Here is a 115,033-nt window from a genome sequence, read left to right on the forward strand (position 1 = left end):
CAGGTCGCGCCGTCACCGAACCCCGACTTCACCTTCACCGAGGGCGACCTTCTGGTCGCGGTCGGCACCCACGAGGGCCTCGACCACGCCGCCAAGATCCTCGCGCACGGCTGATCGCGGCACGATCGACGCGCGATGACTGGCACGGCACTGGCACTCGTCGAACTCGGCGCTGTCTTCTTCACGCTCGGTGTACTCGGTCGACTGGCCGGACGCATCGGCATGTCACCGATCCCGCTGTACTTGATCGGCGGCCTGTGCTTCGGCGAAGGCGGCTTCATCCAGCTCGGCGACATCGGCGAGTTCAGCCATCTAGCGAGCGAGATCGGGGTCGTCCTGCTCCTGTTGCTGCTCGGCCTCGAGTACACGGCGTCCGAGCTCGTCACCGGACTGAGGAGATCCTGGCTCGCCGGCGTCGTCGACATCGCACTGAACGCGGCGCCCGGCGCGATCCTGGCGTTCATGCTCGGATGGGGTCCGGTCGGCGCGCTCACGCTCGGCGGCGTCACCTACATCTCGTCGTCCGGCATTGTCGCGAAAGTACTCGGCGATCTCGGTCGTCTCGGTAACCGCGAAACACCGGTGATCCTGTCGATCCTCGTCTTCGAGGATCTCGCGATGGCGGTGTACCTGCCCATCCTCACCGCCGTACTCGCGGGCGTGAGCTTCCTGGGCGGGCTGCAGGCCGTGGCGATCTCGTTCGCGGTCATCACCGTCGTCCTCGTCGTCGCCCTGCGCTACGGCAGCGTCGTCTCCGCGATCGTGGACAGCACCGACCGCGAGGTGTTCCTCCTCAAGCTTCTCGGCGCGGCACTGCTCGTCGCCGGCCTGGCCTCGTCGCTGCAGGTGTCCGCGGCGGTCGGCGCGTTCCTGCTGGGGATCGCGATCTCCGGGTCCACCGCCCGGAACGCGACGCGGCTGCTCGAGCCCCTGCGCGACCTGTTCGCCGCGATGTTCTTCGTCGTCTTCGGGCTCAACACCGACCCGACGACCATCCCACCGGTGCTGCTGCCCGCGATCGGCCTGGCGGTCGCCACCACCGCCACCAAGGTGCTCACCGGATGGTGGGCCGCCGGACGGCAGGGGGTCGGCGTGATGGGCCGCGCCCGCGCGGGTGCGGCATTGATCGCCCGCGGCGAATTCTCGATCGTCATCGCCGGTCTGGCCGTCTCCGCCGGTGCGGTGGAGGGGGAGTTGGCGGCGCTGGCCACCGCGTACGTGCTGCTGATGGCCGTTCTGGGGCCGGTCGGCGCCCGCGTGGCCGAACCGGTCGTTCGGCTGTTCCAACCGCCCCGACCACAAGAGGAAGGGGCCCCGAAGGACCCCTTCCTCACGAACTGACGGACTACGCGGCCTCTAGTCGAGGTAGTCGCGCAGCACCTGCGAACGCGACGGGTGGCGCAGCTTCGACATCGTCTTCGATTCGATCTGGCGGATGCGCTCGCGCGTGACGCCGTAGACCTGGCCGATTTCGTCTAAAGTCCGCGGCTGGCCGTCGGTCAGACCGAAGCGCAGGCGCACGACGCCGGCCTCGCGCTCGGACAGCGTCTCGAGCACCGACTGCAGCTGATCCTGCAGCAGCGTGAAGCTGACGGCGTCGACGGCCACGACGGCCTCGGAGTCCTCGATGAAGTCGCCGAGCTGGCTGTCGCCCTCGTCGCCGATCGTCTGGTCGAGAGAGATGGGTTCACGCGCGTACTGCTGGATCTCCAGCACCTTCTCCGGCGTGATGTCCATTTCCTTCGCGAGTTCCTCGGGCGTGGGCTCGCGGCCCAGGTCCTGCAGCAGCTCGCGCTGGATGCGGCCCAGCTTGTTGATGACCTCGACCATGTGGACCGGGATACGGATCGTGCGGGCCTGGTCGGCCATCGCGCGGGTGATCGCCTGCCGGATCCACCACGTGGCGTACGTCGAGAACTTGTAGCCCTTGGTGTAGTCGAACTTCTCGACCGCGCGGATGAGGCCCAGGTTGCCTTCCTGGATCAGGTCCAGGAACGCCATGCCGCGGCCGGTGTAGCGCTTGGCCAGCGAGACGACCAGACGCAGGTTCGCCTCGAGGAGGTGGTTCTTGGCGCGGTTGCCGTCGCGGGTGATCCAGTTCAGGTTCCGGCGATCGGCGGGGGAGGGCTTCTCGCCCTTCTCGGCCATCTCCTGCATCTTGAAGGTCGCGAACAGGCCGGCCTCGATGCGCTTGGCGAGCTCGACCTCCTCCTCGGCGTTGAGGAGCGCGACCTTGCCGATCTGCTTGAGGTACGCGCGTACCGAGTCGGCGGACGCGGTGAGCTCGGCGTCCTTACGGGCCTGACGGAGGGCCTCGGACTCCTCCTCGTCCCAGACGAAGTCGCCGGACGCCTTGTCCTTTTCGGACGGCTCGGCGGTCTCTTCCTCGTCGTCCTCGACGACGACGTCCTCGACCTCTTCCTCGACCAGGTCACCGTCGGCGACGTCGAGATCGGCCATGTCGATGTCGTCGTCCTCGACGATGTCGTCGCCGGCCTTGGCGGTCTTGCTGGTGGCCTTCTTGGTGGCCTTCTTGGCGGCCGTCTTCTTCACGGCCTTCTTGGCAGGGGCCTTCTTGGCGGCGGCCTTCTTGGCAGGCGCCTTCTTGGCGGCGGCCTTCTTCGCAGGGGCCTTCTTGGCGGCGGGCGCGCTACCGGTAGTCGCCTCGGCAGTGGATGCAGGAGTCGCTGACTCAGGTGTGGAATCGGCGGTCTGACGCGTATCGGTGGCTGCCACGTACGCCCTTTCGTGACGGTGTCGTGCGGCGTCACGCCAGAGTGGATTTCCGGCGGAGAGGTCTGTCGGGTTTTGCCGACTCACAGTCGGCCGCCATCCATTGTAACGACAGCTTCGAAATTGTTACGGAGCGATGCCCGTTTCCTGCCGGTTCGCGGCGCACAGCGCGGCGCCGACGATGCCTGCGGTGTTGAGCAACGCTGCAGGAACGACCGGCGTGCGGTTCTCCAGGCGGGGAATCCACTTCTCGTGCTTGCGGCTGATGCCGCCGCCGACGATGAACAGATCCGGCCACAGCAGATCCTCGAACCGACACAGGACCCGCGTCACCTCCGCCGCCCATTCCTTGTACGACAGCCCCTTGGTGTCCTTCACCGACGAGGCCGCCCGGTGCTCGGCCTCCTGCCCATCGACCTCCATGTGCCCGAACTCGGTGTTCGGGAGCAGGACGCCGTTGTGGATGATCGCGGACCCGATGCCCGTCCCGAACGTCAGCAGCACGACGACGCCGTCGACGTCCTTGCCGGCGCCGTAGCGGTCCTCGGCGAGACCGGCTGCGTCGGCGTCGTTGAGGACCGTGACGTCACGACCGCCGAGGGCGCGCGAGAACACCGCCTGGGCGTCCGTCCCGATCCACGACTTGTCGATGTTCGCGGCCGTGCGGGCGATGCCCGAGGTGACCACACTCGGCAGCGTGATGCCGACCGGGCCCTCCCATCCGGCGCGGGCGACGATTTCCGCGACCGTCACCGCCACGGCTTCGGGAGTGGCGGGACGCGGCGTCTCGATCTTGATCCGGTCCTCGACCAGTTCGCCGGTGGCGAGGTCGACGATCGCGCCTTTGATGCCGCTGCCGCCGACGTCCACACCGAACCCGTGCGCTCCCACAATCGGCTCCTTCCGCGAGATGACTGTCTGCGCCGAAACAGTAGTTGGTTTCGGGTCGTTCAGCTTTGCGATACCGGTGGTGTGGGGTCGTCCGGGTGTGGTGCGATACAGGCATGCGCGCCACTGACATCCCCGCCTCCGACCATGCCACCTCCACCGACCCGCGTGTGCTCCGCGATATCGCGGTCACCGTCGCGGAAGCGGCCGCTGCCCTCGTCCGAGTGCGGCGCCCGGAGGTGTTCGGGGTCATGGGAGCCGAGTTGCACGCCACCGACGGCGGATCCGTGCAGGCCAAGAGCACCCCGACCGACCCGGTGACCGTCGTGGACACCGAGGCCGAGCAGCTCATCCGGGCACGGCTGGCCGAACTCCGTCCACACGACGCCGTCCTCGGCGAGGAGGGCGGTGGCGAGGTCGGCGTCGAGGGAACCCGCTGGGTCGTCGATCCGATCGACGGAACCGTGAACTTCCTGTACGGCATCCCCGCCTACTCGGTGTCGGTCGCCGCCCAGATCGACGGCGTCTCGGTCGCGGGGGCGGTGGTCGACGTCGCCGGCGGCGTCACCTACTCCGCCGTCCTGGGTGGGGGCGCGGCGTTCACCGACGCGAACGGCGGCGCCGGTGTGCTGTCGTGCAATCCGGTGACCGACGCGTCGTTCACGCTGCTCGCGACCGGGTTCGGCTACAGCGCGCCGCGCCGCCGCGCGCAGGGGCGGATCATCGGCGAGTTGCTGCCGCACGTGCGCGACATCCGGCGGGTCGGCTCGGCGGCCCTGGATCTGTGCATGGTGGCGTCGGGACGGGTGGACGCGCACTTCGAGCACGGACTCAACCCGTGGGACTGGGCGGCGGGCGCCCTCATCGCGACCGAGGCCGGCGCCCGTGTGCACCTGCCCGCGCCCGACACGCGCAGCGCCGCAGGCGAGGTCGTGATCGCGATGGCACCGGGGATCGCGGACGAATTGGAGTCGGTGTTCCGGTCCGCGGGCGTGTTCGACCCGGTGCCCTGAGTCCGGACGCTCGAACGCGTCCTCAGCAGCGGGCGGTCCGGGCTGCGCTCAGCAGGCCCGGATCGAGCGGTGCGGGGGTAGTCCCGGGAATCGGGTCCTTGAGTGCGTTGAGCACCTCCTCTGCGTCCGCGTTCGGCGTCACGCTCTTGGCGAAGTAGGTGCCCAGCGCGAGGTCGACGGTGTCGTCGGTGCGGCCGTCCTGGATGAGCTCGGCGCACGGCGCGATCAGCCAGAGCGCACTCGCGGCGGACAATCCGTTCGGTCCGAACCGCAGCTGCCCGTGGCACTGCAAGTTCTGGTCCACGTACACCGGGTCGTTGCCGACCTGGGAGTCGGGTGCCCCCGCGAAGCCGTAGTCGCGCAGCTCGTTGGCGACCTCGGCGGCCTGGCCGCGTTCGCCGTTCGCGTTGTAGACGCGGACCTTGGTCGCCGACAGCGGTGCCGGCTCGACGTCGAGGAGGGTGTTGCGGCTCACCTTCTCGCCGAGCGGCTGCGGTGTCGGCGCGTCGGGTGACTTGGGCTGCACCGGGGGATTGCAGTCGACGGTTGTCGCGTAGACCTCGGGTTCGGTGAGGATCCGGGTCCACAGCACGATCCCGAGGAGTGCCAGGACCGAGATGAGGGCGATCACCGGGACGGCGCGGCGGCGTCGGAACGGGCGTCCTTGGTCGTCGGTCGCGCTGCCATCGGTGATCAGTGAAACCACGGTGTGTCGACCTCCGTTGCCGAGCGTGCGGCAGTGATCCGCAGGAAAAGAGTTGGTGTGGTTCCGGCCACGTCTGTCTTGTCGCCGCCGTCCCGCAGCCAACTGTAGATCCCCGGCCGGTAACCGTGCCGCACGTGGCCCGTCCAGGAATGTCTCGGGTTGCTGTGCAGTTGGTGACGATTGACGGACAGTTTCCGACAGTGTCCGGTTCGGTTGCCACTTTTCCCGACGCGTCGGCTATTGTCTGGCGGCCCCAGTCGTGAGAACACACGATTTCGAGAGGGTCCGGACGGAATCGAGAGTGAGGTGTAGGTCATGTTTTCCGGAGGGTGTTTCGGGCACTTCCGGGTCGACTGAGGCGTTGTTACTGCCACAGGAATGGATCTACATCACTGTCGGTTTCCCATGGATCGCCGCAACCTATCGGTTTCGGCGGCCCGGGCACCGGGGATACACGCAAGAGGACGAGGGGAAGAGGAAATGGCAACCGACTACGACGCACCCAGGCGATCGGAAACCGACGAGGTTTCCGAGGATTCGCTCGAAGAACTGAAGGCACGACGCAACGAGGCGCAGTCGGCGGTCGTCGACGTGGACGAGTCCGACACCGCGGAGTCGTTCGAACTCCCCGGCGCGGACCTTTCCGGCGAGGAACTGTCGGTGCGGGTGGTGCCCAAGCAGGCGGACGAGTTCACCTGCTCGAGCTGCTTCCTGGTTCACCACCGCAGCCGCCTCGCGAGCGAGGAGAACGGCGTCATGATCTGCATGGACTGCGCGGCCTGACTCGTCGGGCAGAACGGACTAGCCCTTCGGGGCGGTCCCTCGGCCGACGGCGGCCAGCAGTTCGGCTGGCCGCCTCGTGCTGACCAACCAGTACGGCGTGGGGTCCTCGGGATCGTCGAGGACGATGAGGACGGTGTCCTTGATCCATGACCGATTCTGAACGAAGGCCGCCGGATCGAGCTGGCGGCCCATCGCCGCGCTCTTCGCGGACGGCGGAATGGCCGCGGTGCGCGCGATCACGGACAGCGGCAGATGGGCCCGGCCGACCCTGAGCTCGGCGGCGGGACCGTCGAAAACCTCGATCCGGTGCCGGGAGACCCACAGCAGGGCCCACACCGGGAACGGGAACAGCAAGACGTACGGAAGCCAGGCGCGGACACCCGGGGAACCCATGTGGATTTCCGCGGCCAGCAGGCCGGCGATGAGCAATCCGGCGGGCCACCACCACAGCGGAACCCACAGGCGCTCCGAATAGATCGGCACTCGGGGGCTGTCGGGCGTGGTCGCGGCGGGCTGAGACGATTCGGACACGTATTCCAGAGTAGTCTCGGTGCACGTGAGCGATCTTCCTGCCATCGCGCTGAAGCGACTGGACCCCGGTATCCCGCTGCCGCGACGGGCCCACGACGGCGACGCCGGCGTCGACCTGTGCACCACCACCGACGTCACGATCGAGCCCGGACGGCGGGTTCTCGTCGGCACGGGCATCGCGATCGCGCTGCCGATCGGCACGGTCGGCCTGATCCATCCGCGTTCCGGACTCGCCGCCAAGACCGGTCTGTCCGTGGTGAACACTCCCGGCACGATCGACGCGGGCTACCGCGGCGAGATCAAGGTGTGCCTCGTCAACCATGACCTCGAGACCCCGATCGAATTGCGCCGCGGCGACCGCATCGCGCAGTTGGTGGTCCAGCGGGTCGAACTCGTCGACTTCGTGGAGGTCGATTCCCTCGACGAAACCGTCCGTGGCGCAGGTGGTTACGGATCCAGTGGGGGACATGCGAGCCTCGTGACGCACAATGCCGATCAGGATTTCGACGGTACGGAAGGCCGCCCGCACGAGTTGACGAGGCTGCCGAGGGAAGGGGCCTGATCACATGTTCGGACGTCGCAAGAAGAAGGACGCAGCTGCCGCGGAGGACGCGGCGCTCGTCGACATGGAGATCGACACCGACGAGGACTACGACGAGGACGTCGAGTTCGACGGTCCGTTCGGCGGGGTAGAGGGTGGCCCGTTCGACGCCGGCGACCTTCCCGAGGACGTCGAACCGGCGGCGACGCGGCTCGATCTCGGTTCCGTTCTGCTGCCGATGCCCGACGGCGCCCAGCTGCAGGTCGAGATGTCGCCGGAGGGCACGCCGCAGGCCGTCCACCTGGTGACCCAATTCGGCCGCGTGACGGTGTCGGCGTACGCGGCGCCCAAGTCGCCGGGCCAGTGGCGCGAGGTCGCGTCCGAGCTGGCCGAGTCGTTGCGCGGCGACAATGCGGAGGTCAGCATCGAGAGCGGGCCGTGGGGCCGTGAGGTGATCGGAGTGACCGCGAACGCGGACCTCCGATTCATCGGTGTGGACGGGCCGCGCTGGATGATCCGCTGCGTCGTGGCCGGACCGTCCGGCAACGTGGCAGCCGGTTCGCCGCTGGTCGAGATCGCCCGTGGCGTCCTGCGCGACACGGTCGTCAACCGCGGCACCGAGCCGCACCCGGTGCGGACGCCGCTCCCTGTGGTGCTGCCGCAGGCCCTCGTCGAACAGCTCGTGGCGGTCCAGCAGCAGCAGCTCGCGGCCCAGCAGCAGGCGGTGCAGGAGCAGCTGGCGGCCCAGCAGCAGGCCCAGCAGCAGGCGGCTCAACCGCAGGCCCAGCAGCCCGTGGCGGACCAGCAGCCGCAGCCGGGCCAGGCCGGCAACGGGTCCGAGCCGCCGCGGCGCGGCGAGTCGGGTTCGGCGATGCAGCAGCTCGGACTCTAGGGTCCGCTGGCCCTACCAGGCGATCCGGTCGAGCGCGTCCAGGCAACCTCGACCGAGGGCGCCGGGATCGTCCCCGATCTCGTCGAGCGTCAGCTCACTCAATTCCGCCTTCGGCAGCGTCGCCGCCCACTCCTTCGCGACCGTGAAGGGGTGGACGGCGTCGTCGACGGCGGCCGCGATGCCCACCGGGCACTGGATGCGCGCCAGCGTCGCCGCGTCCGGTGCGTGGTAGCCGGCCGCCTCCTCGAGCGCCGACGGCAGGTGCGGCCACTGGGCCCGCCACGATCGTGCCAGTTCGTCGGCGAGCCACGGCGGGCTCGAGGCGGTCATCTCCGCCGTCACCGCGTCCAGCCCGTGAGCGCGTAACTGCGTGGCGGTGAACGTGGCGCTCGCGGCCGCCGGCGCATGTGTCGGCGAGCCCGTCCACGCGGGCAGCGCGGCCAGCACCGCCTCCACCCGGTCCGGGTTCGCGGCCGCCCACTCGAGCGCGACGGCGGCGCCGATCGACACGCCTCCCACAAGGATTCGGCCGTGCGTGTCCGCGGCTCGGTCCATCGCCTCCCGGTAGCTGTCGACCACCCGTCGCGGGTCCGGTTCGACGGCGATCGTCTGCACTCCCACCTGCGTCAACGCGGCACGGAAGGCGCGGTCGACGAAGTCCGCGTCGGACCCGGTGCCGGGGAGGGCGACGGCCACTGCGGGCCACGTTCGTTGCTGCATGAGTCGATCTTGCACTGCGGCGTCCCGACCGGTCCCACACGGCTGTGGTTGTCAGGTCACTTTGGGGTTACAGTGGCCATCGAGGGCCCGACTACGGGCCCTCGTGCAAGCCTTATCGTGCGGCGCAAGACCTGCGCCGCCATTTGTCCAGGAGCGCGCTATGGCCCCCGCCGCGGCAGGTTACTTTCGCCGGCTGACTCGCAGACTCACCGAAGATCTCGAGCAGCTGGACGCCGAGGAAATGGTTGAGACCGCGCAGGCATCGGGCGCAAAGCGCGCCTGTGACTGCTCGCGCGGTGAGGAGGTCACGATCCTCGGGCGCCTGCGCAGCGTCGAGGCGTGTCCCAAGTCCGCGAACGCATCCGTTGAGGCCGAGTTCTTCGACGGAACCGATCCCGTCACGCTGGTCTGGATCGGTCGCCGACGCATTCCCGGCATCGAACCGGGAAAGACGCTGATGGTGCGTGGGCGCATCGGCGATCGCGGCGGCCAGAAAGTCATCTTCAACCCGTACTACGAGCTCCGCGGCGATTCGTGATCGGTGGCCCCCTCGCCGCCGGTGACCGTTCGTCGGCGCGCACCGGGGGCCGACGTCGGATCGGTGTTGACGGCTCGCCGTCGGAGTATGGCAATCTCGTCGAGTGACCGAAACGAAGCAGCAGACCATCCTCGAACAGCTCGGTGGACTGAGTGGGCTGGTCTACTCGTCGCTGCCGGTCGTCGCGTTCGTTCCCGCGAACAGCCTGTGGGGCCTCGGACCGGCCGTGTGGATCGCGCTGGGTGTCGCCGCGGCCATCCTCGTGTGGCGCATCATCCGTCGCGGGCCCATCCAGCCGGCCATCTCGGGATTCCTCGGCGTCGGGGTCTGCGCCTTCATCGCCTACCGCACCGGTGATGCGAAGGGCTACTTCCTCTTCGGCATCTACACGAGCCTGGTGTACGCGGCGGCCTTCGTCGTCTCGATCCTCGTTCGGTGGCCCCTCGTCGGTGTCGTCTGGGGCTACCTCAACGGCCACAAGAACGCGTGGCGGGCCCACAAGAGCGCGGTGCGCGCCTACGACATCGCCACCGTCGCGTGGGCGGTGGTGTTCGGTGCCCGCTACCTGGTGCAGTCCGAGCTCTACGACGCCGACCAGACGGGATGGCTGGCGGTCGCCCGCATCGGCATGGGGTGGCCGCTCACCGGCCTGGTGCTGCTCGTGACGATCTGGGCGGTTCGCCGCGCGGACCGAGTCGTCGAGCCGGCGCCGTCCCCCGCAGAACTCGAGCAGGTCGAGGGCGCAGGGGACGGCACGGCGGACCGGCCCGACTCAGATGTCGATCGCGGCGCGTAGCTCGTCTTCGACCTCGACCGAGGCGACGAACAGCAGTTCGTCGCCACCTTCGACCGGATCGTCCGGCTGCGGGACGATCACGCGTCCGCCCCGGATGATGGTGACCAGCGCCGCATCCCGCGGCAACTGGATCTTGCGGACCGGCTTGCCCGCGAGGGGCGTGTTGTCGGGCAGGGTGATCTCCACGAGATTCGCCTGACCCTGGCGGAACGTCATCAGCCGCACCAGATCGCCGACGGTGACAGCCTCCTCGACGAGCGAGGCCAACATGCGGGGTGTGGACACCGCGACGTCCACGCCCCACGACTCGTCGAACAGCCACTCGTTGCGTGGGTCGTTGACGCGGGCCACGACGCGCCCCACGCCGAACTCGGTCTTCGCGAGCAGGCTCACCACGATGTTCGCCTTGTCGTCGCCGGTCGCGGCGATCACGACGTCGTAGCTCTCCAACTGGGCGGCCTCGAGCAGGCTCAGCTCGCACGCGTCGGCGTGCACCCACTCGGCCTGGGGGATGACGTCGGGTTCGACGTGTTCGAGTTTGCGTTCGAGCAGCATGACGTGGTGGTCGCTGCGGACGAGTTCACGGGCGATGGAGCGGCCTACGGCGCCGGCTCCTGCGATGGCCACTCTCATCGGAGGTATCCAATCGGGTAGTCGATCGAGAAGGAAGTCATGACCGGTGCGTTGTCAGTCGTCGGACGGGGGCGGGTTCCCCGCGAGCGCGACGGCCTCGGCGACGGTCCCCGACACGGCGGCGACGTACACCAGGTCCTGGGACTGGATCACCGTCTTACGGTCGGGGAGGATTCCGGTCCCGAATCGGATGATGAACGAGACGCGCGACGACGTCGCCTCCTCGAGTTCGGTGACGGTGCGGCCCACCCAGTCCTCGTGCAGCGACAGTTCGGTGACCACGACCGTGCCCGACGGATCGCGCCACTTCGCCATCTGATCGTCCTGTGCGAGTGCGAGCATGAAGCGGTCGGTGGTCCACGGCACTGTCGCGATGGTGGGGATTCCGAGGCGCTCGTAGACGGCGGCGCGCTTGGCGTCGTAGATCCGTGCGACGACCCGTTCGACGCCGAAGGTCTCGCGCGCGACACGCGCGGAGATGATGTTCGAGTTGTCGCCCGACGACACTGCCGCGAACGCCTGGGCGCGCTCGATGCCTGCCCGGACCAGCACGTCGCGGTCGAATCCCATGCCGACGACGGTCGTGCCGGTGAAATCGGGTCCGAGGCGGAGGAAGGCGCTCGCGTCGCGGTCGATGACAGCGACCTCGTGGCCGATCCGGCTCAGTGCGGTAGCGAGGGACGAGCCGACCCGGCCGCATCCCATGACGACTACGTACACCCGTCACTCCGTTCCTTGCTCAGCGGCCGACGGGGTGCCGCCGGCATCGAATCGAACCGTACAGCTCCCACGAGGAAGAGCAAGCAGCCACCGCCGAACGGTGGACGCCCGCGGGCGATCGGCACACCGAGAATCGCTGTGGGGATGCCCTGATGTGGTGTGTGGCCGGGGACGGCTTACGCTTTGTCGGTGTCGAAGCTTTCCACCGCTGCGAAGCGGCTGATTTTGGGGCGACCGTTCCGAAGCGACAAACTCGGACACACGCTTCTCCCCAAGCGGATCGCGCTACCCGTTTTCGCCTCGGACGCGATGTCGTCGGTGGCGTATGCGCCGGAAGAAATCTATCTCGTGTTGTCGGTCGCGGGCATTTCCGCGTACGCCTTCGCGCCGTGGATCGGTCTGGCCGTCGCGCTGGTGATGGCCGTGGTCGTCGCGAGCTACCGACAGAACGTGCACGCCTATCCCTCCGGCGGCGGCGACTACGAGGTCGCGACCGTCAACCTGGGGCCGAACGCCGGGCTGACCGTCGGCAGTGCGCTGATGGTCGACTACGTCCTGACGGTGGCCGTCTCGATTTCCTCGGCGGCGTCGAACATCGGGTCGGCCGTGCCGTTCGTGGCCGAGCACAAGGTTCTGTTCGCGATCGCGGCAATCGTGCTGCTGACCGCGGTGAACCTGCGCGGCATCCGGGAGTCGGGGTCGGCGTTCGCGATTCCGACCTACGCGTTCATCGTCGGCATGCTGGTGATGCTGGTGTGGGGCTTCGTCCGGATCTACGTCTTCGGTGACGACGTGCACGCCGAGTCCGCCGGGTTCACCCTCAATGCGGAGGACGCACAGCTGCACGGCATCGCGTTCGCGTTCCTCATCGCCCGGGCGTTCTCCTCCGGCTGTGCGGCCCTGACCGGTGTCGAGGCGATCAGCAACGGTGTGCCGGCGTTCCGGAAGCCGAAGTCGCGCAACGCCGCGACGACGCTGCTGCTGCTCGGGACCTTCGCCATCACGCTGCTGATGGGCATCATCGTCCTCGCCCAGAAGATCGGCGTCGTGTACGCGCACGATCCGGCGGTGCAGCTGGGCGGAGCGCCCGCGGACTACCAGCAGAAGACGCTCATCGCGCAGCTCGCCGAGGCGGTGTTCTCCGGATTCCCCATCGGCTTCTACTTCATCGCGACCGTCACCGCGCTCATCCTGGTGCTCGCCGCGAACACCGCGTTCAACGGCTTCCCGGTGCTCGGCTCGGTCCTCGCCCAGGACCGTTACCTGCCGCGTCAGCTGCACACCCGCGGCGACCGCCTCGCGTTCAGCAACGGCATCCTGTTCCTGTCGGGTGCGGCCATCGCGTTCGTCGTCGTCTTCGGCGCCGAGGTCACCAAGCTGATCCAGCTCTACATCGTGGGCGTGTTCGTCTCGTTCGTGCTGAGCCAGACCGGCATGATCCGGCACTGGACCCGGCACCTGAAGGCGGAGACCGATCCGGCGCAGCGCGCACGGATGAAGCGTTCCCGGGTGATCAACTCGATCGGTCTGGCGATGACCGGCGCGGTGCTCGTGATCGTCCTGCTCACCAAGTTCGCGGCGGGCGCCTGGATCGCGATCGTCGCGATGGTCGCGATCTTCGTGGTGATGAAGTCGATCCGACGCCACTACGACAGCGTCGCGGCCGAGCTCGACGAGCAGGAGTGGGACGGCGTGCTGCCGAGCCGGACCCACTCGATCGTGCTCGTGTCGAAGATGCACATGCCGACGATGCGCGCTCTCGCCTACGCGCGCGCCACGCGTCCGGACACGCTCGAAGCCGTCACCGTCAACGTCGACGAGCCCGACACCCGGGCCCTGGTCCGGGAGTGGGAGAACAGCGACATCACGGTGCCGCTCAAGGTGATCGAGTCGCCGTACCGCGAGATCACCAAGCCGGTGCTCGACTACGTGCGCCGGGTCCGGCGGGACTCGCCGCGCGACGTCGTGACGGTGTTCATCCCGGAGTACGTCGTCGGCCACTGGTGGGAACAGCTGCTGCACAACCAGAGCGCACTGCGGCTGAAGAGCCGGCTGCTGTTCCAGCCCGGCGTGATGGTCACGAGCGTGCCGTGGCAGCTCAGTTCGTCGGAGAAGGTCAAGCGCGAGCGCGTGGACAACGCGCCCGGCGCGATCCGTCGTGGTTTCGATGTGGAAGGCAAGTGACCGGTAGGTGAGCGAGAACTGGACCGGACGTCGGCTCGAGGTCGACCTGGGCAACCCGGGCCACGGCGGTTTCTGCATCGCCCGACACGAGGGCCGGGTGCTGTTCGTCCGGCACGGGCTGCCGGGTGAGAAGGTGATCGCCCACGTCACCGAGGACCGCGGTGGATCGTTCTGCCGCGCCGACGCCGTCGAGATCGTCGAGGCGTCCCCAGACCGTATCGACCCGCTGTGCCCCATCTCGGGTCCCGGCGGCGCCGGGTGCTGCGACTACTCGCACGCGACGCTCGCCGCGCAGCGGGGGATGAAGTCCGCCGTCGTCGCCGAACAGCTGCGTCGGATCGCGGGTGTGGACATCGACGTCGCGGTCGAGTCGTTGCCGGCCACCGGCGACGGCACGGGCTGGCGCACCCGGGTTCGGCTGGCGGTGGACTCGGCGGGACGTCCCGGCTTCCATCGCTTCCGCAGCCTCGACATCGAGACCTTCCTGGCGTGCCCGCAGATCGACCCCGCCGCCTACACGGGGCTCGCCGAGCGGTCGTGGCATCCGGGTGCGGAGATCCAACTGGTGCTGGACTCGGCAGGCGAGCGGCACGTGGTGGAGATCGCGCCGCCCAAGGTGTCGCGCACGGGCCGGCGCAGTCCGGGCCGGCGTGGGGCGACCGCGCGGCGGGCAGCGTCGGCGGGCAGTCGCGCCGAACACGTCGTGATCGGTTCGGGCCGGCCCGTCGAACGGGTCGGCGATCGGGCGTGGACACTGTCGGCGACCGGCTTCTGGCAGGCGCATCGCAGTGCCGCCGAGACGTATTCGTCGGTCGTGGGGGAGTGGGCGCAGGCGTCGAACGGCGCGAACGTGTGGGATCTCTACGGCGGTGTCGGGGTGTTCGCGGCCACCCTGGCCGACCAGGTGGGCCCGTTGGGCCGGGTCGACTCGGTGGAGTTCTCGCGCCAGGCCGTGGCCGACGGTGCCGCGGCATTGCAGGATCTGCCGCAGGTGTACCTGCATGCGGCGCGCGTCGAACGGGCACTGCAGGGCCTGCCGACCCCGGAGGTCGTCGTCCTCGATCCGCCGCGCGCGGGCGCCGGCCGGGACGTCGTGGCGGCCGTGACGGCGGCCGGACCGCAGCGGATCGTGCACATCGGGTGCGACCCGGCCTCGTTCGCGCGCGACGTCGCGCTCTACCGCGAGCACGGCTTCCGGTTGGCCCAGGTTCGGGCCTTCGACGCCTTCCCGCTCACGCACCACGTGGAGAGCCTCGCACTGCTCACGCGCTGAGCGCTGTGAGTGGACCTCGACACACCCTGCCGCCGGCACCGCTCGTATTTGCCCTGGTCAGAGCCCTCGAAGTTCGGTATGTCGGATTTGTGAAGTAATTGCTTGACGCACGCAACTATGTGTATCGTTGCGTTCTGCAAGTAATTCTTCAGGTCTATTCGAGGATTCGGGGTATCCGATGGCTGTCCAGGCCGATACCGCGCAGGCCCTGGTCGACGCGATCTTCCTCTTCGGCCGCTCGCTACGGAATGCGATCGCGAGTGCAGCGGACGACCCGATCGCGCCGGCTCTGGTCGCCGTGTTGGTCGCCCTGTCGGCTCGGGGCCCGTGCCGCCAGAACGAACTCGCCTCCGCACTGTGCGTGAGCCAATCGGCGCTCAGCCGGCAGATGACCGAGTTGGTCGACGCCGGCCTCGTCGAGCGGCACGCCGACCCGGACGACAAACGGGCATTCCGCGTCCAGGTCTCGGAGCGAGGGCACGACGCGCTGCGCATCACGCAGGAGCGCAGGTCGGCGCGTTTGCGAGACATGCTGGGCGGCTGGAGTCAGGACGAGGCGGCGGTGGCGTTGACCACGATCGAACGTCTCACCGACTCGCTCACCGCGCGCTCCGAATCCTCGCCGCTACCAGCCGATCAATGTGGGAGAGCACTTCGATGACGACATCTGTGGGGGAGAGTCGGGCAGGCGCCGACCAGGGGGCGATGACCCATCGCCAGATCCTCGAGGTCCTCGCGGGCCTCATCGCGGCGCTGTTCACCGCGCTGCTCAGTACGACCATCGTCTCGACGGCACTGCCGACGATCATCGGTGACCTGAAGGGTACGCAGACGCAGTTCGCGTGGGTCATCACGACGGCCCTGCTCGCGAACGCGGCGTCGACCCCGATCTGGGGCAAACTCGCCGACCTGTTCAACAAGAAGATGCTGGTCCAGACCGCAATCGTGATCTTCGTCGTGGGCTCGGTCATCGCCGGCTTCGCCCACAACGTCCCGGTCCTGCTCGCGGCGCGCGTGGTGCAGGGCATCGGCATGGGTGGCCTGACCGCTCTCGTCGTCGCGATCATCGGCAGCATCATTCCTCCGCGCGACCGCGGTCGCTACTCCGGCTACATGGGCGCTGCGATGGCGGTGTCGATGTCGGGCGGGCCGATCCTCGGCGGTGTGATCGTCGACAGCCCGCTGGGCTGGCGCTGGTGCTTCTTCGTGTGCGTCCCGTTGGCCGTGATCGCGCTGTTCCTGCTGCAGCGCACGCTGCACATCGCGACGGAGCGCAAGGGCGACGTCTCCATCGACTGGTGGGGCGCGATCCTGCTGACCGCGGGTGTCAGCGTCCTGCTGATCTGGGTGTCGTTCGCGGGCAAAGCCGACTACTACGGCTGGATCTCCAAGGAATCGGCGATCTACGTCGGTGTCGGTGTCCTGCTGCTGATCGCGACCGTGATCGTCGAGGCGAAGGTCAAGGCGCCGATCATCCCGCTGAACATCATCACCGAGAAGACCACCGGCATCGCGATCATCGCGTCGATCGCCGTCGGTGTCGGCATGTTCGGTGCGACGACCTTCCTCGGTCAGTACTTCCAGACCGCACGTGGCTACAGCCCGACGATCGCCGGTGTGCTGACGATCCCGATGGTGGTCGGCATGCTGATCTCGTCGGTGGTCTCGGGCCAGCTGATCTCGCGCTTCGGCAAGTGGAAGCCGTTCATCGTCGGCGGTGCGCTGCTGCTCGTCGTCGGTTTCGCGCTGCTCGGCACGATCGACCACGCAACGAGCCTGTGGCTGATCGGTGTCTACATCGCGATCGTCGGCATCGGTGTCGGCAGCCTGATGCAGAACCTCGTGCTGGCGGTCCAGAACACCGTGAGCGTCGACAACATCGGCGCGGCGAGCAGTTCGGTTGCGTTCTTCCGGACCTTCGGTGGCGCCATCGGCGTCTCGGTGCTCGGATCGGTGCTCGCGACCCGGGTCGCGACCCTGTCGGCGGAGGGGTTCGCGAAGCTCGGCATCGACACCAGCTCGTCCGGTGGTGGCGGCAGCCTCGACCTGAACGCGCTGCCGGCGCCCATCGCGGAGGTCATCCGTGTTGCGTACGGCGACGCGACGGGTCTGCTGTTCGCGATCGCGGCCGGCGTCGCGGTGATCACGCTGGTGTGTGTGATCCTGGTCCCGAACACGCCGCTGCGGAAGACCATCGACATCCAGAAGCCCGCCGCGGAAGGCGAGCAGGACGAGGTCTAGGTCTTGCGGTTGTAGAGCCGCATCGTCAGCGGGCCGAAGATGACGATGAACCCGGCGCACCAGATCAGCACGACGGACAGCTGACCGAACTCGAAGGACCCCGTGGAGAGGGCCCGCAGCGCCGTCACCAGGTGGCTGATCGGGTTGACGTCGACGAACGCCTGCAGCCAGCCCGGCATCGTCGACGGGTCGACGAAGATGTTGCTCGCGAACGTGAGCGGGAACAGGATGAACATCGAGACGCCCATCACGGCCTGCTCGGTACGCAGCAGCATCGCGAACATCGTCCACACCCACGAGAGGCTGAACGAGAACAGCAACAGCAGCAGCACCGAGGCGACGACGCCGACGACGCCGCCGGCAGGACGGAAGCCGAGGATAAGGCCGAGGACGAGCACGATCACCGACGCGATGGTGTAGCGCACGATGTCCCCGAACAGTGCGCCGACCAGCGGCGACGGCCGCCAGATCGGCAGCGAGCGGAAGCGGTCGAAAACGCCCTTCTCGATGTCCTTGTTGAGGGTCAGACCCGTGTACATGGTGATCATCACGACCGTCTGCACGAGGATGCCGGGGATGAGGAACTGGACGTAGGCGCTGGTCGATCCGGCCAGCGCGCCGCCGAACAGGAACGTGAACATCAGCGTGAACATGATCGGGAACATGGTCACGTCGAACAGTTGCTCCGGGACGTGCTTGATCTTGAGCAGGGCGCGCCAACCGAACGACAGCGACGTCGAGAGCGCATTCGGACGGGCCGGGCGCGGTCCGGGCATCTGGAGGACGTTCCCGACCGCCTGGGCCGAGGTGGTGATGGTCTCGGTCATGACGTGGTCTCCTCGAGTTCGGTTGTGTCCTCGGTCGTTTCGGCGCTGTGCCCGGTGAGGGCGAGGAACACCTCGTCGAGGCTGGGCTGGCCGAGGGCGAACGTGGTGACGGCGAGGTTCTCGTCGTCGAGGGCGGCGAGTGCGCGCGCCACCCGTTGCGGATCGTCGATACGCGCGGTGAGCGCGGCCGGGTCGGATTCGAGCGTGACGGGAACCCCGAGGACCGGTTCGAGGATCGCGGCGGCGTGCTGGCGGCGCGCGGGTTCCGCGACACGCACGTGCAGCGCCCCGGAGCCCACCGACGCCTTGAGCTCACCGGTCGTGCCCTCGGCGATGACCTTGCCGTGGTCGATCACGGCGATCCGGTCGGCCAACTGATCCGCCTCGTCCAGGTACTGCGTGGTGAGCAGCACCGTGGTGCCGCCGGCGACGAGGGCCCGGACGATCTCCCACACCTGGTTGCGGCTGCGCGGGTCGAGTCCGGTGGTCGGCTCGTCGAGGAAGATCAACTCGGGTGTCACGATGATGCTCGCGGCGATGTCGATGCGTCGCCGCATGCCGCCCGAGTACGTCTTGACCTGGCGTCCGCCGGCCTCCTCGAGTCCGAAGGCGTCCAGCAACTGTTCGCACCGGGACCGGGCCGCGGCCCGTGAGTACCCGTACAGTCTCCCCAGCAGGATCAGGTTCTCGGTGCCGGTCAGGTCCTCGTCGAGGGATGCGAACTGCCCGGTCAGCGACACCTTGCTGCGCACGGTCTCGGCATCGGCGGTGACGTCGTGGCCGAGGACGCGCGCGGAGCCTCCGTCGATGGGGAGCAGCGTCGCGAGCATGCGGATCGTGGTCGTCTTGCCTGCGCCGTTGGGTCCGAGGACGCCGTACACGCCGCCGGACGGCACCGCCAAGTCGACGCCGGCGACCGCCGTGTTGGAGCCGAACCGCTTGATCAACCCGGTGGTCTCGATGGCCAATGCGGTGTCAGGTTTCATCTGGTCCCCGTCGTCCCGGTGTGAGTGATGTCGCAAACTAGACGGTCCCAGCCTGAAGGATCGGCGGAGGCGGCGCAATCCGTTTTCCCCCTTCCTGGGGGAGCGTTTTACTCCACCTGGGGGAGGTTGCCGGGGCGCGGTCAGAGCCGTCCGTGCTGCTCGAACGTGCGGAGCAGCATGTCGAGTTGTCCGTACGCCGCCATGGCCAGCCGTTCGAGCAGTGCCGACTTGATCTCCGGCGCCGCGGACGTGAGCCGGGCGAAACCGTCCGGCGGAAGCAACGCGAGGGTGACCGTCGTGTCGGCGCGCACGTCGTTGAGGAATGTCGAATCCAGCAACGTCGGCATCTCGCCGAAGGTCATCCCGGCCGACAGGGTGGTGATGCGGTGGACCGTGCCGTCGGCCGATGTCACGGTGGTGCTCGCGCGACCCGACAGGATGAGGAAGATCCCGGCTGCGGGCGCGCCTCGCCGGGCGATCGTCTCGCCGCGGGCGACGGTCCGCTTCTCCAGTTCGTCGGTGAACCGCTCGAACTGCTCCGGTGTGAGATCCGCGAGCAGCGGGTGCTGTTCCAGCTCGACGGATTCCGCTTGCCTGCCTGTCGAGCAGTGCCGCGCGAGCAGGACCTCCTCGCACCACTGGGTCGCCGCATCCAGGTCGGCGAACACTCGACCGTTCGGGTCGTCCGGCGTCAGGCTCGACGTCGTGTGACCGAAGAGCCCGTTCGGATCCACGAGCGCGGTCCGGCAGCCGTGCCGGGCGAGGTCGGAGCGCAGTGCCTCGATCATCCGGCGCGCGACATTGCCGACCTCGTCGACGCGTCGGACGTCGACGACGACGGCCTCGAGTTCGTCGCGTCCGCCGTCGATCTCCCGGACCGCGGTCTCGGCGCCTGCGAACAGCAGGTCGCCGTGGAGTTCGTAGACGCGGGCGCGGTCGCCGACCCGGTCGAGGGTGGCCCGCTCGGCGTCGGTGCGGCGGGTCCGGGACGGTGCCGATCCGACGCTGTAGCGGGCGCGGATCGCCGACCGGGCGGCACGGGTGACGTGCAGGAAGTGCAGTTCCAGATCGCGGGAGAGTTCCCGGCACGCCAGCACGCCGCGGACGCTGTTGCCGTGCCGGTCCAGGCGCGGCGAGTAGACCGCGATCCCCAGCTGTCCGGGCAGGACCGCCAGCACGCCGCCGCCGACGCCGCTCTTGGCCGGCATACCCACCTCGGTGACCCATTCGCCGGCGGCGTCGTACATCCCGCAGGTCGTCATGACGCTGAGGACCCGTTCGACGAGCGCCGGATCGAGCACCCGGTCGCGGGTGACGGGATTGATGCCGTTGTTCGCGAGCGTCGCGGCCATCAGCGCGAGGTCGCGGGCGGTGACGTCGATCGAGCACTGTCGGAAGTAGAGGTCCACCGCCTCGTCCGGGTTGTCGGCGATGACGCCGAACGAGCGCAGCATGTACCCGATCGCGCGGTTGCGGTGTCCGGTCGTCGCCTCGGATGCGTACACCGCTTCGTTCAGTGTCAGCTGCCTGCCGGCGCAGCGGGAGTACAGCGACCGGATCCGCCCGAATCGGTCCTCCGGACCGGACCCGGCGACCAGCGAGGCGGACGTGATGGCGCCCGCGTTGATCATCGGGTTGCGGGGCCGCTCGGTGTCCGGGTCGAGGCTGATCTCGTTGAACGGCTCGCCCGATGGCTCGATGTCGATCTTCTCGCCGACCGCGTCCACCCCGCGATCGGCGAGCGCCAGCGCGTACGTGAACGGCTTGGAGATCGACTGGATGGTGAACGGCACGCCGGTGTCGCCCACCTCGTACACGTGCCCGTCGCTGGTGGCGACGGCGATGCCGAACCTGTCCGGGTCGACCGCGGCGAGCTCCGGGATGTAGTCGGCGACCTCGCCGCCGTGGTCGCCCCGGACCACGTCGAACACTCGGGTGATGAACTCGTCGACCACGTTGCCCATGGAGCAACAGTAGGATGAGCGAACAGTCTGCGATGTGCAATCGGGCACGCACGGGTGTGCTCGGATCCGATGCCGAGGGGCATCGTGTCCGGTCGCTCCGTAGACTTGTCGGGCTGTCACGGGACAGCCCGTGAATCTTGCTGGAGGGAGCGATCTCGTTGGGTGTCCTTGCCCGCATCCAGACGCCTGACGACCTGCGTCAGCTCGATCCTGAGGAGATGAAGGAGCTCGCCGCGGAGATCCGCGAGTTCCTCGTGCAGAAGGTGTCCGCGACCGGCGGCCATCTTGGTCCCAACCTCGGTGTCGTCGAACTGACGCTTGCGCTGCACCGGGTGTTCGATTCCCCCTCCGATCCGATCATCTTCGACACCGGCCATCAGGCCTACGTCCACAAGATCCTCACCGGCCGCAAGGACGAGTTCGACTCGCTGCGCAAGCAGGGCGGGCTGTCCGGCTACCCGTCGCGCGCCGAGAGCGAGCACGACTGGGTCGAGTCGTCGCACGCGTCGGCCGCACTCTCGTACGCGGACGGCATGGCCAAGGCGTTCGAGTTGTCCGGCCAGCGGCGCCGTCACGTCGTCGCCGTCGTGGGCGACGGCGCATTGACCGGTGGGATGTGTTGGGAGGCGCTCAACAACATCGCCGCCGGCAAGGATCGTTCGGTCGTCATCGTCGTCAACGACAACGGCCGCTCCTACGCGCCCACCATCGGCGGCCTGGCCGACCACCTCGCGTCGCTGCGCCTGCAGCCGGGCTACGAGCGGATGCTCGACAGCGGCCGGCGGATGGTCAAGAAGATGCCGTGGGTGGGGCGTGCCGCCTACCAGTTGCTGCACGGGATGAAGGCGGGCCTCAAGGACGCCGTCAGCCCGCAGGTGATGTTCACCGACCTCGGCATCAAGTACCTCGGCCCCGTCGACGGGCACGACGAGGTCGCGATGGAGTCGGCGCTGCGCCGCGCGAAGGCGTTCGGCGGACCGGTGATCGTGCACGCCGTGACCCGCAAGGGCATGGGGTACGCGCCCGCCGAGAACCATGTTGCCGACCAGATGCACGCGACGGGGGTGATCGATCCGCTCACCGGCCTGTCCCGCGGGACGTCCGCACCGGATTGGACGTCGGTGTTCTCGGCGGAGCTGATCGAGCAGGCCGAGCAGCGTGACGACATCGTCGCGATCACCGCCGCGATGCCCGGCCCGACCGGGCTGGCCGCGTTCGGCGAGCGGTTCCCGGAGCGGATGTTCGACGTCGGCATCGCCGAGCAGCACGCGCTCACGTCGGCCGCGGGTCTCGCGCTCGGCGGCATGCATCCGGTGGTCGCGATCTACTCCACGTTCCTCAACCGCGCGTTCGACCAGCTGCTCATGGACGTCGCGCTGCTGAAGCAGCCGGTCACGATCGTGCTGGACCGCTCGGGCATCACCGGTGCGGACGGCGCGAGCCACAACGGGATGTGGGACCTGTCGCTGCTCGGGATCATCCCGGGCATTCGGGTGGCCGCGCCGCGCGACGCCGCGACGCTGCGCGAGGGGCTGCAGGAGGCCCTCGCGGTCGACGACGGGCCGACGGTGATCCGCTTCCCCAAGGGCGCGGTCGGCGACGACATCCCGGCCTCCCGGCGACTCGACGGCGTCGTCGACGTGCTGCGGATGCCGGAGGGCGATCGGGGTGATGTCCTGCTCGTGGCGGTGGGCTCGTTCGCCGGTGTCGCGTTGGAGGCGGCTGAGCGGCTGGCCCAGCACGGCATCACCGCGGCGGTCATCGACCCGCGGTGGGTGCTGCCGGTCCCGGAGTCCGTGGTCAAGCTGGCCGAGAACTTCCGGATGGTCGTCACGGTCGAGGACAACGGTCTGCACGGCGGCATCGGTTCCACGGTGTCCGCGGCGTTGCGCGCGGCCGGCGTCGACGTCCCGTGCCGGGACCTCGGTGTGCCGCAACAGTTCCTGGACCACGCGTCGCGCGACCAGATTCATCGCGAACTCGGATTGACCGCGCAGGACATCACCCGTCAGGTCACGGGCTGGGTGGTCGGCCTGGACCGCGCCGACACCGGCGGCGGCCTCGACAAGGGACTCGACAAGTCGAACCCGAGCGTCGGGTAGCGACGCGGGCGGAACGGCCCGTCCAGCGGTCGTGGTCGTGAACCGCGGCGACGAGTGTCCTTGCACGGCAGCCATGTACGAGTGACGATCCGGACGCGCGGAAATGGTTGGCGTCGCGGGTTCCTCGTCGTGCACGATGGATGCTCGATCGATCAGGAGGTCTCGGTGTCGGAGCCGGTTGGCAGCGTGTCGCCCGAACTCGTCTCGGACTGCACGAGTTGTTTCGGCCTGTGCTGCGTGGCGCTGCCGTTCGCGGCGTCGAGCGACTTCGCGGTCGACAAGGCCGGCGGGACGCCGTGCCGAAACCTGCTCGCGGACTTCCGTTGCGGGATCCACACCGAGTTGCGCGAGCGCGGCTTCCCGGGCTGCACGGTGTACGACTGTTTCGGCGCCGGTCAGAAGGTGTCGCAGGTGACGTTCGGCGGCCGCGACTGGCGCGCGGCCCCGGACATCGCGCGCCCGATGTTCGACGTCTTCCCGGTGATGCGTCAGCTGCACGAACTGCTCTGGTACATCGACGAGGCGCTGCGGATCGGCGCCGCGTCACGCCTGCACGACGACCTCGCGCGGCTGCGCGAGGAGACCGTCGTGCTCACTGAGTCCGACGCGTCGGTACTCACCGGACTCGACGTCGCGGGGCACCGGGAGCGGGTGAACGTGCTGCTGCTGGGGGTCAGCGAGTTGGCGCGTGCGGCGTTGCCCGGACGTCGGCGAAATCATCGCGGCGCGGTCCTGATGGGCGCCAAGCTGTTCGGCAAGGACCTGCGCGGGGCGAACTTGCGCGGGGCGTGGTTGATCGGCGCGGACCTGCGGGGGGCGGACCTGCGGAGCGCAGACCTGATCGGCGCGGATCTGCGCGGCGCCGACGTGCGGGGCACCGACCTGTCGGAGGTGTTTTTCCTCACGCAGTTCCAGGTGAATGCGGCGCGTGGGGACGGTCGGACCCGGCTGCCGGCGGCGCTGTCGCGCCCGGCGCACTGGGTATAGCTCAGCCGGCCTGCTCGAGCGTGCGGCCGCGGGTCTCGGTGACGAAGCGGGTCACGACGACGATCGACAGCAGCGCCATCAGGGCGTAGCCGCCGTACGTGAGCGAGAGGTTCCAGTCGGCGAGCGACGGGAAGGTGGCCGAGACGAGGAAGTTCGCGACCCAGTTGGAGGCGGTCGCGACACCGACGGCGGCGGCCCGGACCCGGTTGGGGAACAGTTCGCTGATGAGCACCCAGACGACCGGTCCCCACGACAGCGCGAAGAAGAACACGAAGGCGTTCGCGGCGATCAGCGCTGTGGTGCCGCCCGCGCCGGTGAGGGTCGCGACCGACTCGCCCTCCGCATTGCGTGTGATCGTTGCCGAATGGAAACAGACGGCGGCGGTGGCGAGGGAGGCGGCCATGCCGACCGAGCCGATCAGCAGCAGCGGCCTGCGGCCGATGCGGTCGATCACGGCGATCGCGACGAACGTGCCGACGATGTTGACCATTGCACTGACGACGCTGATGAGAAGGGAGCGGTCCTCGCCGAACCCGACGGCCTGCCACAGTGTGCTCGAGTAGTAGAAGATCACGTTGATGCCGACGAACTGCTGGAGCGCGGCCAGCGTGATGCCGACCCACACGAGCCCGGCGACGCCGGTGGACTTGGCGAACAGTGCCCGCACACCTACCCGGGCGCGTTCGGCGCCGAGCGAGGTGCGGATCTCCTCGATCCGGTGCGACACGGTCTGCGGGTCGCCGCCCTCGAGTTCGCCGATGATCGTGCGGGCGTCGTCCTCGCGGCCGCACCGCACCAGGTGACGCGGTGACTCGGGGATCGTGAATGTCATGACCAGGTAGATCAGGGCGGGGATCGCCTCGATCGCCAGCATCCACTGCCAGGCCTCGACGCCGAGCAGTTCGCCGCGGCCGCCGCCGGCGGCCGCGGAGATCGCGTAGTTCACCAACTGGGACACGGCGATGCCGAGCACGATCGCCAGTTGGTACATCGACCCGAGGCGGCCGCGGATGGCCGCGGGCGCGATCTCCGCGATGTACGCCGGCGCGATCACGGACGCGAAACCGACTGCGACACCGCCCAACACGCGCCACATCGTCAGGTCGACGATGCCGAACGGGAACGCCGAGCCGAGGGCGCCGACGACGAAGAGCACCGCCGCGATCTGCATGACCCGGATGCGGCCGAGCCGGTCGGCGATGGTGCCCGCCACCCACGCGCCGAGCGCGGCGCCGAGCAGCGTCAGCGACACCGACAGCCCGGTCGCGCCGGCACCGATGTCGTAGCGGTCGCGGATCGCGTTCACCGCGCCGTTGATGACGGCGGTGTCGTAGCCGAACAGGAAGCCGCCCAGTGCCGCTGCGGCCGAGAACATCACGGCCAGGAGGATCGAAGGCTGCGCGGTGGCGGGCCGATCGCCGGAGTCGGTGTCGGTCATTCGTCCGCCCTCCTGTCGGAACGACGTCTGCAATCGGGACGCTACGCCGAATTCACCCGTTCGGACGGGATGTGGCCGGGTAGTACTATTGCGCCGTTTCCGGGGGATGGAACGAGGGGGAGTTCGTTGGGTGGGGGCTGCGCGGATCTCGATGCGGAGATCGACGCGTTCTACGAGGGATTCGGGCAGGCGGGCGCGCTGCACGCGGCGTTCCGTCGGGCGCCGTTGCTGGTGCCGTTGACGGCCGACGGCCGCGTCTGGAGCAGCGAGATCCGCGAGCTCGGATGGCTTCCCGCATTCACCAGCGAACGCGAGTTCGCCCGGCACGCCGTCGCTCGCGGCGAGCAGACCGAGGCGCGTTACCACGCGCTGTTCGGTTGGCGGATCATCGAGCAGGTCCTGCCGAGCTTCGACCGGCCGACCGGGGTGGTCGTCAACGTCTGCGGCAGCCGACCGATGGCGTTTCCCCCCGGCCTGGAGGCGGAGCGATCGTGAGCGCCGAACTAGAGGTCGATCCCGTCGCCCTGCAGCAGGCGGCGCAGGGAATCACCGGGATCATCGACTCGATGTCCGGGCTAGGGATCGGTGAGACGGCTGCGGCGGGTCGCGGGTTCGCGATGCTGGCGTTGTCGCCGATGGAGGCCGGATCGCAGGCCGTCCAGAAGAGTCTCGAGGAGTACGCGGAGCGGTGGTCGTGGGGCGTGCGCCACCTCGTCCGGTCGGCGAACGAGATCGCCGAACTGCTCGATCTCCAGGCCGGGCGGTATCACATGATGGACGAGCAGGTGTCGGACACGGTCAAGACCGCCTGGACGCATGTCGCGGGCAATCCGCACCTCACCGAGGAGGAGATCAGCGAGCGGTCGTGGGGGGAGACGTTCGCGGACAACCCCGTCAACAACGTGCTGCATGCCGACTACAGCGGGGAGTCGTTCGACACCGCGATGGACACGATCCGCACCAACAACGACGTGATCGGGGCGGTCGGCCCGCAGGCGCTTGCCAACGTGTCGCCGGTGGTCGCGGACGTCGTCGGTGTGGATGTCGGAAGCGGTTACCACACCGGCGCCGCCGAGCAGGCGGCGTCGGTCATGAACAACGAGACCTGACGACGGCCAGGACTGACGCGGGGGCGGGGGAGAAAAGATGGGTTGGTGGGACGACGTCATCGGCGGCCTGGACAAGGTCGGCGAGTTCGTCGAGGACGCGGCCGAAGGGGTTGTCGAAAAGGCCGGGCAGGCGGCCGATGCCGGTCTCGACGGCTTGGCTGGGGTCGCCCGCGGCTTGGGCGCGGACGGGGTCGCCGACGTCCTGACCGACCTCGGCGACCAGGTGGCCAGCAGCACCGGCGGTGCGGTCGACGAACTCCAACTCGGTCAGACCACCGATCCGCGGGAGCTGATCCGTGGCGATGCGGGGGCGGTCAACGAGGCCGTCACCACGCTGACCGAACTGGGCACCAACATCGGATCCACGGGGACGGCGTTGCGGTCGGTCGACGCCGCCGGATGGACCGGCGAGGCCGCCGACGCGTTCCAGGCCGTCTACGACAAGCAACCGGGGTTGTGGCAGGACGCAGCCGACGCGATGGCGTCCGCCGCGCAGTCGCTGACCTGGTGGGCGAACACGATCGAATCGGCGCAGGCCCGCGCGGCCGACGCGATCGCGCGATGGGAGCAGGCCGAACAGGAGGAGCGGGCGACGAAGGCCGCCTACAACGCGCTCAGCGGCGAGCAGCGCGCTCGGACCGCCGTGGTCGACTCGTGGACGGCAATGTACGCCGACGCGGTGGAGGTCCTCCGCGCCGCGAGGGCCGAGCGCGACAACGCCGCATCGCAGATCGCCGGTCAGTTGGCGGCGCTGACCGAGTCGGCCCCCGAGGAGCCGCCGTTCACGCAGCGCATGGCCGCGAACCTCGGGGACCTGACGGATGTGATCGAGCACGGCAGCGTCAATTTCGCGTCCGGTCTCGTCACCGGTGTCACCGGAATCGTGCAGTTCGTGCGACAGGTCAACCCCGTCGATCCGTACAACCTCAGCCACCCGGCGGAGTACGTCGAGGGATTGAGCGATCTGACGACCGGCCTCGTGGTGGCCGCGGCGGATCCCGGGGCTGTGGTGGATGCGTTCCTCGCCGACGCACGGGCCAACCCGTTCGAGGTCATGGGAGCACTCACCGGAGACGTGCTCCTGACGGCCGCGACGGGAGGTGCCGGTGCCGGTGTGGCCGGCGCGCGCACGTCCATGCACGTCGTCGAGATTGCCGCTGATCTGGGGAGTGATCTGCGGACCGTCGATCGCGTGGTGGACGCCGCCGGGCACAGCCCGACGCCCGAGGTCCCGCGGGTCGAGACCCCTGGGGCGGACGCTCCGAGAATCGATGCGCCGGAACTCGATTCACCGTCGTCACTGCACGACGCCGATCCAGGTGCCCCGGAGCATTCCACCCCCGCGCACCACGAGGGTTCGACCGGCGCCGGCCACGACCCTGACTTCACCCGTCCGCCCGAGGGCGAGAATCCGAACCCGCAGCATTTCGCCGAATCCGACTCTGGGGCAGCTCGGACCGCGGAGGACAACGGCCCGGCGAGCGACCAGACAAGCGACCAGGTCACCGAGTGCCAGGACCCGGTCGATGCGGCCACCGGCGAGTTCCTCCTACCCGAAACCGATCTGACGCTGCCCGGTGTGCTGCCGCTCGTGTTCGGGCGGCGACATCGCTCGAGCTACGGATTCGGCCGGTGGTTCGGTCCGAGTTGGTCGTCGACGATCGACATGCGGGTCGTGGTCGAGGAATCCGGTGTCACGCTGCTCGCCGAGGACGGCGTGATGGTGGTCTATCCGCACCCGGAGGTGGGCGCCCCCGTTCGCCCGAAGCAGTCGTTGCAGCGTTGGACGCTCGCGCGGACCGAGACCGGTGGCTACGCGGTGCACGACCCCGACCGAATGCTCACCTGGCACTTCGCCCCCAAACCCGAACTGGGCGGGGTTGATTCGGCGCTGGGCAACATCTCCATCAGCGCGATCACGGACCGGTTCCGTAACCGCATCCGGTTCCACTACGGCCAGGACGGTGCGCCGGTCGAGGTGTCTCACTCGGGCGGCTACCGCGTGCTCGTCGACGCGCGGGGCGGACGGATCGGCGCGCTGTCGGTGATCGACCCGGAGTCCGGTGGCGCCGTCGTGGTCCGCCGCTTCGGCTACGACGGCGGGCATCTGACCGCAGTCACGAACGGCTTCGGCGGCGTGACCCGCTACACCTACGACGCCGACGGTCGGATGCTGTCGTGGCAGGACTCCAACGGCAACCGGATGGTCAACACCTACGACGCGGACGGGCGCGTGGTGGTCCAGGACGGCACCGACGGCGTCATGTCGGCCCGCTTCGACTACGTGCCGACCGCCGACGGGACGGGGTCGGTCACCGTGGTCACCGACTCGCTCGGGGCGCAGACCGCGCACGGGTTCGACAGTGACCTTCGTCAGCGGGACCTGCTGTCGCCGAATGGCTCTCGCACACACACGGACTACAACGAGCGCCGCGAGCCGTTGCGCGTCACCGGACCGGACGGGGCCGTCACCCGATACCGCTACACCGCCGACGGTGACGTCGCGCAGATCATCCGTCCCGACGGTCACTCGATCACGGTCGACTACGCCGGACCGCGCAGGCCGATCGCCGTCCACCAGGTCGACGGCACGGTCGTCCGCCAGGACTGGGACACCGCGGACAACCTCGTGGCGGTGACCGACGCCGGGGGAGCGCGGACCGAGTACACCTACCACTCGACCGGCGCGGTGTCGTCGGTCACCGCGCCGACCGGCGCGCGCACCCTCGTGGAGTGCGACGACGCCGGGCTGCCCGTCGCCGTCACCGACCCGGTCGGGGCGACGACGCGGATCACGCGCGACGCGTTCGGGCGGACCGCCTCGGTGACCGATCCGACGGGCGCGGTGACGCGCCTGCGGTGGTCGCCCGACGGAAAGCTCCTCGAGCGAACGCATCCGGATGCCGCCGTCGAGTCGTGGGACTACGACGGCGAGGGAAACCTGCTGCGGCACACCGATCCGGTGGGCGCCAGCACGTCGTACACGTACGGCACCTTCGACCTGTTGGCTGCGCGCACCGACCCGGACGGCTCGGTCACCGCGTACACGTGGGACACCGAGCGGCGCCTGACGGCGGTCACGAACCCGCTCGGGCAGACCTGGTCGTACGAGTACGACGCGGACGGGCGTCTGGTGGCCGAGTCCGATTTCAACGGTGCCCGAACCACTTACACGCACGACGCCGCGGGTCGCATCGCGACGGTGACGCCGGCGACCGGCGTCACGCGCCACCATTCGCACGACATCCTGGGTCGGCTGCTCGACGTCACGGCCGACTCCGGCGAGTTCCGCCGCTACACCCACGATCTGGCCGGGCGGACGCTGACGGCGGTCAGCGGTGTCGGCGCGGACCCGATCCACACGGTCGAGTTCGAGTACACGGCGGTGGGACAGCTCGCGCGGCAGACCGTCGACGGCGCGGGTGAACTGCGCTTCGACCACGATCCGTTCGGGCGGCGCGTCGAGCGCCGTTCGCACACCGGCGGTGTCACCGGGTGGCGCTGGAACGCGGCGGGCCGCGTCGCCTCGGTGGCGGTCGACGGGCACTCGATCGGTCTCACCTACGACGCGCGCGGCGCGGTCACCGGGTGGAGGGCGGGAGAGTTGGGGATCACCCGCGGCCACGACTCACGTGGGCGGCTCACCATGCAGGAGGCGGTGGCGCATCCGGCGTCGTCGCTGAGTTTGAGTTTCGATTCCGGCCCGGCCTCGGCTTCGCGGGTGCTGCGGTCAGACGTATTCGACTACCGTCCGGACGGCTATCTGGCGGGGCAGACGACGACCACCGACCGGGTGCTGCGCCGCCAATTCGAACTGGATGCGGCGGGCCGCATTACGTCCGTGGTCGACGACGGCGCCGCGGTGGAGCGGTACACGTACGACGCACTGAGCAACATCGTGACGCAGAGCGCCACGGCGACGGTCACCGACGACGAGGGCCGACGCGAGTACCGCGGAACGCTGCTGGTCCGGGACGGGCGCACGCAGTTCCACTACGACGACGCCGGCAGGCTGGTTCGCAAGGTCAGGACGCGACTGTCGCGGAAGCCGGACGTCTGGCAGTACCGGTACGACGCGTTCGACCAGTTGGTCGAGGTGACGACGCCGGACGGGACGCGATGGCGGTACAGCTACGACGCTCGCGGTCGCCGCACCGCCAAGTCCCGTCTTGCGGCGGACGGGTCGGTGGCGGAGCGGACAGTATTCACCTGGGATGCAACGACGTTGGTGGAGCAGTCCACGTCCGATCGCATCACCCGGTGGACCTATCAACCGGGAACACACACGCCGCTGACCCAGGCCTCGGTGCCGACGGTGGACCTTGCGGATCCGGCCGCTGTGGACGCGGAGTTCTATGCCGTCGTCTCCGACCTCGTCGGCACGCCGACCGAACTCGTCGATCCGATGACGGCGGATGTCGCGGGGCGGTCGGCGATGTCGTTGTGGGGGAGCACGTCCTGGACCGGCGCGGCCGACACCCCGATCCGCTTCCCCGGCCAGTACTTCGACGACGAGACCGGCCTGCACTACAACCTGCACCGCTATTACGACCCGGTCACCGCACGCTACGCGACCATCGACCCGCTGGGACTCGCGCCGTCGCCGAATCCGAACAGCTACCCGCACAACCCGACGGTGTGGTCGGATCCGCTGGGATTGAAGCCATGCGGCGACGATCGGGAATTCTCAGATCGGGAGCTTGCGCGGGACGCCGCCTTTGACCGAGCTGGAATCCCAAGAGGCACTCCACCCGATGCGAGTTGGGAGGTTGGCGGCGATATGCATCGCAGGGGCCTTCCTGGCTATCGATACTCGAATGATCCGGGGGGATGGGGGCACTATATGCAGTTTGAAACTGACGGTGGATCCCGGGTAGTTGTTGAACACGTTTCCGACCCGAGGCAGGGGCCGCACTTCCATGCTGGGCTTCCGAAAGGCGATCCAAGCACTTCTGCCGTCAACTTCGGATGGGATCCGACCTCGCCGCATGAGCGGTATCGTCCTGTGGATGGACGACATCACTTCTACTATCCAGTCGAATGATCGGAGACGCAATGGCTGACGAATCGGCGACGAGAATACATGGCGCCGGGTTGGAGATACTGGGACGCGCACCATCGGCCGGAGATATTCTTCCGGTCAGTGCGTGGAAGGCGGTGATAGATGGTGATGTGAAGCCGGACCTCGTTGTAGATTACGCGGCCGAAGGGTATCTGGACTCCGTGAATCAGAATTGGAGAGAAGTCGCAACTCGCTGCGGACTCTTCGATGCTGACGAGTCCTTCCTTCTCAGCACATCCGGCCCGGGCGCACTGGAAAAGCCGTGGTATCGTGTGCGGATTTCTGGGGACCTCCAGTTGGCGCAAGAATTGGCGCCGCACGATGGAGAGCCGGAATTTGTCGCTGCGGCATTGACTGGGTACCCGATTATTGGAGTTACCTCTGAGGAGTATGGGGTGTGGATAATAGTTCTCGAAGAGTGAACTATTTGCGCCGACCATTTGATACAAATCCGGGCGGTAAGGCGAAATTGACTAGGGGTTCCGGTGAAACATCGACGAATTCTGTTCGCAATTCGATTCCTGAGGTAGAACCGCATACCGCCGGCGATCGACCGGTTCCGGAACAGTGATGGAAGGATCGTTGGATGAACTGGGTGGAACTCCTCCTGAATCCGGTGGTGATCCGGTCAATATATGGTGACAAGATTCCGTCCCTCTCGGGAGTGGAAATTCACGAGTTCCGACTGCGCCGGGACGGTTCCGACGTGGAGGTCCGTTTCGATCTGAGTGAGTTCCCGGAGGACCCGCCGGAGAAATGGAAAACCTGGGTTAATACCATTCAGGTGGAACTCGCGATCGTTGGTGTCGAGAGTTTGTCGATCAGAGAATGGCAGACCACCATGATCGCCGACCTGTCGATCGAAAGTATCGCTGACGACCTTCTGAGGTTTCGGTCGAATCCAGTTCCGGACTGCACGATTGACGCGCGCTGGATACGGGTGGCCAAGATCAGTGCCTATCACGACAGCAGACGGTCCGCCACGCCTCTCGAGGGCGGGTGAATGAGGCTGTGTTCAAGGTATTCGACCTGCCCAGGGTGGAGGATATTCCGTCCGAGCTGATCGCGGTCGAGGAAGTCCGCGATCTTCCAGGTGGTGTCTCGATTTCGTGGGTAGGTCTTGGCGCAACCTTCCAACTTGTGGCGGATCCGCTTCTGCGTTCCGTCTCGATCAAGCTCGACCGGGAGGGCGAGTGCATTCGGATCTACCGGGAGGGCGCGATCTCGCTTCGAGTCCGTGACGAAGGTTGCAATGTCGGAATGGTGATCGAGTTCAGATCGGGAAACCAGGTTGGAGATATTCGGGTGGTCTTGGGCGATCGCGTGGAGATCATGGAGTCGGCACTGTTCGCATAGGGAGAGTGACTTCCGCTATTTCTTTGAATCCGTGAAGATGCCCAGTTGGATGTCGAGGTCGGTGCGTTGATGTATCTGAGGCTCTCTGCGGACTACATGAACCCCGTCGTCACCGTGGTCGGGTCAGGTCCGACCAGTACCGTCTCGCTGGGCGTCTCCGATGCTCTTACTCGGGATCTGGAAGCCTGGAACGGTCGGTATCAGTCGATCATCCAGTTGTCCGCCGAGGCCAGGCGCGATCCCGATTCGGTGGCTGCGATCCAGCGGTTGGACCGGGAGGGGAGAATCCTCGCCTCCAAGATCGCTGAAGAGTTGTCGGGTGGATCCAAAGTCGAGTATTACAGCGACGGATTGTTTCGGTTGATTTCCTGATCGTGGCTGTATCGGCCGGTGTGAATTGGTGATCTACAGTGCGCGCGTCCAACTCGGGACGCACTTTCGAGAGGCGAGCAGTGATGCAGGTGGCCGTAAAAGCCGGTGGTATCCAAGGCGATCGCATCGAGGTATCCAGTGTCAGGGGTGACTTCCAGGCCATCTGGATGGGTGACGTTCCGGTCGCGTCCGGGGCGGTGCTGGACATGGAGGTGGAGGTGCCGGGTTCGGTTGTCGCGCTCTGGGAGACGGATTCGAACGAGGCCATCTCGATCGAATCCGTCGGCGGGCAAACCTCGATCGTGGGCGAGGCTGTGGACACGACGGCTGACGGGATCCTGATCCTGGACCTGCATCCCGGGATCGTGATGGTTGAACTCGCGAACCCGCACGATGCAGGTGGCGCACGAGAGTCGATTCGCGTGGTCGGTGGCTGTGCTCGGGTGTACCCGACAGGGATCTAGCAGAGAGCAACGGCGATCATCATGACTACTGGCGAGAGAATCTCACTGAATCGGGAGTCGGCCGAATTCGTCCCTGCTCTCGCTGATCTTGCTCAGCGCCGTCCACGGATCGGTGTTGTCGGCGTCGAGGTCCGTCGAGGGGGATCGCAGTCGATTCCCGCCGCGGTCGCCGTCTCCGCCAGTGCACTGAGCCACGCTGCTCCCTGCGCTTTGGCGGGTCGACTGGTCCTCGTCGGAGCAACTCAGCCCCTTGCTCCACTCAACCGACTCGGTGATCTCACGATGAGACGTGAATCCCTGTGGAAGCGTTGGGAGAAGGATGGCGCAGTGCTGCCGCCCGGCGATCGGCACGACTTCCAGTTGGATCGGGAGGACAACCTGCTGCAGTTCGGTGGCTGGTTGACGACCGACACGGCCAACATCGTTGCTGCCGTGGAGGTCAGTCGGGACCGCCCAGCCGTGTGCCTTCTGTTGCCCCCGGAATTCGCGCTCGATGAACTCGAGCGACTGATCGAAGAGGTTCGCCGGGATTCTGCCGACGGCAACTCGTTGGTCCGGCATTTCGCTCCGCTCGTTCTCGAGGGCGCGATGCTCGTTCGAGGGTTCGGGTCGTTCGACGATCGGGTCGTCGGCACGGATGTCTATGCGGACGAGCAGGCTCTCGACGCCATTCAATCGGGTGTCGAACGCTGGATGTCGGACGGGGCGGCACCCTAGCTCGATCCAAAGACCGAGCGCCGACTCCGGACCGGATCCGGTGCCGGCGCTCGGTTGACGATGTGCCGCTGGGTGGTTGAAGGCGTGGGGCGTTACCCGACCTTGTTCGCCGCTGCCGTCAGCTGCGGGGTGAGCTGGTCGATCACCCACGGGGTCGCCAGGACGCTGGTCTGGCTCAGGCCGGCGATGATCTTGGTATCGGACAGGGCCACTGCGGTGCCCCGCGTGACCGCGCCGAGGGAGGCGTAGGCGGGATTCTTCTCGGCTTCGGCGGCGTCGGACACGAACACCACGACCACGTCGGCGTCGACCTCGGAGATCCGCTCGGCCGAGATGTCGACGAAGAAGTTGTCGGGGTCGCTGGACGCCGCCAGCTTCTCGACGCCGGGGGAGTTCACGAAGCCCAACTGGGTGAGGATCTGCACGCGAGGGTCGGTCGGCTTGTAGACGTTGACCTGGCCGTTCGTGGTGTCGAGGTTGATCACCGACAGTGTCTTGCCCGCGTACTCGGGGTGGGCGGCCGCGGTGTCGGCGAGCATCGTGGTCATGCCGTTGATCAGGTCGGCGGCCTCGTCGGACTTGGCCAATGCCTGGCCGATCAGCTTGGTCTGGTCCTGCCACGTGGTCTGCCACGCCTTGTCGGGGTACGCGACGGTCGGTGCAACGGCGGAGAGTTGGTCGTAGGTGGCCTTGTCGAAACCCTCGTAGGGCGCGAGAACCACGTCCGGCGCGAGGGTCGCGATGGCCTCGACCGGCGTGGACGTCGCGGCGTCGAGCAGCGTGGTCCGGCTCGGGTCGAACTTGCCCTGGAGCCACGGCATGACGCCGTTGGCCTCGGCGCCGTAGGTGTACTTCGGCATTCCGACCGGCGTCTCGCCCAGCGCGTAGACGACGTCCTGCGCGTTCCAGCCGAGGGTGACGAGGCGCTCGGGTGCCGACTCGATCGTGGTGGAGCCGAACGTGTTCGCGATCGTGACGGGGAAGGCGCCGTCCGACGAGGGCGTCGTCGCCGAGCCCGAATCGGCCGACGAGCACGACGCCAGCAATGCGGTCGCACTCAGGGCGGCGACGGCCGACGCAACCTTGCGGCGGGTGGTGAGAGCGAACACTGAGAACTCCTTCGAGGTCGAGTGATAGGTGAGCCTAACCTATTTGCGACTCGACGGTGAAGGGGGTCATCGCGGCGCTGGGTGGTGCACTCTGTCCCCTTTGTCGCGAACTCGGCTGAGTATGCCGGGGCGTATCGACGATTCCCGACGATTTGAGCCGGTCGGTAAGTATCGTCGCTGCAGATCGAGCATGTCGGGGTGGCCATTTTCGAGTGAGCCGGGGGGCGACATGAGTGCTGGATTGGGGAAACACTGGGCTGCGCGTGCGTCCGTCGCACGCGTGGTGGGGGTGCTGGCGGCAACGGCGATGACGATCGGGGGAGCGGTGACGACACCGGCGGTCGCGTCCGAAACGGACGTCGACCACTACCTGAACCTGCCGATGATCAACCGGGACGCGGCGCACGGCCCGGGCGGGGTCCATCCGGCGCTGCCCACCGATCACGCGACACTCGCGCGCATCCTGGACGAGGCCCGCGCGAGCGGCGCCGCGCCGCGCGACTATCAGGCACTGCTCTTCCAGTACTGGCTGGTGCAGGCCACCGATGTCGCGGGCATCGATCTGGCCAGTTGGGATCCGCGCGCCGGGGTGGCGGTGAACCGGGCGAACCTCGTCAAGTCGTACCGCCTCTACGAGGACCTGCAACTGGAGCACCGCGAGCTGCAGTGGGCGGGAATGGGCGGCATGGTCGGAGCCGACTTCGGGGGTGGGCTCATCGACTTCGAACTCATGACGAACGTCTACGACCTCCCGCAGCTCCAGCAGACGGCGCGGGCCATCGTCGGGGCCGCCACCGACGTCGCGGGGTCGGGAATCGTCGACTCGCTCCCGGATGGGCTGCGCGCGCTGGCCGAGGCCGGAAGCGAAATCACCAGTGAGGACCTGCATTTCATCCTAGGAATGATCATGGTGATGCAGAAGAACATCTTCTCCGACCTGATGCCGATGCACCGCGCCTACGTCACCGGCGGGCTCCCCGCCCTCGAGGAGATGCAGCGCGCGGGGCTCTTCGGCGCCGACATCATGACCGCGTGGCGCGATATCGCGTCGAGGGACCCGGACCGGATCGCGCGGGGCAACGGTGTGCTGTTGCAGCGTGAGCAGGGGCTGATCATCCGGGAGCAGTGGGACACCGTCCGCAACTACAAGGACACTGTCGGCCAAGCCATCACGTACCTGTCCACCGTCGCCGGGTCGCCGTCGGTGGCCGGTGTGCTGCCGCCCCGCTCCTTCCGTTCGATCGAGGTCAGTTCACGTCTGCCCGACGGTCGCACCGCGACGCTGACCAGTCCGCTGCCGGCGTGGAACTGGTCCGTCTACGACGAGCGATGGGACTACATCACCACTCAGCTGCTGCCGAAGTACAAAACCATGGTCGAGAACGATTGGCCGCAAGTAGAATCCGAGCTTCGTGTGCCTTACGAGACACAGCTCGAAACGCATCGACCGCTGCTCAACATTCCCCAGATCATGCAGTCCGCTCTGAACAACACGAGAGTGACGGTGTCCTGATGGCATCCAGCGTGACGCGTCGTCGCCGGCTACCCGCGGCGGCGCGAATCCTGTCCGGTGTGGCGGTGGCTACCGCGGCGATGATGGCCGTTCCCGTGGCCGCGTCCGCCGAATCGTCGGTCGGGTCGTCGTCGGAATCGTCGGACGGGTCATCCTCGGCGCCGGACCAGTCTCCGGTGCGGACACCGAGTGTGAACGAGGTGTTCAACGGATTCGTCGTCGGAGCACTCGATTCGGGGGAAGCTGCGTCGCGTGCGGAGGCGTTCAAGGCGCTCACGGCGCGGGACCCCTTCTACGACGAGCCCCCGCTGACCGGGGCGGAGGCGCCGGGCACCGTCCTGAAGGTCAAGCCGGTCGACCTCATGTTCCTCGGCTACCAGCCTGGCCGCATTGACGCCTACAAGCTGATGTACGTGACGACCGGCCTGGACGGGACCACGCCCGAGATCAGCACCGGCATCGTGATGATCCCGATCGACGGCACACCCGCATCGGCGAAGAAGGTGATCAGTTACCAGGAAGCCAACGACAGCGTCGGCGCCTACTGCCATCCGAGTTCGCAGTGGACCGGCCGGAACCCGCTCGACGGCTCCGCCTGGTCGGCGCTCGGACCGCTGGCGCTGATGTTCGGCAAGGGCTACGCGGTGGTCATCTCCGACGTCGGCAACGACGGCGACCCCGACCCGCACGGTGTCTTCGCCGGCAAGTACGCCGGCCATGCCCAGCTCGACGCGGTGCGTGCCGCGCTGTCGACACCGACCACGGGTCTGAGCGAGAACGCCCCCGTCTCGCTGTTCGGGATCGCCGGCGGCGGAGTCGGTGCCGGCTTCGCGGCCGAGGCGCAGGCGCACTACGCCCCCGAGTTGAACGTCCGCTCCACCGTCCTCGAAGGCATGGTGGTCAACCAGCGGAACTTCATGCGCACGGCCGACGGTTCGATCGGCTCCGGCTTCGCGTTCGCCACGCTGCTCGGTCTGGAGCCGAAGTACCCCGAGATGCGGATCGACGAGAAGCTGAACCCCGTCGGCAAGGCCTTGGCGGCGGCGTACCGCACGCAGTGCCAGACGCCCGCGTACTTCACGGCGCCGTTCGTGCCCCTCGGGACATTGTTCGTCGGCGGGCAGAGCCCGGCCGACATTCCGGCGTTCCAGCCCGTCTACGACGACAACCTTCTCGGGACCAAGGCCCCGCAGTCGAAGGTTCTCATCACGTCGTGCGCCAAGGACGACTCGCCGATGTCGCTTGTGCCCGCGAAGGATTCACGCGAACTCGCCGACAAGTACCGGGCCGGGGGCACCGACGTGACGTACGCGCCGAGCGACTGCAGCATGGTGCGGATGCTCACGGACCTGTACGGCTGGGGCACCGACCTGTTCGGGATGCAGACCATCGACTGGATCGAACGGAGCTTCGCCGAATGAGCCACACCCGACCCACGACCGGGAGGAGGTGACCGACTTGGTCGACGCCATACTCACCGCGGGCAGCTACATGTTCTCCCTGGGACCCGTTGCGTTTCTCGAAGCCTTCGGACGGATCTTCGGTTCCTGACCGATAGTTGTCGTCCACGATCCGCGCCGTCGGTCCGCGCTGAGGAGTCGATACGTGTTTGCACGTTGGGGGGATCTCGTCTACCGGTCCCGCTTCACCGTTCTTGCGGTGATGGTGGCCGGGCTGTTGGCGTTGGGCGCCTACGGTTCCGGTCTGGGTGCGCACCTCAGCCAGAGCGGCTTGGAGGATCCCGGTTCGGAGTCGGTGGCCGCCGCGAGGCTCGCGGACGGCACGTTCGGCCGCGACACCACGGGTGACGTGGTGGCGATGTACACGGCGCCCGAGGGGAAGACCGTCGACGATCCGGTGTTCGGCGCGCAGGTGTCCGACAGCCTGCAGCGTCTGGTGCAGGAGCACCCGGATCAGGTCGCGAAGGTCAACGCCAGCTACTTCGCGGTGCCGAACACGCCGCGGGTGGCGGCGCTGACGACCGCGGACAGGACCCACGCGCTCGCAAGTATCGCGCTGAAGGGCGACAACGACACCGCGATCACCAACAACTTCCGCGAGGTGCGGGACGCCTTCGACATCGACGGGGTCGAGGTCCAACTCGCCGGCATGCAGCCGGTGGCGAGCGCCATCAACGACACGATCGCGAGCGACATCCACCGCATGGAACTCCTCGCCATCCCGGCGGTCGCGGTGCTGCTGTTCTTCGTGTTCGGCGGTGTCATCGCCGCCGCGCTGCCACTGATCGTCGGCGGCCTGACGATCCTCGGCGCCAACGGCATCGTGCGGGTGCTCACGCACGTCACCGACGTCAACTCGTTCGTCGAGTCGGTCGTCTCGCTGATCGGGCTGGGCCTGGCCATCGACTACGGCCTGTTCATCGTCAGCCGGTTCCGCGAGGAACTCGGCGACGGCTACAGCACCCGCGTCGCCGTTCGCCGCACGGTGATGACGGCGGGCCGGACCGTGCTCTTCTCGGCAACGATGATCATCGCGAGTCTGGGCGGGCTCTTGTTGTTCCCGCAGGGTTTCCTGAAGTCGATGGCGTATGGCGCGATCGCGACGGTGCTTTTGGCGGCGTTCACGTCGGTGACGGTGTTGCCGGCGATCCTGAGCATGCTGGGCCGGCGCATCGACAAGTTCGGGCTCAAGCGGTTCGGTCAGATCAGGTCGACCGAGGAAATCGAGTCGAGCCGGTGGGGGCAGCTGACGCGCTGGGTGATGCGCAACCCGCTCAAGGTCACCATCCCCATCGTCGTCGGCCTCCTGCTGCTCATCATCCCGATGACCGGCATCAAGTTCGGCGGCATCAACGAGGACTACCTGCCGACCGACAACCCGACCCGTGTCGCCCAGGAGCAGTTCGACGAGCTGTTCCCGGGCAACCGCACCGAGCCGGTCAGGCTGGTGGTCAGCGGCGCCCAGGGCGCGCAGGTCGGCCAGATCATCAAGAGCGCCAACGAGGCGCCGGGCCTGGTGGAGAAGTTCTCGATCACTGGACCGGCGAAGGACGGCGTCCAGGTCCTCAAAGCCGGTCTGATCGACCGCAACGACTCCGCCGACACGATCGACTACCTGCGATCGATCGACGTCCCGGACGGCGTCCAGGTCCTCGTCGGCGGGACACCCGCGATCGAGCAGGACAGCATCAGTGCCCTGCTCGACACCTTGCCGCTCATGGTGGTCACCGTCGTCGCCCTCACCACGTTGCTGATGTTCCTGGCGTTCGGGTCGCTCGTGCTGCCGATCAAGGCGGTGCTGATGAGCGCACTCGGGCTCGGGGCGACGCTCGGCATCCTGACGTGGATCTTCATCGACGGCCACGGCTCCGGCCTGCTGAACTTCACCCCGGGGCCGATCACCTCACCGATGCTGGTGCTGATCGTCGCGATCATCTACGGCCTGTCCATCGACTACGAGGTATTCCTGCTCTCCCGCATGGTCGAGGCCCGGGCGCAGGGCGCGAGCACCACCGAGGCCATCCGGGTCGGCACCGCGCACACCGGCCGCATCATCACCGCGGCCGCGTTGATCCTCATCGTGGTCACCGGCGCGTTCGGGTTCTCGGACCTGGTGATGATGAAGTACATCGCGTACGGCATGATCGCGGCGCTCATCATCGACGCGACGCTGATCCGCATGTTCCTCGTCCCGGCGGTCATGACCCTCCTCGGTGACGACTGCTGGTGGGCACCGGCGTGGATGAAGCGCATTCAGCAGAAGATCGGGCTGGGTGAGCCGATCCTCGAGTGCGAACTCGATCGAGACGACGCGCCGGACCCTGCGGCTGCCGCCGCGTCCACGGATCCCGCGGAGCCGCAAGCCGTCCGTGCACGGGAGCGTCCAGCCGAGGATGCGATTCCCTGACCGGCACCCGTCGACGCGAAGAGGAGCGCACCCCCGGACTTCCAGGGGTGCGCTCCTCTCGTCGATCGGCGGCTAGACGCTCGCGACTCCCTTGGCCAGGAACGGCTTGCCGTTGACGGCCTCCGACGTGCCGGTGCGGTCCAGGTACGGCGTGATCCCGCCGTTCCAGAAACCGAAGCCGCCACCCAGGATCAGGCACAGATCGATGTCCTCGGGAGCGGCGACGACGCCCTCCTCCAGCATGATCCGGATCTCCTCGGCGAACGCGCGGCGCGTGCGCTCGAGCACCTCCTCGGCGGTCGACGGCTGGTCGCCCTGCTGCCACAGCGCCGCGACGTCCGGGTCGACGACCTGGCCCTTGTCGGTCCACGTCCACACGCCGGGCTTGCGGGCCTCGACGATCGCCTCGAGTCCCGGCGACGGCTTGAACCGCTCCGGGTAGGCGGCGTTGAGGGTCTCGCCGGTGTGCAGCGCGATCGCCGGGCCGACGAGCGCGAGCAGCGTGAACGGCGTCATCGGCATGCCGAGTTCGGCGATCGCGTTGTCGGCGACGTCGAACGGGGTGCCCTCGTCGACCGCGTTCATGACCTCGCCGAGGGCGCGGATGAGCAGGCGGTTGAACACGAAGCCGGGCAGGTCGGCGGAGCCGACGGCCGACTTCTTGAGCGCCTTCGCCGTCGCGAACGCCGTTGCGAGCGTGGCGTCGTCGGTCTGCTCGCCCTTGATGACCTCGAGCAGCGGGAGCACGGCGACCGGGTTGAAGAAGTGGAAGCCCACCACCCGCTCGGGGTGCTTCAGGTCCGCGGCCATCTCGGTGATCGACAGCGACGACGTGTTGGTGGCCAGCACGGTCTCGGGGGCGATGTGCTCCTCGAGTTCGGCGAACACCTTCTTCTTGACGTCCATGTTCTCGAAGACGGCCTCGATGACGAAGTCGGTCTTCGCGAACGCGGCCTTGTCGAGCGAACCGGTGACGAGCGCCTTGAGCCGGTTCGCGCCGTCCTGCGACAGCCGGCCCTTGGCGAGCAGCTTGTCGATCTCGCCGTGCACGTAGCCGACGCCCTTGTCGATGCGCTCCTGGTCGATGTCGGTGAGGATCACCGGCACCTTGAGTTGCTTGACGAACAGCATCGCCAACTGGCTCGCCATCAGGCCCGCGCCGACGATGCCGACGCCGGTGATCTTGCGCGCCAATGACTTGTCCGGCGCGCCCGCCGGGCGCTTGGCGCGGCGGTTCACCAGATCGAAGGCGTACAGGCCTGCGCGCAGCTCGTCGGTCATGAGCAGATCGGCGAGGGCGTCGTCCTCGGCGGCGAAACCGGCGTCGAGGGACTTCGAGTCGGAGATGTCGGTGGTGCGGGCCAGCTCGAGCAGCTCGACCGTGCGCACCGCGCCGGGGGCGTTGTTCTTGGTCTTGCCCTCGACGATCGCCTTGGCGCGGGCGATGGCCTCGTCCCAGCCGGCGCCGCGGTCGATCTCGGGGCGGGTCGGGGTGATGTCGCCGGCGATCACCTGCGCGGCCCACGCGAGGGACTGCTCGATGAAGTCGGCCGAGCCCAGCACGGCGTCGGCGATGCCGAGCTCGAGCGCCTTCTTCGAGTTGATGACCTTGCCGTTGTTGAGCGGGTTCTCGATCGCGACGGTGACGGCGTTCGACGGTCCGATCAGGTTGGGCAGCAACTGCGTTCCGCCCCAGCCCGGCACCAGACCCAGCATCGCCTCGGGCAGGCCGAGGGCGCCGACGTTGTCCGCGAACGTGCGGTAGTGGCAGTGCAGACCCACCTCGAGGCCGCCGCCGAGCGCGACGCCGTTCACGAACGCGAACGTCGGGACCTCGGACTCACGCAGGCGCCGGAACACCTTGTGTCCCAAACGTCCGAGCTCGAGACCCTGCTCGCGGGACGTGATCGACGGGACACCCTTGAGGTCGGCACCGGCCGCGAAGATGAACGGCTTGCCGGTGACGGCGATCGCGGCCGGCTCGGCGGCGAACGCCTCGTCGAGCGCCTTGTCGAACGACAGCAGGCCGCGCGGGCCGAACGAGTTCGGCTTGGTGTGGTCGAAGCCGTTGTCGAGGGTGATCAGCGCGACCGGGCCGTCGATACCGGGAACCGAGACCAGCTTGGTGTAGGCGTTCGTCACGACCTCGTCGGCGAAAGCGTTTGCGATATCGGTCATTTACTTGGCTCCCGCTTCGTAACCTGCGTAGTCCTTGTGATTCGGGTTCTCCCAGATGACGGTGCCGCCCATGCCGAGCCCGATGCACATCGTGGTCAGGCCGTAGCGGACGCCCGGGTTCTGCGCGAACTGGCGCGAGAGCTGCGTCATGAGGCGCACACCGGAGGAAGCGAGCGGGTGGCCGCACGCGATGGCGCCGCCCCACTGGTTGACCCGCGGGTCGTCGTCGGCGATGCCGAAGTGCTCGAGGAACGCGAGCACCTGCACGGCGAACGCCTCGTTGATCTCGAACAGTCCGATGTCGTCGATCGACAGGCCGGTGCGGGCCAGCAGCTTCTCGGTGGCCGGCACCGGGCCGATGCCCATCACGGCGGGATCGACGCCCTGGAAGGCGAAGCCGACCATGCGCATGCCGATCGGCAGACCCAGCTCGGTGGCGGTGTCCTCACCCGCGAGGATCGCGGCGGTGGCGCCGTCGTTGAGGCCCGCGGCGTTACCGGCGGTGATGCGGCCGGCGGGACGGAACGGGGTCTTGAGCTTGGCGAGGTCCTCGAGCGTGGTGCCCGGGCGGGGCGGCTCGTCCTCGGTGGCCAGGCCCCAGCCCGACTCCGAGCGGGTCGCGACCGGCACGAGGGTGTCGGCGATGTAGCCGGCCTTCTTGGCGGCCTCGTACTTGTTCTGCGACGCCACGGCGTAGGCGTCGGTGCGCTCCTTGGTGATCGTCGGGAACCGGTCGTGCAGGTTCTCGGCGGTGTTGCCCATCACCAGCGCGCTCGGGTCGACCAGCCGGTCGGCGAGGAAGCGCGGGTTCGGGTCGGCGCCCTGGCCCATCGGGTGCCGGCCCATGTGCTCGACACCGCCGGCGATCACGACGTCGTACTGGCCGAAGCCGATGCCCGACGCGGTGGTGGTGACGGCGGTCATCGCACCGGCACACATGCGGTCGATCGCGAAGCCCGGCACCGTCTCGGGCAGGCCCGCGAGGATCGCGGACGTGCGGCCGATGGTCAGCCCCTGGTCGCCGGTCTGCGTGGTGGCGGCGATCGCGACCTCGTCGACCCGGGCCGGATCGAGTTGAGGGTTGCGGCGCAGCAGTTCGCGGATGGCCTTGACGACCAGGTCGTCGGCGCGCGTCTCGGCGTAGATGCCCTTCGGGCCGGCCTTGCCGAACGGCGTGCGGATGCCGTCGACGAAGACGACGTTTCTGGAGTTAGCGGAAGCAGCCACGCTGGATTCCTCCTGGCGGGAAAGATGCGGTCACGGCGGGTGCCAAGACCCGACAGGCACCACTGTAGCGCTAATTACCCGCCGGTAACATGTGGGGCGGCCGAGGGAGGGTTTCCGCTGTTCAGGCCTTGGCGCGAACGGCCTCCGCGAGGATCGGAACTGTGAGCTCGCGCTGCCACGGGCGCGCACCGGCCACCGCGAGCGCGCTGTCGATCGCGGCCGCCGCGTCCGCGTCGGGGGACGGCGGCTCCCAGCACACGCGGCGCACCAGGTCCGGGCTGAGTAGGTTCTCGACCGGCACCCGGACCCGCTCGCTCAGATCGGCGATTCCCACCTTGGCCGCGGCCAGCCGGGCGGCGGCGTCGGGGTCGCGCTTGGCCCAGCGGCTCGGCGGCGGCGGGCCGGTGAACGGCTGCGTCACCGGCGGAAGCTCGCTCTGTGGGAGTGTGCGGGCGCGTTCGAGCGCGGAGAGCCACAGCCGGGACGACCGGCGCTGGCGCGGGCCCCCGAACACCGGCAGCGCCCGGAGCGTGTCGATGCTCTTCGGGTCGGCGCTCGCGGCCGCGACGATCGCCGAATCCGGCAGGATCCGGCTGGGGGAGATGTCGCGCTTGCGGGCGACCTCGTCGCGCGCGGTCCACAGTTCGCGGACCGCGGCGAGCTGACGGGGGCTCTTGAGGCTGTGGATCTGTGACGTGCGGCGCCACCGGTCGGGCTTGGCCTGGGGAGGCCCCGCCTGCCGGACGTGCTCGAACTCCTGCTCCGCCCACTCGGTCTTGCCCTGCGCGGCAAGCTCCTTCGCCATCGCCTCGCGCAGCTCGAGGAGAACTTCGACGTCCAGGGCGGCGTAGTTGAGCCACGCGTCCGGAAGGGGGCGGGTGGACCAGTCGGCCGCGCCGTGACCCTTACGGAGCTCCAACCCGAGGGTCCGTTCGACGATCGCGGCCAGCCCCACGCGCTCGAAACCCGCGAGGCGCCCGGCCAGTTCGGTGTCGAACAGTTTTGCGGGCGCGAGTCCGAGTTCGGCCAGGCACGGCAGATCCTGGTCGGCGGAGTGCAACACCCATTCGAGGTCGTTGATCGCGTCCTGGAGTGGAGCGAGGTCCCCGGCGGTGGGGATGGGGTCGAGCAGGAACGAGCCGGCCCCGGCGCGGCGCAACTGAACGAGGTAGGCGCGCGAGGAGTAGCGGAACCCCGACGCGCGCTCGGCGTCCACCGCGAGGGGGCCGCTGCCCGCGGCGAGTCGCTCAGCCGCGTCACGCACGCCCTCGGCGGTCTCGATCACCGGCGGAACGCCATCGGCCGGGATAAGGAGTGGCACGGGGGCGGAAGCAGGCTCGGGGGTATCTGGCATAGGGCGCAACTCTACTGGTGGCGACGGGGTGCGGATGCGATCTCGCGTTGACATTCGGGAGGATTCCGGCAATTGTGTCAAATGTTGGACAAGTGACCAAGGCCACGTGACGCGTCGGCTGTGTGACTCGTCTCGCAATCGGATCGGAATGGGGGAATTCGATGCTCAACCTCGCAGCGGCCGTCGCTCCCGTCGGCGCAGTCCCCGTCGGATCGATGGTGGAACTGCCCGGTCGGGGATCCACGTACGTCATCGACACCGGCGACTCCGCCGAGCACGACGGCAGGCCGACGCTCGTGCTCCTGCACGCGTTGGGCTGCACCGGGACGCTGACGTGGTATCCGGCGATCGACAAGCTCGCCCGGAAGGCGCGGGTGGTGATCCTCGACCAGCGCTGGCACGGACGGGGGATCCGGTCCCCACGATTCACCCTCGAGGACTGCGCGGACGACGTCGTCGCGCTTGCGGACGTGCTGGGCATCGACCAGGTCGTCCCGGTCGGGTACTCGATGGGCTCGCTGGTCTCCCAGCTCGTCTGGAAGCGGCACCGCGACCGCGTCGCCGGCCTGGTTCTGTGTGCCGGTGCGGCGCATTTCAAGCGGAACTCGCGCGAGCGGGTGGCGCTCGAATCGCTCAGCTACAGCCTGGGTGCGCTCAAGCCGCGGCCCGGACCGGTGCCCGTCGGCGGCCCCGTCCTGGGTGGCGACCGGGTGTGGGCCTACTCCCAGTTTCGGGAGACCAGCTACGGCGCGATCGGCCGGGCGACCGCCGAGATCGGCAAGTTCGACTCGACCGCGTGGGTGGGTGACATCGACGTCCCGTCCGCTGTCGTAGTGCCCACCCGGGACATGATCATCCCGCCGCGGCGCCAGCGCTGGCTCGCCCGCCAGATCGCCGGCGCCGCAACGTACGAGGTGGACTGCGGTCACTCGTCGTGCGTCATGAACGCCGGACCGTTCACCGAGGGGTTACTGGCTGCTTCTTCTTCCGTGCTTGCGCGCGTGCGGCCTTGACGAGCTCGGCGAGCGCCTCGGGAAACGCGTCCGCGAGATCCCACAGGTGCGGCGCCAGTTCCTTGCAGGAGACGAGGCCGACGTCGACGCGCCCTTCGAGCGACATCACCGTCACGTTGAGCCCGGCGCCATGGAAGACCGGTCCCAGCGGGTACATCTGCTTGATGCGCGCGCCGAGGAAGTACAGCGGCATCGGCGGGCCGGGGACGTTCGAAACCACCAGGTTGTGCACCACCGGGTGACGCTCGGCCAGCTTCAGCTTGGAGTACACGCGCATCGCGCTGCCGAACGTGGCCGGCGCCGCGAACTGCGCCCAGTCCTGCAGCAGCGTCGCGCCCAGCGCCTCGTTGTGGTGGTCCTTGTTGATGGCGTTTCGTTCGGCGACGGTGTGGAGCCGCTCCACCGGGTCGGCGATGTCCGTGCCGAGCTGGGTGAACATGACCGAGATCTGGTTGGTGCCGGGCCGATCCGACTTGTCGTGCACGGAGACCGGCACGGTCGCGACCAATGAGGTGTCGGGAAGCTCCTCGCGGTCCTCGAGATACCGGCGGAGCGCACCGGCGCACAGCGTGAGCACGACATCGTTGACCTTGACGCCGAAGGTGTTCTTCACGAACTTGACGTCGTCGAGGTTCAGTTCCGCGTACGCGATGGTCCGGCGACCGGTGATCGCACCGTTGAAGGACGTCCGCGGCGCCGTGAACGGCGTCGGCATCGCCTCGCCCTTGCGGGCCCGCCCGATCCAGCGGGGCAGCAGCGTGACGCTGTCGGGTACCAGCTTGGCCATCTTCAGTGGTCGCGAGGCGAACGACATCAGGCCGTTGATCGCGATGTCGAGGGAGCTGGCGCGGCCGGCGCCCTCGGGGAGCTGGTCGAATTCCGGTCGGGGGGCGTCGGGTTCGAGGCCGCACAGCTGCGACATCAGATTGGATCCGGTGACGCCGTCGACGTTCGCGTGATGCATCTTCGACATCACGGCGACGGAGCCGTCGTCGAGGCCCTCGATGACGAACATCTCCCACAGCGGGCGGGAGCGGTCCATCGGCTGGCTGGCGATCGAGCTGCACAGCTCGGACAGCTCGTTACGGCCGCCGGGGGCGGGGACGGCGATCCGGTGGAAGTGCCGTTCGATGTCGAAATCGGTGTCGTCGACCCACACCGGGTGGTCGAGATTGAACCGGGTGTCCTTGAGGCGTCGCTTGAAGCTCGGCATCGCCTTTACGCGAATCGCGAGTTCGTCGCGCAGTTTCGCGAAAGAAAAGCCACCAGGGATCGTGGACCCGTCGAGAATGATCAGGCCGCACACGTGGAGCATCTGGGTGGGGGTCTCGAGGTAGAGGAAGCTGGCGTCCATTCCACTTAATCTCTCCATGCAGCTAACGGTAGAACCTGTTCTAGATTGCTGCGGGCGTTGTGACAAAAGTCATGGTTGAATAGCTTAATGACGTTCAGAAACAGGTTCCTGTTACGCCAAGTAGCAACTGCAGCCCTGACGGCGAACGCTCTGCGGCCGGTCCCGGGGATGCCGCTTTCCGTCCCGACGTTCCTGTCCGGGTGGCTCACGGCCGAGCTTGCTCCGCAGTTGCTCGCGGTCACGATGGCCGACGCGGCGATTCACGTGGGGCGCCGGGGGATTCGCACCCGAGCCGACGCCGCGGCCGTCGCCGTCGCCGGGTTGTCGGCCGCCGGACTCGCCGCCGTGATCGCTACCGGGCGCGGCGCACGATGGGAGGTCGAGTCGGCGCTCACGTCCGCGCTCGGATCCGACTACCGAAGCGCCGCCGGCGGGTCGGCAACCGTCGCGGGGGTGCCGTGGCGCCAGCTGGTGTTGCCGTTCCGGATGCACCACCCCGACGTGGTGCGGGTCCGCGATCTCGCGTACGCGCCCGGCGGCCGACGGTTCCTGATCGACGTCTACCACCGGCGCGATATCCCGGTGGACGCGCCGATCCTGCTCCAGATCCACGGCGGCGGGTGGGTCATCGGCAGCAAGGACCATCAAGGAATCCCGCTGATGCTGGAGATGGCCTCGCGGGGGTGGGTGTGCGCCGCGATCAACTATCCGCTCTCACCGAAGGCCGTGTGGCCGGCGCACCTGGTCGCCGTCAAGCAGGCGGTGGCATGGCTGCGGGAGAACGCGCCGACGTACGGCGGCGACCCCGAGTTCGTGGCCGTGACCGGCGGATCGGCCGGTGGGCACCTGGCGGCGATGCTCGCGCTCACCGCGGACGATCCGAGCCTGCAACCCGGGTTCGAGGACGCCGACACGTCGGTCCAGGCCTGTGCCCCGCACTACGGCGTCTACGACTTCGCGGGGGAGACAGGGATCAAGGCGACACGCCAGCGGGTGGAATCCGGGCTGATGCCGATGGTGCTCGGGAAGCAGGCGCGATTCCCCGAGGACTACGAGGCGGCATCACCGCTGAACCACCTACGGTCGGAAGCGCCCCCGTTCTTCGTCGTGCACGGCATCAGTGACTCGTTCATCCCGGTCGCCGAGGCGCGCGAGTTCGTCCGGCGGCTGCGTGAGGTGTCGGAAAATCCTGTCGCCTTCGCGGAACTTCGTGGGGCGCAGCACGCGTTCGACATCTTCCCGTCGATCCGCAGCGCCGCCGTGGCGGAGGGAGTCGCCGACTTCCTGGACTGGACGCGGGCCCGACAGCGGTCCGGCGAAGCGGCCTCCACCGAAGCGGCGGGCTAGCGGACGGCCGAGTCGCCGATCCGGCGTCAGGGCCTCGGCCGACGACCGAGTTTGGTGACCCCTGCCGGTGGAAGACCCGCGGCGTACGCGAGGACGTCGCAGAACGCCTCGACATGGGAGGCCAGCGCCGTCGACGTCGCCGTCCACGACGCCCGCAACTCGAGTTGGTGCGCGTGCGGTGGGCCCGCGATGTCGCCGTACCGCACCGAACTGGTGGCGGTGACGGTGCCGCCCAGCGCGACGATCTCGTCGGCCTTCTCGGCGAGCGCGTCGACGAGCCAACTCCACGCGACCTCCGGGAGCAGGGGATCGGCGGCCAGTGCGGGTTCGAGGTCGGCCTGGATGTACGCGACCAACCGCATCGTGCCGTTCCACGCCTCGTCCCCGTCCGGGTCGTACAGCAGGATCAGCCGTCCGAACGCGTCCCCCTCGGTGTGTTCGGCGACCGTGCCGGTGTCGGCGTGGCGCACCTCGGCGCCGATGGCGTAGCTGAAGGGCGCGAGCCGTTGCGGCGGGCGGATGGGCCCGAGCTCGATATCCGGGTGAACCGCGGCCGAGTTCATCGCGTCGACTGCGGCGCGGAACTGGGCGGGTTCTTTCGGCAATCCCGGGGTCGTCACACCTGCGGACGTTAGACGCCGCACCTGGTAGGGCGTCGGAGGCGCGCCGATTCTGCCGGGCGTCCAAGTCGTGGCAGCATGGAGCCCGATGAGCGGCTTGGAAGATACGAATGCAGGGATGAGCGGGCGCGCGGAATACCCCGCTCGGCGGGTGCTCGACGACGCACCGTTGTTGGCGGCGGCCACCGGCCGTCCGGCGAAGCATCGGCCCGTGTGGTTCATGCGTCAGGCCGGACGCTCGTTGCCGGAGTATCGGGAGATCCGGGCGGGCATCGGGATGCTCGAATCCTGCTTCGATCCGGAACTCGTCTGCGAGATCACGATGCAGCCCGTTCGGCGGCACAAGGTCGACGCGGCGATCCTGTTCTCCGACATCGTCGTTCCGCTCAAGGCGGCCGGCATCGACCTCGACATCGTGGCCGGCGTCGGCCCCGTCGTGGCGAACCCGGTGCGGACGGTGGCGGATGTCGCCGCCCTGCCGCGGCTGGTGCCCGACGAGGTCGGCGCGGTCGCGCAGGCCGTGCGCCTGCTCACTGCCGAGCTCGGCGAGACGGCGTTGATCGGTTTCGCCGGCGCGCCGTTCACGCTTGCGTCGTACCTCGTCGAGGGCGGCCCGAGCCGCAACCACGAGCGGACCAAGGCGCTCATGCACGCCGACCCGAAGACGTGGCACGCGCTCCTGGGCCGCATCACCGACATCACGATCGCGTTCCTGCAGGCGCAGCTGCACGCGGGTGTCGATGCGGTGCAGCTGTTCGACTCGTGGGCCGGCGCGCTGTCGCTGGCCGAGTACCGCGAGTTCGTGCTGCCGCACTCCGAGCGGGTGTTCGTCGAGGTCGAGTCGGCGCGTGTGCCGCGCATCCACTTCGGCGTCGGCACCGGCGAGCTGCTCGGCGCGATGGGGGAGGCCGGCGCCGACGTCGTCGGCGTGGACTGGCGCATCCCGCTCGACGTGGCCGCGCGGCGCGTCGGACCCGGCAAGGCGTTGCAGGGCAACCTGGACCCGGCGGTGCTGTTCGCGGGTTGGGACGCGATCGAGAAGCAGGTCCGTCGCATCTGCCGCGAGGCGGACGCCGCGGTCGCGGCCGGCGCCACGGGACACATCTTCAACCTCGGACACGGCGTGCTGCCGGAGACCGATCCGGCCGTCCTGACCGATGTCGTGGAGCTGGTGCATTCGTTGTGACATCACGGCGCGTCTCGGTAGCGGTCGTCGGTGGCGGCGTCACCGGCCTGGTCGCGGCGTACCGCCTGCGGCAGCAGCTCGGTGCCGACGCCGAGATCACCGTCGTCGAGGCGGGACCCCGGTTCGGTGGCAAGCTGCGGACGGTGTTCCTGGGCGACGGTCCGGTCGACGTGGGCGCCGAGGCGTTCATCGCCCGCCGGCCCGAGGTCGCGGAGCTGATCGTCGAACTGGGCCTCGGGGACCAGTTGGTCCATCCCGCCGGACGTCAGCCCCTGATCTGGTCGCAGGGGACGCTGCACCCGCTGCCGACGCGCACGCTGATGGGCATCCCGTCGGATCCGCAGTCGGTGGCCGGCCTCGTCGACGCCGACACCCTCGCCCGCATCGTGGCCGAGCCGTCGGTGCCGTTCGAGTGGGATCCGGCGGCCGACACGGACGTCGCGGCGCTGGTGAGCAGCCGCTTCGGTGAGCAGGTGGTGCGCCGCAGCGTCGACCCGCTGCTCGGCGGCGTGTACTCCGGCCTGTCCGACTCGATCGGTGTGCGGGCGGCGCTGCCGACACTCGCCGCCGCACTCGACGCGGGTGCGACGAGTCTCACGGCCGCGGTGGCCGCCGCGCTGCCCACGCCGTCGCCCGGTCCGGTGTTCGGGACCCTGCGGGACGGCTACGGTGCGCTGCTCGAGGCGCTGCGTGAGGCCGCCCGCCCGCGCACCCTCCTGGACGTCGCCGCCGACGGTCTGCGCCGCGACGGGGCGGGCTGGTGGCTCGACCCGGTCGGACACGTCGACGGGGTCGTCGTCGCCGCCCCCGCCCCGGACATGGTCCGTTTGGTCGCCGAGGCGGCGCCGCGCCTGGCCGCCGCCGCCCGCGGCATCGAACTCGCGTCGTCCGCCGTCGTGGCGCTCGCGCTGCCGGACGACGCGGGCGTCCCGGAGAACTCCGGCATCCTCGTCGCGTCGGGGGAGTCGTTGGGCGCCAAGGCGTTCACGCTGTCGAGCCGCAAGTGGCCGCACCTGGCCGAGCGGGACGTCACCCTGGTGCGGGCGTCGTATGGGCGCTTCGGGGACGCCGCCGTGGTCGACGCGCCCGACGCCGACCTGATCGCGAAGGCGCGCGCCGACCTCGAGACGGTGACCGGGGTGTCGGCCGACCCAGTGGACGTGTTCGTCCAACGCTGGCACGGCGGCCTGCCGCAGTATGCGCCCGGCCACCTCGATCGGGTCGCCGCGATCGAGGACGCGATCTCCGAGGTGGACGGACTCGAAGTCGCGGGCGCCTACCTGCACGGCGTCGGGGTTCCGGCGTGCGTCGCGGCGGCGACGACGGCCGCGACACGGCTCGCGGCACGAGTGGCAGGATGAGGCCATGGCACGCCTCGATTTCGACAAGCTCAACTCCACCCTCCGCTACGCGATGTTCTCGGTCTTCCAGGCTCAGCCGGGCGTCCTCGGTGACGACCGCGCCGCCGCGGTGAAGAACGCCCAGGACTTCTTCGACTCCTACGAGGACACCGACGTCGTGGTGCGTGGCATCTACGATGTCGCCGGTGTCCGCGCCGACGCCGACTTCATGATCTGGACGCACGCCGAGCGCCTCGAGGACCTGCAGAAGCTGTACGCGGATTTCCGTCGCACCACCGATCTCGGCCAGGCCAGCGACCCGGTGTGGTCCAACGTGGCGCTGCACCGTCCCGCGGAGTTCAACAAGAGTCACGTCCCGGCCTTCATCGCCGGCGAGGACCCGGGCAACTACATCTGCGTGTACCCGTTCGTGCGCTCGTACGAGTGGTACCTGCTGCCCGACGCCGACCGGCGCAAGATGCTCGCCGACCACGGCAAGGCCGGCCGCGGCTACCCGGACGTGCGCGCCAACACGATCCCCGCGTTCGCGCTCGGCGACTACGAGTGGATCCTCGCGTTCGAGGCCCCCGAACTCGACCGCATCGTCGACCTGATGCGCGACCTGCGCGCCACCGAGGCCCGCATGCACGTGCGCGAGGAGACCCCGTTCTTCACCGGTCCCCGCGTGAGCGTCGAGCAGCTGGTCAACTCTCTGCCCTGACCCGATGCGACCAACACCCCGCGCCCGACAGGTGCGGGGTGTTTTCCGTCTGTACGCCCGCGTGAGCCGGTGCGGCTCTCGTATTCTGTGCCCACGAGAAGGGCAAGGCGATGGGCAGTGCACGACGGTTCCTCGGCGCGGGCGTCCTGACGGTCGGCGTCGTGACCGGTCTCGCAATGTCGCCGATTGCCCAGGCGTCTGCGGCGCCCACTGTGAACACCTTCCAGATACCACTCGTCGTGAACACCGGCATCTGGGCATGCAGCGCTTACCACACGTTCTGCTCCTTCACCCCGGTCGCGATCACTGGAGAGACGCCCGGGATGGTGACGTTCCCCGCCCGATACCCGACCGAGCCGGGACGCCCGACCGTCAAGGGCAGCTACTACATGCACTGGCGGAACCTCGCTACCGGCACCTTCGGGATGCTGGTGGTCCCGAACAGTGAGGCCGTCAGCGTGTACACCGGGGCGGGGCCTGTGACCGCGTCGATGACGACGGGCGGCGAGGTCATCGCGGGAACGGGCTTCTTCTCGGTGCCCTGAGTCCCGCTGGCACACTGACAGCCGTGAGTTCGTCGGCGCGGTACCAGCACATGGCGCACTGGGGCATGTTCGAGGTGGAGTCCTCGGGCGGCGACGTGAGCGCGGTGCATCCGTACACGGGGGATTCCGATCCGTCCCCGATTCTGGGCAACCTGCCCGGGTCGGTGCGGCACCGGTCCCGCATCACCGGTCCGGCGGTCCGGCGCGGGTGGCTCGAGCAGGGCCCCGGCCCGTCCGAGGTGCGCGGCGCAGACGAGTTCGTGCCCGTGTCGTGGGACGAACTGCTCGACCTACTGGCCCGTGAATTGCGCCGCGTGGTCGACGAACACGGCAACCGTGCGATCTTCGGCGGCTCGTACGGCTGGGCCAGTGCCGGCCGCTTCCACCACGCGCAGAGCCAGGTGCACCGGTTCCTCAACATGCTCGGCGGCTACACCCGGTCGGTGCACACCTATTCGCTCGGTGCGACCGGCGTCATCATGCCGCGTGTGGTGGGCACGCACTGGAAGCTGTTCGCCCGCTCCACCAATTGGGACGTCATCGCCGACAACACCGATCTGATGGTGTGCTTCGGCGGCGTGCCGCTCAAGAACACGGCCGTCAACGGCGGTGGTACCAGCGAACATCCGACCCGCGGCGCCCTCGACCGGTTGCGGGATCGCGGCGCCGAGGTGGTGTCGATCAGCCCGCTGCGCGACGACCTGCACGGCCGGTGCGAGTGGATCGCACCGGTCCCCGGAACCGATGTTGCGATCATGCTCGGCCTCGCGCATGTGCTCGCGTCGGAAGGCCTGCACGACAGGGACTTCCTCGAACGGTACTGCGTCGGGTACGACCGCTTCGAGAGCTATCTGTTCGGTGCCGACGACGGCGTCCCGAAGACGCCGGAGTGGGCGTCGGCGCTGTCCGGGGTGCCCGCCGAGCAGATCAGGACGCTGGGACGCCGGATGGCCGCGGGCCGGACGATGTTGACAGTCACGTGGTCGCTCCAGCGCGTCCGATACGGCGAGCAGGCTCCGTGGATGGGAGTGACGCTCGCCGCGATGCTCGGCCAGATCGGGCTTCCGGGAGGCGGATTCGGACACGGCTACGGGTCGATGAACGAGCCCGGACTCGCCCCGGTGCCGTACCCACTGCCGACGCTGTTCCAGGGCAGTAATCCGGTGTCCGACTTCATCCCGGTGGCCGCGATCGCCGACCTGTTGCTGCGTCCGGGGGAGGAGTTCGACTACGACGGCCGACGCCTCACCTTCCCGGAGACCAGGTTGGTCTACTGGGCCGGCGGCAACCCGTTCCACCACCACCAGGACCTGGCCCGGCTGCGGCGCGCGCTGGCCCGACCGGACACGATCGTCGTGCACGAGCCGTACTGGACGCCGATGGCCCGGCACGCCGACATCGTGGTCCCGTCGACCACGTCGCTCGAACGCAACGATCTGTCCTGCACCCGCAACGATCCGCTGCTGGTCGCGATGCATGCGGCGGTGCCCCGGCACGCCGATGCCCGCGACGACTACGACACCTTCTCGGCGCTCGCGTACCGGTTGGGCTTCGGCGAACGCTTCACCGAGGGCCGCGCCGCGCAGCAGTGGATCGAGCACCTCTACGAGCAGTGGCGCGGCTTCGTGCGGGCGGATCCGGTGCACCTGGAGGCGCCCGCGTTCGACGAGTTCTGGGAGCGCGGCCACGTGCGGATGCGCACCGAGGACGGGTTGTCGTTGTTCTCCGATTTCCGTGACGATCCCCACCGGAGCCCGCTGACCACACCGAGCGGGCGCATCGAGATCTTCTCCGCCGACATCGACGGCTTCGGCTATGACGATTGCGCCGGCCACCCGCGCTGGTACGAGCCCGACGAGTGGCTGGGCGGCGAGCGCGCGCGGCGCTTCCCGCTGCACCTGATCGCGAACCAACCCCGCACGCGCCTGCACGGACAGCTCGACCACGGCGGCACCAGTCAGGCGTCGAAGATCCGTGGTCGCGAGCCGATCCGCATGCATCCGGCCGACGCCGCCGATCGGGGTCTCGGAGCAGGTGACGTGGTCCGGGTGTTCAACGACCGGGGGTCCTGCCTCGCCGGTGTCGTGCTCGACGACGGCGTCCGCCCGGAGGTGGTGCAGCTGTCCACGGGCGCCTGGTACGACCCGCTCGACCCGGCGGATCCCGACTCGATGTGCGTGCACGGCAACCCCAATGTGCTCACCGCCGACGTGGGCAGCTCGCGCCTGTCGCACGGCTGCACGGGCCAGCACGTGCTGGTGCAGATCGAGCGGTTCGACGGCGATCTGCCGCCGATCAAGGCCTTCGAGCCGCCGCTCTGACTTGTTCTATTTGAACTAGAACAATATGGTGAGTGTGTGCTCATCCGTATCGATCAGTCGTCCGCCGTACCGCTGTACGAGCAGTTCGCCGCGTCCGTGCGCGGCGCGATCGCCGACGGTTCCGTGGCGGCGGGCGAGCGGTTGCCGTCCGCCCGGGATCTTGCGGCGTCGCTGGACGTCAACATCCACACCGTGCTTCGCGGCTACCAGTTGCTGCGCGACGAGGGGCTGATCGAACTGCGGCGCGGCCGCGGCGCGGTGGTGGCCGCGGACGCGTCCGCCCGGAGTCGCTTGCTGGACGCGGTCCACGGACTCGTCGCGGAGGCGAAGCGACACGGCATGAGCGCGGCCGACCTGCTCGACCTCGTGAAAAGGGAAATGGTATGACCAACTCGATTCCGGTGCAGAGTGTTTCGTGGTTGCGAGGGTTCGCGGGCGCGTTGGTTGCACCCGTCGTCGCGGCGGCGGGTGCCGTCGTCACGCTGACGGCGTGGTCCGGCGACCTCCCCGAGCCGGTTGCGATCCACTTCGGGCCCGGCGGGGCCGCGGACGGCTTCGCGTCACGCACAGTGGCCCAGTGGTCGCCCCTGCTGGGCCTCGCGTTCGCGGTGCTCCTCGGCGGAATTCTCTTGTTGCTCACCAGGCGTGACGTGCGTGCGGCCCGCATGGGCGCCGCGATCGCGTCGGGCACCGGAACCGCCGTCGCGATCCTGCCGGTGGGGATGCTTGCCTCGCAGCGGGATCTGGTCGACGCGGCCGCGGCCACCTTCGATGGATGGTGGCTCGTGCCCGTCGTCCTGGTGGGAGTCGCCGCGGCCGTCGCCGGTTCCGCACTGGTCGGGCGGCCCGCTTCCGCAGTGACGGAGACCGCGCCGCAGTCGGACGCGGCGCGGATCGATCTGACCGATACCGAGACCGTCGTGTGGACGGGGACGGCGGCGATGCCGCGCTGGCTTGCCGCGGTGCTCGCGCTGGTGCCGGTCGTCATCGTCGTGGCGGTCGCCTGGGCCACGGCGGAGGCGGCGGCGCCGATGCTGCTCGTCGCTGCGGTCGTCGGCGCACTCCTGATGGGGCTGGCGCTCGCGCCGGTGCACGTCGTGGTGGACGGGCGCGGCCTCGAGACTCGGTACGTGCTCACCGGTGGCCGACGCTGGATCCCGCTCGACGAGATCGCCCGCGCCGACGTCGTGAAGATCGGCTTGATCAACCGCTACGGCGGCATCGGCTACCGGGTCGGCCCCGACGGCGTCGGCCTGCTCGTCCGGCCGGGTGAGGCGCTACGCGTCACCCGCGGTGACGGGTCCAAGTTCACCGTCACCGTCGACGGCGCGGATCAGGCTGCGGCCGTGCTCAATTCGCTGGCCGCGCGGGGGCGGGTCGCCCAGTAGCGGGCCGTGATCGCCGTCGCGGCCAGTGTGATGGAGACGACGGCGATCACCGCGACGAACGTTTCCGGTTCGGTGGTGAACCCGAGCACACGCGCGACCCCGACACCCGCCGCCGTCGCCACGGCGCCGCCGGCGGGCAGGGTCGCGGCGAGGCACCGGGCGGTGTGGCCGGAGCGCGGATCGCCTACCCAACGCAGCATTACGAACGTGCAGGTGACTGCCAGTAGATACCCGAGCAGGCCCGTCGCCGCGTAGAGACCGACGATCAGGTACGCCGGCTCGATTCGCAGTTCGCCCGTGGTGAATCCCACGTAGAGGATCGCCCCCAGGAGTGCGAAACCGACGGCGATGCCGACGAGGGCGACCGGCACGATCACCGGTAGGCGCAGGGCTCGCCCGGACAGCCCGCGCTCGTCCGCCCACTCCCGCAGCGTTTCCTCGTGATCGTCGCCGACGACACTGCTGGCGGGCAGTCCGTCCGCGTCGGCCGCGGTGAGTTCGTCCGACAATTCGGTGAGGAGGGCGCGGCGGTCCACGCGTCGAACCCCTGCTCTGCGCCAGATGCGCTTGGCATCCCGCAGGATCTTCGGACGGTCGTCCAGCACTGACGGTTCCGTGTGGTCGGTGCTTACCTCGATCATGCAATTTCCTCCCCTGATGTGGTTTCCGAGATCGGATCCAGTAGTGCGGTGACGCTCTTGGCCACGGTGAACCACTCGGCGGTGCCCTCGGCAAGGGCTGTCCGGCCGGCGGCGGACAACGAGTAGTACTTCCGCGGCGGGCCCGATTCGGATCGGCGGCTCTCGGATTGGACCAATCCGGCCTTCTCGAGGCGGGCGAGTAGTGGGTAGGACGAGCCTCCCGCGACCAGCAGGTTCCGCTCAGCCAGTCTCTCGGTGAGTTCGTAGCCGTAAACGGGTTGTTCCCGAAGCAGGGCGAGTAGGCAGATATCGAGCACTCCCCGGAGGATCAGGCTGCGGCGTTCGACCGAAGGACTCATGCACAGCAAGGTAGCAGTAGCTTGGTGAGCAAGATAGTGAAACGAGAAATTGCCCCCGGCGACTGGCAACGTCGCCGGGGGCACTCCTTCGTTCTAGGAGCCTTCGGTCGGTTGGAGCCTCAGCGAGATGCTGTTGATGCAGTACCGCTTGTCGGTGGGGGTGGGGTAGCCCTCACCCTCGAAGACGTGGCCGAGATGGCTGTGGCAGTTGCTGCACAGCACCTCGACGCGGTGCATGCCCAGCGAATCGTCGGCGCGCAGGATCACCGCGTCGGAGTCGGCCGGATCGAAGAACGACGGCCACCCGCAGTGCGATTCGAACTTCTCGCTGCTGCGGAACAGTTCCGCACCGCAGGCGCGGCACGAGTACACGCCTTCGGTCTTGGTGTTCGTGTACTCACCGACATGTGGCGGTTCGGTGCCGGCCTGCCGGAGCACGTGGTACTCCTCGGGCGTCAGATGCGCGCGCCACTCGCCGTCGTTGCGACGAAACCTCGGTTCGGGGAGACCGGAATCCTGTGTGGAACTCATGCCCCCACGCTAATACGACAAGGCGCGCACCGTGTCACACCTTGGCGGGCGCGGGGGCAGCCGCCTCCCGGTCGGCGACGAGGAAGTCCGGGTCGATGCCCTGATCGAGGCGGCCCTCCCGCTTCGCGGTGAGGTACCGGTTGACCAGGACCGCGAAGATGACGATGAGCAGCAGGCTCCAGCCCATCGTGGGCTTGAGGTACTCGGCGGCTCGGCCCGCTTCCAGGAAGCGGTGCGAGATCCACTCGTCCGCGCTGAGGCAGCCGTAGAGCGCGAGCCACGCCGGCCAGTTGCGCATCACCGAGTTGCGCAGCACGACGGTCATGACGAGCGGGAAGAGCAGCATCGAGTAGTACATCTGGCCGAGCGACAGCAGCAGGAACGATGCCGCCATCAACACGCCGGACGTGGTTGCGACGAAGAACAGCTCGTCCTGCCGGTAGTAGCGGTACAGCAGCCACAGCGACACCGCGACCATGGCGGCGAACACGATCCGCAGCCCCCAGATCAGTGGGACCGGCAGGCCGTAGTAGGTGCCGTTGCCGACGATCGAGCTGTTGAAGTAGTCGCGCGACTCCGACAGGTACGGGACCGTGTGGTTGATGAACTCCATCGGGTCGACCGACAGCGGCCAGGCCACCGCCATGAGGACGAGTGGGATGCCGATCGCGGTGACGAGCACCTTCCACTGTCCGCGCACCAGTGGTAGCAACAGCAGTGGCGCGAGAATGGGTTTGACCGCCAAGGTCAATCCGATCGCGGCACCCGACCACAGGTCCTTCCGGCGGAGCAGCAGCAGGAGGAACGCGACCTCGCCGAGCAGGACCAGGCCGTTGACGTTCGAGAACACGAGGGTGTTCGACACCGTCTCGGTCGAGAAGGCCGCGAACAACAGGATGGGTGCGGCCACCGAGTTCAGGGTCAGGTTGAACATCTTCAACAGCAGATACAGCGCGATGATGACCGCAATCGCGTTGGCGAGGATGAACAGCCAGCGTGATTTCTCGGGGTCGATGAGCGCGATCGGCGACAGCAGCAGCGTGCCGCTCGGCTGGTAGAGGTAGTGCGGGTCCACCGAATTGAAGTTGGCGGTGTAGACCTCGCGACGATTGAGGAACGCCAACGCGGCCTGGTACACGGGGGCGAAATCGTCGGTGACGGATCCGTTGACCGCCTTGACGACTACCCGGTGGATCACCGTCATCACGGCGAGGGGCCAGAGCGCGAAGTTGATGACCTCGGCGGTGGTGCGGCCGGTACGCGGCTCGAATCGTCGAAGGAACACTACGGCACGGTACACCGCGCGGCGGTCGGGGCGGCGCGGCCACCCCGAGGGTCACGCCGGGCAGGCACTTCCGTTCGCCGGCAGCGTCGCCGAATCCAGGTAGCGGACGAGAGATTGCCGCGCACAGTCCGAATGGGTCGTGACCGGATGGCCGTAGCCCGCCCACGTCACGTTCGACCACGTGGTGTCCGCGCTCGTGAGGGTTCCGGTGACGGTGGCGACGCCGCCGTTGCCGACAACCGGGTCGGCGGCACCGTTGAACACCAAAACCGGCACGGGGACGCTGCTCGGGAGCGGCGGCGGCGCCATCGTCGGCCACGCCGAGCACCGCATGAGCCCGACGGCGGCGTCGGCGCCGAACACCGGATACCGCTCGGCCCATGTTCGCTGGAGTTCCTTCGCGCGTCCGGGGCCCGGCCACTGCTGCCCGTCGCTGCAGCGCGCCACGAACTGACCGTCGGTGCCGACGGCCGCCTGCGTCGCGCCGATCAGTCCCTGCAGCGGCGCGAGGTCGCCGCGGCCGGCCGCCGCGAGCACGTCCGACAACTCGCGCACCCGGCCCACCTGATCGCCGCGTGGCGATCCGAGGAACGACGACACGGCCGTCAGCAAGGCACTCGACGACACCGTCCCGAGCTCGCCGGCGGCCGCGCGGTCGCGCAGCGCCACTATCGCGGCGGTCGGGTCCGGGCCCAGCGAGCAGTTCAACGCCGCACAGCGGCGGCCGAAGTCGGCGATGGCCGCCTCCTGGCCCTGGACGCGTTGCTCAGCGGCCGTTGTCGCGTCGGCGGTGGTCGCGGCGGGCGAGTCCAGCACCAGTCGGCCCACGCGGGTCGGGTATTTCGCGGCATACGCCAACGTGACCGCGGCGCCGTTGCCGGTGCCCAACAGCCCGAGACTGTCCACCTGCCACAGTTTCCGGAGCTGCTCGAGGTCGTCGGCGGCGTGCGCGGTGTCGAACGCCAGCTCGTGCGGCTGCAGCGAATCGGTGCACGCCACCGTCATGTCACGGCTCAGCGCGGCCACCTCGTCGACGCCGGACGCGTCGCCGGGCGTGAACTGGCCGAGATCGGCGAGGCCACGGCGGTCGGGGGTCCGGCCGCAGTCGACGGGCGTCGACGCGCCGATACCCCGCCGGTCGACCGCGACGATCGGTTGCCGTTCGAGGAGGCCCGAACTCGGGCCGGTCGCCAACGCGGCCAGCGTGCTCGTCGACGTGACGTCGGCACCCGACGTGAGGACCAGCGGTGCGGCATCGGCAGGCGTCTGCGGCAGGCGGGCACGCACAGCGCCCACCTCGATCGGCGCCGTCCCGCCGCCGGAAGTGTCGATCGGAGCGATCAGGGTGGCGCACTCGAACGCCAACCCCTCCGGGCCCGGTCCGAGCCCGAGCGCACCGAGGGTGGCGTCCTTGCAGTCCACCCAGTCGAGATCCCGGACCGGGGTCTGCAACTGCGGGACCCGGTCCGCCGTCCCGGACGTCGGTGCGGAGCCGCCGCCCTGCTCGACCACCGCGATGTCGGGTCGCGCGGACGGCCCGGCGCCGCACGCCGTGCAGGCGGCGAGCACTGCGCCGGCGATCGCTGCGACACCGATCCTGCTCACACGCGACTGCATGCCGGACAGCCTGCCAGGTCGGTCACTCGCCACGGGTGCGCACCCATCGCGTCAACAGGGTTCCGTCGTCGTCACCGAGGAGGTGAGCGCGCGTCATCGGCGTCGGATTCGCGTCGGGGGAGACGGCGATCCGGCCGGCCCGGCCGGCCACCAGTTGCGGAGACGTCGTCAGGCACAGTTCGTCGACGACGCCGTCCGCGGTCAGGGTGCCGAACAGGCCGGGGCCGCCCTCGCAGAGGACCCGGTACAGCCCCCGCCGCTGCAGAGCCGCGACGACGGCGGTGCCCGTCACGTTCCCCTCGGAGACGATCTCGACGCGGGCGCCCGCGTCGCGCAGGCGGGCGAGGTTGTCGGCGTCGGCGCGGGTGGAGGTCAGCACCAACGGCGGGACGGCGGTGTCGGTGAGCAGTCGCGACGTCGGATCGACGCGGCCGCTCGCGGTGACCACGACGATCGGCGGGACCTCGGACAGCCCGGACCCGAGTCGGCGCCGGGCCAGGGCCGCGTCGGTGCGTGCGCCGCCGTAGTTCTCGGTGCGGACCGTGCCGGCGCCCACGACGATCGCGTCGGCGAGCTCGCGCAGCACTGCGAACACCCGCTTGTCCGCGGGGGTGCCGAGACCCGCGGAGGCGCCGTCGACGGTCACCGCGCCGTCGATGCTGGAGACGAAGTTGACGCGCACCCACGGGCGGCCGGGCGCCGCCGGATAGTCGTACAGTGAGCGCAGGTCGTCGTCGCTCAGCTCCGGCGGCCGACCGGTGCTGCCTTCGGCGCGTGTGAGGTAGGTCGCAATATCCAGACGGTGCACGTGTTCGATCACAGCACGTCGATACGCTCAGTGCATGCATGCACGTCTTGTCGATCGCAATCCGGTGGTGCCGGCCGATCAATTGGTTGCTCAAATGGTGCCCCCGGCGATGTTCGACGAGGTCAGCTTCGCGTCCTACATTCCCGACCCCAAGGAACCCAGCCAGGCCGCCGCGGTGCGCAAGGCCGAGGAGTTCTCCCAGAAGGTCGCGAAGATCCGCGGCGGTGGTCGCCGCGGCCTGTTCGGCAAGAAGGCGCCCTCCACCGGCGCCGGCCTGTACCTCGACGGCGGCTTCGGTGTCGGCAAGACCCACCTGCTCGCGTCGATCTTCCACAGCTCCCCGTCGCCCAAGGCGTTCGGCACATTCGTCGAGCTGACGCACGTCGTCGGCGCGCTCGGCTTCAACCGCGCGGTCGAGGAGCTGTCGTCGCACAGCGTGCTCTGCATCGACGAGTTCGAGCTCGACGATCCGGGCGACACCATGCTGGTGTCCCGCCTGCTCACCGAGCTGTCGGCGCGCGGCGTGTCGATCGTTGCGACGTCGAACACGCTGCCCGGACAGCTCGGCGAGGGCCGCTTCGCCGCGCAGGACTTCCTGCGGGAGATCAAGAAGCTCGGCTCGATCTTCGAGACCATCCGCGTCGACGGCCCCGACTACCGGCACCGCGACCTGCCGCCCGCCCCCGAGCCCACCGACGACGCCGATCTCCTCGAGCGCGCCGACGCGATCGACGGCGCCACGCTCGACGACTTCGACGAGCTGTGCGCGCACCTGAGCACGCTGCACCCGTCGCGCTACGGCAAGCTCGTCGCGGGCGTGCCCGCCGTGTTCATCAAGGGCGTCCACCCGGCCGCGGACCAGTCCGTCGCCCTGCGCCTGGTCGTGCTTGCCGACCGCCTGTACGACGCCAGCATCCCGGTGACCGTGTCGGGCGCGAAGCTCGACGAGATCTTCACCCCGGAGATGGTTGCCGGTGGTTACCGCAAGAAGTACCTGCGTGCGACCTCGCGCCTGCTCGCGCTGTCGCGTTTCGAGGTCCCTGCCTGAGTCACGCCCCGTGATGCAGCGCGGCGGGTCAGACGCTGCGCTGCATCACGAAGTCGTGGTGGGTCTGGGCGCCCACCCGGAAGGTCTTCGTACCGACCTTCTCGAAGCCGTTCTTGACGTAGAACCGCTGCGCCCGCTCGTTCTCCTGGTTGACGCCCAGCCACACGCCGGCGCAGTTCGCGTTGCGCGCGTGGTCTACCGCCGCGTCCATGAGCGCCGCGGAGACCCCCGAGCCGTGCCGATCGGGCAGCACGTACAACTTGCTGATCTCCGTCGTCGGCCGCAACGACACCACCGTCTGGATGTCCTGGTCCTCGGGCGTGCCGTCCACCAGCATCACGTAGCCGACGATCTCGCCGCCGATGGTCGCCTTGAGGACCGTCCGCGTCGGATCCGTGAGGTATTCGCTGAACTTCTCCGCCGACAGCACATCGTCGATGAAGGCCGCGATGTCCTCCTTGGTCGCGTGCGGTGGGCACGCGAGCGGGAACGTCATTGCCGCGACGTCGGCGAGGGCCTCGGCATCCCACAGTCCAGCGCGGTCCACGGAAATGGTCACAGCTTCACCTCACGTACGTCGTGTCCGTCCAGGTAAGTACACCACTGTCCGGGTCGGATGGGATCACGAGGCGGTGGGCGTCGACTCCGTCGCGGCACTGGGCGATTCCACCCGACGCGGCGCGAAAGCGGGCGCGAGCAGGAACAGCCCCACCGCGAACAGTAGGGGTGCGATGAATCCGATCCGCAGATCGGTGGCCCACGCGATCCCGCCGATCACCGCGCCGCCGATCACGGTGCCGGCGTAGTTGAACAGGTTGATCCGCGCGATGACGGCGTCGGTCTGGTCCGGTGGCGCCAGCCGCCCGGCGGCGCTGAAGCACAGTGGCGCGACGACCGGCGCGCCGAGTCCCACCACGAAGAATCCGGCGATGGCGACGGCCGGTGCCTGCGCCAGCACGACCACCAGCAGGCCGACGACGCTGATCGCCGCGCCGGCGCGGACCACGGTGATCTCACCGAAGCGGCGTACCCAGTAGTCCCCGGTCAGACGGGAGATCAGGGCGGTGATCTGGTAGGCGGCCATCGCGAGCGCGGCGGTGCCCGCGTCCGACAGCAGCACCTCCTTGAGGTACAGCGCCGACCAGTTGCCGATCCCGAAGTCGATCGCATAGAACAGCACCATCGCGCAACCGAGCGCGAGGAACGGCCACAGTGGGACCGACAGCGGGGTGGCCGCCGCTTCGGCCGCCTGCTGGTGACCGGTGCGCAGCAGTCGCGGCCCGATCGCCGCGCATCCGACCGCGACGACCACGGCCGCGATCAGGACGCAGGTCGCGACCGACAGCTCCAGACTCGAGCACAGCGAGACGAACAACGCGCCGATGATCGCGCCGACGCTCCACGCCGCGTGGAACGACGACAGGATCACCCGCCCGTACGCGTGCTGGATCGACACCGCCTGCATGTTGGCGGCGGCGTCGACCATGCCGAGCCCGATTCCGTAGAAGGCGAACGCGGCGAGGAAGGCCCCGGTCGACGTCGCGAGGGCGATCACGGCCGCGGCCACCGCGATCACGAAGAGGCCGGTGCGCAGCGTCGTCCGACTCGACGTGGCCTTCGCGAGTTGTTCGGCGAGAACGCTTCCCACACCGGCCACGATGGACACGCCGACGACGGCGCCGACCACGAGGCTGTCGCTGAAGCCGAGGTCGTCCTTGAACTGTGGAAGCTGAGTGAGCAGCGCCGCGAGCATGAATCCCTGGAGGCCGAAGGCGACCGATGCCGAGACTCGGGCCCCGCTAAGGGTTTTCGTGTTTCGAATCACTGGACGAGTGTCCAACATTCTGCTCCGTTTCGTGGCGTTCTCTGCTTCACTGCTCATCATGGTGGTACAGCGATCGATTCCAGAGTTCCCTGACGATTTCCTTTTCGGTGTCGCCGCGGCGGCGTACCAGGTGGAGGGGGCGGTGACCGAGGACGGGCGGGGCCGTTCGATCTGGGACGAATTCTGCACCGTTCCAGGGAAGGTCGTCGGCGGGGAGACCGGCGACGTCGCGATCGACCACTACCACCGCTACCGCGAGGACGTCGCCCTGATGCGCGACCTCGGCATCGACTCGTACCGGCTCTCGGTGGCGTGGCCGCGGATCCAGCCCGACGGCAAGGGCGCCGTCAACGCCGCCGGCCTCGACTTCTATGACCGGCTGATCGACGAACTGTGTTCGGCCGGCATCACTCCGGCGGTCACACTGTTCCACTGGGACCTGCCGCAGACGCTGCAGGACGAGGGCGGCTGGCTGAATCGGGAGACCCCGTATCGCCTGGCGGAGTACGCGGCGATCATGGGGGAGCGGCTGGGCGACCGGGTCGGCATGTGGATGCCGCTCAACGAACCCGTCGTGCACACGCTCTACGGTCACGCGCTCGGCGTCCACGCGCCGGGACTGTCCCTCGGATTCGGTGCGCTGCAGGCGGCGCATCACCAGTTGCTCGGACACGGGTTGTCGGTGCAGGCGCTCCGCTCCGCCGGCTGCGGCAACATCGGAATCGCGTCGAATCACGCGCCGGTGCACGCCGCGAGCGACGCGGAAGCGGACGTCGAGGCCGCGGACATCTACGACCACATTGTGAACTGGACGTTCGCGGATCCCGTCCTGCTCGGCAAGTACCCGGCGGACGAGCTCGCGGCGCTGCTGACCGGCCCGGTCGACGACGACCTGCAGGTGATCGCGCAGCCGTTGGACTGGTTCGGGATCAACTACTACGAACCCACCGTCATCGCCGCGCCCCGGGAAGGTGAGGGGACTGCCGGTGTCCTCGAAGTCGACCTGCCGCCCGGGATGCCGTTCGCGCCGGTTGCGCTGGAGGGCTACCCGACGACCGACTTCGGCTGGCCGATCGTCCCCGACGGGCTGCGCGAAATCCTCACGATCTTCCGTGATCGGTTCGGCGCGGCATTGCCCCCGGTCTACATCACCGAGAGCGGATGCTCGTTCCACGACCCGGACCCGGACGCCTCCGGTCGCGTGCGTGACGAGCGTCGCATCGCCTATCACGCCGATCACCTGAGCGCGGTGCGCGCCGCCATGGACGCCGGCGTCGACGTCCGGGGGTACTTCGTGTGGTCGATCCTCGACAACTTCGAATGGGCGGCCGGATACCGGGAGCGCTTCGGGCTCGTCCATGTGGACTACGACACCCTTGCGCGCACGCCCAAGGACTCGTATCGGTGGTTCCAGGAGGTGCTGGCCGCCAGGAAGTCGGTCTGAGGACGGGAGAACCGGGGAAATGAACGAGCCCCAGCCGTGGATGGGGGGTCATGGCTGGGGCTCAACACCATCGGGGGGATGGCAAGCACGACGATACCTGAGGATTCCCTCATGTTCGAATCGGGCGGCCGGGGCGAAACCGGCTCCGGACATACGAGAAGAGGCACCTCCGTGTGGAGGTGCCTCTTCTCGGTGGTGCGCGATACTGGGATTGAACCAGTGACCTCTTCCGTGTCAGGGAAGCGCTCTCCCGCTGAGCTAATCGCGCGGGCTTTCAGATCGGAAACCCCGAGAACCCTCGGGGTTTCCTGACCGGCCACGGGGGCCGATCGTGGAGCGGATGACGGGATTCGAACCCGCGACCCTCACCTTGGCAAGGTGATGCGCTACCAGCTGCGCTACATCCGCATGTGTAACACTCAAGTTCCTCAGCAGCATACTGCCTCGAAACTTGGTGCGCGATACTGGGATTGAACCAGTGACCTCTTCCGTGTCAGGGAAGCGCTCTCCCGCTGAGCTAATCGCGCGAGGTGGAGACGGGAATCGAACCCGTGTGCACGGCTTTGCAGGCCGTTGCCTCACCACTCGGCCACTCCACCATAAAAGGTCGAGTCCAACCTCTCGAGCGGATGACGGGATTCGAACCCGCGACCCTCACCTTGGCAAGGTGATGCGCTACCAGCTGCGCTACATCCGCATTTGCTCCGGCGGGGCGTTTCCGCTTCCCCGGTGCGGTGAGAACATTAGCGGACCATTTGAGAAAGGCACAAATCGCCAGGTCAGAGCCGAAAACCAAGATCTCCGACGGGCGTCTGCCGGGGTTTTCGGGGGAACCGGCGGCCATATCCGACCCGTCGGGCCGAAACCTGTCGTTTCGGCAGCGCGGGCCTCGCCGCTCGATGAACACGAGCGGAAGGATCGAACGTGCCCGCCGGGGTGCGTAGACATATGGCGGGAATCGACTCCCGGCGTCCGCGGCCGGTCGCCGGTAGTCGGTCGCCGGGTGACGCCAGGGACGAGGTCTCTCCCTGCGGGTGCACTCACGACTCCGTTCGTGGCGGGCCGGCGCTGAGCCCGTGCGGTGAGGCTGCGTGGAGACGAGGGCGCGCCTGTCCATGCCCTGCGGGAGTGCAGTCGGGGCGTGTCCATCGCTCCGAAATGAATGACAACCAGGGGATTCGTGTTCGGCGCAAGTGCGTGTTAGTGTTTCGTCTCGTTCGACCGCGAGTGTTCAGCGCGGTTCGGTCCCGTGGCTCAGTGGAAGAGCGTCCCGTTCACACCGGGGAGGTCGCTGGTTCGATCCCAGCCGGGACCACGCAAGAAAGGCCCCGTCCGAGAAATCGGACGGGGCCTTTTCTGTTTACCCAGCGTCGTTTACCCAGCGGCGGCCGCTCCTCAGCCGATGTCGTACGTCACCGTGACGTTCACCGTCAGTTGCTGGCTGCCGGCCTCGATCGGTGTCGACGCGGCCGCCGCCTGGTCGAAGGCGACCGGCGAGCGCATCACCGGTGCCGACTGGTTCGGTGGCTCCTCGACGATCGATCGCACCGAGCCGAGTTCGACGCCGGCCGCGTCGGCGATCTGTTTCGCCTGACCCTGCGCCTGCTGCACGGCGCGGGCACGGGCCTGCGCGCGCAGTTCGCTGTCGTCGGAGATGGAGAAGGTGGTCTGCTCGACGCGGATCGCCTCGCCCGCCGCCGACGCCGCTGCATCGATCAGGGTGCCGGCGGCCCCGATGTCACGCAGGGTTGCGGTCACCCGGTTCGTCACCTGGTAGCCGGTGATCCGGCCGGTGCCGCCCTCGAGGGTCGGATAAACGGACAACCCGCTGGTCTGGATGTCGTCAGCCGGAATCCCCCTGCCCTTGAGCGTGTCGATCAGCGCCGAGGTCTTCTGGGCGTTCGATTCGAGTGCGGACTTCGCCTCCGCCGCCTGCGTCTCGACCCCCAGGGCGACGGTCAGAGTGTCGGGCGTCCCCGTCGCGGTGCCGGTGCCGCGGGTATTGATTCCGGTCGTGTCGCCGAGAACGGGTGCGTTGGAGGCGCCGGAACCGCATCCGGTGAGGAGCAGTGCGCACGTCGCGGTTGCCGCGAACACGGCGGACAGTCGTCTTCCTCTGCTGGTGGTGTGCATCCGATCACTATCGGGCAGGGGCGTTGCCCAGGTGTCGGAATCATCCGAACAGTTCCGTCCCGAGCGGCATCGCGGCAGGTCGCGCGTCCGGTTCAGGGATGGAGAACGCCGGTACTGTGGACATTGTCGGTGGCGGACCGACACGACACGTCGACTCGACAGCAGGTGCAGATTGTGAGTGACCGAAGGACGACCGGTCGCGCAGTCGACGCCGACGAGTCGCCGGCGACGGGCGCGGGCGGGTTCCATCCGATCGAGGCGCTCGAAGAAGTGGAGAACAAGTGGCGCCGTCGCCGCGCGCGGATCGCCGCCAACCCGTCCCTGAACATGGCCTATCGGATCGGTGTGGGTGTCGTCGGTGCGGTAGTCCTCGCGGTCGGCATCGTGACCGTGCCCTATCCCGGTCCCGGATGGTTGACCGTCTTCGCCGGTCTGGGGATCCTCGCGTCGGAGTTCGCGTGGGCGCACCGTCTCCTGCACTACGCGCGCGCCAGATACGACAGATTCATGGCGTGGTTCTCCCGGCAGTCCGGTGTCGTCAAAGGACTCGGAGTGTTGTTCACCTCCGTCGTGGTCGTGCTGACCCTCTGGATGCTGGGCACCTTCGGCCTGATCGGGACTTGGGTGGGACTCGAGCAGCCGTGGCTGGAGAGCCCCCTGTAGCTGCGCGCCGACCCGACCGGCGGGACGGCTCCACTGATGGCGACGCGGTGCCGATAACATGGGATCGCCCCTCATCCGGGGGCACACCCTCATACCTAGGAGCGCATCGCCGTGACCACGCCCGCATCCGTTACCCCAGCCGCACGCGTCCAAGTGCCCGCCGGGACTACTGCGGGCACGGCGGTCCGGGAGGCCGGGCTGCCGGGCAAGGGGCCCGACGCCATCGTCGTCGTCCGTGACGCGGAAGGCCAGCTTCGGGACCTGTCCTGGACCCCGGACGTCGACGCCGAGGTCGAGGCGGTTGCCGCGGACACCGAGGACGGGCGCAGCGTGATCCGGCACTCGGCCGCGCACGTCCTGGCGCAGGCCGTCCAGCAGGAGTTCCCCGAGGCCAAGCTCGGCATCGGCCCGCCGATCAAGGACGGCTTCTACTACGACTTCCAGGTGGACCGGCCGTTCACGCCGGAGGACCTGGCCAAGCTCGAGAAGCGCATGAAGAAGATCGTCAAGGACGCGCAGCGCTTCTCGCGCCGCGTCGTCGAGGATCTCGACGACGCCCGCACGGAGCTGGCGAACGAGCCCTTCAAGCTCGAGCTGATCGACGACAAGTCGGGCATCGACGATCCCGAGGTCATGGAGGTCGGCGGTGGTGAACTGACCATCTACGACAACCTCAATCCGCGCACCGGCGAGGTGATCTGGAAGGACCTGTGCCGCGGTCCGCACATCCCGACCACCAAGTACATCCCGGCATTCAAGATCACCCGCAGTTCGGCCGCCTACTGGCGTGGCGACCAGAGCCGCGAGGACCTGCAGCGCATCTACGGCACGGCGTGGGAGTCCACCGAGGCGCTCGACAAGCACCTCGAGCTGCTCGCCGAGGCCGAGCGCCGCGACCACCGCAAGCTCGGCGCCGAGCTGGATCTGTTCTCCTTCCCCGACGAACTCGGCTCGGGCCTTCCGGTGTTCCATCCCAAGGGCGGCATCATCCGCCAGGAGATGGAGAACTACTCGCGCAAGCGGCACGTCGAGGAGGGCTACGAGTTCGTCTACTCGCCGCACATCACCAAGGGTCATCTGTACGAGGTCTCCGGTCACCTCGACTGGTACAAGGACGGCATGTTCCCGGCGATGCACATCGACGAGGAGCTGAACGAGGACGGCACCGTCCGCAAGCCCGGCCAGGACTACTACCTCAAGCCGATGAACTGCCCGATGCACAACCTGGTGTTCGGGTCGCGTGGTCGTTCGTACCGTGAGCTGCCGCTGCGGCTGTTCGAGTTCGGTTCGGTGTACCGCTACGAGAAGTCCGGTGTCGTGCACGGCCTGACCCGTGTCCGCGGTATGACGCAGGACGACGCGCACATCTACTGCACCAAGGAGCAGATGCGCGACGAACTGACCACCACGCTGCAGTTCGTGCTGGGCCTGCTCAAGGACTACGGCCTCGACGACTTCTACCTCGAACTGTCGACCAAGAACCCCGACAAGTTCGTGGGCGACGACGCGCTGTGGGAGGAGGCGACCGCCACGCTCGCCGAGGTCGGTGCGGCGTCCGGTCTGAACCTGGTGCCGGATCCGGGCGGAGCCGCCTTCTACGGCCCCAAGATCTCGGTGCAGGTGCAGGACGCGCTGGGTCGGAGCTGGCAGATGTCGACGATCCAGCTCGACTTCAACCTGCCCGAGCGCTTCGACCTGGAGTTCACCGGCTCGGACGGCACCAAGCAGCGTCCGGTCATGATCCACCGCGCCCTGTTCGGTTCCATCGAGCGGTTCTTCGGCGTCCTGACCGAGCACTACGCGGGCGCGTTCCCGGCGTGGCTCGCGCCGGTTCAGGTGGTGGGCATCCCGGTCGCGGAGGCGCACGAGGACCACCTGTTCGATGTCGTCAAGCAGCTCAAGGCGATCGGTGTGCGTGCCGAGGTCGACGCCAGCGACGACCGGATGCAGAAGAAGATCCGCACCCACACCACGCAGAAGGTTCCGTTCATGCTGCTCGCGGGTGAGCGGGACGTCGAGGCCGGCGCGGTGAGCTTCCGGTTCCGCGACGGCACGCAGGTCAACGGCGTGCCCGTGAAGGACGCCGTGGAGGCGATCGGCGCGTGGATCGCGAGGCGCGACAACTCCTCGCCCACGGCCGAACTGCTCGGCGGTGCCCAGTGACCGACCAGGCGAACGGCAACACCGAACACGGCCTCGTCGACACCGGCCCGGGTGACCCGGATCGGCTCCAGCGGTTGTGGTCTCCGCACCGGATGTCGTACATCGCCGAGGCGCCGAAGACCTCGAGCTCGAGCGAGGGCCCGTTCAGCGAGATCCCGAAGATGAGCGACGAGGAGGGGCTGATCGTCGCGCGCGGCGAGTCGGTGTACGCGGTGCTGAACCTGTACCCGTACAACCCCGGTCATCTCATGGTGGTGCCGTATCGCCGGGTCGCGGCGCTCGAGGACCTGACGCCGGCGGAGAGCGCCGAGCTGATGGCCTTCACGCAGCAGGCGATCCGCGTGATCAAGCGGGTCTCCCGCCCGGACGGGTTCAACGTCGGCCTCAACCTCGGTGCGGCCGCCGGCGGGTCGCTGGCCGAGCACCTGCACCAGCACATCGTTCCGCGCTGGGGCGGTGACGCGAACTTCATCACCATCCTCGGGGGAGCGAAGGTGATGCCGCAGCTGCTCCGGGAGACGCGGGCACTGCTTGCGGGGGCCTGGAACGAGTGATTCACCGACGTCGTCGGGGGCGCAGCATGGCAGGATCGGATTCCGGGTCCGCAAGGACCCGGTACCACGACCGGACGCGGGAGGGGGGAGCGGGATGCTGAGTTTCTTCGGACGAGCCTCGGTGTCCAAGGTGACGGCCCCGATGGGCCGCGCCTTGGTGAAGACGGGGCTCACGCCGGACGCGGTCACGGTGATCGGCACGGTTGCGAGCATCGCAGGCGCGTTGACGCTCTTCCCGTCCGGACATCTGTTCTGGGGAACCATGCTGATCTGGTTCTTCGTCATGTTCGACATGCTCGACGGCGCCATGGCGCGTGCGCGTGGGGGCGGCACGCGGTACGGTGCCGTGCTCGACGCCACGTGCGACCGGCTGGCCGACGGCGCCATCTTCGCGGGGCTCGCGTGGTGGGCCGTCTATCACGAGAACAGCAAGAACCTGCTGATCGCGACACTGATCTGTCTCGTGACCTCGCAGGTGATCTCGTATGCGAAGGCTCGTGCGGAAGCCAGTGGCCTGTCCGCCGACGGTGGCCTGATCGAGCGCCCCGATCGGCTGATCATCGTTCTGGTCGGTGCCGGATTGACCGGCATCGCAGGACATTTCGACATCGGTTGGCTGTACTGGTCCGTGTACGTCGCGATGTGGATCCTCGCCGTCGCGAGCATTATCACGGTGTTCCAGCGGGTCCTGGCGGTACGCAACTCGGCCGGTGCCCGTGACCTGTTGCCGATCGCGCCGCGCGCCGCGGAGAACCACGGTGCGGGGGAGGCGTCGTGAACATCTCGGAGAGGGTGACCGACCTCGGGTATGCGACGGGATGGCGTGTCGTCCGGGCACTTCCGGAACGGCTGGCGACCGCGGTCTTCGACGCCGGCGCCGACTTCGCCGCCCGTCGCGGTGGCGGGCCGCAGCAGTTGCGCCGCAACCTCGCTCGCGTCCTCGGCGTCCCGCCGGAGCAGGTCCCGGACGAGCTGATTCGCGACTCGCTGCGTTCGTACGCCCGGTACTGGCGCGAGGCGTTCCGTTTGCCGTCGATGGACCTGGCGGAGACCAAGGCGAAGGTCGACCGCACGGTCGTCGGAACCGAACACCTCGACAAGGCGATGGCCGACGGCAAGGGCGCGATCCTGGCGTTGCCGCACAGCGGGAACTGGGACATGGCCGGCGTGTGGTGTGCGCAGACGTGGGGCGGTCTGTCCACCGTGGCCGAGCGCCTGAAGCCCGAGTCGCTGTACCGCCGGTTCGTCGCCTACCGGGAGAGCCTCGGGTTCGAGATCTTCCCGCTCAGCGGCGGCGAGCAGCCTCCGTTCGGGGAACTCGCGAAGCGCCTGCGCGAGAACAAGGTCGTGTGCCTGCTCGGCGAGCGCGACCTGGCGGCCAAGGGCGTGCCGGTCACGTTCTTCGGCGAACCGACCCGGATGCCGGCGGGTCCGGCGAAGCTCGCGATCGAGACCGGTGCGGCGCTGCTGCCCGTGCACTGCTGGTTCACCGACGGCGGGTGGGGATTCTCGATTTCCGCGCCGATCGACGTCTCGGTGGGTGTGGGCGGCGCCACCCAAGCGTTGGCCGACTGTTTCGCGGCCGACATCGCCGCTCACCCGGCGGACTGGCACATGCTGCAGCCGCTGTGGCTCGACGACCTGTCCGAGGCCCGTCGTGCACGTATGGAGTCGCGATGAAGATCGGCATGGTCTGCCCGTACTCCTTCGACGTGCCGGGCGGCGTGCAGGCGCACGTGGTCGAGCTGGCCGAGGTGTTCATCGAGCGCGGTCACAAGGTCAGCGTTCTCGCACCGGCGTCGGACGGCACCGAGCTGCCGGAGTTCGTGGTGTCGGCCGGGCGCGCCGTCGCCATTCCCTACAACGGTTCGGTGGCGCGGCTGACGTTCGGCCCGGTGTCGTACGCCCGGACTCGGCGTTGGATCGCCGAGAACGACTTCGATGTCCTGCACATCCACGAGCCCAACGCGCCGAGCCTGTCGATGCTCGCGATGAAGATCGCCGAGGGCCCGATCGTCGCGACGTTCCACACGTCCACGACGAAGTCGTTGGTGCTCAGCACGTTTCAGGGTGTGCTCCAGCCCTACCTGGAGAAGATCAGCGGACGGATCGCGGTATCCGAGCTCGCGCGGCGCTGGCAGGTCGAGTCGCTGGGCTCGGACGCGGTCGAGATCCCCAACGGCGTCGACGTGCCGGCGTTCGCGACGGCCGAGCCGCTGCCCGGATACCCGCGCGCGGGCAAGACCGTGCTGTTCCTCGGACGCTACGACGAGCCGCGCAAGGGCATGGCGGTGCTGCTCGGCGCCCTCCCGGCGCTGGTGGAGAAGTACCCGGACCTCGAGGTCCTGGTCGTGGGCCGCGGCGACGAGGACAAGCTGCTCAAGGAGGCGGGCCGCCACGCCCGACATCTGCGGCTGCTCGGACAGGTGAGCGACGAGGAGAAGGCGTCGGCCCTGCGCAGCGTCGACGTGTACTGCGCGCCCAACCTGGGCGGTGAGAGCTTCGGGATCGTGCTCGTCGAGGCGATGGCGGCGGGTGCGCCGGTCGTGGCCAGCGAGCTGGACGCCTTCCGTCGGGTGCTGCGTGACGGCACCGCGGGGCTGCTCGTCCCCATCGGTGACTCGGCGGCCCTCGCGGAGGCGATCGACACGGTGCTCGGGGACGAGGACCGGCGCCGGGCGCTGACCGACGTGGCCAGCGCCGTGGTGGCCGAGTACGACTGGCCGGTCGTCGCCGAGCAGATTCTGCGGGTGTACGAGACGGTCACGGTCGGCTCCGCGGGTGTGCGCGAGGTGCGTTCGTGACCTTCTCCGCGATGACGATTCTGATCGTCGCGTTGGTCGCGGCGGTGATCGCCACGATCGGCGCATGGGCCTACGGCACCGCGAACCGACTCGATCGACTGCACGTGCGCTCGGACCTGTCGTGGCAGGCCCTCGACGCGGCCCTCGCTCGGCGTGCGGTGGTCGTCCGGGCGATCGCGGCAGCGATGGCGTCCGCCTCGCTGGAGGGCAAGCGTCTGTCGGTTCTGGCCGGTCAGGCCGAGCGGGCCGACCGCGCGCATCGGGAGACGGCGGAGAACGCGCTGTCGGGTGCGTTGACAACGCTCGACACCCACACGCTCCCACCGCAATTGGTGGCCGAACTGGCCGACGCCGAGGCTCGGGTGCTGATCGCTCGCCGCTTCCACAACGACGCCGTGCGCGACACCCTGGCCCTGCGCACCCGACGCCCGGTCCGGTGGTTCCACCTGGGCGGTACCGCGCCCCTGCCGACGTACTTCGAGATCGCGGAGCGGACGGAGCCGTCGGGGCTGCACCTCGACGAGGTCCGGACGTCGGCGCGGGTCGTGATGCTCGACGAGCGCGGCCGCGTCCTGCTGATGCGGGGGCACGACCCGGCGACGCCCGAGACGACGTTCTGGTTCACCATCGGCGGCGGCGTGGAGACGGGGGAGACGCTCCGGGCCGCGGCGGTGCGCGAGGTGCGGGAGGAGACGGGGAGGACGGTGTCGCCGGATGCGCTGCGCGGTCCGCTGTGGCGCCGGGTGGCGATCTTCCCGTTCGCCGGCGAGCTGATCCGGTCGGAGGAGTTGTTCTTCGCGCTCCGGACCGACGAGTTCGTCCCGCACGGCGGCGGTTTCACCGAACTCGAACAGCACATCATCACCGAGCACCGCTGGTGCACCGCGTCGGACATCCGCGCCATCCAGCAGACCGGGGAAGCCGTCTACCCGCAGGATCTGCCGGATCTGCTCGGCGAGGCGAACCTGGCGGTGGTGCGGGTCGACGAGCCCGAGGTCCGGGCGATCCGCTGATATGACGGTTGCCACAGCAGGCCAGCTATCGGGCACTGGCTATCGGGCCTGGTGCGGTGTGGTCCTAGAATTGCCCATGCGCTGCGGTGCCGTCAGGCCCGTATGTGCCAGATAGTCATCCGAAGCCGGCGAGAACCCAGGAGTTTGCTGTGAGCACCCCCGACACCACCCCCACTACCGGCACTGCACGCGTGAAGCGGGGCATGGCCGAGATGCTCAAGGGCGGCGTCATCATGGACGTGGTCACCCCCGAGCAGGCGAAGATCGCCGAGGACGCCGGCGCCGTCGCGGTCATGGCCCTCGAGCGTGTGCCCGCCGACATCCGCGCCCAGGGCGGCGTCTCGCGCATGTCCGACCCCGACATGATCGACGGCATCATCGAGGCCGTCTCGATTCCGGTCATGGCCAAGGCCCGTATCGGTCACTTCGTCGAGGCACAGATCCTGCAGTCGCTGGGTGTGGACTACATCGACGAGTCCGAGGTCCTCACCCCCGCCGACTACGAGAACCACATCGACAAGTTCGCGTTCACCGTCCCGTTCGTGTGTGGCGCCACCAACCTCGGTGAGGCGCTGCGCCGCATCAACGAGGGCGCCGCGATGATCCGCTCCAAGGGCGAGGCCGGCACCGGTGACGTCTCCAACGCCACCACCCACATGCGCAAGATCCGCCAGGAGATCCGCCGCCTGACGTCGCTGCCTGAGGACGAGCTGTACGTCGCGGCCAAGGAACTGCAGGCCCCCTACGACCTGGTCGTCGAGGTCGCGAAGGCCGGCAAGCTTCCCGTCACCCTGTTCACCGCTGGTGGCATCGCGACCCCCGCAGACGCGGCGATGATGATGCAGCTCGGCGCCGAGGGCGTGTTCGTCGGCTCGGGCATCTTCAAGTCCGGCAACCCCGCCGAGCGCGCGGCCGCGATCGTCAAGGCCACCACCTTCCACGACGACCCCGACGTCCTCGCGAAGGTCTCCCGCGGTCTGGGCGAGGCCATGGTCGGCATCAACGTCGACGACATCCCGCAGCCGCACCGCCTCGCCGAGCGCGGCTGGTGACCTTCAACCGGTAGATCCCGCAGGATCTCTGGACACGACGAACGCGGTGAGGACCCGACCGGGACCTCACCGCGTTCGTGTTTCTGCGTTGCTAGCCTGGGCGGGCGTCCCTGGAAGGAGACCCGACATGGCGAAGATCGAACAGATCTTGGAACTCGAGCGGCTCGAGAAGGACATCTTCCGGGGGATCGCCACCGAGACGATGCTGCCGCGCACCTTCGGTGGTCAGGTCGCCGGTCAGGCGCTGGTGTCGGCGGTGCGCACCGTCGACGAGCACTTTCAGGTCCATTCGCTGCACGGGTACTTCCTGCGTCCCGGCAACCCCGTCATGCCGATCGTCTACCTCGTCGACCGGATCCGCGACGGCCGGTCGTTCACCACGCGCCGGGTGACCGCCGTGCAGGACGGGCAGGCGATCTTCACGATGTCGGCGTCGTTCCACGTCCTCGACGAGGGCATCGAGCACGAGGACGTGATGCCGCCGGTGCCCGCTCCCGAGGAGTTGCCGGACGCGTCGACGCTCCGGTCCGAGGAGATGTCGTGGGAGTTCCGCGAGTGGGCCGACTGGGATCTGCGGTACGTGCCGGCCGAGCGGATCGAGCGCCGACCCGGTGTCCCGGTCCAGCAGCAGGTCTGGTTCCGGTCTCGTGAGGCGCTACCGGACGATCCGGTGTTCCACATCTGCACGCTCGCCTACATGAGCGATATGACGCTGTTGGCGTCGGCCAGCACGATCCACCCCGACACCCCGATCCAGAGCGCGTCACTCGATCACGCGCTGTGGTTCATGCGGCCCTTCCGTGCCGACGACTGGCTGCTCTACGACCAGACGTCGCCGTCGGCGGGGTTCGGCCGGGCGCTCACCCAGGGTCGGATCTTCGATCGCAGCGGCAATCTCGTTGCGGCCGTGGTGCAGGAGGGCCTGACGAGGCTGCTGCGCGCCGACTGATCGCGGCGCCGGACCGGTATAGGTGCGGTGGACGCACTCCATCGCGAGCACCAGCGTGGGCAGGGCGAGCGCGATCAGCCACGCACCTTCGGCGAACTTCATCGCGGTGGTGACCACCGCGGCGATCCCGGTGAGCGCTGCTCCGCAGCCGTTGAGGGTGGCTCGCCACTTCCAACCGGGGGAGTGCACCGAGCGCCAGTGCCGGACGAGGCCGGCCTGCGCGAGGGTGAACCCCACGAACACGCCGATGGCGAACAGCGGAACCAGCGCGTTCATGCTGCCGTTCGATCCCACGAGCAGCGCCGCCGCGGTGCCGGCGAGGCAGAGGACGCCGAAGCGGTACACCTCGCGGCCGGTTCGCGCCGCGAACCGGTGGGGCAGGCAATCGTCGTCGGCGAGCAGTCGTAGCAGCGTCGGGAGACCACCGAACGACGTGTTCGCGGCGAGCGCGAGCAGCACCACGGTCGCGCCCTGGACCAGGTAGTAGTCGGCACCGCCGCCGAGGGCCGCCTCGGTGACCTGGGACAGCACGGTGGTGCCTTCGATCGGATGGACCTCGAACTTCTCGATCAGGACGGCGAGTCCCAGGAGCATGGTCCCGAGCAGCACGCCGAGCGCGACCTCGGTCCGCTGCGCCGTCCGGACGCGTGGGCGGCGGAAGCTCGGCACGGCGTTCGCGATGGCCTCCACACCGGTCAGTGCGGCGCAGCCGCTCGAGAACGCCTTGAGCACCAGCAGGGCACCGACCGTCGTGACGTTGGTGGCGATCGCCTCGCCCTGCGCGACGGTGGCGGGTTCGGACCGGATCAACCCGGCGACGATGACAACGAGGATGCTGACGATGAAGGCGGCCGTGGGAAGCATGAACGTGCGTGCACTGTAGGCGATTCCGAGCAGATTGAGGCCGGTGACGACGGCGAGGACCAGCAGGCAGATCCACAGCGTCCAGGGGAGGAGGGCCGGGATCGCCGACGTGAGCGCGGCGACGCCGGCGGCGATCGAGACGGCGACGTTGAGGACGTAGTCGAGCACCAGTGACGCGGCGGCGGTGAGCCCCGCGCGGCGGCCGAGGTGCGTCTTCGCGACCGCGTACGCGCCGCCGCCGTCGGGATACGCGGCGATCACCTGGCGGTACGACGCCACCAGGACCGCGAGCAGCACCGCGATCGCCAGGGTCACCGGCAGGGTCATGCCCAGTCCGGTGCCGCCCGCCGCGGCGAGAACCAGAACGACCGCCTCGGGACCGTATGCGACCGATGCGAGAGCGTCGAGGGACAGGCCTGCGAGCCCGGTAGCGACGGTGAGCTTGTTGCGGTCGGCGCGGTTGCTCGGTTGTCGGGCCGTCCCATCGCCCGTGGGGACACGTGTAGCGATCACATCGCCGATTGTGGGAGTCGCGCCCAGTGTCGTCGGGTTCCGTTGACGCGGGCTTGACGCTGGCCGCGTGGTTCCTGACGCAGTTCGGTCGGCCCGGCCGCTCGATTGCCCGGGAACCGGGGACTGATAGCGTTTCTGGGGTCAACAGCGTCGAACAGTGCAGGACTTTCACTCGTGGCAAATCAACCGACGATCGGCGTGCTCGCGTTGCAGGGCGACGTTCGCGAGCACCTCGCGGCACTCGAATCCTGTGGGGCGCGCGGCATCGGCGTCCGAAGGCTCTCGGAACTCGAATCCGTGGACGGACTGATCATTCCGGGTGGCGAGTCGACGACGATGAGCCGACTGCTGACCGTGTTCGAACTGCTCGAGCCGGTGCGCGCCCGGCTGAAGGCCGGTATGCCCGCGTACGGTTCGTGCGCCGGCATGATCCTGCTCGCGAGCGAGGTCCTCGACACGCGGCCCGACGCCGAGCACCTCAACGGGCTCGACATGACGGTGCGGCGCAACGCCTTCGGGCGTCAGGTCGACTCGTTCGAGGCGGATCTCGACTTCGCCGGCATCGACGGCGATCCGGTGCGCGCGGTGTTCATCCGCGCGCCGTGGGTCGAGCGTGTGGGCCCGGGTGTCGATGTGCTCGCGCGGGTGCCGGAAGGCCCCGCCGCCGACCACATCGTGGCCGTGCGGCAGGGCTCGGTCCTGGCCACCTCGTTCCATCCTGAGGTCACTGGCGACCGCCGCGTGCACGGGCTGTTCGTGGACATGGTGCGGGGGAACTGACCCCCGCACCCGTCACCGTCCGACGATCACCAGGCGTTCATCGTGTCGAGGATCTGCGGGCGTGACTTCCACAGCTCCTCGGACCAGTACGCCCACGAGTGGGTTCCGGCGCTGGTGAAGTCGAACGTCGCCGGGATCCCGAGGGAGTTCAGCCGCAGCTGGAACGCCCGCGTGTTCGCCAGCGCCAGCGCCTCGAGGCCCATGGCGTTGGAGGTGTTGAACGAGCCGACCGAGCCGACAGGCCGGTCGAACTCGCCGACCAGACCGTTGCCCGACGAGATGTACATCGACAGTCCGCGAAGCTGCGGGGCGAACACGAACGGGTCGTTACGCAGCCACGCCGGGCTCCAGGGCGGGCCCCACATCGAGTCGACGTTGTAGCCGCCCGCGTCGAGCATCGCGATCCGGATGCCTTCACGCATGCCGGGTGCGGAGATGTTCAGGTAGCCGGAGAACGAACCGGCGTACTTGAACTGGTCCCGGTGGTACGCGGCGAGCGTCAGTGCGGCCGATCCGCCCATCGACAGACCGGTGATCGCGTTGTTGGACCGCGAGACGCCGCGGGTCGCCAGGTAGGCGGGCAGGTCCTGCGTCAGGAACGTCTCCCACTTGTAGGTGACCTTCTGCCCGTTGAAGTTGCTGGGCGCGTACCAGTCCGAGTAGAAGCTGGACTGGCCGCCGACCGGCATCACCAGGGTGATGTTGTCGTCGCGGAACTGGTCGAGCGCATTCGTCTCGAACGACCACGCGTTGCGGTCGTCCCGTGCGCGGAGGCCGTCGAGCAGGTACAGCGCGGCGTTGCCGCCGCGCGCCGCCCACTGGATCTGGACCTTGATCGGACCCATCGACGAATTGACGAACACTTCCTCGTAGCCGCCGGACGGTGCTGCCGACGCGGTCGAGGTCCCGGCGACCACAGCGAAGGCGGGAAGCACGAGTAGCGCTGCCGTCATGCCGATCAGGCGTTGCCTGAGCCGTCTCGTGAATCCCGGTCTGTGAATGCGCATTCGTTCGCCCTTCCCCCAACGGTCGGTATCTGTTCGTCCGCGCCCCCGCGCGAGACACCGTCCCCGTCGTTGTGGATGTCCATGTCATGGATGTCTCTGGAAGGGTCCATTGGAATGGACCGAGTGTCCTGGGATCGCAGCAACTTCAACCGGATCGTGACCTTCCGGGGGAGGCGGTGTATCCGGGGTGCAGAGGTATGCAGGTAGCATCGAACATCCGACAAGTGTGCAGTCGTTTGCCGTGGGATTTGTCGTATCTGCCACGGCGCACTGCAGGAAGGGGCTCCCACGAATGAGCGGCCACTCCAAATGGGCCACCACCAAGCACAAGAAGGCCGTGATCGACGCCAAGCGCGGCAAGATGTTCGCGAAGCTGATCAAGAACATCGAGGTGGCGGCTCGTACGGGTGGCGGCGATCCGGCTGGTAACCCCACCCTCTTCGACGCCATCCAGAAGGCCAAGAAGAGCTCGGTCCCCAACGACAACATCGAGCGGGCCCGCAAGCGCGGCGGCGGCGAGGAAGCCGGCGGCGCCGACTGGCAGACCATCATGTACGAGGGCTACGGCCCCAACGGGGTCGCCGTGCTCATCGAGTGCCTCACCGACAACCGCAACCGTGCGGCCGGTGAGGTCCGCACCGCGATGACCCGCAACGGCGGCAACATGGCCGACCCCGGTTCGGTCTCGTACCTGTTCACCCGCAAGGGTGTCGTGGTGCTCGAGAAGAACGGACGCACCGAGGACGACCTGCTCGAGATCGTGCTCGAGGCCGGCGCCGAGGAGATCAACGACCTCGGTGATTCCTTCGAGATCGTGTGCGAGGCCGGCGACCTGATCCCCGTGCGCACCGCGCTCGTCGACGCCGGTGTCGACTACGAGTCGGCCGACCCCGACTTCCGCGCCTCCGTCGAGGTGCCGGTCGACGCCGACGGCGCGCGAAAGGTCTTCAAGCTCGTCGACGCGCTCGAGGACTCCGACGACGTCCAGAACGTCTACACCAACGTGGACGTGTCGGACGAGGTGCTCGCCGAACTCGACGCGTAGTCGAACACGAACGAACTCCCGCTCGTGACGCCGGTCTGCCGGCTCACGGGCGGGAGTTCTGTTGTAGTCCCGCCCCGCGGGATCTCCGCTGGCCGTGCCGTCGTCCCGGATCTAGCGTTCAGCGCACTATCCCGAGGAACAGGAGAGTGCCTGTGAGCAACAGTCGAGAGTTGGCCCCGACCCCCGCGCGTGACATCACTGTCGACCTACTCGTCGTCGGGGCGGGGACCGGCATGGCTGCCGCCCTTGCCGCGAACGAGTTGGGTATGTCGACGCTGGTGGTCGAGAAGACCAAGTACGTGGGCGGATCGACGGCACGATCGGGTGGGGCGTTCTGGATTCCCGCCAACCCGATCCTGCAGGAGGCCGGTGCCGGGGACACGCTCGAGCGTGCCCGCACGTACGTCAAGGCGGTGGTCGACGGTTCCGCGCCGGACGAACGTGGTGGCGCGTTCCTCGACTACGGTGCGGCCACCGTCGAGATGCTGCGTCGCACCACTCCGATGCGCTTCTTCTGGGCCAAGGAGTACTCCGACTACCACCCCGAACTGCCCGGCGGTTCCGCGGCGGGGCGGACATGTGAGTGCCTGCCCTTCGACGCCTCCGTGCTCGGCGCCGAGCGGCCCCGGCTGCGTCCGGGTGTCATGGAGGCCCCGGTCCCGATGCCGACCACCGGCGCGGACTACAAGTGGATGAACCTCGTCGCGCGGGTCCCGTCGAAGGGCCTGCCACGCATCGCGAAGCGGGTCGCTCAGGGCCTCGGTGGCCTTGCCCTCAAGCGTGAGTACATGGCGGGTGGACAGGCCCTCGCCGCCGGGCTGTTCGCGGGCATCCTCGACGCCAAGATCCCGGTCTGGACCGAGACGTCCATCGTGAGCCTGACCAATGACGGTGACGCCGTGACCGGTGCGGTCGTCGTCCAGAACGGCCGCGAGTTCACCGTGACGGCGCGGCGCGGTGTGGTCCTCGCGACCGGCGGCTTCGACCACGATATGGACATGCGTCACAAGTTCCAGTCGGAGAGCCTCGCCGATCACGAGAGCCTCGGCGCGGAGGGCAACACCGGAGACGGAATCCGGATCGCGCAGGAGGCCGGCGCGGACATCGGTCTGATGGATCAGGCCTGGTGGTTCCCGGCGGTCGCGGCGCTGCCCGGTCGCGATCCGCTGGTCATGCTCGCGGAGCGGTCGCTGCCCGGCTCGTTCATCGTCGACCACACCGGTCGCCGATTCGTCAACGAGTCCACCGACTACATGTCGTTCGGCCAGCGCATTCTCGAGCGTGAGCGCGCCGGCGACCCGGTCGAGTCGATGTGGATCGTCTTCGACCAGGCGTACCGCAACAGCTACATCTTTGCGGCGGGGCTGTTCCCGCGGCAGCCGCTGCCGCAGTCCTGGTACGACGCCGGGATCGCGCACCAGTCGTCCGACCCCGTCGAACTCGCCCGCTCGGCCGGTCTGCCCGAGGGCGCGTTCGCGGACACGTTCCGACGGTTCAACGAGGCGGCAGCCGCCGGCGTCGACGCGGACTTCCAGCGCGGTGCCAGCGCCTACGACCGCTACTACGGCGATCCGACCATCACGCCGAACCCGAACCTGCGGCCTCTGGCCAAGGGTCCGTTCTACGCCGTCAAGATGACACTCAGCGACCTCGGCACCTGTGGTGGCGTCACCGCCGACGAACGCGCTCGGGTGCTCCGCGAGGACGGCAGCACCGTCCCCGGCCTGTATGCGATCGGCAACACGGCGGCGAATGCGTTCGGCAACACCTACCCGGGCGCCGGAGCGACCATCGGCCAGGGTCTCGTGTACGGCTACATCGCGGCACACGACGCCGTGCAGCGCTCGATCTGACGCAGCCGGCCTGGCTGATCGACGGCACGTATCCGATGCCCGGACTCGTCCGCGTCCGGTAGCCGGGTCCGCCCACCGGCTGCGTGTTGGTACACGGCCGCGCGCCCACCTCCCGCTATGATCGAACAGCTGTTCGGAAATGGTGCGAGAGGTGGGCGCGTGCGTGTTCTGGGGGTCGATCCCGGTCTGACGCGGTGCGGTTTGGGCGTCGTCGACGCCGGCCGCGGGCGCGAGGTGAGGCCGGTGGCGGTCGACGTCGTGCGTACGCCGCCGGACATGGAACTCGCGTCACGGCTGCTGCGGATCTCGGAGGCGGCCGACGAGTGGCTCGACCGCTACCGGCCCACCGTCGTCGCGGTCGAGCGAGTGTTCTCGCAGCACAACGTGCGCACCGCGATGGGTACCGCGCAGGCGGGCGGGGTGGTGGCGCTGGCCGCGGCCAAACGGGGAATCCCTGTGTGTTTCCACACGCCGAGCCAGGTGAAGGCGGCCGTCACGGGCAGCGGCACGGCCGACAAGAAGCAGGTCACCGCGATGGTGACGCGGATCCTCGGACTCGACACCGCACCCAAGCCCGCGGACGCGGCCGACGCGCTCGCACTCGCGATCTGCCATTGTTGGCGCGCGCCGATGCTCGATCGGATGGCCGTCGCCGAGGCCGCGGCGGCGGAACAGAAGCGACGGTACGAGATGCGGCTCAAGGACATTGCGGCAGGGAAGGCAGGAAAACGGTGATCGCTTCGGTGCGGGGAGAGGTCCTCGAGATCGGGCTGGACCACGTGGTGATCGAGGCCACCGGCGTCGGCTACCGCCTCAACGCGACCCCGGCGACGCTGGCGACGCTCCGCCGGGGCGAGGAGTCGCGACTGCTGACGGCGATGATCGTGCGTGAAGACTCGATGACGCTGTACGGGTTCGCCGACGCCGAGTCCCGCGATCTGTTCGGGCTCCTGCAGACCGTGTCCGGTGTCGGCCCGCGCCTGGCGATGGCGATCCTCGCGGTCCTCGAACCGGAGGCGCTGCGCAAGGCGCTCGCCGAGGGCAACGTCACCGCCCTGACACGGGTGCCGGGGATCGGCAAGCGCGGAGCCGAACGCATGGTCGTCGAACTGCGCGACAAGGTCGAGGCCGTCCCGACCACGGGTGACGCGGCCGGGACGGTACCGGGGACGACGGGTGCCGTCCGGGACCAGGTCGTCGAGGCGCTGACGGGGCTCGGCTTCCGGCTGGATCAGGCGGAGAAGGCCACCGACACAGTGCTCGCCTCCGATCCCGACGCCGCGACGTCGAGGGTGCTGCGGTCGGCGCTCACGTTGCTGGGTAAGACGCGATGACCGACCCGGACGGGTCCGACGGCCTCGACCTCACCGACGGTGAGTCCGCGGTGACGGCCGACTTCGTCCCGTCGGACGGCGAGATCGAGGCGAGCCTGCGGCCCAAGAGCCTCGACGACTTCATCGGGCAACCGCGCGTCCTCGAACAGCTCCAACTGGTACTCGCGGGCGCGAAGATGCGCGGCGGCACGCCCGACCACGTCCTGCTGTCCGGGCCGCCCGGCCTCGGCAAGACGAGCATGGCGATGATCATCGCCGCCGAACTCGGGACGTCGTTGCGGCTCACGTCCGGTCCCGCGCTCGAGCGGGCGGGCGACCTCGCCGCGATGCTCAGCAACCTCGTCGAGGGGGACGTGCTGTTCATCGACGAGATCCACCGGATGGCCCGCCCTGCCGAGGAGATGCTGTACCTCGCGATGGAGGACTTCCGCGTCGACGTCGTCGTGGGCAAGGGGCCGGGCGCCACGTCGATTCCGCTCGAGATCGCACCGTTCACCCTGGTGGGCGCCACGACGCGGTCGGGTTCGCTCACCGGTCCGCTGCGCGACCGGTTCGGGTTCACCGCCCACATGGACTTCTACGAGCCCCACGAGCTGCAGCGCATCCTGCTGCGCTCGGCCGGCATCCTCGGCGTCGATCTGGGGGAGGAGGCGAGCGCGGAGATCGCCGGCCGGTCCCGCGGCACCCCGCGTATCGCCAACCGCCTGCTGCGGCGGGTCCGTGACTACGCCGAGGTCCGCGCGGACGGTGTCGTCACCCGCGACGTCGCGAAGGCGGCCCTCGCGGTCTACGACGTGGACCAGCTGGGCCTGGACCGCCTGGACCGGGCGGTGCTCGGTGCGCTGGTGCGCAGCTTCGGCGGTGGACCGGTCGGCGTGTCGACCCTCGCGGTGGCGGTGGGGGAGGAAGCGAGCACCGTCGAGGAGGTGTGCGAGCCCTTCCTGGTGCGGGCGGGCATGATCGCGCGCACGCCACGCGGCCGGGTCGCGACCGCGGCGGCGTGGGCGCAACTGGGGCTCACGCCGCCGCCCGACGCCGCGATCGGTGGGATCGAGGTTCGTGCCCGTGAGCCGCAGCTGGACCTCTTCGACGAGGGTGCAGCCGGGGGCGGCGAGCCCTGACGTCCAGCGCCGTGTTCGGTATGAGCAGAATGCGATCGTTGACGAATTCCCGTTCGATCGACCTGGTGATGGCACACTGGGAGAGGCGCGGCACCGACTTGGCTCCGTGCGTGTAGCGCTGTGCACCACCCCTATGTGAACGAAACCGAGGACTGACTTCCCGATGGAATTGATCTTTCCGCTTCTGATCCTTGCTCTGCTGGTGCCGATGTTCCTCGGCATCCGGCGCCAGAAGAAGGAGATGCAGAAGACGGCCGATCTTCAGGATGCCCTGCAGATCGGTGACCGCGTGATGACGACGGCCGGCCTGCATGCCACTGTCGCCGGCCTCGACGACGGAACCATCGATCTGGAGATCGCGCCCGGCGTCGTCACGACGTGGTCCCGCATGGTCGTCCGTGAGCGTCTCGTCGACGACGAGGCGATCGACGACACCGTCGACCACACCGACGAGACTCCGGACGAGACCCAGCGGCGTCTGAACGGCGAGTAGTGCGGTAGCCGCCCTCGTCGGCAGGTCTTCGCACCCGCCGACGAGGGCGTGCGCGCGCCTGGCTCGTCCGAGCGGCAGTGACCCTCTGCCACTCATTGCGTCATTCACCTGAACCGCACGTATCGAGGAGACAGACAGACCGTGGCACCTTCGACAGGATCGGTGCATCCAGTGCGCTCGCTCACCGTTTTCGCGGTGATCGTGGCGGCGCTGTATGCGTTGGTCTTCTTCACCGGAGACAAGTCCCCGACCCCCGAGTTGGGGATCGACCTGCAAGGTGGGACACGCGTCACCCTCACCGCGCGCACGCCCGACGGCAGCACGCCCAGCCAGGAGAGCCTGCGTCAGGCCCAGCAGATCATCGAGACCCGCGTCAACGGACTCGGTGTGTCGGGCTCGGAGGTCGTGATCGACGGCGACAACCTCGTCATCACGGTTCCCGGCGATGACAGCTCCCAGGCCCGTTCGCTGGGCCAGACGGCGCGTCTGTACATCCGTCCGGTCATCGGTTCGCAGGCCGCGGCCGCGCCCGCAGCGCAGCCGGCGCCGGAGGCCCCTCCGGCGGACTCGCCGGAGGCCGCCGCCGCCGAGATCGCGAAGGCCAAGGAGACCCGACAGAGCCAGGACCCGGCCGTCCAGCAGCAGGCGATGGCCACGCTCGACTGCTCGGCTCCCGACCCGCTGCAGGGCAACGACGACCCGAACCTGCCGCTCGTCGCCTGCTCGACCGACGGCACCGCCGTCTACCTGCTCGCCCCGAGCATCATCGACGGCCAGGAGATCTCCGACGCGTCGTCCGGATTCAACTCGCAGCAGTCGCGCTACGAGGTGAGCCTGAGCTTCAAGTCCGGCGGCAGCTCGACGTGGGCGCAGTTCACTGCGTCCAACATCGGCAAGCAGGCCGCGTTCACCCTCGACTCGAAGGTCGTCAGCGCGCCCGTCGTGCAGGGCGCCACCCCGGTCGGCAGCTCGACGTCGATCACCGGCCAGTTCACGCAGAGCCAGGCACAGGAGCTGGCGAACACCCTCAAGTACGGTTCGCTGCCGCTGTCGTTCCAGGCGTCGGAGGCCGAGACGGTGTCGGCGACCCTGGGCCTCGCATCGCTCCAGGCCGGCCTCATCGCCGGTGCCGTCGGCCTCGTGCTGGTGCTGCTCTACTGCCTGATCTACTACCGCATGCTCGGACTGCTCACCGCGCTCTCGCTGATCCTGTCCGGCGTGATGGTGTACGCCGTGCTGGTGCTGCTGGGTCGCTACATCGGCTTCACGCTCGACCTCGCCGGTATCGCGGGTCTGATCATCGGCATCGGCATGACCGCGGACTCGTTCGTCGTGTTCTTCGAGCGCATCAAGGACGAGATGCGTGAGGGCCGCACCTTCCGCTCGGCCGTTCCGCGTGGCTGGGCCCGCGCCCGGCGCACGATCCTGTCCGGCAACGCGGTCAGCTTCATCGCCGCCGCCGTGCTGTACGTGCTGGCGATCGGCCAGGTCCGCGGCTTCGCGTTCACCCTGGGTCTGACGACGATCCTCGACGTGGTCGTGGTGTTCCTGGTGACCTGGCCGCTGGTGTACCTGGCGTCGAAGTCCCGCTTCTGGTCGAAGCCGAGCGTCAACGGTCTCGGGGCGGTCCAGCAGGTCGCGCGGGAACGCAAGATGGTGGCGGCGTCGGCCCCGGCATCGCAGGCATCGTCCGACATGGAGGCATGAGCATGACCGAGTCGAACACCTCCGCAACGAAGCAGGACACGGGCATGACCGACGCCGGCGTCGACCAGGCACTGCTGCCGCACCACAGTTGGCTGCAGCGGCTGTACACGGGCACCGGCGGCTTCGAGGTCGTCGGTCGGCGCAAGTTCTACTACTGGCTGACCGGTGTGATCGTCGGGCTGTCGCTGCTGAGCATCGTGGTCCGCGGGTTCACCCTCGGCATCGAGTTCGAGGGCGGCACCCGCATCCAGTTCCCGACGCCGGAGGGCGTGACCACCGAGCAGGTCGAGACGGTGTACTCCGACGCGCTCGGCATGGAACCGGTGTCGGTGCAGACCGTCGGCTCCGGATCCAGCTCGTCGGTCGAGATCCGCTCCGAGGCCCTCGACCCGGCGCAGGTCGCGACGCTGCAGAACGCGCTCTTCGACCAGTTCCACCCCGAGGACAGCAGCGGCAACCCGTCGAAGAACGCGATCAGCGTCGCCGACGTCAGTGAGACGTGGGGCGGGCAGATCACCAAGAAGGCGCTCATCGCGCTGGTGGTCTTCCTGGTCATCGTCAGCATCTACATCGCGATCCGGTTCGAGCGCGACATGGCGATCGCGGCGATCATCTCGCTGTTCTTCGACATGATCGTCACGGCCGGCGTCTACTCGATGGTCGGCTTCGAGGTGACCCCCGCGACCGTCATCGGCCTGCTGACGATCCTCGGCTTCTCGCTGTACGACACCGTCGTCGTATTCGACAAGGTCGAGGAGAACACCCGCGGTGTCCTGCACCTGAACCGGCGCACGTACGCCGAGCAGGCGAACCTGGCGGTGAACCAGACCCTCATGCGGTCGATCAACACCACCGTCATCTCGATCCTGCCGGTGCTGGGCCTGATCGTGGTCGCGGTCTGGCTGCTCGGTGTCGGCACCCTCAAGGACCTCGCGCTCGTCCAGCTCGTCGGCATCATCGTCGGCGCCTACTCGTCGATCTTCTACGCGACTCCGCTACTGGTGTCGATCAAGGAACGGTGGGGACCCGTGGCCGCGCACACCAAGAAGGTGCTCGCCAAGCGTCAGACGGCCGCGTCGGGCGGGCGGACGGCGGTGGCCGAGCGCCCGGAGCCGCGCGTGCGGACGACCGCGGGCACCACGCCGCGACCGGGGGCACAGCCGACAGGGAAGCGCAACAAGAAGAGGCACTGACATGCCGGCAACGAACACCACTCGCGGATCGCGTCGTCGGGTGGTCAGGGTCATCGGTGCCCTGACCGCCGTGGTGGCGGTCGGGGCGACCGCCACCGCGTGCGGCGAGCCCGCCGACCAGGTCCCGTCCCTCGGGTACGCGATCGACAACGTCGTGACGACGTACAACGGCAACACCCGGGAGGGGTCGGCGACCGGAGCGGCGGCGGCCTTCGGGCGGGTGCTGACCGGGACCAATTACATCGGGCCGTCCGGCGGCCCGGTGGCGGACACCGACTACGCGACCGCGAGTGTTCTCCCGGGCGACACCCTGGCCGTGCAGTACCGGATCAACCCGGCCGCGGTGTACTCCGACGGCGTCCCGATCGCGTGCGACGACCTCGTGCTCGCATGGGCGGCCGGCAGCGGACGGTTCACCCGCTCGGCGGACGAGGGGCACGCCCCGATGTTCGACGCCGCGACCCGTGCGGGCTACGCGGACATCGATCGCGTCGACTGCGCGCCCGGTTCGAAGGAAGCGACGGTCGTGTTCAAGCCCGGTCGGGGGTTCCTCGACTGGCAGTCGCTGTTCGGCGCGACCGAGCTGATGCCGGCGCACGTGGCCGCGCAGGCGGCCGGGGTGCCGGACCTGGTCGGTGCGATCCGATCGGGTGACACCGACGCGGTGCGCCGCATCGCGGAGTTCTGGAACACCGGGTGGCGACTCGTCCCGGGTGAGCTCGACACGACCAAGCTGCCGTCGTCGGGGCCGTACAAGATCGATTCGTACACCGAGAAGGACGGTCTGGTGCTCGTCGAGAACGAGCGCTGGTGGGGCACCAAGCCGGCGACGTCCCGAATCGTGGTGTGGCCCAAGGGTTCGGACGTGCAGTCTCACGTCGATGACGGCAAGATCGAGGTCGTCGACATCGCCTCGGGTTCGATCCCGGGTCTGGACCTGGGCGACGGCTTCGAGGTCGTGAACGAGCCCTCGCGCAGCGTCGAGCAGTTCGTGCTCGCGAACCACGGGGTGTTCGGCTCGGTCGACGCACGTCGTGCGTTCGCGCTGTGCCTGCCGCGGCAGCAGCTGTTCGACAAGGTCGGCCACCCGGGCTTCGAGCCGGCCGAGGATCCGGGCTCGGGCGTGGTCGACTCCCGCATCACCGCGCCGGACACGCTGTTCTACCAGTCCGCGGTCGCGGCCGAGGGCGGCATGTACACCGATCCCGACATCCCGGGCGCGAAGGCGGCACGGGAGAACAGTGGGCAGTCGCAGCTGACGGTCCGGGTCGGTTACCTGGGACCCGACGAACGGCGCGCGCAGACGGTCCAGGAGGCCGCGGCCTCGTGTGCGGCGGCCGGGATCACCGTCGAGGACGTCAGCTCGCCGGACTTCCACCCGAACGCGCTCGCGTCGGGTCAGGTGGACGCGGTGCTCGCGGGCACAGCGTCGGCGGCCGGGGCGGCCGGCTCGACGGTGCCGACCGATGCCGCGTTCGCGCTGCGGTCCGGCAACGGCGACAACTTCGGCGGGTTCTCGAACAGGCGCTTCGATCAGGTCGTCGATCAGCTGGCGGTGGACGGGTCGCTCTCCGCGCGCATGTCGCTGTCGGGTGAGGCCGAGGCGATCCTGTGGAACGAGATGCCGACGATTCCGCTGTTCGATCAGCCGAGGACGACCGCGCATTCGAACGGAATGCACGCGGTGGTGCCGAATCCGACGAGGTCCGGTGCGGGCTGGAACATGGACCGGTGGATACTTCTGAGGTGATTTCTGCGATGGATGCCCCCGAAGCCGTGAATCCCGATCTCGCCGATGCGCTGGAACGGGCCGGAACGGCGGTGTCGCGGCTCACCCGGTGGTGCGACGACTTCCCGACGCCAGGCGTCCGCTTTGCGGATCTCACGCCGGTGTTCGCGGACGGGCCGGGATACCGTGCGGTGATCGAGGGGTTGGTGGCGGCCGGTGCCGGTGCCGAGATTGTGGCCGGCGTCGATGCGCGTGGCTTCCTGCTCGGCGGTGGCGTCGCGATGGAGTTGGGATGCGGTGTTCTCGCGGTACGCAAGGCCGGCAAGCTGCCTCCGCCGGTGCATGCGCAGAGCTACTCGCTCGAGTACGGCGCGGCGACGCTGGAGATTCCGTGCGACGCGCCCGACCTGACGGGTCGCCGGGTGTTCGTGATCGACGACGTCCTCGCGACCGGTGGGACCCTGCTTGCGGCGGCCGAGCTGCTGTCGCGCGCGGGCGCGGAGGTCGTCGGCGTGGCCGTGGTGCTCGAGATCGAGGCGCTGGGTGGTCGGGAGCGGTTCGAGCGGTACCCGCTGACATCGCTCGTGAAGGTCTGAGGACTACAGTTGTGCCTGGTGGTGTAGCAGCATCGCCGGGTCCCGAGGGGCCGCCCGCAGCGCGGTGGCAGGAGGTGACGGCATGACCCAGCATCTTGACCGGTCCCAGAACACAGGTGCGAAGAACACAGGTGCGACGCCTCCCGCCGACAAGCCGGCGCCGGTGCCGACGTCCGCGTCGCGCCGGGTGCGGGCCAGGCTGGCGCGGCGCATCACCGGTCAGCGGAACGCCCCGATCCGGCCGGTGCTCGAGCCGCTGGTCACGGTGCATCGGGAGCTGTACCCGAAGGCGGACTTCTCGCTGCTGCAGCGCGCCTACGACGTCGCCGAGCAGCGTCATGCGACGCAGTTCCGCAAGTCGGGCGACCCGTACATCACCCATCCGCTCGCGGTGGCGAACATCCTCGCCGAGCTGGGTATGGACACCACGACTCTGGTGGCCGCGCTGCTCCACGACACCGTCGAGGACACGGGCTACTCGCTCGACGAGCTGACGGCCGAGTTCGGCGAGGAGGTGGCGCATCTCGTCGACGGCGTCACCAAGCTGGACAAGGTGGTGCTGGGATCGGCGGCCGAGGGCGAGACGATCCGCAAGATGATCATCGCGATGGCCCGCGATCCGCGCGTGCTGGTGATCAAGGTCGCCGACCGGCTGCACAACATGCGCACGATGCGCTTCCTGCCTCCCGAGAAGCAGGCCCGCAAGGCGCGCGAGACGTTGGAAGTGATTGCGCCGCTTGCGCATCGACTCGGCATGGCGACGGTCAAGTGGGAGCTCGAGGACCTGGCGTTCGCGATCCTGCACCCCAAGAAGTACGAGGAGATCGTGCGGCTGGTCGCCGACCGGGCGCCGTCGCGGGACACGTACCTGGCGAAGGTGCGGGCGGAGATCAACGCGACGCTGTCGGCCTCGCGGATCAACGCGACCGTCGAGGGCCGGCCCAAGCACTACTGGTCGATCTACCAGAAGATGATCGTCAAGGGCCGCGACTTCGACGACATCCACGACCTGGTGGGTGTGCGCATTCTGTGCGAGGAGATCCGTGACTGCTATGCGGCGGTCGGTGTCGTGCACTCGCTGTGGCAGCCGATGGCGGGCCGGTTCAAGGACTACATCGCGCAGCCGCGGTATGGCGTCTACCAGTCGTTGCACACCACGGTGATCGGCCCCGAGGGCAAGCCGCTCGAGGTGCAGATCCGCACCCGCGACATGCACCGCACCGCGGAGTTCGGTATCGCCGCGCACTGGCGTTACAAGGAGACCAAGGGGCGGCACTCCGGTGACGTGGCCGAGGTCGACGACATGGCGTGGATGCGTCAGCTGCTGGACTGGCAGCGTGAGGCCGCGGATCCGGGCGAGTTCCTCGAGTCGCTGCGTTACGACCTGGCGGTCAAGGAGATCTTCGTCTTCACGCCGAAGGGCGACGTCATCACGTTGCCGTCGGGGTCGACGCCGGTCGACTTCGCGTACGCGGTCCACACCGAGGTGGGGCACCGCTGTATCGGCGCGCGGGTCAACGGTCGTCTGGTCGCCCTCGAGCGCACGCTCGAGAACGGCGAGGTCGTCGAGGTCTTCACCTCGAAGGCGGCCAACGCCGGACCGAGCCGGGACTGGCAGTCGTTCGTGGTGTCGCCGCGGGCGAAGGCGAAGATCCGGCAGTGGTTCGCGAAGGAGCGACGCGAGGAAGCTCTCGAGGCCGGCAAGGACGCCATCGCGAAGGAGGTCCGCCGCGGCGGGCTTCCGTTGCAGCGCTTGATGAATGCCGAGTCCATGGCGGCGATCGCGCACGAGTTGCGGTACACCGACGTCTCCGCGCTGTACACGGCCGTGGGCGAGCACAACGTCTCCGCTCAGCACGTGGTGCAGCGACTCGTCGCGCATCTCGGCGGCGTCGGTGCGGTCGAGGAGGAACTGGCCGAGCGGTCGACGCCGTCGACCATCCCGACGAACCGGCCGCGGACGGGCGACGTGGGCGTCCTGGTGCCCGGTGCGCCGGGCACGGTCGCGAAGCTCGCGAAGTGCTGCACCCCCGTCCCGGGCGACGAGATTATGGGTTTCGTGACCCGCGGCGGCGCGGTGAGCGTGCACCGCACCGACTGCACCAACGCGAATTCCCTTCGGGAACAGTCGGAACGGATCATCGACGTGCAGTGGGCGCCGTCGCCGTCGTCGGTGTTCCTGGTGGCGATCCAGATCGAGGCGCTCGACCGGCACCGTCTGCTGTCGGACGTGACGAAGGCGCTCGCCGACGAGAAGGTGAACATCCTCTCGGCGTCGGTCACGACGTCAGGCGACCGAGTCGCGATCAGCAAGTTCACGTTCGAGATGGGCGACCCCAAGCACCTGGGTCATGTGCTCAACGTGGTGCGCAACGTGGAGGGCGTCTACGACGTCTACCGCGTCACTTCTGCGGCGTAGCTCGCGGAGCCGCTGTGGAACCAGCGGCGGAGTCCGGTGGACGGTCGAAGGGTCCCTTCACTGAACTGCTCCCCGGAAGTTGGACTGAGAAATTCGGTTCCGATGTCCGGGGAGCAGTTTTATGCGTGCACGAAGTTCACTGTCCGAGGATCAGCGGGTGGTGGCTGTAGCGTTGTTCGAGGTCGGTGTGGGTGACCGCACGGTCGCGACGAGGTTGGGCGTGGGTCGGCCAGCCGTCAGACGGTTGTATGACCGGTGGCGGGTTCGCGGAAGAGGAGTTCTGGTGGCCAAACCTCGGGACAGACGGTCGTTCTCGTTCGAGTTGAAACTCGACGTAGTGCGCCGCGCTATCGCCGGCGAGGCGAAGGTCGACCTCGCCCGCGAGTTCGACCTGTCCTCGCCGAAACTGATCGAGACGTGGGTGCGCAAGTACCGCAACGAGGGCGAGGACGGGCTGCGCCCGAAGCGGGCCGGGCGTCCCCCGAAACCCGCCGATCCCGGGCCGGACGAGGTCAGTGAGCTCGAGCAGCTGCGCCGCGAGAACGAGGTGCTGCGGGCGCAGGTCGCCTACCTGGGAAAATTACGGGCCTTGAGGGCGCAACAACGACGGTGAAGGTCGCTGCCGTCGTCTCCCTCAAGGCCGAACACCGCATCGATGTGCTGCTCGAGGCCACCGGGGTGGCCCGGTCGACGTTCTTCTATCACCAGGCGCGTCTGCGGGCACCGGACCCGAACGCCGAGTTGAAGGCCGCGATCACCGAGGCGTTCGTGCGCAGCCGCGGCCGCTACGGGCACCGTCGCATCCACCACGCACTGACCCGTGCCGGCTGGCGGGTGGCGAAGAAGACGGTGCTGACGCTGATGCGCACGCTCGGGCTGGCCTGCCGGGTCCGACGCAAGCGCAAGTACGTCGCCTATCAGGGCCAGGTCGGCACGATCGCGGCGAACCTGCTCGACCGCGACTTCACCGCCGACGCCCCGAACCGCAAGTGGGTCACCGACGTGACCGAGTTCCGCATCGGCGACGACAAGCTGTATCTGTCACCGGTCATGGACCTGTTCGACCGGCAGATCGTCGCCCACTCGATCGGCCCGTCACCGACGCTGCAACTGACCAACAGTTCGCTGCAAGCCGCGCTCGCGACCCTCGACGACGGGCAGGCCCCGCTCGTGCACTCGGATCAGGGATTCCAGTACCAGCACTCGTCCTGGCGACGGCTGCTCGCTGAAGCCGCTGCGACCCAATCGATGTCGCGCAAGGCCAACTGCTACGACAACGCCGTGATGGAGAACTTCTTCGGCCACCTCAAAGCCGAGCTCTTCGACCACACCCGATACCCCGACACCGAGGCGCTGACCACCGCGATCGACGACTACATCGACTGGTACAACACCGAACGGATCTCCACAAAACTCGAGGGCCTGAGCCCGGTGCAATACCGGACCCAGGCCCTCGCGGCTTAGGCTCCCACTTAGCCAGTCCAACAATCGGGGACCAGTTCACACGCGCTGTGAGCGTGTGAAGGGACCCTTCGGCTGTTCGCGAGGTGGTGTCAGCCGACCTTGGCGGTCTCGATGGTGACCGGCGTCTTGGGCGCGCCGCCGCCGGCAGGGCTCGAGCCGTCGTCCCCGGCCACGGCGACCTTCTCGATCGTGGCAAGACCGGCCTCGTCGATGGTGCCCAGGACCGTGTACTGCGGCGGCAGCACGGAGTCGGCGTAGACGAGGAAGAACTGGCTGCCGTTGCTGTCCGGGAGCTGGCTGTGGGCCATGGCGACGGTGCCGCGCGGGTAGACGACCGGGTTGTCGAGGGCCGGATCGGTCGGCGCGTACGCGGTTGTCGGGTATTCGTTCGCGTAGCGGTAGCCGGGTCCGCCCGCGCCGCTGCCGCTGGGATCGCCGCACTGCAGCATCTGTAGCGGGGCCGTCGTGGAGATGCGGTGGCAGGGAGTGTTGTCGAAATAGCCCTGTTCGCTGAGGCTGACGAGGCTGTTGACGGTGCAGGGCGCCTTGGCGCGGTCGAGCGTCAGGCCGATCGGTCCCTGGTTGGTGGTGAGGGTGAGCGTTGTGGCGCCCGCGTCGGCGATGCCGGTCGCGTTCGGCATCTGCACGGGCTTTGCCGCCTGGCCGTCCGGGATGTAGCTGCACTCCACAGTGGGCGCGGCCGGGGTCGGGACCGCGGGCAGGGCGCCGAATCGGGACATGTCGACGGTCGGGGCCGCGGGGGTGGTCCACGTGCTCGACGACGCAGCGGATGCGGCGCTGTCGGACGAGTTGTCGTTGTCGTTCGAGCAGCCCGTCAGGATCAGGGCGGCGCCGATGCCGGCGGCCAGAATCGCGCTGTGCTTCTTGATCATCAGTCCAGCCTCACGCTCGTGATGTCGACGGGGGTGGCGGGCTTGCCGTCGGCGGCTCCGCCCGCGGCGCCGGTGGCGGCGATCTTGTCGAGAGTTGCCAGTCCGGTCTCGTCGATCGTGCCGAAGACGGTGTACTGCGGCGCCAGCTTCGAGTCGCCGTAGACGAGGAAGAACTGGCTGCCGTTGGTGCCCGGCCCGGCGTTTGCCATCGCGATCGTGCCGCGCGCGTAGTTCACGGGCATCTGGGCGTTCGGATCGTCGGTGGCGAACTGGTCGGTGGGGAACTCGTTGGCGAACTGGTAGCCCGGGCCGCCGCTGCCGGTGCCTGTGGGGTCGCCGCACTGCAGGACCTTCAGCGAGTCACTGGTGGTGAGGCGGTGGCAGGTGGTCCCGTCGAAGTAGCCCTGACCGGCGAGGCTCGCGAAGCTGTTGACGGTGCAGGGGGAGGCCGCGTTGTCGAGCGTCAGGCCGATGTTGCCCTGCGAGGTCTCCATGCTGGCGCTGACGGTCTTGACGGTGGTGTCGATCCCCTCGGTGCGGGGTGGCGTGTTGGGCTTGGCCGCGTCGCCGGTGGGGGTGTACGTGCAGTTGACGAGGTTCGGCAGGGCCTCGGCGCGGCCGGCGGGTAGCGCGCCCGCGGTGGGTGTCTCGGAGGCGGCGGTGTTCTCCGTGGAGGCGCCGTCGTCCTTGCCCGACAGCGTCACGACGACAGCGCCGACGGCGACGACGACGATCGCTCCGACGATCGACCCGGCGATCGTCATCTGCTTGCGCTTGCGGTCGCGCGCGGCGCGTCGTTCGAGCTGGCGTTCCAGCTTCCGTTTCGCCGCCTCCCGGCGCTGCTGATTGCTCGGCACTGCAGTCGTCCTCCCGTACGTCTTGTTCGGTTTTTCCGCACTTTACGCAGTCGGTCGTGCGGACCCGCCTCCGTCCGTGGGCGGCACAGAGTCTGCCACCGAATCCTGAGAGGATCCTGGAGAGGCGAACGCCTAGGCTGTATTCGATTCGTCTGCGGTCCCGTAGTCGACCCGAACTCTAGGAGCTGACACCGTGCTCGTCACCGGATTCCCGGCCGGGATGTTCCAGACCAACTGCTACATCCTCGCGCAGGACGACGCGAAGGAGTGCATCGTCGTCGACCCCGGGCAGGATGCGACCGAGCCGTTGGTGCAGTTCCTCACGCAGTCGGACCTCGAGCCGCGGGCGGTGTTGCTCACGCACGGCCATCTCGACCACACGTGGTCGGTGGCGCCGGTGTGCGAGCGGTACGGGATCCCGGCCTACATCCATCCCGACGATCGGTACATGCTCACCGATCCAGGGCGGGGGATCGGTCCGTCGATGAACAAGTTCATCGACGGGGTGGAGTTCCGGGAGCCGGCCGAGGTGATCGAACTCGCCGACGGCGACGAGTTCACCGTCGCGGGCATCGACTTCGTCGTCGACCACACCCCCGGCCACACGCAGGGCTCGGTGGTTGTGCGGACGACGATCAGCACCGACGACGGCCCGCTCCAGGTGGCGCTGACCGGTGACACGCTGTTCCAGGGGTCGATCGGCCGCAGCGATCTGCCCGGGGGCGATCACGACCAGTTGCTGCAGTCGATCGCCCGTAAGCTGCTCGTGCTCGACGACACCACCGCGATCCTGCCCGGCCACGGCGGTGCCAGCTCGATCGGCCAGGAACGGGCCGCCAATCCGTTTCTCGTTGGACTGACCGCCTCCCAGTAAGGAAAAGTAAGCACAGTGAGTAAGTCAGGCGCCAGCACCTTCTCGGCCCCCAAGGGCATTCCCGACTACGTTCCGCCGCAGTCCGCGGAGTTCGTCGCCGTTCGCGACGGACTGACCCGCGCGGCCCGGCTCGCGGGCTACGGGCACATCGAGTTGCCGATCTTCGAGGACACCGGCCTGTTCGCGCGTGGTGTCGGTGAGTCGACCGACGTCGTCTCCAAGGAGATGTACACGTTCGCCGACCGTGGTGACCGTTCGGTGACGCTTCGTCCTGAGGGCACCGCCGGTGTGATGCGCGCGGTGATCGAGCACGGTCTCGACCGTGGCCAGCTTCCGGTGAAATTGAGCTATGCCGGACCGTTCTTCCGCTATGAGCGTCCGCAGGCGGGCCGCTACCGGCAGCTGCAGCAGGTCGGTGTCGAGGCCATCGGCGTCGACGACCCGGCGCTCGACGCCGAGGTCATCGCGATCGCCGATGCCGGGTTCCGCAGCCTCGGACTCGACGGGTTCCGGCTCGAGATCACCTCGCTCGGCGACGACACGTGCCGCCCGCAGTATCGGGAGCGCCTGCAGGAGTTCCTGTTCGGGCTGGATCTGGACGAAGAAACGCAGGCACGCGCTCGGTTGAACCCGCTGCGGGTGCTCGATGACAAGCGCAAGGACGTGCGGGCGATGACGGCCGACGCGCCGCTCATGCTCGACCACCTCTCGGAGAGCGCGAAGGCGCACTTCGACCAGGTGCTCGCGCACCTCGATGCGCTCGGCGTCCCGTACGTGATCAACCCGCGAATGGTGCGCGGGCTGGACTACTACACCAAGACGACGTTCGAGTTCGTGCACGACGGCCTGGGTGCGCAGTCGGGTATCGGCGGCGGCGGACGCTACGACGGCCTGATGGCCCAGCTGGGCGGTCAGCCGCTGTCGGGCATCGGCTTCGGCTTGGGCGTGGACCGCACGATCCTCGCGCTCGCCGCGGAGGGCAAGTCGGCGTCCACCCCGGCCCGGTGCGAGGTGTTCGGCGTGCCGCTCGGCGACGCCGCAAAGGCCCGCATGGTGAAGATTGCGCACGATCTGCGGACGGCGGGTATCCGCGTCGACATGGTCTACGGCGACCGTGGCATCAAGGGCTCGATGAAGGCCGCCGACCGGTCGGGGGCGCAATTGGCGCTGGTGCTCGGTGACCAGGACCTCGAGGCCGGCACCATCGGCGTCAAGAACCTGAGCACCGGCGACCAGGTCTCCGTCCCCCTGGAAGAGGTTGTGGCGCAGACGGGCTCACTTCTTGCCGGCGCCTGAGGGTAACGGTCGGGAGGAGCATTCCCTCGACCTGATCCCGGCGTCGATGCTGGCGCCCCGCATGCGCCGCGTCGCGATCGTCTCGATCCTCATCGGTGTCGTTGCCGGGGGGATCGTGGCGATCTTCGCCGCCCCGCTGATCGCCCTCGCCGTCGGCGCCGTCATCGGCCTGCCCACCGCGGTGTCGGCAATGTTGGCGACCCGGCGGCGAATCTGGTTGGAGGGCACCGTGCTTCACTCCTCCAACGGATTGCGCCGGCGTCGCGTGGAGGTCGCGCAGGCGGCCACGGTCGAGTTCGTGGTGCGGTCGGCGCGGATCAGCCAGGTGGCGATCCGCGTCGGCGACACCCGCACCGCCCAGACGGTGCCGCTCGCGCTCTACGCCACCGGTGGGGGACGCGAACTCGACGTGCTCGGCCTTCGCAAGCTCGCGGACGCGTTGTCGGCGAGCGAACTGGCGCCCGCCGCGGCGGCCGCATCCGTCCTGATCGAGCAGTTGCGTGCCGAGGCGCGCGGGGCCGGGCTCGAAGAGCGCCCGCTGTACCGGGCGGTCGAGTTGATCCGTGATGCCGGCCGCGTCCCGCAGACGACGCTGACGGACCAGGAAGTCGCCTCGCTGTCGAGTTGATACGGACCGACCGGGCGGTAACTCCCTGGTTGCGGGTTTGTCCGATCGCTTCGCACTGTCGCCCCAGAGGATTATCGTTCGAAGCATGGTCGGTCTCTGGCCCGTCCTGGATCGCAGGGCCGCGTTCCGGGGTGCAGAGGAACTGCTCCGCGACGGCAGGTCGTGCGGAGTGGTGCTGGTCGGTACCGCGGGCGTCGGCAAGACGACCATGGCCAGGGAACTGGTGGGCTCGCTCACTGGCGACGCCCGGTGGATCGTCGGCACCGAATCCACCCAGAACATCCCGCTCGGGGCATTCGCCCCGCACCTCGCCCGGACGACGTCGCGCGACCCGGTCGTCGCGCTGCGCGCCGTGCGCGACGTACTCGCCGAGGACGGTCTGGCCCCCGACGGCGGGGTGGGCATTGTCGGCGTCGACGACGCCCACCTGCTCGACGAGTTCTCGGCGGGCCTGGTCCACCAGTTGGCGGTCGGCCGCGATGCCCGCCTGGTCGTGACGGTCCGCAGCGGCGCCCCCGTACCGAGCGCCATCGAGGCGCTCTGGAAGGACGGCCTGCTCACGCCGTTCGTGGTGCCGCCGTTCACCCGTGACGAGATGGACGACGAGCTGTCGGCGGTCCTGGGCGCGCCGGTCGAGCGGTTCAGCGCTGACGCCATCTGGGAGGAATCGGAAGGTAACCCGCTGTTCCTGCGGCACCTCGTGGAGGGCGCGCTCGACGGGGGCACCCTCCGTAAGTCCGGCGGTGTGTGGCAGTTGCGCGGACGTCCGGGCATCTCGCCGGAACTCGCGTCGCTGCTCGAGTCGCGCTTCGCACGCACCCCCAAGGACGCGCTCGACGTCGTCGACTACCTCGCGTTCTGCGAGCCGCTCGAGCTCGAGGTACTCAGCGAACTGGTGAGTCGCCGGTCGATCGAGGAGGCCGAGCGGATGGACCTGGTGCGGGTGCGCGATGTCGGGCACTCGCACGTCGTGCGGCTCGCACATCCGCTGTTCGGCGAGGTGATCCGAGACCGGGCCGGGGTGCTCGCGTCGCAGCGGATCAAGCGGCGGCTCGTCGAGGTGCTGCGCGAGGCACCGGATCCGGGTGTCGTGACGTCGATGCGGATCGCGGAACTGGCGATGGAGTCCGGTGTCGAACCCGATCCCCAGCTGCTGGTGCGCGGCGCGGAGGACGCGATCGCGATGTGCAGCCTCGAGCAGGGCGCCCGGCTGGCGGCCGCGGCGGTGCGGCTCGGCGCCGGATTCGACGCGTCGTTCGCGTTGGGGCGGGCGCTGATGTGGCAGGGGAAGGGCGACGAGGCCGAGGCGGTGTTCGCCGCGGTCGACCCCGACGAGTTGATCGAGTACGACGTCGCGCGGTGGCTGCTGACGCGCGTGGCGAGCCTGTACCTGGAGGCGGGCCGCCCGCAGGAGGCCGTCGAGCTGTTCGAACGAGAGCGCGGCCGGATCACCGATTCGATGCTGCGGGTGTCGGTCGTCGCGCTGGACGCGGTCCTGCACCTGTACGACCGCCGCCTCGGCGAGGCCATCGCGCTCGCGCGGCAGGTCGAGGCCGCTCCGGAGGCGCATCCGTGGGCCCGTGCCAGCGGTGTTTTCGCGGGGGTGGCCGCGCTCACCGTGTCGGGCCGCGGGTACGAGGTGGGGGCGCTCGCCTCGTCCGCGTGGGAGGCGATCTCGCACGGCGACGGCCTGCTGCGATTCCACATCGGCTACTTCGAGGTGCAGGCTCTCACCCTGGTCGGGCGGCTCGCCGCTGCCCAGGACATGGCGGCCCGGTACCGCGATCTGGCCGCCGGACAGCCGAACAGTGCCGCGCTGGCCGACGTGGCGTCGGGCGTGGTGGAACTGACCTCCGGCCGGCTGAACGACGCGGCCACCCACCTGACGGAGGCGCTCGCGGTCCTCGACCGGGAGACCCGTTCGGAGTGGATGCTGCTCGCCGCTGTCAGCCTGTGCCAGGTGCGGGCGGCGCAGGGGCGGCCGGAGGACGCGGCGGCCGCGCTGGTGATCGCCGAGCGGAACTCGGGACCCGAACTCGCCTTCTTCGATCCGCTCGTCGACATTGCGCGCGCCTGGGTCGCCGGCGCCGAGGGCGAGGTGTCCGCGGCGGTGCACGCGGCCCGGCGCGCCGCCGACCTGGCCGCCGCGTCGGGCCAGTTCGCGGTGGAGACGCTCGCCCTCGACGTCGCGACGACATTCGGCGACTACACGACCGTCGAGCGGCTCAGCGCCCTCGAAGGTCTCGTCGACGGGCCGTTCGCGCAGGTGGCGACCGCGCGGGCACGGGCGTTGGCGAAGTCCGACGGTCCCGCGCTGGACGCGCTCGCGGCCGAGTTCGAGCGGGTGGGTGCGCTGCTCGCCGCCGCCGATACGTACGCGCAGGCCGCGACCGCGTACTCGCGGTCGAACGATCGGCGGGGCGAGCTGGCGGCCGCGGCGAAGGCCCACTGGCTGGCGTCCCGCTGTGACGGTGCCACCACGCCGGCACTCGCGAAGGCCGCGCGCCCGCTCCCGCTCACCGATCGCGAGCGGGAGGTGGCGGTGCTGGTGGGGCGGGGACTGTCGAACAAGGACATCGCCCGTCGTCTGGTCCTCTCGGTGCGGACAGTCGAGGGCCACATCTACCGGGCCTGCGAGAAGCTGGCGCTCAGTCACCGCAGCGACCTCGCGAAACTCGTCCAGGTGTGAGAGATCGCACGCCGAGTTCCGGTCGTGCGGTGTGACCGACGTCCTTCTCCCGCCGTGCAATTCGTGACTAGCGTGGACGGTGCCGACTACAACGCGAGGAGGCGGTATGAGTAGTGCAGCTGTCGGTAGCGCACCGGTCACGGTCACCGTCACGGGGGCATCGGGTCAGATCGCGTACGGTCTGCTCTTCCGGATCGCGGCGGGCGACATGCTCGGCCCCGACACCCCGGTTCGACTGCGCCTGTTGGAGATTCCCGCGGCCGTCCGGATCGCCGAGGGTGTCGCGATGGAACTCGAGGACGGCGCGTTCCCGCTGCTCGACGGGATCGAGATCACCGACGCCCCGCTCGTCGGATTCGACGGGGCCGGCGTCGCGCTCCTGGTCGGGGCGCGGCCCCGCAGCCAGGGCATGGAACGGTCGCACCTGCTGGCCGAGAACGGCGCGATCTTCACCGACCAGGGTCGGGCGATCCAGGCCCGGGCGTCGGACGACGTCAAGATCCTGGTGGTGGGTAACCCCGCCAACACCAACGCGCTGATCGCGATGAACAACGCGCCGGACGTGCCGCGCACCCGGTTCTCGGCGCTGACCCGCCTCGACCACAACCGGGCGATCGCGCAGCTCGCGCGCAGGACCGGTGAGGCCGCCGCCGATATTCGGCGAATGACGATCTGGGGCAACCACTCCGCAACCCAGTACCCGGACCTTTCCCACGCGCTGGTCGGAGACAAGCCCGCCGAGGACGCGGTGTCCGACCGGCCGTGGATCGAGAACGACTTCATCCCGACGGTGCAGCAGCGCGGGACCGCGATCATCGCGGCCCGCGGGTCGTCGTCCGCGGCCAGCGCGGCCAGCGCCGCGATCGATCACGTGCGGGACTGGGTTCGCGGCACCGCCGACGGGGACTGGGTGTCGATGGCGGTGTGCTCCGACGGGTCGTACGGCGTCCCGGACGGGTTGATCAGTTCGTTCCCGGTCACGTGCGCCGACGGCGAGTTCAGGATCGTCCAGGGTCTCGACGTCGACGAGTTCTCGCGAACCCGGATCGACCTGTCGGTCGCGGAACTCGAGCAGGAGCGTGACGCGGTTCGAGGGCTCGGCCTGATCTGACGCGGCGGGCCGAGCCCCGAACGGCGATCAGCGCAGGTCGTCGTCGAAGCCGATGTCGTCGGGGTCGACGGCCCCGATGACCGCGGGTGCCACCAGCGGCAGGTCGCCGACCACGGTGTTGCTCGGGGCGGCGCCGACGAGGTAGCCCGGCGTGGAGCGGTCGACGGTGTCGTCGTAGCCGTGCCGGGCGCCCGGCGACATCATTCCGGGCGAGGCCATACCGCCGGACGTGGTGTTCACAGCGCCCGATCCGGTTGCTGCGAAAGCTGATCCACCGAGTGACGCGGATGCCGGTGCACCCGTGGACGGCTGCGCCGCCGACGGGCCACGCGTCGAACCCGACGCCGCGAACCCCCCGCCGAATCCGCCGCCGACCGACGCGGGGACCGCGGAACCGGCCGCACCGGTCGCGTGCCCGCCGCTACCCCCCGCGCCGCGGGGTACGTAGTCGCCACCCACCGTGGATGTCGTGCCGGCGGCGTAGGTCTGCGCGGGCACGTCGGGCATCGACGAGTCGACCAGCGGTTTGCCGACGGCCTCGAGCAGCGAGGCCGCGACGGCGATCGGGGAGGGGCCACCACCGGCGGTGAGCCCGGGCGCCGGGATCGGGGCGGGCGGCACCGGGATGGCCGTGCCGAGCGCTGCCATCGTGGCCTGATGCCCCGACAGTTCGGCGCGTGTCTTCGCGACAACCGACAGCGCGCGCTGCAGATGGTCGGCGGCTGCTGCGATGAGCAGCGTCTGACCGGGAGGCGTCAGGACGACCGGGCCCGCGGCGACGGCCGTCGCGACGAACGAATCGGCGACGGCGACGAGTTCAGCGTTGCCCCGCGCCACCGTCCCGGCCGCTTCCTGCGTGACCGCGGCGATCTCGTTGCCGCGCTCGCTGAGCTGGGCCCCGGCTGCCTGCGTCTGCTGCCCCTGCGTCTGAGCGGCGGCCGCGGCCTGCCCGTCCCACGCACCGTCGAGGGCCCGCAATCCGGAGATGCCCATGGACAGTGCGGTGTCGATGATCGACGACGACTGCTGTAGCAGCGCCGTCGGATCGAAGCTGCCGATGGTTCCCGAACCGAATGCACCCGCGAGGTCGGACACCGGCTGGAGCAGCTGGTCGATCCCGGGAAGCGGGGGCAGCGGAGGGAGCTGCGGGAGAGGCGGCAGTGCCGGCAGCGGGGGCAGTGCGCCGGCCGCGATGTCGGTGAACGGCGTGTCCAGCAATGGCCCGAGGGGTGACGCCGCGAGCGCCTCCATCGGCGTGCTCGGAACCGGCATGTCCAGGACCGGCCCGACGGGCGACGCCTGCAGCAGATCGAGCACCGTCGGCTGGCCCGGAGGAGTGGTGTCGGGTGTCGTCATGCGTTGTCCCCCAGAGCGCTTCGTGCGGAGCCCAACACGGCGCCGGTTGCCTGATCCGCCGCGTCGTATGCGGCGGCGATCGCGTGCGCGACCGATCCGGTCCCGGCGTAGACGTTCGCCAGTGCGGCAACCGATCCCGCGTGCGTCGCCTGTGTGGCGGCGTATGTCGCGAGGAAGTCGGCACCGATGACGCCGAAAACCGGTGTCAGTGCCGCGACGTTGGTGGCGACGTCCAGCCCCTCCGTCGCGGCGATGTGCGCGGCAGCTGCCGCCGCCACGTTCCCGTACGCGCGAATCTCCTCGGGCGCAGCCGAGAATCCGTCCAATGTGACCCCCCAGTCGTCGAATTCGGATGACCGATTTCGGAAGACACTGTAACCGACCCGCGGCGGAGCGCACCCACCTCACTCGGTGGGCTGTGGACAACTCTCGGCGATCCGGTCGAGCAGCTCTGTGGCCCGGGCGGCGATCGGATCCGTGGGATCGGTCCAGCCGAGCGTGCGCAGGGCGGCCGCGGCGATGGTGTGCCGGGCCAGGGCGGAGGTCGTCCCGTGCGCGGCGGCGTCCGATCGGGCGCTGATCGTCGACTCCACGAGTCGGAACGGCAGATCTGTCGTGCCGGGTCCGCAGTCGCTTCCGCCGATCGCCTCCCGCGCGTCTCCGGCGAGCGCGGAGTAGCGGGTCATGAGGCGATCGCGCAGGGCCCGGAACTCGGCGAAGCGCTCGGTGGTGACCTCGGGGAGCAGGTACAGGGCGCCGAGGTTCCACCGGGAGTCCGCGAGTTGGCCGGCATCGAACAGCACGAGGGCGTAGATGCGGACGATCGGGTCGTCGCACAGCTCGCACAGCTGCTCGGCGCACTCGACGGGTGCCGTGACCGTGCTGAGGAGCAGCGCCGCGAGGATGTCGTCCTTGGTGGCGAAGTGGTGGTACATCGACGCCTGCCGAATCCCCACGGCGTCGGCGATCATCCGGGTGGAGGTGCCGGTGAATCCGTGCGTCGTGAACAGCTCCGACGCGGCGTCGAGGATCTCCTCCCGTGCGGTCGCGCCCGGTCGCTTGCGCGTGGCCAGCCGTGGTCGACCGGAACCCGTCGTTGTCATGTACCCATCCTTACAGGAAAGCGGCGCAGCAACATTCGCTCCACCTGGGGATGTGAACGCCCGGTCACCCGCGTGTAACCGGGGACATGCGTAGGCAACAGGAACGGCCGGTTCGGACCCACGATCGCAACCTGTGCGACATCGGGCGTGTCGTTCCGCTCGGAAAACTATCGAGCGACAGGTACCAACGCCCCGGGATTTCCCGGGGAGGTGACGATCTCCATCTCCCGCAGGAGGGTTCATGACGGCCACCGTGACGACGGCATCGAACGACCGGGGCGACCTGGCCGAGTTCGGCTACGAACAGCAGTTGCACCGCTCCCTCGGCAAGTTCGGTTCCTTCGCGGCCGGCTTCTCGTTCGTCTCCATACTCACCACGATCTTCCAGTTGTTCGGTCTGGGTTTCGGCTTCGCGGGCCCGGCCTTCTTCTGGACCTGGCCCGTCGTCTTCCTCGGGCAGTTCATGGTCGCGCTGTGCTTCGCGGAACTCGCGGCCCGCTACCCGATCTCCGGCGCGATCTACCAGTGGTCGCGGCGTCTCGGCGGGCAGATCGTCGGCTGGTTCGCGGGCTGGTTCATGATCATCGCGCAGATCGTCACCGCGTCCGCCGCGGCGATCGCGCTCCAGGTGGTGCTGCCGTCGATCCGGCCCGGATTCCAGGTGATCGGCGACGATCCGGCGCTGACGTCACCGAGCGGCGCCGCCAACGCCGTTCTGCTCGGGTCGATCCTGTTGGTGGCGACGACCACCATCAACTGCATCGGCGTGAACTGGATGTCGCGCATCAACAGCATCGGCGTGACCTGCGAGATCGTCGGTGTCGTCGCGGTGATCGGTATGTTCTTCACGCACGCACAGCGTGGTCCCGAGGTCGTGTTCGACACCGGTGTCGCCGGCTCGCAGCCCGGCTACATCTGGGCGTGGATCGTGTCGGGCCTGATGGCCGCATATGTCATGGTCGGCTTCGGCTCTGCCGGTGAACTCGCCGAGGAGACCCACAACCCGCGCCGGGTGGCGCCGCGGACGATCCGGCTCGCGCTGTCGGTGTCGGCGCTGGGCGGCGGACTCATGATCGTCGGGGCCCTCATGGCCGCCCCGAGTCTCACCGACGGACGCCTGGCCACCGAGGGGCTGCCGTACGTGCTGACCTCGATCCTGAGTTCGCCGTGGGGGACCGTGCTCCTGGTCGACGTCGCGATCGCGGTGTTCGTGTGCACGCTGGCGATCCAGACCGCCGCGTCCCGGCTGATGTTCTCGATGGCCCGCGACGGCCGACTGCCGGCCAGCGAGGTGCTGTCGAAGGTGAATCGCCGCACCGGCACACCCATCGCCCCGAGCGTGCTGATCGGCCTGCTGTGCATTGCCGTCCTCGCGGTCAACGTCGGCAACTCCGCGATCTTCGCGACCCTCTCGAGCGTATGCATCGTGCTGATCTATCTGGCGTACCTCATGGTGACGGTGCCGCTGCTGATCCGGCGCCTGTCCGGACGACGGTTCGGCGGCCCCGACGTCGACGCAGACGGTCGAAAGCTGTTCTCGCTCGGTGCGTTCGGAATCCCGGTCAACATCGCGGCCGTCGTCTACGGCGCGCTGATGGTGGTCAACCTGTCCTGGCCGCGCGCCGAGATCTTCAACCCCACAGGCGAATACCCGATCCTCCAGTGGGCCGCCCCGCTCACCGTGCTCGCCGTGGTGCTCGCCGGCGCCGCCTGCTACTCGTCCCGCGCCGAGCGCATCCCGAACCCCGTCACGATTGGAGCCTGATGTGACCACCGGCAACCTGGCCGACCCGTCGACCGACACCTCCACCACCGCGGCCGCCCGAGCGCACGCCCGGGCACAGGCTGGAAGCCGAACCGAGGCGATGCCGGTGCTGCCCGCCGCGGACTGGCCGTCGCCGCCCGCCGGCGTCGCCGCCGACCGGCTCGTCTGGGCCGAGACGGTTCCCGGCGGCCGCTACACCTCGAAAGTGCTGGCCCGAGGGACACGACTGCGGCTCCGCGACCTCGACGGCAACGCGTGCGCCCACGTGCTGCTGCACCGCGCCGACGCGCCGTGGGAACGCCTCAACGTCGCCGACACCGTCAAGGTCCCGTGGCAGGCGTACCTCGCCACCGGGCACCCGCTGCTCTCCGACGCCGGCCGGGTCCTGGCCACCGTCGTCGCCGACACCTCCGGCCACCACGACGCGCTGTGCGGAACCACCACCGCGGCCGCCAATCTGGAGAAGTACGGGGCCGGAGCGCTGCACTCGGCGTCGCCCGCCGGCCGCGAACTGTTCACGGTCGCCGGCGCGAAGCACGACCTGCGGCCGCGGGACCTGCCGCTGTCGCTCTCGTTCTTCCACGGCGTGCGCGTCGCCTCGGACGGCGTCCTCACCAGCACCGGCACGGCCGGAGCCGGAGCGTACGTCGACCTGCTGGCGCACCTGCCGGTGATCGTGCTGATCGCCAACACCGCTCACCCGCTCGATCCCGCACCGGACTTCGCGACGTCGCCGCTCGAGGTGCTCGCGTGGTCCGCGCCCGACGAACTCGACACCCTGCCCACCGGTGATCCCGAGTACCACCGGGCCGTCCTCAACACCGAGGACGCCTGGGCCGCCCTGCACGGTGCGGCATCCCGTGGCGGAAAGGACGCCCGATGACCACCCCGCTTCCCGCCCACGACCTGGCCCTCGTCCCGGGCGAGATCGTCCTCGACGAGACCGTGGCCCCGCGCGGCCCGTGGTCCGCAGTCGTGGCGGCCGGTGATGTCTTGACCATCGTCGACCTGCACGGCAATCAGGCGGTCGACACGCTTGTGTACGCGGCCGGCGACCACGCCCGGCGCTACTCTGCGGCCGCGACCGTCGTCGGTCAGCGCAACCTCTTCCTCACCACCGGCAGTGTGCTGCGGTCCGACGACGGCGACCCGCTCATGACGATGGTTGCCGACGAGGTCGGCAACCACGACACCGTCGGCGGCGCGTGCTCGCAGGAATCGAACACGCTGCGCTACGGCCACCACACCCGGCACCAGCACGCGTGCGTCGAGAACTTCCTGGCGGAGGGCGCTCGGTGGGGCCTCGGCAAACGCGACCTGGTCTCGAACATCAACTTCTTCATGAACGTGCCCGTCGACGCGGACGGGGCGCTCGGGATCGTCGACGGGCTGTCCGCGCCGGGCAAGCGGCTGGCGTTGCGTGCGGAGGTCGACGTGCTGGTGCTGGTGTCGAACTGTCCTCAGGTCAACAACCCGTGCAACGGCTTCGAACCCACCGCCGTGCGCATGATCGTCACCCGGCCGACGGAGGTGCGACCGTGACCGCCAAGTGCACCGTCCTGCGCCCCGGCATGGGCACCACCGTCCAGGACTACCCGGGCCGGGTCGGCTACTGGCAGATCGGGGTGCCGCCGTCGGGGCCGATGGACGACCTGTCGTTCCGCCTCGGCAACGTCGCCCTCGGAAATCCGGAGGGGGCAGCGGGATTCGAGGCACTCATGGCCGGTCCGGCGCTGCGGTTCGACGAGCCGACGACCGTGTGCGTCACCGGGGCGCCCACCCGGGTCACCGTCGACGGCGCCGTCGTCGCGCAGTGGCGTCCGGTCCGCGTCCCGGCCGGGGGAGTCCTCGACGTCGGCGCGGTGGCGGGGCCAGGCCTGCGGATCTACGTCCTCGTCGCCGGCGGCCTGGACGTGCCCGAGTTCCTCGGCAGCGCTTCGACGTTCACGCTGGGACGGTTCGGTGGCCACGAGGGCCGGACGCTGCGGGAGGGGGACGTCGTCGCCCTCGGCGACCCGCCGGCGTCGGTGCCGGCTGCGGTTCCCTCCGAGGCGGTCCCCGCGCTGGCCGAGCACTGGGAGATCGCGGTGACAGAGGGACCGCACGGCGCCCCGGAGTTCTTCACCCGCACCGACATCGACACGCTGTACCGCACGGATTACGAGGTGCACTTCAACTCCGACCGCACCGGCGTGCGTCTCACCGGACCCAAACCGGACTGGGCCCGTCCCGACGGCGGCGAGGCCGGGCTGCACCCGTCGAACATCCACGACAATGCATATGCGGTCGGCGCACTGGACTTCACCGGCGACACCCCGATCCTGCTCGGACCCGACGGGCCCAGCCTCGGCGGCTTCGTGTGCCCGGTGACGGTCGTCGCGGCCGACCGGTGGAAGCTCGGACAGCTCGCTCCCGGCAACACGGTGCGGTTCGTACGGGTGCGGTCGGCGCGGGCGGCGTCGAGACGTGAACTCGGGGTCGGGCGGCGCGCGGCGCTCCCGGCCGTGCTCTCCACCGGCGGCGACGGCGACGACGGCGTCATCGCCCGACGCGACGGTGACATCGCGGTCACGTACCGGCGCTCCGGCGACGACAACGTCCTGGTCGAGTACGGCGACATGACCCTCGACCTGGGACTGCGGGCCCGCGTGCACGCCCTGCACCAGCGACTCGAGGCCGAGCGGCCGGCTGGGCTCCTCGACCTGACCCCCGGCATCCGGTCGCTGCAGGTGCGCGTCGACCCCGACGTGCTGCCGGTCCCGACGCTGCTCGGGCTCCTCGCCGAGGCCGAGGACGGCATCCCGGCGGCGAACGAGTTGGTGGTCCCCAGTCGGACCGTGCGGATGCCGCTGTCGTGGGACGACCCGGCCACCCGGGAGGCCATCGCGCGGTACATGCACGGCGTTCGCGCCGACGCGCCCTGGTGCCCGTGGAACATCGAGTTCATCCGCCGGATGAACGGCCTGGAGTCGGTGAACGACGTGTTCGACACCGTGTTCGGCGCCGACTACCTGGTCCTCGGCCTCGGCGACGTCTATCTGGGCGCGCCGGTCGCGACTCCGCTGGATCCGCGGCACCGCCTGGTGACCACAAAGTACAACCCGGCCCGCACCTGGACGCCGGAGAACGCGGTGGGCATCGGCGGCGCGTACCTGTGCATCTACGGCATGGAGGGGCCGGGCGGCTACCAGTTCGTCGGCCGCACGACACAGGTCTGGAACCACCGCCACCCGCAGGGGTCGGGCCCGTTCGAGGACGGGACGCCGTGGCTGCTGCGTTTCTTCGACCGGATCTCGTGGTACCCGGTCGAGCCGGACGAGCTGCTCGATCTGCGTACCGATCTCGCCGCCGGACGCGGGTCGGGCGGGATCGAGATCGCCGACGGCAGCTTCTCGTTGGCGGACCACGACCGGTTCCTCGCCGAGAACGACGATTCGATCGGGGCGTTCCGGGCGAAGCAGGCGCTCGCGTTCGCCGACGAGCGTCGGCGCTGGGCCGACGCGGGCGAGCTCGCGCGTCGCTGACGCATCGGTCACATCTCCCTCGGAGTGGGACGGCAATTTGCCCGCACGCGGTGAATGGGTGTTCACTCGTGGGTGAACGCCCATTCACCATGGTCGTTGCGGCGGCCGCCCCCCAGGCGGCCGCCGACCGCTCCAGATGTTCGGAGATGATCCATGGCCGCACGTCCCGTCACCGCTCCGTCTCCGGAGGAGACCGCCCCGCGTCGCTCGAGCGCACTGATCACGGCCGTGCTCTGCCTGTGCGGAACGCTCGTCTCCCTGCAACAGACTCTCGTGGTGCCGCTGCTCCCGGACCTGCGGCACATCCTGAACGTGAGCGCCGACAACGCCTTCTGGCTCGTCACGGTCACGCTGCTGACCGCGGCGGTGGCCACCCCGATCGTCTCGCGCCTGGCGGACATGGTCGGCAAGAAGCGCATGATGCTCGTGTCGATGGCGACGATGGTCAGCGGTTCGCTGCTCGCCGCGATCGGCGGCACGTTCGTCACGGTGCTCATCGGCCGCGGCATGCAGGGATTCGCGTCGTCCCTCATCGCGGTGGGCATCGGGATTCTGCGTGACGAGCTGCCGCGGGACAAGGTGCCCGCGGCGACCGCGCTGATGAGCGCGACGCTGGGCATGGGCAGCGCGCTGGGACTGCCGCTGGCCGGCTTCATCTACGCACACCTGGGATGGCACGCGATCTTCTGGATCTCGGCGGCCGCCGGCGCCGTGATGCTCACCGCGGTCGCGATCGTCGTCCCCGAATCGAAGGTCCGATCGCCGGGACGGTTCGACATCCTCGGGGCGATCATCCTGTCCGTCGCCCTCACGGGACTGCTGCTGGGTATCTCCAAGGGCGGGGCCTGGGGGTGGAGCAGCGCGCGCACACTGGGCTGTTTCGCGCTCGCCGTGGTCGTGCTCGCGATCTGGGTTCCCTATCAGCTGCGGGTGACCGATCCGATGGTGAATCTGCGGACGTCCGCGCGGCGGCCGGTGCTGCTGACCAACGTCGCATCGATGATCGTCGGATTCGCGATGTTCGCGAACATGCTCGCGACCACTCAGCAGTTGCAGATGCCGGAGAGCACCGGCTACGGCTTCGGGCTCAGCGTGCTGACCGCCGGACTGTGCATGGTGCCGGCGGGCCTGTCGATGGTGGTGTTCTCCCCGCTGTCCGCGAAGATCACCACCCGGTTCGGTGCCCGCACCACGCTCATCACCGGCGCGCTCGTCCTCGCCGTCGCGTACGTCATCCGGTTCTCGTTCAACGGGTCGGTCGCGTTGATCATCGTGGGCGCGATGGTGGTCAACATCGGGACCGCGATCACGTACTCGGCCATGCCGATCCTGATCATGCAGTCGGTGCCGATCACCGAGACCGCCGCGTCGAACGGCCTGAACTCGCTGCTGCGCTCGATCGGAACGTCGACGTCCAGCGCCGTGGTCACCGCGCTCCTGACCGCGATGACGGTCGAGATCGCCGGCGTCCCGCTGCCCACGTTGGACGCCTTCCGGACGGTGTTCGCCGTCGCCGGATGCACGGCTCTGCTCGCGGCCGCGGTGGCGTGGTTCATCCCCCGCATGCCCCGCAGCGTGCGTACGTCCACCGTCGTCGAGGCCGCGGCTGAGGCCCAGGTCGAGACGGCATCGTGACCCTCGTGACTAGGGTTGGTCGGGTGAGTGGAAAGTCCACGCGGGACAACATCATCGACGCCGCCCGTCGGCTGTTCGCGGAGCGCGGCTACACCGCGACGACCATCAAGGACGTGGCCGAGTTGGCCGGCTACTCACCGGCCATGGTGATGAAGATGATGGGCAGCAAGGCCGAGTTGTACAAGGCGGCGGCGCCGTCGCTGCCCTCGGCGGCCGACGATCCGCACGTGTGCGAGACCGAGGCGCCCGGTTATCGCCTGGTACGCAACATCGTCGAGCGCCGCGACGCCGACGAGTCCGAGCCGTGGGTGATGATGCCGCTGCTGATCCACGAGGCACCCGACCGGGCGGCGGCGCAGGCCGACGCCCGCGAGCGGTACATCCGCGGCATCTCCGGCAAGATCGGCGACACCTCCGACGACAAACTGCCCACACAGATGGTCGTCGCCGTCCTCCTCGGTCTCGCCAGCGGCATCCGGACCGTCGGGATCCTGCCCGCAGACCAGCTCGGCACCGAGGACCTCGTGCGGCAGTACGGAGCCGTGGTCCAATCGATCATCGACGAGATCGAGATGCCGTAACCGGCCGTGTCGGTCAGCTCGCGTTCCGGGCGCGGACGGGCACCACACCGTTTCG

102 protein-coding genes, 6 tRNA genes and 3 pseudogenes (1 of these 111 cut by a window edge) are annotated in these 115,033 nt (G+C 68.8%); 73 read left to right on the forward strand and 38 right to left on the reverse strand.

Annotation, left to right across the window (positions count from 1 at the left end):
* On the forward strand, positions 1–114 hold the 3' portion of the coding sequence (locus tag ABTV10_RS10565; RefSeq protein ID WP_433612418.1) for a cation:proton antiporter regulatory subunit. The gene continues 369 nt to the left of window position 1, outside the view; only the last 114 of its 483 coding nucleotides appear in the window; its start codon lies off the left edge, out of view; it ends in the stop codon at positions 112–114.
* Between the two features lie 21 nt (positions 115–135).
* Positions 136–1,341 carry a cation:proton antiporter gene (locus ABTV10_RS10570; protein WP_499034578.1) on the forward strand — a complete coding sequence of 402 codons (1,206 nt, stop codon included), beginning with the start codon at positions 136–138 and terminating at the stop codon, positions 1,339–1,341.
* A 15-nt stretch (positions 1,342–1,356) separates the two neighbouring features.
* On the opposite strand, the gene ABTV10_RS10575 is transcribed toward ABTV10_RS10570, so the two are convergent.
* The gene (locus ABTV10_RS10575; RefSeq protein WP_433612443.1) at positions 1,357–2,736 is read right to left on the reverse strand and encodes an RNA polymerase sigma factor; all 1,380 of its coding nucleotides are present in this window, start codon (positions 2,734–2,736) and stop codon (positions 1,357–1,359) included.
* Positions 2,737–2,859: 123 nt separating this feature from the next.
* Positions 2,860–3,624, reverse strand: coding sequence for a polyphosphate--glucose phosphotransferase (gene ppgK / locus ABTV10_RS10580; protein WP_499034580.1), 765 nt, complete (start codon positions 3,622–3,624; stop codon positions 2,860–2,862).
* Positions 3,625–3,737: 113 nt separating this feature from the next.
* Here ppgK and ABTV10_RS10585 point away from each other — a divergent pair, with 113 nt between their 5' ends.
* Complete coding sequence (locus ABTV10_RS10585) at positions 3,738–4,634, forward strand: inositol monophosphatase family protein (RefSeq protein ID WP_499034582.1); 897 nt, start codon at positions 3,738–3,740, stop codon at positions 4,632–4,634.
* A gap of 22 nt (positions 4,635–4,656) precedes the next feature.
* Here the strand turns inward: ABTV10_RS10585 and cei are convergent, their stop codons facing one another.
* The gene (gene cei, locus ABTV10_RS10590) at positions 4,657–5,340 is read right to left on the reverse strand and encodes an envelope integrity protein Cei (RefSeq protein ID WP_499034584.1); all 684 of its coding nucleotides are present in this window, start codon (positions 5,338–5,340) and stop codon (positions 4,657–4,659) included.
* Positions 5,341–5,820: 480 nt separating this feature from the next.
* Here cei and ABTV10_RS10595 point away from each other — a divergent pair, with 480 nt between their 5' ends.
* Complete coding sequence (locus tag ABTV10_RS10595) at positions 5,821–6,123, forward strand: DUF4193 domain-containing protein (RefSeq protein ID WP_031939713.1); 303 nt, start codon at positions 5,821–5,823, stop codon at positions 6,121–6,123.
* An 18-nt stretch (positions 6,124–6,141) separates the two neighbouring features.
* On the opposite strand, the gene ABTV10_RS10600 is transcribed toward ABTV10_RS10595, so the two are convergent.
* Positions 6,142–6,654, reverse strand: a complete 513-nt coding sequence (locus ABTV10_RS10600; protein WP_499034585.1) for a DUF3093 domain-containing protein — start codon at positions 6,652–6,654, stop codon at positions 6,142–6,144.
* A 25-nt stretch (positions 6,655–6,679) separates the two neighbouring features.
* Between ABTV10_RS10600 and dut the strand changes: the two genes are divergently transcribed.
* Together dut and ABTV10_RS10610 are read left to right on the forward strand one after the other, a co-directional pair.
* Positions 6,680–7,216 carry a dUTP diphosphatase gene (gene dut / locus ABTV10_RS10605; RefSeq protein ID WP_499034586.1) on the forward strand — a complete coding sequence of 179 codons (537 nt, stop codon included), beginning with the start codon at positions 6,680–6,682 and terminating at the stop codon, positions 7,214–7,216.
* 4 nt (positions 7,217–7,220) lie between these two features.
* Positions 7,221–8,087, forward strand: coding sequence for a DUF3710 domain-containing protein (locus ABTV10_RS10610; RefSeq protein ID WP_499034587.1), 867 nt, complete (start codon positions 7,221–7,223; stop codon positions 8,085–8,087).
* A gap of 12 nt (positions 8,088–8,099) precedes the next feature.
* Here the strand turns inward: ABTV10_RS10610 and ABTV10_RS10615 are convergent, their stop codons facing one another.
* Positions 8,100–8,807, reverse strand: coding sequence for an alpha/beta fold hydrolase (locus ABTV10_RS10615; protein ID WP_499034589.1), 708 nt, complete (start codon positions 8,805–8,807; stop codon positions 8,100–8,102).
* A 160-nt stretch (positions 8,808–8,967) separates the two neighbouring features.
* Between ABTV10_RS10615 and ABTV10_RS10620 the strand changes: the two genes are divergently transcribed.
* Together ABTV10_RS10620 and ABTV10_RS10625 are read left to right on the forward strand one after the other, a co-directional pair.
* Positions 8,968–9,345 carry an OB-fold nucleic acid binding domain-containing protein gene (locus ABTV10_RS10620; RefSeq protein WP_499034591.1) on the forward strand — a complete coding sequence of 126 codons (378 nt, stop codon included), beginning with the start codon at positions 8,968–8,970 and terminating at the stop codon, positions 9,343–9,345.
* A gap of 103 nt (positions 9,346–9,448) precedes the next feature.
* On the forward strand, positions 9,449–10,141 hold the full coding sequence (locus tag ABTV10_RS10625; protein WP_499034593.1) for a DUF3159 domain-containing protein: 693 nt from the start codon (positions 9,449–9,451) through the stop codon (positions 10,139–10,141).
* Here the strand turns inward: ABTV10_RS10625 and ABTV10_RS10630 are convergent.
* The gene (locus ABTV10_RS10630) at positions 10,118–10,774 is read right to left on the reverse strand and encodes a potassium channel family protein (RefSeq protein ID WP_433612462.1); all 657 of its coding nucleotides are present in this window, start codon (positions 10,772–10,774) and stop codon (positions 10,118–10,120) included. The two genes, ABTV10_RS10625 and ABTV10_RS10630, sit on opposite strands and share 24 nt — an antisense overlap.
* Positions 10,775–10,828: 54 nt before the next feature.
* A complete protein-coding gene (locus ABTV10_RS10635; RefSeq protein WP_433612464.1) occupies positions 10,829–11,494 on the reverse strand; it encodes a potassium channel family protein in 666 nt (221 codons plus the stop codon).
* Positions 11,495–11,683: 189 nt separating this feature from the next.
* Here ABTV10_RS10635 and ABTV10_RS10640 point away from each other — a divergent pair, with 189 nt between their 5' ends.
* From ABTV10_RS10640 to ABTV10_RS10655, 4 genes are all read left to right on the forward strand, one after another.
* Positions 11,684–13,678: an APC family permease gene (locus tag ABTV10_RS10640; RefSeq protein WP_499034595.1), complete on the forward strand. Its 1,995-nt coding sequence runs from the start codon at positions 11,684–11,686 to the stop codon at positions 13,676–13,678.
* Between the two features lie 7 nt (positions 13,679–13,685).
* Complete coding sequence (locus ABTV10_RS10645) at positions 13,686–14,951, forward strand: class I SAM-dependent RNA methyltransferase (RefSeq protein WP_499034597.1); 1,266 nt, start codon at positions 13,686–13,688, stop codon at positions 14,949–14,951.
* Positions 14,952–15,129: 178 nt separating this feature from the next.
* Positions 15,130–15,612: a MarR family winged helix-turn-helix transcriptional regulator gene (locus tag ABTV10_RS10650; RefSeq protein WP_433612470.1), complete on the forward strand. Its 483-nt coding sequence runs from the start codon at positions 15,130–15,132 to the stop codon at positions 15,610–15,612.
* Positions 15,609–17,192: an MDR family MFS transporter gene (locus ABTV10_RS10655; RefSeq protein ID WP_499034600.1), complete on the forward strand. Its 1,584-nt coding sequence runs from the start codon at positions 15,609–15,611 to the stop codon at positions 17,190–17,192. The genes ABTV10_RS10650 and ABTV10_RS10655 overlap by 4 nt, the downstream gene beginning before the upstream one ends.
* Here the strand turns inward: ABTV10_RS10655 and ABTV10_RS10660 are convergent.
* From ABTV10_RS10660 to glsA, 3 genes are all read right to left on the reverse strand, one after another.
* The gene (locus tag ABTV10_RS10660; RefSeq protein ID WP_499034601.1) at positions 17,189–18,019 is read right to left on the reverse strand and encodes an ABC transporter permease; all 831 of its coding nucleotides are present in this window, start codon (positions 18,017–18,019) and stop codon (positions 17,189–17,191) included. The genes ABTV10_RS10655 and ABTV10_RS10660 overlap by 4 nt on opposite strands.
* Positions 18,016–19,005, reverse strand: coding sequence for an ATP-binding cassette domain-containing protein (locus tag ABTV10_RS10665; RefSeq protein WP_499034602.1), 990 nt, complete (start codon positions 19,003–19,005; stop codon positions 18,016–18,018). Before ABTV10_RS10665 ends, ABTV10_RS10660 begins: the two co-directional genes overlap by 4 nt.
* A gap of 140 nt (positions 19,006–19,145) precedes the next feature.
* Complete coding sequence (gene glsA / locus ABTV10_RS10670; protein WP_499034604.1) at positions 19,146–20,969, reverse strand: glutaminase A; 1,824 nt, start codon at positions 20,967–20,969, stop codon at positions 19,146–19,148.
* 158 nt (positions 20,970–21,127) lie between these two features.
* Between glsA and dxs the strand changes: the two genes are divergently transcribed.
* Together dxs and ABTV10_RS10680 are read left to right on the forward strand one after the other, a co-directional pair.
* Positions 21,128–23,071 carry a 1-deoxy-D-xylulose-5-phosphate synthase gene (dxs, locus tag ABTV10_RS10675; protein WP_499034606.1) on the forward strand — a complete coding sequence of 648 codons (1,944 nt, stop codon included), beginning with the start codon at positions 21,128–21,130 and terminating at the stop codon, positions 23,069–23,071.
* A gap of 165 nt (positions 23,072–23,236) precedes the next feature.
* A complete protein-coding gene (locus ABTV10_RS10680) occupies positions 23,237–24,058 on the forward strand; it encodes a pentapeptide repeat-containing protein (protein ID WP_499034607.1) in 822 nt (273 codons plus the stop codon).
* Between the two features lies 1 nt (position 24,059).
* Here ABTV10_RS10680 and ABTV10_RS10685 read toward each other — a convergent pair whose 3' ends face one another.
* Complete coding sequence (locus ABTV10_RS10685; RefSeq protein WP_499034608.1) at positions 24,060–25,496, reverse strand: sugar porter family MFS transporter; 1,437 nt, start codon at positions 25,494–25,496, stop codon at positions 24,060–24,062.
* A gap of 126 nt (positions 25,497–25,622) precedes the next feature.
* On the opposite strand from ABTV10_RS10685, the gene ABTV10_RS10690 reads away from it, so the two are divergent.
* The 9 genes from ABTV10_RS10690 (at position 25,623) to ABTV10_RS10730 (ending at position 34,576) form a co-directional block, all read left to right on the forward strand.
* A complete protein-coding gene (locus tag ABTV10_RS10690) occupies positions 25,623–25,991 on the forward strand; it encodes an SseB family protein (protein ID WP_499034610.1) in 369 nt (122 codons plus the stop codon).
* Positions 25,988–26,605 carry a hypothetical protein gene (locus tag ABTV10_RS10695; protein WP_499034612.1) on the forward strand — a complete coding sequence of 206 codons (618 nt, stop codon included), beginning with the start codon at positions 25,988–25,990 and terminating at the stop codon, positions 26,603–26,605. Before ABTV10_RS10690 ends, ABTV10_RS10695 begins: the two co-directional genes overlap by 4 nt.
* Before the next feature lie 37 nt (positions 26,606–26,642).
* Positions 26,643–31,649, forward strand: coding sequence for a putative T7SS-secreted protein (locus ABTV10_RS10700; RefSeq protein ID WP_499034615.1), 5,007 nt, complete (start codon positions 26,643–26,645; stop codon positions 31,647–31,649).
* Complete coding sequence (locus ABTV10_RS10705) at positions 31,646–32,089, forward strand: hypothetical protein (protein ID WP_499034617.1); 444 nt, start codon at positions 31,646–31,648, stop codon at positions 32,087–32,089. Before ABTV10_RS10700 ends, ABTV10_RS10705 begins: the two co-directional genes overlap by 4 nt.
* A gap of 164 nt (positions 32,090–32,253) precedes the next feature.
* Positions 32,254–32,670: an Imm50 family immunity protein gene (locus ABTV10_RS10710; protein ID WP_499034618.1), complete on the forward strand. Its 417-nt coding sequence runs from the start codon at positions 32,254–32,256 to the stop codon at positions 32,668–32,670.
* 8 nt (positions 32,671–32,678) lie between these two features.
* Positions 32,679–33,023 carry a hypothetical protein gene (locus tag ABTV10_RS10715; RefSeq protein WP_499034620.1) on the forward strand — a complete coding sequence of 115 codons (345 nt, stop codon included), beginning with the start codon at positions 32,679–32,681 and terminating at the stop codon, positions 33,021–33,023.
* A 45-nt stretch (positions 33,024–33,068) separates the two neighbouring features.
* Positions 33,069–33,395 carry an immunity protein CdiI family protein gene (locus tag ABTV10_RS10720; RefSeq protein WP_499034621.1) on the forward strand — a complete coding sequence of 109 codons (327 nt, stop codon included), beginning with the start codon at positions 33,069–33,071 and terminating at the stop codon, positions 33,393–33,395.
* 80 nt (positions 33,396–33,475) lie between these two features.
* Complete coding sequence (locus ABTV10_RS10725; protein WP_499034622.1) at positions 33,476–33,859, forward strand: hypothetical protein; 384 nt, start codon at positions 33,476–33,478, stop codon at positions 33,857–33,859.
* A 282-nt stretch (positions 33,860–34,141) separates the two neighbouring features.
* Positions 34,142–34,576 (forward strand): hypothetical protein, encoded by a 435-nt coding sequence (locus ABTV10_RS10730; RefSeq protein WP_499034624.1) that lies wholly within the window; start codon positions 34,142–34,144, stop codon positions 34,574–34,576.
* A 92-nt stretch (positions 34,577–34,668) separates the two neighbouring features.
* Here the strand turns inward: ABTV10_RS10730 and ABTV10_RS10735 are convergent, their stop codons facing one another.
* A complete protein-coding gene (locus ABTV10_RS10735; RefSeq protein WP_499034625.1) occupies positions 34,669–35,685 on the reverse strand; it encodes an iron-siderophore ABC transporter substrate-binding protein in 1,017 nt (338 codons plus the stop codon).
* 229 nt (positions 35,686–35,914) lie between these two features.
* On the opposite strand from ABTV10_RS10735, the gene ABTV10_RS10740 reads away from it, so the two are divergent.
* The 3 genes from ABTV10_RS10740 (at position 35,915) to ABTV10_RS10750 (ending at position 41,065) form a co-directional block, all read left to right on the forward strand.
* Positions 35,915–37,198, forward strand: a complete 1,284-nt coding sequence (locus ABTV10_RS10740) for a hypothetical protein (RefSeq protein ID WP_499034626.1) — start codon at positions 35,915–35,917, stop codon at positions 37,196–37,198.
* Positions 37,198–38,619, forward strand: a complete 1,422-nt coding sequence (locus ABTV10_RS10745; protein WP_499034627.1) for a lipase family protein — start codon at positions 37,198–37,200, stop codon at positions 38,617–38,619. The genes ABTV10_RS10740 and ABTV10_RS10745 overlap by 1 nt, the downstream gene beginning before the upstream one ends.
* A gap of 184 nt (positions 38,620–38,803) precedes the next feature.
* Positions 38,804–41,065 carry an MMPL family transporter gene (locus ABTV10_RS10750; RefSeq protein ID WP_499034628.1) on the forward strand — a complete coding sequence of 754 codons (2,262 nt, stop codon included), beginning with the start codon at positions 38,804–38,806 and terminating at the stop codon, positions 41,063–41,065.
* Between the two features lie 72 nt (positions 41,066–41,137).
* On the opposite strand, the gene ABTV10_RS10755 is transcribed toward ABTV10_RS10750, so the two are convergent.
* The 3 genes from ABTV10_RS10755 to ABTV10_RS10765 form a co-directional block, all read right to left on the reverse strand.
* Entirely contained in the window at positions 41,138–43,243 is a 2,106-nt protein-coding gene (locus tag ABTV10_RS10755) for a 3-hydroxyacyl-CoA dehydrogenase NAD-binding domain-containing protein (protein ID WP_499034629.1), read from the reverse strand.
* On the reverse strand, positions 43,244–44,470 hold the full coding sequence (locus tag ABTV10_RS10760) for a thiolase family protein (RefSeq protein WP_499034631.1): 1,227 nt from the start codon (positions 44,468–44,470) through the stop codon (positions 43,244–43,246). It abuts the gene before it with no gap.
* A gap of 121 nt (positions 44,471–44,591) precedes the next feature.
* A complete protein-coding gene (locus tag ABTV10_RS10765) occupies positions 44,592–45,755 on the reverse strand; it encodes an HRDC domain-containing protein (RefSeq protein ID WP_499034632.1) in 1,164 nt (387 codons plus the stop codon).
* Positions 45,756–45,985: 230 nt separating this feature from the next.
* Here ABTV10_RS10765 and ABTV10_RS10770 point away from each other — a divergent pair, with 230 nt between their 5' ends.
* Positions 45,986–46,837, forward strand: coding sequence for an alpha/beta fold hydrolase (locus ABTV10_RS10770; protein ID WP_433612511.1), 852 nt, complete (start codon positions 45,986–45,988; stop codon positions 46,835–46,837).
* Here the strand turns inward: ABTV10_RS10770 and ABTV10_RS10775 are convergent.
* Positions 46,782–48,209 carry a WS/DGAT/MGAT family O-acyltransferase gene (locus ABTV10_RS10775; RefSeq protein WP_499034633.1) on the reverse strand — a complete coding sequence of 476 codons (1,428 nt, stop codon included), beginning with the start codon at positions 48,207–48,209 and terminating at the stop codon, positions 46,782–46,784. The two genes, ABTV10_RS10770 and ABTV10_RS10775, sit on opposite strands and share 56 nt — an antisense overlap.
* A gap of 150 nt (positions 48,210–48,359) precedes the next feature.
* Between ABTV10_RS10775 and ABTV10_RS10780 the strand changes: the two genes are divergently transcribed.
* On the forward strand, positions 48,360–49,538 hold the full coding sequence (locus ABTV10_RS10780; RefSeq protein WP_499034635.1) for an alpha/beta hydrolase fold domain-containing protein: 1,179 nt from the start codon (positions 48,360–48,362) through the stop codon (positions 49,536–49,538).
* A 26-nt stretch (positions 49,539–49,564) separates the two neighbouring features.
* Here ABTV10_RS10780 and ABTV10_RS10785 read toward each other — a convergent pair whose 3' ends face one another.
* The gene (locus ABTV10_RS10785; protein ID WP_433612517.1) at positions 49,565–50,158 is read right to left on the reverse strand and encodes a DUF3000 domain-containing protein; all 594 of its coding nucleotides are present in this window, start codon (positions 50,156–50,158) and stop codon (positions 49,565–49,567) included.
* A 118-nt stretch (positions 50,159–50,276) separates the two neighbouring features.
* On the opposite strand from ABTV10_RS10785, the gene hemE reads away from it, so the two are divergent.
* The 7 genes from hemE to ABTV10_RS10820 all read left to right on the forward strand — a co-directional run bounded on the left by hemE (position 50,277) and on the right by ABTV10_RS10820 (position 57,659).
* Positions 50,277–51,344: a uroporphyrinogen decarboxylase gene (gene hemE / locus ABTV10_RS10790; RefSeq protein ID WP_433612519.1), complete on the forward strand. Its 1,068-nt coding sequence runs from the start codon at positions 50,277–50,279 to the stop codon at positions 51,342–51,344.
* The gene (locus ABTV10_RS10795; RefSeq protein WP_499034636.1) at positions 51,341–52,705 is read left to right on the forward strand and encodes a protoporphyrinogen oxidase; all 1,365 of its coding nucleotides are present in this window, start codon (positions 51,341–51,343) and stop codon (positions 52,703–52,705) included. Before hemE ends, ABTV10_RS10795 begins: the two co-directional genes overlap by 4 nt.
* A gap of 4 nt (positions 52,706–52,709) precedes the next feature.
* Complete coding sequence (gene hemQ, locus ABTV10_RS10800) at positions 52,710–53,405, forward strand: hydrogen peroxide-dependent heme synthase (protein ID WP_433612523.1); 696 nt, start codon at positions 52,710–52,712, stop codon at positions 53,403–53,405.
* A gap of 110 nt (positions 53,406–53,515) precedes the next feature.
* The gene (locus ABTV10_RS10805) at positions 53,516–53,950 is read left to right on the forward strand and encodes a hypothetical protein (protein WP_499034637.1); all 435 of its coding nucleotides are present in this window, start codon (positions 53,516–53,518) and stop codon (positions 53,948–53,950) included.
* 23 nt (positions 53,951–53,973) lie between these two features.
* Complete coding sequence (locus tag ABTV10_RS10810; protein WP_499034638.1) at positions 53,974–56,271, forward strand: molybdopterin guanine dinucleotide-containing S/N-oxide reductase; 2,298 nt, start codon at positions 53,974–53,976, stop codon at positions 56,269–56,271.
* A gap of 36 nt (positions 56,272–56,307) precedes the next feature.
* On the forward strand, positions 56,308–56,658 hold the full coding sequence (locus ABTV10_RS10815; protein WP_433612527.1) for a GntR family transcriptional regulator: 351 nt from the start codon (positions 56,308–56,310) through the stop codon (positions 56,656–56,658).
* Positions 56,655–57,659: a DUF1648 domain-containing protein gene (locus tag ABTV10_RS10820; RefSeq protein WP_499034640.1), complete on the forward strand. Its 1,005-nt coding sequence runs from the start codon at positions 56,655–56,657 to the stop codon at positions 57,657–57,659. Before ABTV10_RS10815 ends, ABTV10_RS10820 begins: the two co-directional genes overlap by 4 nt.
* On the opposite strand, the gene ABTV10_RS10825 is transcribed toward ABTV10_RS10820, so the two are convergent.
* From ABTV10_RS10825 to ABTV10_RS10850, 6 genes are all read right to left on the reverse strand, one after another.
* The gene (locus tag ABTV10_RS10825) at positions 57,605–58,300 is read right to left on the reverse strand and encodes a hypothetical protein (RefSeq protein ID WP_499034642.1); all 696 of its coding nucleotides are present in this window, start codon (positions 58,298–58,300) and stop codon (positions 57,605–57,607) included. The two genes, ABTV10_RS10820 and ABTV10_RS10825, sit on opposite strands and share 55 nt — an antisense overlap.
* Positions 58,297–58,659, reverse strand: a complete 363-nt coding sequence (locus ABTV10_RS10830) for a PadR family transcriptional regulator (RefSeq protein WP_499034643.1) — start codon at positions 58,657–58,659, stop codon at positions 58,297–58,299. The genes ABTV10_RS10825 and ABTV10_RS10830 overlap by 4 nt, the downstream gene beginning before the upstream one ends.
* Before the next feature lie 93 nt (positions 58,660–58,752).
* Positions 58,753–59,190, reverse strand: a complete 438-nt coding sequence (msrB, locus tag ABTV10_RS10835; RefSeq protein WP_499034644.1) for a peptide-methionine (R)-S-oxide reductase MsrB — start codon at positions 59,188–59,190, stop codon at positions 58,753–58,755.
* Between the two features lie 34 nt (positions 59,191–59,224).
* Positions 59,225–60,475 carry a glycosyltransferase family 87 protein gene (locus ABTV10_RS10840; protein ID WP_499034646.1) on the reverse strand — a complete coding sequence of 417 codons (1,251 nt, stop codon included), beginning with the start codon at positions 60,473–60,475 and terminating at the stop codon, positions 59,225–59,227.
* Positions 60,476–60,526: 51 nt separating this feature from the next.
* On the reverse strand, positions 60,527–62,092 hold the full coding sequence (locus tag ABTV10_RS10845; RefSeq protein ID WP_499034648.1) for an alpha/beta hydrolase: 1,566 nt from the start codon (positions 62,090–62,092) through the stop codon (positions 60,527–60,529).
* A gap of 22 nt (positions 62,093–62,114) precedes the next feature.
* Positions 62,115–62,912 (reverse strand): pyrimidine reductase family protein, encoded by a 798-nt coding sequence (locus tag ABTV10_RS10850; RefSeq protein ID WP_499034649.1) that lies wholly within the window; start codon positions 62,910–62,912, stop codon positions 62,115–62,117.
* A 22-nt stretch (positions 62,913–62,934) separates the two neighbouring features.
* Between ABTV10_RS10850 and zapE the strand changes: the two genes are divergently transcribed.
* A complete protein-coding gene (gene zapE / locus ABTV10_RS10855; RefSeq protein WP_433612543.1) occupies positions 62,935–63,948 on the forward strand; it encodes a cell division protein ZapE in 1,014 nt (337 codons plus the stop codon).
* A gap of 28 nt (positions 63,949–63,976) precedes the next feature.
* Here zapE and ABTV10_RS10860 read toward each other — a convergent pair whose 3' ends face one another.
* A complete protein-coding gene (locus tag ABTV10_RS10860; RefSeq protein ID WP_433612545.1) occupies positions 63,977–64,507 on the reverse strand; it encodes a GNAT family N-acetyltransferase in 531 nt (176 codons plus the stop codon).
* A gap of 63 nt (positions 64,508–64,570) precedes the next feature.
* Positions 64,571–65,833 carry an MFS transporter gene (locus ABTV10_RS10865; RefSeq protein WP_499034650.1) on the reverse strand — a complete coding sequence of 421 codons (1,263 nt, stop codon included), beginning with the start codon at positions 65,831–65,833 and terminating at the stop codon, positions 64,571–64,573.
* Here ABTV10_RS10865 and ABTV10_RS10870 point away from each other — a divergent pair.
* Entirely contained in the window at positions 65,832–67,217 is a 1,386-nt protein-coding gene (locus ABTV10_RS10870; protein WP_499034651.1) for a GH1 family beta-glucosidase, read from the forward strand. The two genes, ABTV10_RS10865 and ABTV10_RS10870, sit on opposite strands and share 2 nt — an antisense overlap.
* A gap of 193 nt (positions 67,218–67,410) precedes the next feature.
* Here the strand turns inward: ABTV10_RS10870 and ABTV10_RS10875 are convergent.
* The 5 genes from ABTV10_RS10875 to ABTV10_RS10895 form a co-directional block, all read right to left on the reverse strand.
* A tRNA-Val gene (locus tag ABTV10_RS10875) sits at positions 67,411–67,485 on the reverse strand.
* Between the two features lie 64 nt (positions 67,486–67,549).
* A tRNA-Gly gene (locus ABTV10_RS10880) sits at positions 67,550–67,625 on the reverse strand.
* Positions 67,626–67,669: 44 nt separating this feature from the next.
* A tRNA-Val gene (locus ABTV10_RS10885) sits at positions 67,670–67,744 on the reverse strand.
* A gap of 1 nt (position 67,745) precedes the next feature.
* Positions 67,746–67,816, reverse strand: a tRNA-Cys gene (locus tag ABTV10_RS10890).
* A gap of 25 nt (positions 67,817–67,841) precedes the next feature.
* Positions 67,842–67,914, reverse strand: a tRNA-Gly gene (locus ABTV10_RS10895).
* Positions 67,915–68,460: 546 nt separating this feature from the next.
* On the opposite strand from ABTV10_RS10895, the gene ABTV10_RS10900 reads away from it, so the two are divergent.
* Positions 68,461–68,532 (forward strand) — tRNA-Val (locus ABTV10_RS10900).
* A gap of 80 nt (positions 68,533–68,612) precedes the next feature.
* Here the strand turns inward: ABTV10_RS10900 and ABTV10_RS10905 are convergent.
* Complete coding sequence (locus ABTV10_RS10905) at positions 68,613–69,350, reverse strand: SIMPL domain-containing protein (protein WP_499034652.1); 738 nt, start codon at positions 69,348–69,350, stop codon at positions 68,613–68,615.
* A 174-nt stretch (positions 69,351–69,524) separates the two neighbouring features.
* Here ABTV10_RS10905 and ABTV10_RS10910 point away from each other — a divergent pair, with 174 nt between their 5' ends.
* The 9 genes from ABTV10_RS10910 to ABTV10_RS10950 all read left to right on the forward strand — a co-directional run bounded on the left by ABTV10_RS10910 (position 69,525) and on the right by ABTV10_RS10950 (position 78,548).
* Positions 69,525–70,013, forward strand: a complete 489-nt coding sequence (locus ABTV10_RS10910; protein WP_499034654.1) for a TIGR02611 family protein — start codon at positions 69,525–69,527, stop codon at positions 70,011–70,013.
* A gap of 111 nt (positions 70,014–70,124) precedes the next feature.
* Positions 70,125–72,176: a threonine--tRNA ligase gene (gene thrS / locus ABTV10_RS10915; RefSeq protein ID WP_499034657.1), complete on the forward strand. Its 2,052-nt coding sequence runs from the start codon at positions 70,125–70,127 to the stop codon at positions 72,174–72,176.
* Positions 72,173–72,730, forward strand: a complete 558-nt coding sequence (locus ABTV10_RS10920; protein WP_499034658.1) for an ATP adenylyltransferase — start codon at positions 72,173–72,175, stop codon at positions 72,728–72,730. Before thrS ends, ABTV10_RS10920 begins: the two co-directional genes overlap by 4 nt.
* Before the next feature lie 94 nt (positions 72,731–72,824).
* A complete protein-coding gene (pgsA, locus tag ABTV10_RS10925) occupies positions 72,825–73,508 on the forward strand; it encodes a phosphatidylinositol phosphate synthase (protein ID WP_499034659.1) in 684 nt (227 codons plus the stop codon).
* Positions 73,505–74,410, forward strand: coding sequence for a phosphatidylinositol mannoside acyltransferase (locus ABTV10_RS10930; RefSeq protein ID WP_499034660.1), 906 nt, complete (start codon positions 73,505–73,507; stop codon positions 74,408–74,410). The genes pgsA and ABTV10_RS10930 overlap by 4 nt, the downstream gene beginning before the upstream one ends.
* On the forward strand, positions 74,407–75,534 hold the full coding sequence (locus tag ABTV10_RS10935; RefSeq protein ID WP_499034661.1) for a glycosyltransferase family 4 protein: 1,128 nt from the start codon (positions 74,407–74,409) through the stop codon (positions 75,532–75,534). Before ABTV10_RS10930 ends, ABTV10_RS10935 begins: the two co-directional genes overlap by 4 nt.
* Positions 75,531–76,547: an NUDIX hydrolase gene (locus tag ABTV10_RS10940; RefSeq protein ID WP_499034663.1), complete on the forward strand. Its 1,017-nt coding sequence runs from the start codon at positions 75,531–75,533 to the stop codon at positions 76,545–76,547. Before ABTV10_RS10935 ends, ABTV10_RS10940 begins: the two co-directional genes overlap by 4 nt.
* A gap of 149 nt (positions 76,548–76,696) precedes the next feature.
* Positions 76,697–77,599 carry a pyridoxal 5'-phosphate synthase lyase subunit PdxS gene (gene pdxS, locus ABTV10_RS10945; RefSeq protein ID WP_433612565.1) on the forward strand — a complete coding sequence of 301 codons (903 nt, stop codon included), beginning with the start codon at positions 76,697–76,699 and terminating at the stop codon, positions 77,597–77,599.
* A 127-nt stretch (positions 77,600–77,726) separates the two neighbouring features.
* Positions 77,727–78,548 (forward strand): acyl-CoA thioesterase, encoded by an 822-nt coding sequence (locus ABTV10_RS10950; RefSeq protein WP_499034665.1) that lies wholly within the window; start codon positions 77,727–77,729, stop codon positions 78,546–78,548.
* Between the two features lie 120 nt (positions 78,549–78,668).
* Here the strand turns inward: ABTV10_RS10950 and ABTV10_RS10955 are convergent.
* Positions 78,669–79,925 (reverse strand): annotated as a pseudogene (locus ABTV10_RS10955) (APC family permease); the annotation flags it as partial.
* Positions 79,926–80,099: 174 nt separating this feature from the next.
* On the opposite strand from ABTV10_RS10955, the gene pdxT reads away from it, so the two are divergent.
* Positions 80,100–80,705, forward strand: coding sequence for a pyridoxal 5'-phosphate synthase glutaminase subunit PdxT (gene pdxT, locus ABTV10_RS10960; protein WP_499034667.1), 606 nt, complete (start codon positions 80,100–80,102; stop codon positions 80,703–80,705).
* Between the two features lie 26 nt (positions 80,706–80,731).
* Here pdxT and ABTV10_RS10965 read toward each other — a convergent pair whose 3' ends face one another.
* A complete protein-coding gene (locus ABTV10_RS10965; protein ID WP_499034668.1) occupies positions 80,732–81,712 on the reverse strand; it encodes an alpha/beta hydrolase in 981 nt (326 codons plus the stop codon).
* A 292-nt stretch (positions 81,713–82,004) separates the two neighbouring features.
* Here ABTV10_RS10965 and ABTV10_RS10970 point away from each other — a divergent pair, with 292 nt between their 5' ends.
* The 14 genes and pseudogenes from ABTV10_RS10970 (at position 82,005) to ABTV10_RS11035 (ending at position 96,666) form a co-directional block, all read left to right on the forward strand.
* Entirely contained in the window at positions 82,005–82,757 is a 753-nt protein-coding gene (locus ABTV10_RS10970) for a YebC/PmpR family DNA-binding transcriptional regulator (RefSeq protein WP_280763468.1), read from the forward strand.
* A gap of 152 nt (positions 82,758–82,909) precedes the next feature.
* A complete protein-coding gene (locus ABTV10_RS10975; protein WP_499034672.1) occupies positions 82,910–84,610 on the forward strand; it encodes a 3-ketosteroid-delta-1-dehydrogenase in 1,701 nt (566 codons plus the stop codon).
* Between the two features lie 159 nt (positions 84,611–84,769).
* On the forward strand, positions 84,770–85,345 hold the full coding sequence (ruvC, locus tag ABTV10_RS10980; RefSeq protein WP_499034675.1) for a crossover junction endodeoxyribonuclease RuvC: 576 nt from the start codon (positions 84,770–84,772) through the stop codon (positions 85,343–85,345).
* Positions 85,342–85,944 (forward strand): Holliday junction branch migration protein RuvA, encoded by a 603-nt coding sequence (ruvA, locus tag ABTV10_RS10985; protein ID WP_499034678.1) that lies wholly within the window; start codon positions 85,342–85,344, stop codon positions 85,942–85,944. Before ruvC ends, ruvA begins: the two co-directional genes overlap by 4 nt.
* Entirely contained in the window at positions 85,941–87,065 is a 1,125-nt protein-coding gene (ruvB, locus tag ABTV10_RS10990; protein WP_433612579.1) for a Holliday junction branch migration DNA helicase RuvB, read from the forward strand. The genes ruvA and ruvB overlap by 4 nt, the downstream gene beginning before the upstream one ends.
* A gap of 163 nt (positions 87,066–87,228) precedes the next feature.
* The gene (gene yajC, locus ABTV10_RS10995; protein ID WP_433612581.1) at positions 87,229–87,558 is read left to right on the forward strand and encodes a preprotein translocase subunit YajC; all 330 of its coding nucleotides are present in this window, start codon (positions 87,229–87,231) and stop codon (positions 87,556–87,558) included.
* Positions 87,559–87,699: 141 nt separating this feature from the next.
* Positions 87,700–89,265: a protein translocase subunit SecD gene (gene secD, locus ABTV10_RS11000; protein ID WP_499034681.1), complete on the forward strand. Its 1,566-nt coding sequence runs from the start codon at positions 87,700–87,702 to the stop codon at positions 89,263–89,265.
* Positions 89,266–89,267: 2 nt separating this feature from the next.
* On the forward strand, positions 89,268–90,458 hold the full coding sequence (gene secF / locus ABTV10_RS11005; protein ID WP_499034683.1) for a protein translocase subunit SecF: 1,191 nt from the start codon (positions 89,268–89,270) through the stop codon (positions 90,456–90,458).
* A gap of 1 nt (position 90,459) precedes the next feature.
* Positions 90,460–92,208, forward strand: a complete 1,749-nt coding sequence (locus tag ABTV10_RS11010) for an ABC transporter substrate-binding protein (RefSeq protein ID WP_499034686.1) — start codon at positions 90,460–90,462, stop codon at positions 92,206–92,208.
* An 8-nt stretch (positions 92,209–92,216) separates the two neighbouring features.
* Positions 92,217–92,783 (forward strand): adenine phosphoribosyltransferase, encoded by a 567-nt coding sequence (locus ABTV10_RS11015; RefSeq protein WP_499034688.1) that lies wholly within the window; start codon positions 92,217–92,219, stop codon positions 92,781–92,783.
* A gap of 82 nt (positions 92,784–92,865) precedes the next feature.
* Positions 92,866–95,202 (forward strand): RelA/SpoT family protein, encoded by a 2,337-nt coding sequence (locus ABTV10_RS11020; RefSeq protein ID WP_433612591.1) that lies wholly within the window; start codon positions 92,866–92,868, stop codon positions 95,200–95,202.
* A gap of 121 nt (positions 95,203–95,323) precedes the next feature.
* Positions 95,324–95,452, forward strand: a pseudogene (locus tag ABTV10_RS11025) (hypothetical protein); the annotation flags it as partial.
* A gap of 33 nt (positions 95,453–95,485) precedes the next feature.
* Positions 95,486–95,815 carry a transposase gene (locus ABTV10_RS11030; protein WP_499035126.1) on the forward strand — a complete coding sequence of 110 codons (330 nt, stop codon included), beginning with the start codon at positions 95,486–95,488 and terminating at the stop codon, positions 95,813–95,815.
* Positions 95,812–96,666, forward strand: a complete 855-nt coding sequence (locus tag ABTV10_RS11035) for an IS3 family transposase (RefSeq protein WP_499028888.1) — start codon at positions 95,812–95,814, stop codon at positions 96,664–96,666. The genes ABTV10_RS11030 and ABTV10_RS11035 overlap by 4 nt, the downstream gene beginning before the upstream one ends.
* Positions 96,667–96,755: 89 nt before the next feature.
* Here ABTV10_RS11035 and ABTV10_RS11040 read toward each other — a convergent pair whose 3' ends face one another.
* On the reverse strand, positions 96,756–97,559 hold the full coding sequence (locus ABTV10_RS11040) for a peptidylprolyl isomerase (protein ID WP_499034690.1): 804 nt from the start codon (positions 97,557–97,559) through the stop codon (positions 96,756–96,758).
* Positions 97,559–98,416 (reverse strand): peptidylprolyl isomerase, encoded by an 858-nt coding sequence (locus ABTV10_RS11045; protein WP_499034692.1) that lies wholly within the window; start codon positions 98,414–98,416, stop codon positions 97,559–97,561. The genes ABTV10_RS11040 and ABTV10_RS11045 overlap by 1 nt, the downstream gene beginning before the upstream one ends.
* Positions 98,417–98,609: 193 nt before the next feature.
* Here ABTV10_RS11045 and ABTV10_RS11050 point away from each other — a divergent pair, with 193 nt between their 5' ends.
* The 5 genes from ABTV10_RS11050 to ABTV10_RS11070 all read left to right on the forward strand — a co-directional run bounded on the left by ABTV10_RS11050 (position 98,610) and on the right by ABTV10_RS11070 (position 105,014).
* Complete coding sequence (locus ABTV10_RS11050; RefSeq protein WP_499034693.1) at positions 98,610–99,290, forward strand: MBL fold metallo-hydrolase; 681 nt, start codon at positions 98,610–98,612, stop codon at positions 99,288–99,290.
* A gap of 15 nt (positions 99,291–99,305) precedes the next feature.
* Positions 99,306–100,586, forward strand: coding sequence for a histidine--tRNA ligase (gene hisS, locus ABTV10_RS11055; protein WP_499034695.1), 1,281 nt, complete (start codon positions 99,306–99,308; stop codon positions 100,584–100,586).
* Positions 100,573–101,214, forward strand: coding sequence for a hypothetical protein (locus ABTV10_RS11060; protein ID WP_499034697.1), 642 nt, complete (start codon positions 100,573–100,575; stop codon positions 101,212–101,214). Before hisS ends, ABTV10_RS11060 begins: the two co-directional genes overlap by 14 nt.
* Positions 101,215–101,299: 85 nt before the next feature.
* Complete coding sequence (locus ABTV10_RS11065) at positions 101,300–103,903, forward strand: helix-turn-helix transcriptional regulator (RefSeq protein WP_499034699.1); 2,604 nt, start codon at positions 101,300–101,302, stop codon at positions 103,901–103,903.
* A gap of 106 nt (positions 103,904–104,009) precedes the next feature.
* Complete coding sequence (locus tag ABTV10_RS11070; protein ID WP_499034700.1) at positions 104,010–105,014, forward strand: malate dehydrogenase; 1,005 nt, start codon at positions 104,010–104,012, stop codon at positions 105,012–105,014.
* A gap of 27 nt (positions 105,015–105,041) precedes the next feature.
* Here ABTV10_RS11070 and ABTV10_RS11075 read toward each other — a convergent pair whose 3' ends face one another.
* The 3 genes from ABTV10_RS11075 to ABTV10_RS11085 all read right to left on the reverse strand — a co-directional run bounded on the left by ABTV10_RS11075 (position 105,042) and on the right by ABTV10_RS11085 (position 107,473).
* Positions 105,042–106,370 (reverse strand): hypothetical protein, encoded by a 1,329-nt coding sequence (locus ABTV10_RS11075; protein ID WP_499034702.1) that lies wholly within the window; start codon positions 106,368–106,370, stop codon positions 105,042–105,044.
* Complete coding sequence (locus ABTV10_RS11080; RefSeq protein ID WP_433612607.1) at positions 106,367–106,696, reverse strand: ESX-1 secretion-associated protein; 330 nt, start codon at positions 106,694–106,696, stop codon at positions 106,367–106,369. Before ABTV10_RS11080 ends, ABTV10_RS11075 begins: the two co-directional genes overlap by 4 nt.
* Positions 106,697–106,774: 78 nt before the next feature.
* Positions 106,775–107,473 (reverse strand): TetR/AcrR family transcriptional regulator, encoded by a 699-nt coding sequence (locus tag ABTV10_RS11085; RefSeq protein ID WP_433612609.1) that lies wholly within the window; start codon positions 107,471–107,473, stop codon positions 106,775–106,777.
* Between the two features lie 241 nt (positions 107,474–107,714).
* On the opposite strand from ABTV10_RS11085, the gene ABTV10_RS11090 reads away from it, so the two are divergent.
* The 6 genes and pseudogenes from ABTV10_RS11090 (at position 107,715) to ABTV10_RS11115 (ending at position 114,978) form a co-directional block, all read left to right on the forward strand.
* Positions 107,715–109,238 (forward strand): amino acid permease, encoded by a 1,524-nt coding sequence (locus tag ABTV10_RS11090; protein ID WP_499034704.1) that lies wholly within the window; start codon positions 107,715–107,717, stop codon positions 109,236–109,238.
* 1 nt (position 109,239) lies between these two features.
* The gene (locus ABTV10_RS11095; protein WP_499034706.1) at positions 109,240–110,121 is read left to right on the forward strand and encodes an urea amidolyase associated protein UAAP1; all 882 of its coding nucleotides are present in this window, start codon (positions 109,240–109,242) and stop codon (positions 110,119–110,121) included.
* Positions 110,118–110,780: an urea amidolyase associated protein UAAP2 gene (locus ABTV10_RS11100; RefSeq protein WP_499034709.1), complete on the forward strand. Its 663-nt coding sequence runs from the start codon at positions 110,118–110,120 to the stop codon at positions 110,778–110,780. Before ABTV10_RS11095 ends, ABTV10_RS11100 begins: the two co-directional genes overlap by 4 nt.
* Positions 110,781–110,794: 14 nt before the next feature.
* A pseudogene (locus tag ABTV10_RS11105) lies at positions 110,795–112,744 on the forward strand (5-oxoprolinase/urea amidolyase family protein); the annotation flags it as partial.
* Between the two features lie 171 nt (positions 112,745–112,915).
* Positions 112,916–114,397 carry an MFS transporter gene (locus ABTV10_RS11110; protein WP_499034711.1) on the forward strand — a complete coding sequence of 494 codons (1,482 nt, stop codon included), beginning with the start codon at positions 112,916–112,918 and terminating at the stop codon, positions 114,395–114,397.
* 23 nt (positions 114,398–114,420) lie between these two features.
* Positions 114,421–114,978: a TetR/AcrR family transcriptional regulator gene (locus ABTV10_RS11115; protein ID WP_499034712.1), complete on the forward strand. Its 558-nt coding sequence runs from the start codon at positions 114,421–114,423 to the stop codon at positions 114,976–114,978.
* Positions 114,979–115,033: the final 55 nt, after the last annotated feature.

This window comes from Paraburkholderia sp. RHO2, assembly GCF_050955445.1.
In the GTDB taxonomy this organism is placed as follows: Bacteria; Actinomycetota; Actinomycetes; order Mycobacteriales; family Mycobacteriaceae; genus Prescottella; species Prescottella agglutinans_A.

Bases quoted from the DNA above. Each gene is read 5' to 3' on its own strand.
- ABTV10_RS10570 (WP_499034578.1), top strand. From the start codon at position 136: ATGACTGGCACGGCACTGGCACTCGTCGAACTCGGCGCTGTCTTCTTC.
- ABTV10_RS10585 (WP_499034582.1), top strand. From the start codon at position 3,738: ATGCGCGCCACTGACATCCCCGCCTCCGACCATGCCACCTCCACCGAC.
- ABTV10_RS10595 (WP_031939713.1), top strand. From the start codon at position 5,821: ATGGCAACCGACTACGACGCACCCAGGCGATCGGAAACCGACGAGGTT.
- ABTV10_RS10610 (WP_499034587.1), top strand. From the start codon at position 7,221: ATGTTCGGACGTCGCAAGAAGAAGGACGCAGCTGCCGCGGAGGACGCG.
- ABTV10_RS10615 (WP_499034589.1), bottom strand. From the start codon at position 8,807: ATGCAGCAACGAACGTGGCCCGCAGTGGCCGTCGCCCTCCCCGGCACC.
- ABTV10_RS10620 (WP_499034591.1), top strand. From the start codon at position 8,968: ATGGCCCCCGCCGCGGCAGGTTACTTTCGCCGGCTGACTCGCAGACTC.
- ABTV10_RS10630 (WP_433612462.1), bottom strand. From the start codon at position 10,774: ATGAGAGTGGCCATCGCAGGAGCCGGCGCCGTAGGCCGCTCCATCGCC.
- ABTV10_RS10650 (WP_433612470.1), top strand. From the start codon at position 15,130: ATGGCTGTCCAGGCCGATACCGCGCAGGCCCTGGTCGACGCGATCTTC.
- ABTV10_RS10655 (WP_499034600.1), top strand. From the start codon at position 15,609: ATGACGACATCTGTGGGGGAGAGTCGGGCAGGCGCCGACCAGGGGGCG.
- ABTV10_RS10660 (WP_499034601.1), bottom strand. From the start codon at position 18,019: ATGACCGAGACCATCACCACCTCGGCCCAGGCGGTCGGGAACGTCCTC.
- ABTV10_RS10665 (WP_499034602.1), bottom strand. From the start codon at position 19,005: ATGAAACCTGACACCGCATTGGCCATCGAGACCACCGGGTTGATCAAG.
- glsA (WP_499034604.1), bottom strand. From the start codon at position 20,969: ATGGGCAACGTGGTCGACGAGTTCATCACCCGAGTGTTCGACGTGGTC.
- ABTV10_RS10685 (WP_499034608.1), bottom strand. From the start codon at position 25,496: ATGACCGACACCGACTCCGGCGATCGGCCCGCCACCGCGCAGCCTTCG.
- ABTV10_RS10700 (WP_499034615.1), top strand. From the start codon at position 26,643: ATGGGTTGGTGGGACGACGTCATCGGCGGCCTGGACAAGGTCGGCGAG.
- ABTV10_RS10705 (WP_499034617.1), top strand. From the start codon at position 31,646: ATGATCGGAGACGCAATGGCTGACGAATCGGCGACGAGAATACATGGC.
- ABTV10_RS10710 (WP_499034618.1), top strand. From the start codon at position 32,254: ATGAACTGGGTGGAACTCCTCCTGAATCCGGTGGTGATCCGGTCAATA.
- ABTV10_RS10730 (WP_499034624.1), top strand. From the start codon at position 34,142: ATGAGACGTGAATCCCTGTGGAAGCGTTGGGAGAAGGATGGCGCAGTG.
- ABTV10_RS10740 (WP_499034626.1), top strand. From the start codon at position 35,915: ATGAGTGCTGGATTGGGGAAACACTGGGCTGCGCGTGCGTCCGTCGCA.
- ABTV10_RS10745 (WP_499034627.1), top strand. From the start codon at position 37,198: ATGGCATCCAGCGTGACGCGTCGTCGCCGGCTACCCGCGGCGGCGCGA.
- ABTV10_RS10755 (WP_499034629.1), bottom strand. From the start codon at position 43,243: ATGACCGATATCGCAAACGCTTTCGCCGACGAGGTCGTGACGAACGCC.
- ABTV10_RS10770 (WP_433612511.1), top strand. From the start codon at position 45,986: ATGCTCAACCTCGCAGCGGCCGTCGCTCCCGTCGGCGCAGTCCCCGTC.
- ABTV10_RS10775 (WP_499034633.1), bottom strand. From the start codon at position 48,209: ATGGAGAGATTAAGTGGAATGGACGCCAGCTTCCTCTACCTCGAGACC.
- ABTV10_RS10780 (WP_499034635.1), top strand. From the start codon at position 48,360: ATGCCGCTTTCCGTCCCGACGTTCCTGTCCGGGTGGCTCACGGCCGAG.
- hemE (WP_433612519.1), top strand. From the start codon at position 50,277: ATGAGCGGGCGCGCGGAATACCCCGCTCGGCGGGTGCTCGACGACGCA.
- hemQ (WP_433612523.1), top strand. From the start codon at position 52,710: ATGGCACGCCTCGATTTCGACAAGCTCAACTCCACCCTCCGCTACGCG.
- ABTV10_RS10805 (WP_499034637.1), top strand. From the start codon at position 53,516: ATGGGCAGTGCACGACGGTTCCTCGGCGCGGGCGTCCTGACGGTCGGC.
- ABTV10_RS10820 (WP_499034640.1), top strand. From the start codon at position 56,655: ATGACCAACTCGATTCCGGTGCAGAGTGTTTCGTGGTTGCGAGGGTTC.
- ABTV10_RS10825 (WP_499034642.1), bottom strand. From the start codon at position 58,300: ATGATCGAGGTAAGCACCGACCACACGGAACCGTCAGTGCTGGACGAC.
- ABTV10_RS10830 (WP_499034643.1), bottom strand. From the start codon at position 58,659: ATGAGTCCTTCGGTCGAACGCCGCAGCCTGATCCTCCGGGGAGTGCTC.
- msrB (WP_499034644.1), bottom strand. From the start codon at position 59,190: ATGAGTTCCACACAGGATTCCGGTCTCCCCGAACCGAGGTTTCGTCGC.
- ABTV10_RS10845 (WP_499034648.1), bottom strand. From the start codon at position 62,092: ATGCAGTCGCGTGTGAGCAGGATCGGTGTCGCAGCGATCGCCGGCGCA.
- zapE (WP_433612543.1), top strand. From the start codon at position 62,935: ATGCATGCACGTCTTGTCGATCGCAATCCGGTGGTGCCGGCCGATCAA.
- ABTV10_RS10870 (WP_499034651.1), top strand. From the start codon at position 65,832: ATGGTGGTACAGCGATCGATTCCAGAGTTCCCTGACGATTTCCTTTTC.
- ABTV10_RS10865 (WP_499034650.1), bottom strand. From the start codon at position 65,833: ATGATGAGCAGTGAAGCAGAGAACGCCACGAAACGGAGCAGAATGTTG.
- ABTV10_RS10905 (WP_499034652.1), bottom strand. From the start codon at position 69,350: ATGCACACCACCAGCAGAGGAAGACGACTGTCCGCCGTGTTCGCGGCA.
- pgsA (WP_499034659.1), top strand. From the start codon at position 72,825: ATGCTGAGTTTCTTCGGACGAGCCTCGGTGTCCAAGGTGACGGCCCCG.
- ABTV10_RS10935 (WP_499034661.1), top strand. From the start codon at position 74,407: ATGAAGATCGGCATGGTCTGCCCGTACTCCTTCGACGTGCCGGGCGGC.
- ABTV10_RS10950 (WP_499034665.1), top strand. From the start codon at position 77,727: ATGGCGAAGATCGAACAGATCTTGGAACTCGAGCGGCTCGAGAAGGAC.
- ABTV10_RS10965 (WP_499034668.1), bottom strand. From the start codon at position 81,712: ATGCGCATTCACAGACCGGGATTCACGAGACGGCTCAGGCAACGCCTG.
- ABTV10_RS10970 (WP_280763468.1), top strand. From the start codon at position 82,005: ATGAGCGGCCACTCCAAATGGGCCACCACCAAGCACAAGAAGGCCGTG.
- ruvB (WP_433612579.1), top strand. From the start codon at position 85,941: ATGACCGACCCGGACGGGTCCGACGGCCTCGACCTCACCGACGGTGAG.
- yajC (WP_433612581.1), top strand. From the start codon at position 87,229: ATGGAATTGATCTTTCCGCTTCTGATCCTTGCTCTGCTGGTGCCGATG.
- secF (WP_499034683.1), top strand. From the start codon at position 89,268: ATGACCGAGTCGAACACCTCCGCAACGAAGCAGGACACGGGCATGACC.
- ABTV10_RS11010 (WP_499034686.1), top strand. From the start codon at position 90,460: ATGCCGGCAACGAACACCACTCGCGGATCGCGTCGTCGGGTGGTCAGG.
- ABTV10_RS11015 (WP_499034688.1), top strand. From the start codon at position 92,217: ATGGATGCCCCCGAAGCCGTGAATCCCGATCTCGCCGATGCGCTGGAA.
- ABTV10_RS11020 (WP_433612591.1), top strand. From the start codon at position 92,866: ATGACCCAGCATCTTGACCGGTCCCAGAACACAGGTGCGAAGAACACA.
- ABTV10_RS11040 (WP_499034690.1), bottom strand. From the start codon at position 97,559: ATGATCAAGAAGCACAGCGCGATTCTGGCCGCCGGCATCGGCGCCGCC.
- ABTV10_RS11065 (WP_499034699.1), top strand. From the start codon at position 101,300: ATGGTCGGTCTCTGGCCCGTCCTGGATCGCAGGGCCGCGTTCCGGGGT.
- ABTV10_RS11070 (WP_499034700.1), top strand. From the start codon at position 104,010: ATGAGTAGTGCAGCTGTCGGTAGCGCACCGGTCACGGTCACCGTCACG.
- ABTV10_RS11075 (WP_499034702.1), bottom strand. From the start codon at position 106,370: ATGACGACACCCGACACCACTCCTCCGGGCCAGCCGACGGTGCTCGAT.
- ABTV10_RS11085 (WP_433612609.1), bottom strand. From the start codon at position 107,473: ATGACAACGACGGGTTCCGGTCGACCACGGCTGGCCACGCGCAAGCGA.
- ABTV10_RS11090 (WP_499034704.1), top strand. From the start codon at position 107,715: ATGACGGCCACCGTGACGACGGCATCGAACGACCGGGGCGACCTGGCC.
- ABTV10_RS11100 (WP_499034709.1), top strand. From the start codon at position 110,118: ATGACCACCCCGCTTCCCGCCCACGACCTGGCCCTCGTCCCGGGCGAG.
- ABTV10_RS11110 (WP_499034711.1), top strand. From the start codon at position 112,916: ATGGCCGCACGTCCCGTCACCGCTCCGTCTCCGGAGGAGACCGCCCCG.